The following is a 112689-nucleotide window of genomic DNA, read 5'->3' on the forward strand; positions in this document are numbered from 1 at the left end:
CGATCGGCCTGATCCCGTCGTACGCCTCGATCGGCTTCTGGGCACCGGTCCTGCTGGTCTTCTTCCGGATGCTCCAGGGCTTCTCCACGGGCGGGGAGTACGGCGGCGCGTCGACGTTCATCGCCGAGTACGCGCCGGACCGCCGGCGCGGCTTCTTCGGCAGCTTCCTGGAGTTCGGCACACTCGCGGGCTACGTCGGCGCGGCGGGCCTGGTCACGGCGCTCACCACCTGGCTCGGCTCCGACACGATGGAGGCGTGGGGCTGGCGCGTGCCGTTCCTGGTGGCGGGGCCGCTCGGCCTGGTCGGCCTCTATCTGCGGATGCGGCTCGACGAGACGCCCGCGTTCCGGAAGCTGGAGAGCGACACGGTGCGCGCCTCGGAGGCGGCGGACCCGGTGGAGACCTCCGCCAAGGGCGACCTCGCGAAGATCTTCCGGCAGCAGTGGCCGACGCTGATCCTGTGCATCGCCCTGGTGGGCGCGTACAACATCACCGACTACATGCTGCTGTCGTACATGCCGACGTACCTCTCCGACGAGCTCGGCTACAGCGAGACCCACGGCCTGCTGATCCTGCTGCTCGTGATGGTCTTCCTGATGCTGATCATCGCTCAGGTGGGGCGGCTCAACGACCGGTTCGGGCGCAAGCCGGTGCTGATGGCGGGCATGCTGGGCTTCCTCTTCCTGTCGCTGCCCGCGTTCCTGCTGATCCGCCAGGGCGGCGTCCTGGCGATCACGGCGGGCATGCTGATGCTCGGCCTGTCGCTGGTCTGCATGCTGGGCACGATGTCGGCGGCGCTCCCGGCGCTCTTCCCGACCGATGTGCGCTACGGCTCCCTGTCGGTCGGGTACAACCTGTCGGCCTCGCTCTTCGGCGGCACGACCCCGCTGGTCATCACGGCCCTGATCGGCGCGACCGGCAGCGGTCTGATGCCGGCGTACTACGCGATGGGCGCGGCGCTCGTCGGTGTGATCGCGGTGGCCTGCATGAAGGAGACCGCCCAGCGCCCGCTGGAGGGCTCACCCCCGTGCGTGGAGACCCCGGAGGAGGCGGCGGAACTGGTTCTCGCCCGGGCACCCGAGCCGAAGTTCTGACCCTGCACCCGTGAAGGACGGCCCGTACGCCCCGGAGGCGGTACGGGCCGTTCCGCATTTCGGACGGAATGCGGAGTGACCGTCCGATATTCGGCTCGTTACTCCGTACGAGATCCGTACAAGGAGGGGACACGTGGGGGCGAGCGCGTACACGAAGGAACGGCTTGCGAAGGCGGCGGGCACGTCACGGACGCTGACGGAGACGCTGGAGAAGCTGGGGGCGGACCCGAAGAGCGGCACGCGGAGGTACGTACGGGACCGGATGCGGAAGCTGGGGGTGGACACGGCGCACTTCGAGCGAGAGGGGGCGAAGTGGACGCGGGAAGTACTCGAGCCGGTGGTGGCGGTGTCGACGAGCGTGTACGAGGTGCTGCGCCACCTGGGACTGGACCCCGTGGGCGGCCATCACACGAACATCAGCCGCCGGATCAAGGCATACGGCTTAGACACCTCGCACTTTCAGCCGCCGCCCAAGGTGGGCAAGAGCATCCGACGAACCACCCCGAGGCCCTGCTGGTCGAACAGCTTCCGAGCCAAGCTCGGCGGGTACCAAGCAGTCGCCTGAAGGGTGCGCTCAGGTCGATGGGTGTCACGGAGCACTGCGCCCTCTGCGGGATCGAACCGACGTGGCTCGGACACCCCCTCCCGCTTGAGGTCGATCACATCGACGGCAATTGGCGCAACAACCGGATGGAAAACCTGCGGCTCCTCTGTCCCAACTGCCACTCGACGACAGACACGTACCGGGGACGAGCAAAGGGGCGCCGGGCATGAGCGAGGCAGTCCGCTACACACGGGAGCGGCTCATCGAGGCCGCCGCGAAATGCGGTGACATCGAGGAGGTCATCGCCTTCTTCGGCACGCGACCGTACGGGCGCCTGCGCCAATATCTGTGGCGCCGATTCGCGCACTGCGAAATCGACGTCTCGCATCTCCGTCGACGCGACTACCGCAGGGGTGGCCCCCGACCGTCGGCTGCCGAACTCGCTGGAGCCGTGGCTGGTTCAGTTTCCCTGGCGGAGACCGTGCGCCGCCTGGGTAGACCGGAGAGCTCAAGCCAGAAGGAGTGTCTGAAGCGGTGGATCGTCGAGGATGGCCTCTCGACGGCACACTTCCTGGGGCAAGCTCATCAGGCCGCCAAGCCTGGTACAAATCCACCGCGCAAGGCCGTGGACCTACTGGTGAAGCACGACGGCAAGCATCGAACTAAGACCGTTCACCTGCGTCGCGCCCTCTCCGAGATCGGTGTTCCGGAGCAGTGCTCAAGGTGCGGCACCGGACCTGCCTGGCTCGGCAAACCCATGACCCTCGAGGTCGACCACATCAACGGCGACTGGAGCGACGACCGCGCCGAGAACCTGCGACTCCTCTGTCCCAACTGTCACGCGATCACCAGCACCTGGTGCCGAGGAGGACGTCGACGCACCTCGCAAGCGAGCTGACGGTGACCGCTACCATGGCCGTGTACGCGGCCGTGTTGTAACTGGCAGCCAAGCGGCGCTTAGAACGCCGTGGGAGAAATCCCGTGTGGGTTCGAGTCCCACCGGCCGCACGCGTGGAGAGGGGCCGCCCAACACAGGGCGGCCCCTCTCGCTGTCAGCCCAGCAGCTCCCGTACCACGGGTACCAGCGCCCTGAACGCCTTGCCGCGGTGGCTGATCGCGTTCTTCTCCTGCGGGGACAGTTCCGCGCACGTCACCTCGTAGCCGGCCGGCTGGAGGATCGGGTCGTAGCCGAAGCCGTTCGTGCCGGCCGGGGTGTGGCGGAGGGTGCCCGGCATGCGGCCCTCGACGACGCGTTCCGTGCCGTCCGGGAGGGCCAGGGCCGCCGCGCAGGCGAAGTGGGCGGCTCGGTGGGGGGCGTCGATGTCGGCGAGCTGGGCCAGGAGCAGGTCCAGGTTGGCGCGGTCGTCGCCGTGGGCGCCGGACCAGCGGGCCGAGAAGATGCCGGGGGCGCCGTTCAGGACGTCGACGCAGAGGCCGGAGTCGTCGGCGACGGCCGGCAGGCCGGTGGCCTGGGCCAGGGCGTGGGCCTTGAGGAGGGCGTTCTCGGCGAAGGTGACGCCGGTCTCCTTGACGTCGGGGACCTCCGGGTACGCGTCCGCGCCGACGAGCTCGTGGGTGAGGCCTGCGTCGGCGAGGATCGCGTGGAGTTCGGTGATCTTTCCGGCGTTGCGGGTGGCGAGGATCAGACGGGTCATGCTCCCGATTATCCCGGGGTGCAGACCTTGCCGATCTCGGCGGCCGCGTCGGTGATCGGCTTGATGTCCGGGGTGGTGTCGCCGTTGTTGACGGCGCTCTTCACGGATTCGACGCCCTTGGTGAGGTCGTCCACGGCCTTGGAGAGGTCCGCGTTGTCCGTGGTGTCCTGGAGCTTGCCGAGCTCCGTGGAGATCTCGTTCAGGGCCTCGTTGAGCTGCGTCGGGTCGTTCGAGGCGTTGGAGACGGCCTGCGAGAGCTTGTCGACGCTGGTGGCTATCGCGTCGGCGGTGGCGACACAGTCCATCGCCTTGTCGAGTGCTCCGCAGCCGACGAGGGTGGTGGTGAGTACGGCTGCCGAGGCCATGGCGAGTGCGAGACGGCGCTTCAAGACGGGTCCTCCCCGAGGGATATGGGTGACGGGCGTACGGTCCTGCCGTACGCCCGTGTCCATGAAGACGCCCCTGGGGGCTAGAGAGTTCCTTCGAGCGCCTGGCGCTGGATCTCGGCGAGTTCGGCGCAGCCGCCGGAGGCGAGGTCGAGGAGGGCGTTGAGCTCCTTGCGGTCGAAGGGCTCGGCCTCGGCGGTGCCCTGGACCTCGACGAAGCGGCCGTCGCCGGTGCAGACGACGTTCATGTCGGTCTCGGCGCGGACGTCCTCCTCGTAGCAGAGGTCGAGGAGGGGGGTGCCGTCGACGATGCCGACGGAGACGGCGGCGACGGTGCCGGTGAGGGGCTTGCGTCCGGCCTTGACCAGCTTCTTGCCCTGGGCCCAGGCGACCGCGTCGGCGAGGGCGACGTACGCGCCGGTGATGGCGGCGGTGCGGGTGCCGCCGTCGGCCTGGAGGACGTCGCAGTCGAGGACGATGGTGTTCTCGCCGAGGGCCTTGTAGTCGATGACGGCGCGCAGGGAGCGTCCGATGAGGCGGGAGATCTCGTGCGTGCGGCCGCCGATCTTGCCGCGGACGGATTCGCGGTCGCCGCGGGTGTTGGTGGCGCGCGGGAGCATGGAGTACTCGCCGGTGACCCAGCCTTCGCCGCTGCCCTTGCGCCAGCGCGGGACGCCTTCGGTGACGGAGGCGGTGCAGAAGACCTTGGTGTCGCCGAAGGAGACGAGGACGGAGCCCTCGGCGTGCTTGCTCCATCCGCGTTCGATGGTGACGGGGCGGAGCTGTTCGGGGGTACGGCCGTCGATACGAGACATGGGTCGAGCGTAGCCGTACGCGAAGGGGGCCCGGTCCCCTGTCGGACCGGGCCCCCTTCGGCGCGAGGCCGGGTGGCTCAGCTGCTCACATCATGTCTTCGATGTCGGCGGCGATCGGGTCGGCGTCGGTGCCGATGACGACCTGGATCGCGGTGCCCATCTTCACGACGCCGTGGGCGCCGGCGGCCTTGAGGGCGGCCTCGTCGACCTTGCTGGGGTCGATGACCTCGGTGCGCAGGCGGGTGATGCAGCCCTCGACCTCTTCGATGTTGTCGATGCCGCCGAGCCCGGCGACGATCTTCTCAGCCTTGCTGGCCATGTGTTTCTCCCTGTCCGTTCCTGTTCGAAGAACGTGAGTCTCGGCGCACCGAAGGTCCGCTTGGTCACGGTAACCCACGGTTGGCCCAACTTCGCGGGCGAGCGCCCTCGTTCTGCCGAATGATGACGATCACCGGCGGCCTGCCCTCAGCGGGCTCCCGGGAGCCTATCGCAACTGGTCTACACCAGTCTCAACGCGAGTCGGGCCCGGCCTGTTCCGGGTCAGGGAGGACGCCGATGAGTACGGACAGCGCCGCGGGGGCGCCGCGGAAGTCGATGTGGGGCGGCTTCTTCCAGGGGCTGCAGAAGATGGGGCGCAGTCTCCAGCTCCCCATCGCCGTGCTCCCGGCGGCCGGCATCATCAACCGCCTCGGGCAGCCGGACGTCTTCGGGGCGGACGGGCTCGGGTGGGACAACGTCGCCAAGGTGATGGCGGGCGCCGGTGGCGCCCTGCTCGACGGCAACCTCGGACTGCCCCTCCTGTTCTGCATCGGTGTCGCGATCGGGATGGCGAAGAAGGCGGACGGCTCGACCGCGCTCGCGGCCACGGTGGGCTTCCTCGTCTACTTCAACATCCTGCGCCAGTTCCCCGAGACCTGCCCCGAGGGCACGGTGGACATCGACGGCGGCTGCCTCGCACCCGAGCAGGCCTTCAGCGGCTACACGTACCAGAACCCGGGCGTCTTCGGCGGCATCGTCATCGGCTTGCTCACGGCCTGGCTGTGGCAGCGCTACCACCGGAAGAAGCTCGTGGACTGGCTGGGCTTCTTCAACGGCCGCCGGCTCGTCCCGATCATCATGACCTTCGTCGCGATCGCCTTCGCCTCCCTGTGCCTGTGGGTCTGGCCGCCGATCGGCGACGCGCTGGAGAACTTCAGCGACTGGCTGGTGGGCCTCGGCGCCTGGGGTTCGGGCATCTTCGGTGTCGCCAACCGCGCGCTGCTCGTGATCGGCCTGCACCAGTTCCTGAACGTGCCCATCTGGTTCCAGTTCGGCACGTACGAGAGGCCGGACGGCACGACGGTTCACGGCGACATCCCCATGTTCCTGGCGGGCGACCCGGAGGCCGGCCAGTTCCTGACGGGCTTCTTCCCGATCATGATGTTCGCGCTCCCGGCGGCCGCCCTGGCGATCACCCACTGCGCCAAGCCGCGGCGGCGCAAGGAGGTGGGCGGCCTGATGCTGTCGGTCGCGCTGACCTCGTTCGTCACGGGCATCACGGAGCCGATCGAGTACTCGTTCCTCTTCGTCGCCCCGGTGCTGTACGCCATCCACGCGGCGCTCACGGGTGTGTCGATGGCCGTGACCTGGGCGCTCGGGGTGAAGGACGGGTTCAGCTTCTCGGCGGGCCTGATCGACTACGTCATCAACTGGAACCTGGCGACGAAACCGTGGCTGATCATTCCGATCGGTCTGGGTTTCGCCCTCGTCTACTACGTGATCTTCCGGTTCGCGATCACCAAGTTCGACCTCCAGACGCCGGGGCGTGAGCCGGACGAGCTGGAGGACGAGATGGACAGGGACACCACCAAGGCGTAGCGCGGCACCACCAAGGGCGTACGCGTCGGCGTGATTCGGGGCTTTCGCCCCGGTGTCGGGACGACGAAGGGCCCCCGGACCTCATGGTCCGGGGGCCCTTCGTCGTTCACGCCCAGCAATGGCCCGGGCACACAGAATTCGCAGGTTCCTTATCTAAGTCTCACGTGCTAAAACTGGTCTACACCACTCATTGGTGTAGACCACGCGGTCCAGTCCACCGCGTTCCACGAGACGTCGCCGTCACCCCCTTTTCATGTCCTCTGGCGGCGCCTTGCCTTACTGGAGGAAGTTGATGAGTACGGCCACCGCCCAGGCCGCCGCTCCCGCGAAGAAGCGCGGATCCGGCCTGTTCCAGGGCCTGCAGAAGGTCGGTCGCAGCCTGCAGCTGCCGATCGCCGTTCTGCCGGCCGCGGGTATCTTGCTCCGTCTCGGCCAGCCCGACGTCTTCGGCAAGGACGGCCTCGGATGGGACAAGGTCGCCTCCGTGTTCGCCACGGCCGGTGACGCAGTCTTCTCGAACCTGCCCCTGCTGTTCTGCATAGGCGTGGCCATCGGCTTCGCCAAGAAGGCCGACGGCTCCACCGCCCTGGCCGCCCTCGTGGGCTTCCTGGTCTACAACAACGTCCTCAAGGCGTTCCCGGTCACCGAGGCCGTCGTCAACACCACCGCCAACAAGGGTGTCGACGTCGCCGCGACGTACAACAACCCGGGCGTGCTCGGCGGCATCATCATGGGACTGATCTCCGCCGTCCTGTGGCAGAAGTTCCACCGCACCAAGCTGGTCGACTGGCTCGGCTTCTTCAACGGCCGCCGTCTCGTCCCGATCATCATGGCCTTCGTCGGCACCCTGGTCGGTGTCGTCTTCGGCCTGGTCTGGGAGCCCATCGGCAACGGCATCTCCAGCTTCGGCGAGTGGATGACCGGTCTCGGCTCCGTCGGCGCCGGCCTCTTCGGCCTCATCAACCGCGCGCTGATCCCGGTCGGCATGCACCAGTTCGTGAACACCGTCTCCTGGTTCCAGATCGGTGACTTCACCAACGCCGCAGGCGAGGTCGTCCACGGTGACCTCAACCGCTTCTTCGCCGGTGACCCGAGCGCCGGAATCTTCATGTCCGGCTTCTTCCCGATCATGATGTTCGGCCTCCCGGCCGCCGCGATCGCCATCGCCCACGCCGCTCGCCCCGAGCGCCGCAAGGCCGTGATGGGCATGATGGTCTCGCTCGCGCTGACCTCCTTCGTCACCGGTATCACGGAGCCGATCGAGTTCACCTTCATGTTCATCGCGCCGGTGCTGTACGTGATCCACGCGGTCCTGACCGCCATATCGATGGCCGTCACCTGGGCCTTCGGTGTCCACGCGGGCTTCACCTTCTCCGCAGGCGGCATCGACTACCTGCTGAACTGGAACCTCGCGACCAAGCCCTGGATGATCATCCCGATCGGCCTCGTCTTCGCGGCGATCTACTACGTCGTCTTCCGCTTCGCGATCACCAAGTTCAACCTCCCGACCCCGGGCCGCGAGCCCGACGAGGAGATCGAGGACCTCACCAAGGCGTGAGTCTCACCCGAACGACGGAAAGGCCCCGGAACCGAACCACGGTTCCGGGGCCTTTCCCGTACGTACGTCCGGAAGGCTGCCGGAGGAGCACGGGCGCCTCAGACCTCGTAGACCGCGCCCGCGTACGCCAGCTCCGACGGCCCGTCGTAGACCGCCCGCGCGTCCGCCAGGTTCTGCCGGCCGTCCGTCCACGGCGGGATGTGCGTGAGCACCAGCCGGCCCACCGAGGAGCGGGTCGCCTCCGCGCCCGCCTCGCGGCCGTTGAGGTGGAGGGCCGGGATGTCCTCCTTGCCGTGCGTGAAGGACGCCTCGCACAGGAAGAGGTCCGCACCGTCCGCGAGTTGGTGCAGGGACTCGCAGACCCCCGTGTCACCGGAGTACGTGAGCGTCCGGCCGCCGTGCTCGACCCTGATGCCGTACGCCTCCACCGGGTGGCACACCTTCTCCGTACGGACGGAGAACGGACCCAGCTCGAAGGCTTCGGACTTCAGCGTGCGGAAGTCGAAGACCTCGCTCATCGACTTGTCCGAGGGAGTGTCGGCGTACGCCGTGGTCAGGCGCTGTTCGGCGCCCTCCGGGGCGAAGACCGGGATCGCTTCGCAGCGGCCGCCGTCGTGGCGGTAGTAGCGGGCGACGAAGTATCCGCACATGTCGATGCAGTGGTCGGCGTGGAGGTGGCTGAGGAAGATGGCGTCGAGGTCGTACAGACCGATGTGGCGCTGCAGCTCGCCGAGGGCTCCATTGCCCATGTCGAGGAGCAGCCGGAAGCCGTCGGCCTCTACGAGGTAGCTCGAACAGGCCGAGTCCGCGGACGGGAACGACCCGGAGCAGCCGACGACGGTGAGCTTCATGGAGCGTGAACCTCCGAGGGCGGAGAGCGACGGGGGAGGTCTTGCGATGCGTCGAGCGTAAGGCGCGGTGCCCGCCGTCGCTCCTCCGTGGCGGCCCGTTGTGGGCGAACTCACGGGCTCTGTCACCGGTTCGGATGGACCTGGGGCGGGAGAGCGCGAGGTGCGGGCGACCGGTAGCGTCGTGCGGTATGGACACGTCCTGGTGGCCGGCGCTCGTCGCGGTCGTGGTGATCGCGCTGGTCGCGGCGGTGGCGGACGGCCGGAAGCGCTCGGCGCGGCGGCCCGACCGGCGGCCCGGTGGCCGGACGCGCCCGTCCGGTGGCCGTACCCGCCCGCCGGCGCGGCCACCCGTACGGCCGAGTGCGCCCGGGAAGGCGCCCGCGCGGCTCCCCCGGGCGGGCGAGATCTGGTGGGCCGATGTGCCCTACGAGGACGGGCCCGGGTCCAAGGACAGGCCGTGTCTGGTGCTCTCGCTGCGGGGCGACCGCGTCCTCGTCGCCAAGATCACGAGCAAGTACCACGACGAGCGGCCGGCCGTGATCGCGCTGCCGCCGGGCTCGGTGGGCGACGCGCAGGGGCGGCCGAGCTTCCTGGAGACGGACGAGCTGCGGGAGGTCCCGGTGTGGGAGTTCCGCCGCAGAGTGGGAGCGGCGGACCCGACCGTATGGGACCGGGTCCGCCATCTCGCCTGACGGTCATGCGGCGGTCTCGCAGGTGACGCTCACGCCCAGAGCTGGCCCTGGACCGTCTCGATCGCCTCTTCGGTCGTCGCCGCCGTGTAGAGGCCCGTCGAGAGGTACTTCCAGCCGCCGTCCGCCACGACGAAGGCGATGTCGGCGCTCTCGCCCGCCTTCAGCGCCTTCTGGCCGACGCCGATCGCCGCGTGGAGCGCCGCGCCCGTGGAGACGCCGGCGAAGATGCCCTCCTGCTGGAGGAGTTCCCGGGTGCGGGTGACCGCGTCGGCCGAGCCGACCGAGAAGCGGGTGGTGAGGACCGAGGCGTCGTACAGCTCGGGCACGAAGCCCTCGTCCAGGTTCCGCAGCCCGTACACGAGGTCGTCGTACCGCGGCTCCGCGGCGACGATCTTGACGTCGGGCTTGTGCTCGCGCAGGTAGCGGCCGACGCCCATGAGGGTGCCGGTGGTGCCCAGGCCCGCCACGAAGTGGGTGACGGAGGGCAGGTCCGCGAGGATCTCGGGGCCCGTGGTGGCGTAGTGGGCGCCCGCGTTGTCCGGGTTGCCGTACTGGTAGAGCATCACCCAGGAGGGGTTCTCCGTGGCGATCTCCTTGGCGACCCGTACGGCCGTGTTCGACCCGCCGGCGGCGGGGGACGAGATGATCTCGGCGCCCCACATGGCGAGCAGCTGGCGACGCTCCTCGCTGGTGTTCTCCGGCATGACGCAGACCATGCGGTAGCCCTTGAGCTTCGCCGCCATCGCCAGCGAGATCCCGGTGTTGCCGCTGGTCGGCTCCAGGATGGTGCAGCCGGGGGTGAGCCGGCCGTCCTTCTCGGCCTGCTCGATCATGTGGAGCGCGGGGCGGTCCTTGACCGAGCCGGTGGGGTTGCGGTCCTCCAGCTTGGCCCAGATGCGGACGTCGTCCGACGGGGAGAGCCGGGGCAGGCGGACCAGGGGCGTGTTGCCGACCGCCGCGAGCGGGGAGTCGTAACGCATGTGGATCAGACCATGCCGCCGGCCACGGCCGGCAGGATCGTGACGTTGTCGCCGTCGGTGAGCTTGGTGTCGATGCCGTCGAGGAAGCGGACGTCCTCGTCGTTGAGGTACACGTTGACGAAGCGGCGCAGCTGGCCGTTGTCCACGATGCGGGCCTCGATTCCGGCGTGGCGCGTCTCCAGGTCGGCGAAGAGCTCGGCGAGCGTCGCACCGCTGCCCTGGACGGCCTTCTCGCCGTCGGTGTAGGTGCGGAGGATGGTCGGGATGCGGACCTCGATGGCCATGGCGTGGGCTCCTGTTTCGGGAGTCGGGAGTGGCGTGGAAGGCGCGCGGCTGTCGGCCCCCGCGCGGGGTGGTGCTGGGGTGCGCCGCGGGCACACCCGCTCACATCGCGCTGGCGAAACGGCACAGGTCGACGTGCAGCCGCGCCACGAGCAGCGCGCTGCCCGGCGTCGTCACTTCGCTCACGTCGTGGGAAACCATGCGGTCATCGTATCGATTCCCGGTCCGGGTTTCGGAATGTGATCTCACATGACGGACGGTTCGCGCTCGACTGGCGGACCCGGCAGGTAGAAGACGGTCGGCGTACCGGTCCTCGGATGCGGGATGACCTCGGCTTCCACCCCGTACACCGCCCTGAACAGCGTCGGCGTCAGAACGTCCGCGGGCGCGCCTTCGGCGACCACGCGGCCGCGCTCCAGGACGTAGAGGCGGTCGCAGTAGGCGGCGGCGAGGTTGAGGTCGTGCAGCGCGAGCAGGTTGGTGGTGCCCAAGTCGCGTACGAGGCGCAGGACTTCGAGCTGGTAGCGGATGTCGAGGTGGTTGGTGGGCTCGTCCAGGACGAGCAGCGCCGGCTCCTGGACGAGGGCGCGGGCGACGAGGGCGCGCTGGCGTTCGCCGCCGGAGAGGGTGGGGTACGGCCGGTCGGCCAGCTCGGCGATGCCGACGCGGGCGAGGGCGGCGTCGGCGCGGGTCCGGTCGGAGGCGTCGTCGCCCTCCCAGAAGCGCTTGTGCGGGGAGCGGCCGAGGGCGACGAGTTCGCGGACGGTCAGCTCGAACTCGGTGGCGCCGTCCTGGGGGACGGTCGCGATCCGGCGGGCGCGCGCCTTGGGGCCGAGGGCGGCCAGGTCGTCGCCGTCGAGGAGGGCGCGGCCCGAGGTGGGGGTGAGGGTGCCGTAGACGCAGCGCAGGAGAGTGGTCTTGCCGCTGCCGTTGGGGCCGACGAGCCCGACGGTCTCGCCGGGACGGGCGGTGAGGTCGGCGTCGCGCAGCCGTGTCCCGTACGAGAGTCCCTGGAGGCGCAGTTCGGTCATACCGGGCTCCCTTCCGCGCGGCGGCGCATGAGCCAGAGGAAGAACGGGCCGCCGGTCAGGGCGGTGAGGACGCCGACGGGGATGTCCTGGGGCGCGGCGACGGTACGGGCGGCGAGGTCGGCCAGGACCAGGGCGAGCGCGCCGCCGAGCGCGGCGACCGGCAGGAGGCGGCGGTGCGGCGCGCCGACGGCCATCCGGGCGGCGTGCGGGACCATCAGGCCGACGAAGCCGACGGCTCCGCTGACGGAGACCATGACGGCGGTGACGAGGGAGGCCAGGACGAAGACGGCGGCGCGGAAGCGGGCGGTGTCGAGGCCGAGGACGGTCGCGCCCTCCTCGCCGACGAGGAGCAGGTCGAGGGGGCGGGCGAGGATGAGCAGGGCGGCGACGCCGAGGACGAGGACGGCGGCGGGCAGGGCGAGCACGTCCCAGCGGGCGCTGCCGAGGCCGCCGAGGGACCAGAACATCGCCTCCTGGAAGTGTTCGGGGCGGCCCGCGAGGACGAGGAGCAGGGTGGTCAGCGCGGCGAGGATGTACGAGACGGCGACACCGGCGAGGACGAGCCGGGAGCCGGTCATCGTGGAGCCGTGGCGGGCGAGCGTGTAGACGAGGACCAGGGCGAGCAGGGCGCCGGCGAAGGCTCCCGCGGGCATGGCGACGGTGGTCGTGATCCCGCCGCCGATGCCGAGGACCAGGACGAGGACGGCACCGGTGGACGCGCCGGAGGAGATCCCGAGGAGGAAGGGGTCGGCGAGCCGGTTGCGGACCAGGGCCTGGAGGACGGCGCCGACGACGGCGAGCCCGGCGCCGACGATCGCGCCGAGGAGCACGCGCGGGAGCCGGACGTCGAACACGATCGTGCGGTACGGGGAGGGGGCGGCGCGTCCGGTGAGGATCTCGACGACGTCGCCCACGGGGATCCGCACGGACCCGAGGGCGACCCCGGCGACGACGGCGACCGCGAGGGCGACGACGAGTCCGCCGAGAACGAGCAGGTACCGCCCGGACCCGGCCCGCCCGCCGGCCGTCGTGGCGACCGGGGCTGGAACCGCCGGAGCCGGAACCGCCGGGGCCGGGTCCCCGGGAGCCGGACCGGGCGCGGCCGCTCTCTTCGGTGTCGCGCCCGGTTCCGCTCCGGTGTCCGGGAGCGGGGTGGCCGTCATCGGGTCGGGTGGAGCTGGGTCGCGAGCTTCTCGATCGCCGCCGGGACGCGGACGCCGAGGACCGCGTCGGAGAGCGGCAGCACGGCGAAGCGGCGGTTCTTGACCGCCGGGACGTCCTTGAGGGCCGGGTCCTCCAGGAGGCGCTTCTTCTTCTGTTCCACGGTCGTGGAGCCGTAGTCGTAGATGACGATCACGTCCGGCTTGCGGGCGACGACCTGCTCCCACGTCGCGTCGCCGAAGGGCTTGTCGAGGTCGGCGAAGACGTTCCGTCCCCCCGCCCGGGTGATGAGCTCGTTGCCGATGCCCTTGCCTCCGGCGGTGAACGCCGTCTTGTCGCCGCTGTCGTAGACGAAGACCGAGACGGGGGCGACCCCGTCCACCTTCTTCTCGGTCGCCGCGACCGTCTTCCTCGCCTCGGCCGTCCAGCGTGTGCCGCGGTCGGGGACGCCGAAGGTCCGGGCCACCTCGTCGACCTCCCGGTAGAGGTCGGCGAGGGAGGAGGAGCCGGAGGGGCAGTACTCCATGTTGAGGCGGCTGTCGACCCCCGCGGCCTTCAGGTCGTCCCGGCTCCGTCCGGCCTTGGCGTCGAAGGCGCTGGAGTAACCGCCGTAGACGAAGTCGGGGTTCGCGGCGAGCAGGGCCTCCTTGGAGGGGTACTCCTTCGCGAGCACCGGCACCGCGTCGTACGCCTTCTTGTACGCGGGGAGGATCCGGTCGTCGAGGTAGGCCGTGCCGACGAGGGACTTCTCCAGGCCGAGGGCGAGCATGACCTCGGTGACGTGCTGGTTCATGGTGACGGCCCGCTGCGGCGGGGCCTGGTACGTCGTCTTCACACCGCAGTTGGCGACGGTGTACGGGAACCCCGGTGCGGCCTTGGCGGCGGGGGCGCCCTTCTCCGCGGGTGCCGCGCAGGCGGCGAGCAGCGGGACGAGGGCGGCGGCGGGCAGCAGGGTACGGCGGCGCCAGGTCATGGCGGACGAGCCTCCTCCGGGGATTTCCACGTCCCCAGTCGGTGGTGAGAGGCGGCAGGTCAGTTCCTGGCTTCCGGCCCCGGAGGGGCCGGACACAGTGGCGGGACCGTGCCGGATTCGCACCGGCTTCCTGGGTCCTGCCGCCCTGATGGTCGCGTCAGTGTCTCAGACGTCGTACTCCTCGACGACCTTCACGTCCTCCTCGGTCACGACGCCCTCGACGATCGTGTAGGAGCGGAACTGGAAGGGGCCCGCGCCGTCGGTGTCGGCGGTGGAGACCAGGACGTAGTGCGCGCCGGGCTCGTTGGCGTACGAGATGTCGGTACGGGACGGGTAGGCCTCGGTGGCGGTGTGCGAGTGGTAGATGATCACGGGCTCCTCGTCCCGGTCGTCCATCTCGCGGTAGAGCTTCAGGAGGTCGGCGGAGTCGAACTCGTAGAACGTGGGCGAGCGCGCGGCGTTCAGCATCGGGATGAACCGCTCCGGGCGGCCGCTGCCGACAGGACCCGCGACCACGCCGCAGGCCTCGTCGGGGTGGTCCGCGCGGGAGTGCTCCACGATCTGGTCGTACAGGGCCCGGGTGATGGTCAGCATGTCGGACAGGATAAGCAAAGGGGCCGTCCCGTACCGAGGAGTGGTACGGGACGGCCCGAATGCTGGACAGACCGGGTTACGAGCGCTTGGCGAAGGCCGCGCCCTCCGGGTTGCGGGACTTCAGGACCAGGTAGGCGACCGCGAGGACGAGGCCCCACAGCGGCGCGCAGTAGAGCGAGATCCGCGCGTCCTTGTCGATGCCCATCAGCACGATGACCATGCCGATGAAGGCGAGGGCGAAGAGGCTGCACCAGATGCCGCCCGGCGCCTTGAAGGACGACTGGGGCAGCTCGCCGCGGTCGGCCTTGAGGCGGAAGCGGACCTGGCAGACCAGGATCATGATCCAGGCCCACATGCCGGAGATGGTGGCGAAGGAGACGACGTAGTTGAACGCGTCGCCGGGCCACTGGTAGTTGATCCAGACGCCGACCATCATCAGCCCGGCGGAGAAGGACGTGCCGACCAGCGGCAGACCGTTCTTGGTGAGCTTGGTGAAGAACTTCGGGCCCTGGCCGTTGAGCGCGAGGTCGCGCAGCATGCGGCCGGTGGAGTACATGCCCGAGTTGCAGGAGGAGAGCGCGGCCGTCAGGACGACGAAGTTCACGATCGCGGCGCCGACGCCGAGGCCCATCTTCTCGAAGGCCGCGACGAACGGGGAGACGCCCGGCTGGAAGTGGGTCCACGGGACGACCGACAGGATCATGATCAGCGCGCCGACGTAGAAGACGGCGATACGCCACGGCACGGTGTTGATGGCCTTGGGCAGGACGGTCTTCGGGTCCTTGGACTCGCCCGCCGTGACGCCGACCAGCTCGACGGCGAGGAAGGCGAACATGACCATCTGCAGGGTCATCAGGGTGGAGCCGATGCCCTTGGGGAAGAAGCCGCCCTCGGACCAGAGCAGGGTCATCGAGGCGGTGTCACCGGCGTCGGAGAAGCCGATGGTGAGGATGCCGGCACAGATGAGGATCATGCCGACGATCGCGGTGACCTTGACCATCGAGAACCAGAACTCGAGCTCGCCGAAGAGCTTGACGGAGATCAGGTTCGCGAGGAACAGGACGACCGTGAAGATCAGGGCGAAGACCCATTGCGGCTGATCGAGGATGCCGTCGGTGTTCTTGGTCCAGTACTGCATGTACTCGGACGCGGCGGTCACTTCGGTGATGCCGGTGACGACCCAGAAGAGCCAGTACGTCCAGCCGGTCACGAAGCCCGCGAAGGGGCCGATGAACTCCCGTGCGTACTCCGAGAAGGAGCCGGACACGGGCCGGTACATGAGGAGCTCGCCGAGCGCCCGCATGATGAAGAAGATGACGAGGCCCGCGATGGCGTACGCGAGGATCAGGCTGGGCCCCGCCTTGGAGATGCCCTTGCCCGCGCCCAGGAAGAGGCCCGTGCCGATGGCGCCGCCGATCGCGATCATCTGGATCTGGCGGGCGCCGAGTGCCCGGTGATAACCCTCGCCGTCGGCGGAGTCCGCGGCCTCACTGCCGTCGTGCTGCTTGTCGACCTGCACTGAGGTCATGGTGGTGCGCCTTTCTCCATGCTGTTCCGCGCCGACTGCGTCTGGCTGCGGATCAGGTCCTGATCCCCCCGGATATGGATGGAGTGCTACCGGCGGTCAGCCGGTCAAAGCGCCCCCGGGAACAGGGGTGGCGTCCCCGGGTGGTCGTGAAGATTTATCACGGGGGAAACAGTGATCGAGGAGGGCAAATGTGGCGCAGACCACATGAAAAAGGGGGTAAAAGCCACTCAAGAGGACCAGTAAGAACAGTTTGGTGACGTATTCGTTATCCGGATTTGAGTGTCCGCTGAGCGAACGACGCCCTACCGGCCGGTATCGGGCCGCGGGACATCACTCCCCGGACATCAGCGTCTCGACGAGTGACTCCTGAAGGGCGCCCAGCCAGAGGTACGCCATCACCATCGGCTTGCGCGGGTCGGAGTCGGGCAGCCGGTACAGCTCCCCGCTCTCGTCCTCGTCAGTGACCTCAAGACGGGTCCCGATGGTCAGCCGCAGGTCGTTGAGCGCGCCGAGCCAGGCCCGGGACTCGTCGGCGGTGAGCTTGAGGACCACCTCGTCGTCGCCGGTCGCACTGAGCCCGTCGAGGCTGCGGATCACCGCGAGGGCGTCCTGGCGCTTGCGGGCGCGCAGGTCGTTCTCGGTGTAGCGGCGGAAGTCGGCGGCGGCCGCGCGCAGCTCCTCGTCCTCGTCCCCGTACGCGTCGGGGAAGAGTCGTTTGAGTGCGGGGTCGCTGGGGGCCTCGCTCGGGCCCTCGGCAAAGAGCGCGGCGAGGGGGTCCTCGCCCTCCACGGGCTCGTCACCCGGGCCGATCAGCTCCACGAGCTGGACGGCGAGGGAGCGCAGGATGGAGATCTCGACCTCGTCGAGCGCGACGGCGGCGCCACCGCCGGGCAGGGCCTCGAACCGTCCGGCCATCAGCCGCGGTCCTGGGTGAGGGTCGCCCACAGCCCGTAGCCGTGCATCGCCTGCACGTCCCGCTCCATCTCCTCGCGCGTCCCACTGGAGACCACCGCGCGGCCCTTGTTGTGCACGTCGAGCATCAGCTTGTGCGCCTTGTCCTTGGAGTAACCGAAGTACGCCTGGAAGACGTAGGTCACATAGCTCATCAGATTGACCGGATCGTTGTGGACGAGAGTCACCCACGGCACGTCGGGCTCGACGACGGCGAAGGTCTCTTCAGCCGATTCCGTGCGTTCGATCTCAATAGGCGCGACGCTCACTTACCCCATGCTGCCACCTCGGGAGGGGCGTCGCACAAACGGGTCAGCCCGCGCGCCGAGAAATCGTCAGAGTGACGATTTCTGCGATAGCATCGCTGACATGAACGCTGCGGACCTTGGGCTGCCGGTGGACGTGCCGTCGACCGCGCTCTTCACCGATCAGTACGAGCTGACCATGCTGCAGGCGGCCCTCAGGGCCGGCACCGCCGACCGGCGCTCCGTCTTCGAGGTCTTCACCCGTCGTCTGCCCGAGGGGCGGCGCTACGGCGTGGTAGCCGGTGTCGGACGCGTCCTGGACGCCGTCGAGAACTTCCGCTTCGACGGCGGTGTCATCGGCTTCCTGCGCGAGCAGGGCATCGTCGACGAGCCGACGCTCCGGTGGCTGGGCAACTACCGCTTCTCGGGCGACATCTGGGGCTACCCCGAGGGCGAGATGTACTTCCCCGGCTCCCCCATCCTGCGGGTCGAGGGCTCCTTCGCCGAGTGCGTGCTCCTGGAGACCGTGATCCTGTCGATCCTCAACCACGACTCGGCCATCGCGGCGGCGGCCTCCCGGATGTCGGGCGCGGCCGGCGGGCGGCGCCTGATCGAGATGGGTGCCCGGCGCACCCACGAGCTGGCGGCCGTCGCCTCGGCGCGGGCGGCCTACGTCGGCGGCTTCGACTCCACCTCGGACCTCGCGGCCGGGTTCCGCTACGGCATCCCGACCGTCGGCACCTCCGCGCACGCCTTCACGCTGCTGCACGACAGCGAGCGGGACGCGTTCCGGGCCCAGGTGGAGACGCTGGGCCGCGGTACGACGCTGCTCGTCGACACCTACGACGTGGCCGAGGCCGTCCGTACCGCCGTCGAGGTGGCCGGTCCGGAGCTCGGAGCCGTACGGATCGACTCCGGGGACCTGCTGCTCGTGGCGCACCGGGTCCGGGCGCAGCTCGACGAGCTGGGCGCGACGAACACCAAGATCGTGGTCACCTCGGACCTGGACGAGTACGCCATCGCCTCGCTGGCGGCGGCGCCGGTCGACGCCTACGGGGTGGGCACGCAGCTGGTCACCGGCAGCGGCCACCCGACCTGCTCGATGGTCTACAAGCTGGTCGCCCGGGCCCAGTCGGCGGACCCCAAGGCTCCGCTGACGGCGGTGGCGAAGAAGTCGGTCGGTGGCAAGGCCTCCGTCGGCGGCCGCAAGTGGGCGGCGCGGAGGACGGACGCGGAGGGCGTGGCGGAGGCGGAGGTGGTCGGCACCGGCCCGGTGCCCACCGAGCTCGCCGACCGTCAGCTGCTCGTGGAGCTGGTCAAGGGGGGCGACGTCGTGGGCCGGGAGCCGCTGGAGGCGGCGAGGGCACGGCACATCGCGGCGCGGGCCGGGCTGCCGATGTCGGCCATCCAGCTCTCGCGGGGCGAGCCGGTGCTGCCGACGGAATACGTGTAACACCGTGCCCGGGTCCGTGTAACACCCTGCGAGGCCCCCTCCCGAAGGGAGGGGGAAGTCTCTAGGCTCGATGCCATTCCCCGTTTCGACCCCCTCCGTTCCCTCCGCCGGCCCACCGAAGGACACCCGCCATGCACCGCGCATTGATCGTCGTGGACGTTCAGAACGACTTCTGCGAGGGCGGCAGCCTCGCGGTGGCGGGGGGAGCGGACGTCGCCGCCGCCATCACCGACCTGGTCGGCGAGGCGGCGGGCGCCGCGTACCAGCACGTGGTGGCCACCCGCGACCACCATGTCGCCCCGGGGGACCACTTCTCCGCCACGCCCGACTACGTGACCTCCTGGCCGGTGCACTGCGTCGCCGGCACGGAGGGCGTGGGCTTCCACCCGAACTTCGCGCCCGCGGTCGCCTCCGGGGCGATCGACGCGGTCTTCGACAAGGGGGCGTACGAGGCGGCGTACAGCGGCTTCGAGGGGCGCGACGAGAACGGCGTCACGCTCGCCGAGTGGCTGCGGTCGCACGACGTGACCGAGGTCGACGTGGTGGGCATCGCCACGGACCACTGCGTACGGGCGACGGCGCTGGACTCGGCGCGCGAGGGCTTCCGTACGCAGGTCCTCCTGGACCTCACGGCGGGCGTCGCGAAGGAGACGACCGAGCGGGCCCTGGAGGAGCTGCGCGGCGCCGGGGTCGAGCTCACGGGCAAGCCCGTGGTCTAGGCGCGCGCCCCAGGGTCCGCGCGCCCCGCCCCGGGGTCCGCGCGCCCCGTGACAGGGACGCGCGCCCCGTGGTCCGGACGCGCGCCCCGTGGTCCGGGCCCCGGGGTCCGTGGTCCGGGTCCCGGGGTCCGTCGCCTAGGAGGCCGTGGGCAGGGTCCGTATGGAGTGCCACAGCTCCTGGGTCGCGCTGGTCGTGGAGCGCCACAGGAGGCCGTCCGGGTGGTGCAGGACGGCGGTGATCTCGTCGGGGGTCGGGGGTTCCGCGTTGCCGCGGAGGTAGACCGCCCTCAGGCCCAGGTTCCGCAGCCGGGTCAGGGCGCGGGCGCGGTTGGCCGCGTGGACCAGGAAGCGGACCGTGGCCCCGTCGCCGGCCGGGCTCGGGAGCCCTATCGCGACGACGACGCTCCCGCCTGGCAACTTGCAGAAACCTCCACCGGGCATGCCGGAACCACTCCCCCTGTGAGCTTGCTGTCAATAAGAACTGGTCAGAGGCACCTAAACACGATCGGCCGCCGCCCGCTAGAGGGCGACGGCCGATCATGCTTTGACCTGCGACGATGCAGTTACTTCTGCGACGGACCCACCTGGACGGTGATCGTCTGGCCGTCCTTCGGCTCCTTGACGACCGCGATCTTGGTGTTGGTGTCAGTTACCTGGACACCGGCGCGCTCGGTCTGGGTGTACCAGTACGTGCCCCGCCGGTCGTCGAAGACCGGGACGCCGGGCTGCGACTTCACCCACGCCGGCACGCCCGCCTTGTGCAGCCGGATCGCGTCGGTGCGGTAGGTGCCGAACGTCGAGTCGTACGCCTGGACGCGGTTGCGCATCAGGGTGCCGTCGGCGTTCTTCAGCGGCGTCGGGTGCGCGTCGATCGGAAGGATCAGACCCTGGCCGGGGTGGACGGCCGTGTTGTTGTCCTTCTGCGACGTGTCCCACTGCCAGATGAGCAGACCGTTCTGGTACGGGTAGTGCTCGACCCAGCTGGCCTTGTCGCCCGTGAACCCGAAGTTGTACGGGCCGACCTTGAGGGTCGCGTCGTACGAGACGTACTGGCGGTTCTCCGCGAGGTAGTACTGCTCGTACTCCTTCGTGAAGCCCTTGCCGATCCGCGAGAAGCCCTTCGCCGTCCAGCCGTTGTCGCCGTTCTCGACGTTGTCCGAGAAGACGGTGGCACCGTCGGCGGTCAGCGTGATGGCGTCGGCCGCGAAGCCCTTGCCGCCGGCGCCGCCGTCCGTCTGGTAGCGGAAGCGGAGGTCGAACTTCTTGCCCGCGTAGGCGTCGAGCGGGAAGGCGAGCGACTTGTACGCGCCGGAGACGTCGGTCAGCGCCGGGGCGCCGCTCGCGTCGCGCGGCAGCGGCTTGCCGTCCACCGTGCCGTCCAGGGCGGTCCAGTTGGCGCCGCCGTCCGTGGACACCTCGGTGTAGAGGTAGTCGTAGTCCAGCTCGATGTCGTACCAGCCCTTGAGCTCCAGGCCGGCCTTCGACTTGCCGGTCAGGTCGACGGAGCGGGTCAGGGTGTTCTTGAGGTCGTCACCCATGTCGCTCCACCACTGCGTGGCACCCTCGGCGGGCGCGACGACATCGGTGGTGACCTTCTTCTTCGGCAGCTCGACGACGAGCGCCTGGGGGTTCTTGGTGTTGTACTCGGCCACGCCCAGCTTGTGGGTGGACTTCGTACCGCGCTGCTCGTTGGTCACCTTGGTGTAGTTGAGCCAGCCGAGCTGCAGCTTGTCCCAGGCGTTCATGTCGCCGGGCAGGTCACCGATGGAGTCCTTGCCCCGGCCGAGCCAGGAGCCGGAGGACATCAGGGACCAGAAGCCGGTCGAGTTCTCGGCGCCGGCCTTGCCCGAGGTGTCGTACAGGTCGGGCAGACCGAGGTCGTGACCGTACTCGTGGGCGAAGACGCCGAGGCCGCCGTTCTCGGGCTGCATCGTGTAGTCGCCGACCCAGATGCCGGTGGTGCCGACCTGCGTGCCGCCGGACTTGTTGTTCGCCGGGCCGGTCTTGCCCGCGTCCGTGCCGTACGCGTACCAGCGGTGCGCCCACAGGGCGTCGCCGCCCTGGACGCCGCCGCCCGCCGACTCGTCCTCGCCCGCGTGGACGATCTGGAAGTGGTCGATGTAGCCGTCGGCCTCGTTGAAGTTGCCGTCGGCGTCGAAGTCGTACCGGTCCCACTGGTCGTACTGCGCGATGTCGGCCTTGATCTGGGCGTCGGTACGGCCCTTGGCCTTCTGGTCCGCGGTCCACGCGGTGACACCGTCGCGGACGGCGTCCCAGACGTTGGCGCAGTTGCTGTTGCCGCAGTAGTTCGAGCCGTAACGGGCCTCGTTGTACTCGACCTTGACCCAGTCCGAGACACCACCCTCGACCGAGTAACGGCCCGAGGAGGTCTTCTCGTAGTACGTCTTCAGGGACTCCTTCGGCTGGCCCTTCTTGTCCTTGCCGGTGCCGAAGTAGAGGTCCTGGAAGTGCTGCTGGTTGTAGTCCTTCTGCCAGGCCGTCGAGTTGTCCTTCGAACGGTCCGGCTGGGCTATCTGGTTGTGCAGCGGGCCGGGCGTGCCACCGAACTTCGGCTTCGGCTCGGCCGTGTCGTCGTCCGCGCGGTCGACCAGGGTGGTGTTGTCCACCTTGTCGCCGAACTCGACGAGGATCGTGAAGATCTTGTCCGTCTTCTCACGGCCCAGCTCGACGTACTTCTTGCTGTCGAGCTTGACGACCTGGGAGCCCCCGCGGCGCTCGACCTTGCTCTCGCCGCTCAGCACCTGCTCCAGAGCGGCCTTGCGCTGCTGCTCCTGCTGCTTGCTGTACGGGCCCTCGAGGTCGTGGTCGACCGCCGTCTTGTCGACGCCGGCACCCGGGGCCGGGTCCTGGCGCTCGATCGAGGCCGGTGCGCCCGGACCCCTGTCGTCGGCGAATGCGAAGGTCGAGGCGCTGGCGGCGGTGGCCGCGAGCGCCACGACGACTGCGGACGCTCTGATCGCCCGTCGTCTGTTGGTCACTTGATGATTCCTCCCCGGCGCCCGCGACCGCGCGGACCGAGGGTGGGGTGTCCGCGGGCGGGGTCGCGCGTCACAAGTGACGACATTCGACCGGAGTTACGAGAGAAAAGACAGTCCTTGACTTGAACAGACCAACTGCACTATGCAGGAGTCGATTTCCGCTATCCGAACGGCAACCGGGCGCACCGGAGGTGGCCGTGGAGGGAATCGATGACTCCATGCGCCCCCCGTGCACCCACACCGTGGGTTAGGTCACGCTTACTACCCGTTTCGCTCGGGCATCCACCGTCGTAGAGTCGCTCGCGTGGGGTCCCCCGGCCCCCAGCCAGGGGAGCGATCTGCCGATGCTTCGAGGGACGGTACCCGTCATGCCGCGTCCGAACGCCGCACAGCTCGCCTACGGTTCGGCCACCGTCGTCTTCTCGACCGTCGCCCTGCTGCTGCTGTCCCGTACGACGACCCCGCTCGGGATCGCCGTCATCAGCGCCGCCGGGCTCCTTCTCGGGCTGCTGGTCGCGGTGACGATGCCCGCGCACCACAAGGCCGCCCCGGCACCCGTGCAGCCCCTCCCCCGGACGGACGAGATCCGGGTACCGGCCGTCCGCGTGGGTGCGGGAGCCGATACCCGGATCGGTACGTGACGCCGGCGTCGTAGCTACTGCGGGACCGACACCACCACGGTCTTGGCGGCCTTGTCGTGCAGACCCTGCTTGTAGGGCTTGTCGACCAGGATCAGGATGAGCAGCAGCAGCGGCCACAGGCAGGCGCAGCAGATCAGCGCGGGCAGCCACAGCACGACGGCGCGGATCAGCGAGGCGTTCATCGGCGGTGTGGAGCCGTCGTTGAGCATCGCGACGCGCAGCTTCAACCACTTCTTGCCGAGCGTCTGGCCGCCCTTCGCCACCATCAGGGTGTCGTAGCCGACGAACGCCACGATGGTGATGAGCTGGAAGACGAGACCGGTGCCGGTGCTGGTCGCGGTGATGGTGTCACCGAAGTCGTCCCCGTCGGTCGCCCGGTCGTAGACGTTGAACGGAATACCGATGACGGCGAGCGGGATGGCGACGATCAGCCAGTCGATGATCCGGGCCAGGATGCGCTTGCCGGAGTCGGCGAGCGGCGGCATCCCGGCCAGCGGATCCGCGCCCCCGTAGCCGCCTCCGTAGGGCTGCGAGCCGTACGGAGGGGGCGGGGGCGGCGTGTTGTCGTACGGCGACCCGGGTGGCGGGCCCCCGGGCGGCGGACCCCCCGGAGGCGGACCCTCGGGAGGAGGGCCGCCCGGCGGCGGCCCTTCGGGGGGTGGCGGCTGACTCCCGCTCCCGTACGGAGAGCCCGCCGACGGCGGCGTGGGCTCTTGCGGCTTCTTGAGGAACGGGTCGTCCTCGGGCGGCTGGCCGGGCGTCGGCTGGTCGTTGCTCATGGGGGCAGTGCATCCCGCGTGGCAGGTCCCCGCAAGGAATCGCCGACCGTTCGGGCGACCGCCGTCCGGGTCCCCGGCGGGCGGCGGCTAGCCGGCCACGAACGTGTGGGCCGCCTTGTCGTGCCAGCACTGGCGCCAGGGGCGGTCGAAGAGACACCACAGCACGTTCAGGATCCCGAGGACGAGGAGTCCGAGGACGCTGTAGACCAGCCAGCGGCGCAGGGCCGCGCCGAACGTCGGCGGCTCGTGCGCCTCGATGTCCCGCACCTGGAGCCCGCAGAGCTTCTTGCCGAGCGTGCGGCCCCACTTGGCCGTGGGCAACGCCTCGTACAGGACGCCGAGGACGAGGAGGGCGGCGAGCGCGATCCCGAAGTTGAGGGAGGTGGTGCCGTCAAGGAGCCAGACCTGGACGGTGGTGCCGGTCTGCTTGGCCGCCTCGATCTTGGCGTCGATGTGGTCGAGCGCCTGGGTCACGAAGGGGAAGGACGCCCCGCCGACGAGCGCGCCGAGGACGAGGGTGTCGATGAGCCGGGCGACGAGACGCTTGCCGAGACCGGCGGGGCGGGCGGCGGCCTGGGCGCGGGCGGCCTGGAGGAACGGGTCCTCGACGGGCGGCTTCCAGGGGAGGACCGGCTGCTCGTGCTCGGCTGCCTGCTGGGCGCGCGGGGCCTGGGGCGACTGCGGGTGTGCCTGCTGGGCCGCCGGTGCCGCGGCGGCCGAGGGCTGCGCGAGCTGGTGGACCTGCTGGGGCCAGGAGGGGGCGCCGCCGCCGGGGCCCGCGGTGACGGGGGCGGGAGCGGGCTGGGCGGCCTGGGAGGCGGCGGGGGTCTGCGCCTGGGGCTGTCCGGGCACGTGCGGAAGTGGCGCGCGGGAGGCCTGGGCGGGCTGCGCGCCGCCGCTCTGCGGGGTCCTGAGGGCCTGGGGACCCTGCGGTCCGAGCGCGTCCCGCGTGCCCTGCGGGGCCTCCGCGGCCTGAGAGTTCTGCGGGCTCTGCGGACTCTGGGCGTTCTGCGCGGGGGCGGGCGTGCCCTGCGGAGGGAGGGCACGGATCGTCATCGTGCCCTCCGGCACGGGAGCCTGCGCCTCCGCCTTCGCCTGCCGTACGCCGGGCAGCGCGCCGCCCGTCGGGTCGGCGGCCGACGCCGGGGTCACCGGCATCCCGCCCAACCGGGCCTGCGGGCCGGCCGGCTTCGGCTCAAGGTCCGCGGTGCGGGCGGCGGCCACACGGGGGTCCTGCGCCACGGCCGGACCGGCGCTCGCCGCGGACTCCGCCTCCGGCGCGCCCCAGGAGACCTTCCGGTCCCGGTCGCCGCCGAAGCCGGTCTGCCGCGACACGTCCGCCTGCCACGCCGAGGCGGGCTCGGGCGTGGTCTCGGCGGGCTCCTCGTCGAAGAAGACGGGTCCCGTCTCCTCCACGGCGGGCACGGGGGCCTGCGAGGAGGCCACGGGCGCGGGCGCGGGGTTCGGAGCCAGCGCCGGACCCGGGGGCATCGACGAGACCGGAGCGGCCGGCGGGATTTCACCCTCACGGGGGGCCGGCCGGCTCGTCCCGGGCACCCAGGCTCCCCCGTTCCAGTACCGGATGTATCCGGGGATGGACGGGTCCGGGTAGTACCCGGCCTGCGGTACCTCCCCGCCGGCTCCAGGAGGAGTAGCCACTGCCCCGACTCCGTTCCGTGACGACGCTTCAACGACCTCGGGCCCTAGGCCCAAGGAGGACAGTAACGAAGAACCACGCCACAAGAAGAAAGAGGCCGCGAGAAACCCGCCTTCGAGCGACATACCCACAGAACCCGCCACTGACCGTCACGCTCAGGCCGATGGTCTCCGGCCGAAGAGCCCCGCAGGAGGCCCTCGATGCCCTGTGGAAGCCTCCGCGGACCCCGGAGAAAATCTCCCGGAAAAACTTCTCCGAAGTCGCGTAATGGCGGGCCGCCGTCGCGCTCTCTCCCTGTGCGGGCCCGTCCGGGGCCCCGTGCCGGAGAGGACGTCAGCCATGCAGAACACCGAGAACACCGTCGTCGAGCGCGAGCTGGAGCTGAAGCTGGTGCTCTCCCCCGAGCGCTCCATCCCCGTCCCCGCGCGGCTCGCCTACCGGACCGACGACCCGTACGCCGTGCACATCACGTTCCACGTGGGCTCGGAGTACCCCGTCAACTGGACGTTCGCCCGCGAGTTGCTCGTCGAGGGTGTGTTCCGGCCCTGCGGCCACGGTGACGTCCGGATCTGGCCCACGAAGGTCGACGGCCGCGACGTCGTCCTGATGGCGCTCTCCTCCCCCGACGGCGACGCGCTGCTCGAAGCGCCCTCCGCGCAGGTGTCGGCATGGCTGGAGCGGACCCTGCGCGCCGTCCCGCCGGGCACCGAGTCGGAGCAGCTCGGCATCGACGACGGTCTCGCCGAGCTGCTGGCCACCACCTCGGTCGCCGACGACCTCTGGCTGCGCGACCCGTGGCCCTCGGACGAGTCGCAGGACGGTGAGGTGTGAACGGGGAAGCGACGAGGTCAGAACAGCTTTCCGGGGTTCAGGATCCCGAGCGGGTCGAAGGTCCGCTTGATGCCCCGTTGCATCTCCACCCCCACCGGCCCCAACTCCCGTGCCAGCCACTCCTTCTTCAGGGTGCCGACGCCGTGCTCGCCGGTGATCGTGCCCCCCAGCTCCAGACCGAGCGCCATGATCTCGTCGAAGGACTCCCGCGCCCGCCGCGACTCGTCCTCGTCCGCCTGGTCGAAGCAGACGACGGGGTGGGTGTTGCCGTCGCCCGCGTGCGCGCAGACGCCGATGGTCAGGTCGTACTTCTCCGCGATGGCGGCCGTGCCGTCGAGCATCGCGGCCAGCTTCGTCCGCGGCACGCAGACGTCGTCGATCATCGTCGCGGACTTGATCGTCTCCAGGGCCGTCAGGGAGAGCCGCCGCGCCTGGAGGAGGAGTTCGGACTCGGCCGCGTCCTCGGCCGGTACGACCTCGGTGGCCCCGGCCGCCGCGCACAGCGCGCCGACGGCCGCCAGATCGGCCGCGGGGTCCGGGGTGTCGAAGGCACACAGGAGCAGCGCCTCAGTGGTGGTGGGCAGCCCCATGTTCGCCAGCTTGTTGACGGCGCGGATGGTGGTGCCGTCCATCAGCTCCAGCAGAGACGGTGTATGGCCGCGCTCCATGATCGCGCAGACGGCCTCGCAGGCGGCCGCCGAAGAGGGGAACTCGGCGGCCAGCGCGAGCTGCTGCGGCGGCTGCGGGCGGAGCGCGAGGGTCGCGCCGACGATGATGCCGAGACTGCCCTCCGAGCCGACGAAGAGCCGGGTCAGGTCATATCCGGCGACACCCTTGGCGGTGCGCCGGCCGGTGGAGAGCAGCCGTCCGTCGGCGAGGACGACGTCGAGGCCGAGGACGTACTCCGCCGTCACCCCGTACTTCACACAGCACAGTCCGCCGGACGCGGTGCCGATGTTGCCGCCGATGGTGCACATCTCCCAGCTGGAGGGGTCCGGCGGGTAGTACAGACCGTGCTCGTTGACGGCACGCGACAGCACGGCGTTGACCACGCCGGGTTCCACGACGGCGATCCGGTCGACCGGGTTGATCTCCAGGATCCGGTCCATCTTGACCAGGGACAGCACGATGCAGCCCTCGGAGGCGTTGGCGGCGCCGGACAGACCGGTGCGCGCTCCCTGCGGGACGACCGGGACGCGCAGCGCGGTCGCGGTGCGCATCACGTGCTGGACCTGCTCGACGGTGCGCGGGAGCACGACGGCCGCGGGGGTACCGGCCGGGCAGAAACTCGCCATGTCGTTCGCGTAGGAGGCGGTGACGTCGGGGTCGGTGATCAGCGCCTCGGCGGGAAGGCCCGCGCGCAGCTCGTGGTGGAGCCGCGTCAGAAGATCGTCCATGCGTCCAGCCTGGCACCCGGGGCCATCGGTGTGAACCCGCCGGAGTGGGCGCTTCGTGTGCTCTTCGTACAGGCGCACAGTGAGCGGCATGAAGACGGAGAACGTGTCGAGGGCGGTCCTGGCCGCGGGGGTGGGTGCGGTGCTCGCGGCGACGGCGCTGCTGTACGCCCCCGATCTCGCACCCGGTCTGTTCGGCGACGGGAAGCCGCCCGCCCCCGGTCCCGCGGAGCGCGCGGTGCTCGCGGCGAACGCGGGGGCGCAGGCCTCGCTGACCGATCTGGGAGCGCTGATCGGCGACCGTGAGAAGTGGCTGAAGAAGCATCCGGAGGACGAGGAGTCCTGGGCCGTGCTCGGGGCGGCGTACACCGAGCGGGGCACGCGGCTCGGTGACACCACGTACTACCCGCGGGCCGAGCGTGCCCTGAAGCGCTCGCTGGAGGTACGGCCGGCCGCGCGCGGGAACCTCGACGCACAGCTGGGGCTCGGCGCCCTGGCCAACGCGCGGGGCGACTGGAGGACGGCGCGGACCTGGGGCGAGGCGGTCCGCGAGAAGTCCCCGAAGCGCTGGCCGGTGTACCCGGTGCTGATCGACGCGTACAACGGGCTCGGCGACTACAAGGCCGCCCAGCAGGCCCTGGCCTCCCTGGAGAAGCTGCACTCGGGCGCGGCGGTGAGCACGCGGGTGGCGCAGGGGTACCGCAACCGGGGCTGGCGCGAGGACGCGGCGGCCGCCGCGATCGACGCGGTGGCGCAGGCGGAGACCGGCGCGGAGAAGGCGGCGGCGTACGCGCGGCTCGGGGATCTGGCGTGGGAGCGGGGCGAGCCGCAGGAGGCGGTGACGCAGTACGGGTCGGCTCTGCGTCTCGTACGGGATCACGGTCCGTCGCTGGCGGGGCGGGCCCGGGCGCTCGCGGCGCTGGACCGTACGGACGAGGCGATGCTCGACCACCAGGCGGCGCTCGCGCGGCTGCCTCGGCCGGAGTACGTCCTGGAGGCGGGCGAACTCTACGAGTCGCTGGGCCTGGACGGTGAGGCGCACGCGCAGTACGAGCTGCTGCGGACGAGGCCCTGGGTCGACGGGGAGGTCGTCCTCGGCCTGTTCGAGGCGGACCACGGCGACCCGGCGGCGGCGGTGCGGCTGCTGAAGGCGGAGTGGGCGCGCGGGCACCGGTCGGTGCAGATGGCGGACGCGCTGGGATGGGCGCTCTTCCGGGCCGGGGAGCCGAAGGAGGCGCTGGACTACGCGAAGAGGGCGACGGACGAGGGGCTGCGCAGCGCGCTCTTCTCGTACCACCGGGGCGAGATCGAGCGGGCCGTGCAGGAGTACGGTCCGGCCCGGCGCCATCTGGCGGAGGCGCTGCGGATCAACCCGGACTTCTCGCCGCTGCTCGCCCCGAAGGCCCGGCAGTCGCTGCGGGAGCTGGGCGACCCGCCGGACGAACTCCCGGAGGAACTGCGGCCGGAGGCGGCGGAAGCGCCGGAAGCGCCGCAGGCGCCTGCGGCGGCTGCGGCCACGAACCCGGCCGAAGCGCCGCAGTCCAGGTAGCCCGTAACCGCCGAGGTGGTGGGCAACTGTTCCGCAGGGCTGGGGGCGCCCCCAGAGGCAGCTCTGGGAACCTCCACCGCCCCAGCGGGGCGAATGCCCGCACGGACCCGCGCCGGGCGCGCGTCGGCGCCAACCCCGCGGGCGCCGTGGCGTGCCCGGCGCCGGCCGGCCCCGGGCGTCGCCGGGGGGCTTCTCGCGGTGACGGGCCCGGGGCAGACACCCGCCCGGGCCCGTCGGTCTTCGCGGACTACAGGTTGCCGCGCTTCTCCTGCTCGCGCTCGATCGCCTCGAAGAGGGCCTTGAAGTTGCCCTTGCCGAAGCCCATGGAGCCGTGCCGCTCGATCATCTCGAAGAAGACGGTCGGACGGTCCTGGACCGGCTTGGTGAAGATCTGGAGCAGGTAGCCGTCCTCGTCGCGGTCGACGAGGATCTTCAGCTCGCGCAGGGTCTCGACGGGCACGCGGGTCTCGCCGGCCCACTCGCCGAGCGTGTCGTAGTACGAGTCGGGGGTGTCGAGGAACTGGACACCGGCGGCGCGCATGGAGCGGACGGTCGCGACGATGTCGTTGGTGGCCAGCGCGATGTGCTGGACGCCCGCGCCGCCGTAGAACTCCAGGTACTCGTCGATCTGCGACTTCTTCTTCGCGATCGCCGGCTCGTTGATCGGGAACTTCACCTTGAGGGTGCCGTCCGCGACGACCTTCGACATCAGGGCCGAGTACTCGGTCGCGATGTCGTCGCCCACGAACTCCTTCATGTTCGTGAAGCCCATGACCTTGTTGTAGAAGCCGACCCAGTCGTTCATCTTGCCGAGCTCGACGTTGCCGACGCAGTGGTCGATGGCCTGGAAGGTGCGCTTGGCCGGCGGCTCGACGATCGGGGCGGCGGCGACGAAGCCCGGCAGGTAGGGGCCGTCGTAGCCGGAGCGCTCGACGAGGGTGTGGCGGGTCTGGCCGTACGTCGCGATGGCGGCGAGGACGACGGTGCCGTTCTCGTCCTTCACCTCGTACGGCTCGGTGATGCCGGTGGCGCCGTGCTCGACGGCGTAGGCGTACGCGGCGCGCGCGTCGGGCACCTCGATCGCCAGGTCGACGACGCCGTCACCGTGCTCGGCGACGTGCTCGACGAGGAAGCGGCCCCAGTCGGTGGACGCCTTGATGACGGAGGTGAACACGAAGCGGGCGGCGCCGTTCGTCAAGACGTAACTGGCGGTCTCCCGGCTGCCGTTCTCCGGTCCGGAGTAGGCGACGAGCTTCATGCCGAAGGCCGTGGAGTAGTAGTGCGCGGCCTGCTTGGCGTTGCCGACGGCGAAGACGACCGCGTCCATGCCCTTCACGGGGAAGGGGTCGGCCTGCCGCGCCGTGGAAGGGGTGTGATCGATGGTCTCAGTCATAGCGGCAGAGTCCCGCCGATCGGCAAGCTGCGCAATAGTTCGCCGGGCAGCTGGTCAATGTGTACAGCCGCGAGCCAGTATGGGCGGAAGACTTGTACAGGATGACCATGAGGAGGCCGCTGTGGCGATCGATCATCTGGACGGCCGGCTGATCGTGCTGCTCGCGCGGGAACCGCGGATCGGGGTGCTCGAGGCCTCGCGCCGGCTGGGCGTGGCGCGCGGCACGGTGCAGGCGCGCCTGGACCGCCTTCAGGCGAACGGGGTGATCCGTGGCTTCGGCCCGCAGGTCGACCCGGCGGCGCTGGGCTATCCGGTGACCGCGTTCGCGACGCTGGAGATCAAGCAGGGGCAGGGGCCGGATGTGCGGGAGCATCTGGCGACCGTGCCCGAGGTGCTGGAACTGCACACGACGACGGGCCACGGCGACATGCTCTGCCGGCTGGTCGCCCGCTCCAACGCCGACCTCCAGCGGGTGATCGACCGGGTCGTCGGCTTCGAGGGGATCGTGCGGGCGTCCACGGCGATCGTGATGGAGAACCCCGTACCGCTGCGGGTCATCCCGCTGGTGGAACAGGCCGCGGAGGACGGTCCCGCGTAGCCCCACGACACCGTCCCCGAGTTCCAAAGAAGTGGTTGCAAAGAAGTCCTTGCAACCCTTCCTTTGCAACTCTATTCTCGTGCCATGCCCGAGCCCGAGAAGCCCCGGAGCCGCACACTCGACCCGCGCTCGCTGCGCGGGCTCGCCCACCCGCTCCGGATCCAGCTGCTGCGCGCCCTGCGCCACCACGGCCCCGCCACCGCCTCCCAACTGGGCAAGCGGCTCGGCGAGTCCAGCGGGGCGACCAGCTACCACCTCCGCCAGCTCGCCGCACACGGCTTCGTCGAGGACGACCCGACGCGGGGCAAGGGCCGGGAGCGGTGGTGGAAGGCGTCCCAGCAGGGCACGAGCTTCGACGAGTCGCTGTACCGGAACGAGGACCCCGAGGTGCAGGGCGCGGTGGAGGTCTACCTCCACGAGATCGCGACCATCCACACCAAGGAGCTGAACACCTACCTCGGCACCCGGCACGAATGGGACGAGAGCTGGCTCGGCGCCTCCGACATGAGCGACTTCAGCCTGCGTCTACCTCCCGAGCGACTGCGCGAACTCAACGCGAAGATCCATGAGTTGATCAACTCCTACAGCGAGGAAGCCGACCCCGACGCACCGGGCGCCGCCCGCGTACGGATGCACCTGCACGCGTTCCCCCAGTACGAGCACTGAGAAAGGGATCACGAAGCCATGCACCCCGACATCCACCTCCAGCTCCACCACCTCGACGCGGCCGAACTCCGCCGGGCCGCCGCCGGCTTCCTCCCCCGCACGCCGGTCCGTTCCCAACTGGGGTGGGCACTGGTGACGTTGGGGCTGCGCCTCGCCGTTCCGGCCGCGCCCGTAACCGCCCGGCGGATCACGCCGGCCGTATGAGCACGTCGGGGGGACGTGCTCCACTGGCCACCGTCCTGGCCGCCAACGCCATCTCCATCACCGGCAACGCGCTCACCCTCATCGGCGTCCCGTGGTTCGCGCTCGACACCACGGGCAGCCCCGGCAAGGCGGGCCTGGTCGCGTTCTGCGCGGCCCTCCCCGTCGTCGTCTCCGCGATCGTCGGCGGCCCGGTCATCGACCGGATCGGGCGCCGCCGGATCAGCGTCGCCTCCGACCTCGTCTGCGCCCTCGCGATGGCCGCGATCCCGCTCCTGCACCGCGCGGGCGTGCTGGAGTTCTGGATGCTGTGCGCGCTGATGGCCGTGACCGGCCTCTTCCACGCGCCCGGCGAGACCGCCCGCTCCGTCCTCGTTCCCGACCTGGCCCGCCACGCGGGGACCCCCCTGTCCCGCGCGGCGAGCCTCTTCGACGCCGTCTCGCGCGGCGCCCGGATGACCGGAGCCGCCCTCGCCGGCGTCCTCATCGCCGTCCTCGGCGCGGACACCGTGCTGCTGCTCGACTCCGCCACCTTCGGGCTCTCCGCCCTGCTGATCCTCATCGGTCTGCGGGGCGTGCCGGCCGCCGCGCCCCTGCCCGATCCGGCACCCTTCTCGCTGTCCGGCTACCGGGCCGAGCTGCGCGAGGGGTACACCTTCGTGCTCCGCTCCCGGCTGCTGCTCGGTGTCGTCGTGATGGTGATGGCCACCAACGGCCTCAGCCAGGGCTGGAGTTCCGTCCTGCTGCCGGTCCACGCCCGGGAGAATCTCGGCGGCTCAGCGGCCCTCGGTCTGCTCGTCGCCGTCTTCGGCGGCTCAGCACTGCTCGGAGCGCTGCTCTACGGGATGTTCGGCCACCGCTTCCCGCGCCGGGCCGTCCTCACGGCCGGCTTCGTGCTCTGCGGCGCGCCGCCGTACGCGGTGGCCGCCTTCACCGACACCACGGCGCCGCTGCTCGTCACCATGGCGGCCGGAGGGCTGGGGGCCGGTGTGCTCAACCCGATCCTGACGACGGTGCTGTACGAGATCATCCCGGACAGGCTGCGCAGCCGGGTCTCCGGCGTGACCACGGCCGGGGTGCTCCTGGCAACCCCGCTCGGCGGCCTCGCCGCGGGACAGCTCGTCGAGCGGACCGGCCTGGTGACGGCGCTGCTCGCGCTCGGCGGGGTCTACCTCCTGGCCACGCTCGCCCCGGTGGTCTTCCCCGCCTGGCGCGAGATGGACACCGCCCCGAAGGACGTCAGCAGCTCGGAACCTTCGCGTCCTGCCCCTGCTCCAGCGCCCGGAGCGACGCCACGGCGTCGGTGAGCGTCGATACGGGGATCAGCCGCATCCCCTTCGGCAGCTCGGCCTGCGCGTCGGAGCACTCCGCCTCCGGCACGAGGAAGACGCTCGCCCCGTCCCGCGCGGCGGCCTGGGTCTTCAGCGACACCCCGCCGACGGCGCCCACCGTGCCGTCCGGCTCGATCGTGCCCGTACCGGCGACGGTCCTGCCGCCGGTGAGGTCGCCGTCGGCGCCGTCACCGGCGAGCTTGTCGACGATCCCGAGGGAGAACAGGAACCCGGCGCTCGGCCCGCCGACGTCGGCGAGGTGGAGCGTGACCTTGACGTCCTTCGGGTCGAGCTTCAGATAGTCGAGGGCGGCCAGGGTGGCGGCGTCCTGCGACTCCTTCATCTGCCCGAGGTTGTGCTTCTCCACCTCGTCGTCCGACTTGCCCGGCGGGTAGACGGAGTCGCGCGGCAGCACGGCCTGGTCGGTGCGGAACCAGGCGTCGGCGACGTCGGCGAAGTCGTTGTCGACGCTCGGCCCGGTGGCCACGATCGTCGTCATCAGCAGCTTGCCCTCGGTGTCCCGGACGGGCGCCCCGCTGATCGTGATCACCTGACGCCCGTCGACGGCCCCGAGCACATCGGCGGTCGAACCGGGCGAGGCGATCGCGTACGGCAACGGCGCGAGCCCGACGGCGGCGAAGAGCGCGGCGACGGGCAGGGCGCAGAGGGCGAGCGCACGGTTACGCGTGAGACTGGTGAGCACGCACCCAATCTACTGGGCGCCCGCCGGCACCCGACGGCCGAAGAACCCCCGCACCTGGTGACGCACGGCACGCACGGCCGCCCCCGACCCGATCGCCCCGACCAGCCGGACCCGGTCGGCGGCGGTCATCAGCCCCGCGCACTGGAGCTGGGGCACGAGGGCCGCGTAGTCGGTGAACACCCCGTGCGCGGCGTCGTCGAGCTGCCGTCGCCGGGTGCGGCCCCCGGGGTGGGCGAGCATCGCGCCCCAGGAGCGGTCGATCCGCGCATCGCGGAAACCGTCGGTGCCGAGCAGGAGCAGCGGCCGGTCGACGCCGTACCGGGCCACGGGGAGGAGCGCGCCGTCGACCTGGTCCAGGTACCCCTCCAGGTTCACGGCGGCGGCGATCCTGCGGTCGTCGTACAGAGCCTGAGCGGCGGCGGTGCCGCCGGCGGAGTGCCCGTAGACCCCGACCCGCCCGAGGTCGAGCGCCCGGCCGAGGGGCCCTTCCAGGGCTTCGAGGCGGTCGAGGACGAGACGGAGATCGGCGAGCCGGGTCTCGGTCATCGTGCGGAACTGCTCGGCGTCGGGCGGGCGGAGGAAGACGGTCGGGCGCACCGTGTCGCGGCCCGGCCGCTCGGTGGGGAACTCCACCTGACTCGCGTCCCCCGGGTGGTCGACGGTGACGACGACCCAGCCGTGACTCGCCAGCTCCTCGGCGAGGTACGTCCCCATGGTGCGGGCCTCGCCGCCACCGGGACTGTAGAGCAGTACGGGCCATCGGCCGGGGAGGACGGGCGCTCCGGTGTGGGAGTGCGTGAGGGTGGCCGCCCAGTCGACGCCGGTCGCGGGCAGCCCGTGGATCTCGGGTGCGAGGAAGGCGAAGAGCCCGGCGGCGCCGGGGGTTATCTGCGGTGCGCGCGGATATCCGCGGACGGTACGGGCGGGGTGGAGGACGGTGACCATGACCTCCCGTACACCGATCGCGGGCACCCAGGGGTCGTTGCGGGACGGGTCGACGAGGTGGAGGACGGTGGCGCCGATCCGGTACGGGCCGGTGGGCGCGGGCAGGCGAAGGGCAGGGGCGGTGGCGGGGGTGGCGGACGCGGCGCGGGCGGTGCTCGGCGCGAGGGCGAGTGCGGCGGCGAGGAGGCCCGCTGTGGTGACGGTCCGTCGGGTCATGGGGGCAGAAGTCATGGCCACAGGCTGGCGCCGGGGCGGTGCTCCGGACGAAGGTTGAGGCTGTGATCGAAAGGCTTGCGGGGGCGAGCGGAACGAGGGGGCGGGGTCGATGCGGGTCCGATTCACGGCGGAGGACTTCACCCGGGTACGGTTCGCCGCCCGGCCGGCCCCGCTGCCGGAGCTGAACGCGGCCTTCATGATGCTGCTCGTCGGCGGCGGCGAGCTGCTCCACGGCCGCTGGCGCCGACGGGTGCTGGGGGCCTTGCCGGACGCCGTGGCACCGCTCGCGGACCTCGTCCCGGCGGGTGATCCTCCCCGCTTCCTCGACGTGCTCGGCGAGACGCCAGCGGAGGGCCTGGACCTGGTGGAGGCGGCCCCGGCTGAGCTGGTGCGGGCGGAACTGGAGCGGATCCACGCCGGGCGGCGGGCCCCGCGGTGGGTCCGCGAGCTCCACGCGGGTGAGAAGGGCGCGCGGCGCGTTCTGCGCCGCGCCCAGCAGGCGGCCTTCGAGACGGTCGTGGCACCGGTGTGGCCGCTGGTGCAGGACCTGCACCGGGCGGAGTTCGCCCGGCACGCCATGACGGTCGCCGAACACGGCGTCGGCGCGGCCCTGGAGGCGCTGGTCCCCGGCACACGGCTGCGGGACGGCGTCTGGGAGCGGGCGGCTCCCGACTCGGCGGCCGAGCGGGAGATCCGGCTGGCCGGGCGCGGTCTCGTCCTCCTGCCGACCTTCCACTGGACCGGCCGGCCGCTCGTCCAGGACCTGCCGGACCGACCGGTGGTCGTGACGTACGCGGCGGGCCCGGGCCTGCCGCTCACCCCGGACCTGGCACCCGGTACGGAAGAGTCCCTGGCGGCGGTCCTGGGCCGGACCCGTCTCGCGCTCCTCCGCGCCCTGACCACCCCGCACACGACGACATCCCTGGCCCGCCGCCTGGGCATCAGCAACGCGACGGCCTCGTCCCACGCGACGGCGCTGCGCGGGGCGGGCCTGGTCACGACGACGAGGGCGGGCAGAGCGGTGGAACACCGAAGGACGGCGTTGGGCGACCTGCTGCTCGGTCCTGTCGACAGCCACGGCGGCCGGCGCCCTTGACGCGGGCTGGCCCGGGCCCGAGCACCGGGCCGCCGCGCGCTTCAGCGCAGCGCGTCGGCGACCTCCCGCGCCGCGTCGACCACCCTCGGACCCACCCGTTCCGGGACCGCGTCCGCGAGCATCACGACGCCCACGCTGCCCTCGATGCCCGTGATGCCGACCAGCGGGGCCGCCGCGCCACTGGCGCCCGCCTCCAGCTCGCCGTGGGTCAGCGTGAACCCGGGCTCGATCAGACTGCCCTGCCGGGCCGCGAGGATGGCGCGGCCGGCCGCGCCCCGGTCCAGCGGGTGCCGGAACCCGGCCCGGTACGCCACGTGGTAGTCGGTCCAGGTCGGTTCGACGACGGCGACCGCCAGCGCCTCCGCCCCGTCCACGAGGGTGAGGTGGGCGGTCGCGCCTATGTCCTCGGCGAGGGAGCGCAGCGCGGGCAGCGCCGCTTCCCGTACGAGCGGATGGACCTGGCGGCCCAGCCGCAGCACGCCGAGGCCCACCCGGGCGCGACCGCCCAGGTCTCGGCGTACGAGCGCGTGCTGTTCGAGTGTGGCGAGCAGACGGTAGACGACGGTCCTGTTGACCCCGAGTCGGTTGGACAACTCGGTGACGGTCAGGCCGTGGTCGGTGTCGGCGAGCAACTTGAGGACCCTGAGGCCCCGGTCGAGCGTCTGGGAGGTTTCCGCGGTCACGACGCCCTCTCCTTCGGAGTGAGTGACGGCGGACCTTCAAACGAGAGCAGCGGCGCCGGTCCCGCGGCGACGCACGTCAGAGGCCGCCGGCAGGCCATGCGCACCGGCTGCGCTCCGCGGCGGCGCTGCCACGGGGCGTTTGCATTGCGGGGGACAGTAGCGAGCCACTCCGCTCAGCGGAAGACCTCGTCCAGAATCCGGGCGCGTGCGGCTGGATACCGTCGGTCCGAGACGTAAGTCGGCCGGTCACGGCGGTCCGGCCGACGAGAGGGCGCGGAGCTGTCCGCTGAGCGGTGCACGGACAGGCCCTCGGCGGTGCGCGGATCTGTCCGCTGAGCGGTGCATGGCCTGTCCTGAGCGGTGCACGGACGTCCGCTCACCGGTGTACGGACCCCGCGCTCGCTCACGACGTAGGGACCGCCCGCACACCGGTGTACGCCCCGGTCCGCGAAGCCGTCCGCTCAAGGGAGTACGGACGCGCCCGCCTTCCGGCTCACCGCATCCGGGTGGCCCACTCCTGGACCTTCTTGATCCGCTCGCGGATCTGCCCGGCGGTCGCCTCGGCGCTCGGCGGTCCGCCGCACACCCGCCGCAGCTCGGTGTGGACCACGCCGTGGGGCTTGCCGCTCTGGTGGACGTACGCGCCGACCATCGTGTTGAGCTGCTTCCTCAGCTCGAGCAGCTCCTTGTGCGAAACGACGGGCCGCCGCTCGGCAGGAAGCTCCAGCAGGTCGGCCTCGGTGTCCGGCCTCTTGCGGCTGTGCGCGATCTGGCGCGCCTGCCGCTTCTGGAGGAGCAGCTGAACCTGGTCGGGTTCGAGGAGCCCGGGGATGCCGAGGTAGTCCTGCTCCTCCTCGCTGCCCGGGTGGGCCTGCATGCCGAACTCGGCGCCGTCGTAGAGCACGCGGTCGAAGACGGCGTCGGACTCCAGCGCCTCGAAGGGCAGCATGTCCTGCTCGCCGGTGTCCTCGTCCTGCTGCTTCTCGGCCTCCGCCATCTCCTTCTCGGACTCGGCGTACGGGTCCTCCTCGCCGTCCTTCTTCGGCTTGTCGAGGACGTGGTCGCGCTCGACCTCCATCTCGTTGGCGAAGCCGAGGAGGTTGGGGATGGTGGGAAGGAACACGGAGGCGGTCTCGCCGCGCCTGCGCGAACGTACGAAACGTCCGACGGCCTGGGCGAAGAAGAGGGGGGTCGAGATGGTCGTCGCGTACACACCGACGGCGAGGCGTGGGACGTCGACGCCCTCGGACACCATACGGACGGCGACCATCCAGCGTTCGTTGTTCTCGCTGAACTCGTCGATCCGCTTGGAGGCGGCGGCTTCGTCGGAGAGGACGACCGTGGCCTTGGTGCCGGTGATCTCGCGGATGAGCTTGGCGTAGGCGCGGGCGGAGTCCTGGTCGGAGGCGATGACGAGCCCGCCGGCGTCCGGGATGCCCTTACGGACCTCGGTGAGGCGCTGGTCGGCGGCGCGCAGGACGTTCGGCATCCAGTCGCCGCGCGGGTCGAGGGCGGTGCGCCAGGCCTGGGAGATGGCGTCCTTGGTCATGGGCTCGCCGAGGCGGGCGGCGATCTCGTCGCCGGCCTTGGTGCGCCAGCGCATGTTGCCGCTGTAGGAGAGGAAGATGACGGGCCGCACGACTCCGTCGCCCAGGGCGTTGCCGTAGCCGTAGGTGTAGTCGGCGGACGACCGCCGGATGCCGTCGTTCCCCTCCTCGTACGTGACGAAGGGGATGGGGTTGGTGTCGGACCTGAAGGGCGTACCGGTCAGGGCGAGGCGCCGGGTCGCCGGGTCGAACGCCTCCAGGCAGGCCTCGCCCCAGGACTTGGAGTCACCGGCGTGGTGGATCTCGTCGAGGATGACGAGGGTCTTGCGCTGCTCGCAGCGGTTGCGGTGGAGCATGGGGCGCACACCGACACCGGCGTAGGTGATGGCGACGCCGTGGTACTCCTTGCTGAGCGGCCCGGCGCTGTAGTCGGGGTCGAGCTTGATCCCTATCCGCGCGGCGGCCGCCGCCCACTGCTTCTTCAGGTGCTCGGTGGGGGCGACGACCGTGACCTGCTGCACGACATGGTGGTGCAGCAGCCAGGACGCGAGGGTCAGCGCGAAGGTGGTCTTTCCGGCGCCGGGCGTCGCGACCGCGAGGAAGTCGCGGGGCTGCTCCTGGATGTACTTCTCCATGGCGCCCTGCTGCCAGGCTCGCAGCTTGTTCGCGGTGCCCCAGGGGGCCCGTCCGGGGAAGGCGGGAGAGAGGTGGTGGGAGGAGGTGGCGGTGGTAGTCACGGTCTCCGGTTCGACGCTCGTCCAGATATGACAACCGGGCCACCCTACCGGTGCGGCCACGACGGCCCTGCCTGGGCGAGGCCGTGGCGGGGGCCCATGAGACGGGCCTCACAGCCCCCGCAAACGCTCCGCGACAGCCGAGATCTCCTCCACCTCGCCGCCCGCCACATCGATGACCAGCGCATATGCCCGCTCCTGGTCCACCCCGGCGAGATCGACTCCGTTGACACCGAGGAAGACCGCGGCAGAGAGCCAGGCCGCGCGTTTGTTCCCGTCGACGAAGGGGTGGTTGGTGGCGACGGCGTGCAGCAGGGCGGCGGCCTGCTCGTAGACGTCGCCGTAGGCGCTCTGCCCGAACATCCGCGCCCGGGGCCGGTGCACGGCGGACTCCAGCAGCCCGGGCGCCCGGAGCTCGGGCGCGCCGCCGCCGCCGAAGGCGATCCCGGCGATCTCGGTCACCTCGGCGAGTGTGAGGAAGCGGCTGCTCATTCGCCGAGCCTCCGCAGCAGGGTCGCGTGACGCAGGGCCAGCCGCAGGGCGGTCTGCCGTACGAGGGCGGCCTCCGTGGACACGTGACGGCGAAGGGCCTCGGCGGCGAGCTCCTCGACACCGACGCCTCGGGCATCGGCCAGGTCGACGAGATCGTCGCCGACGGGGAGGGTGACGGTGAGGGGCGAGCGGATCATGGGCTCAGGCTAGGGGCGCGCCGGCCGTCGGGGCGACCGACTTCTCGCGCCCCAGCCGCGTGGCGACCCACGCGCCCACCAGCGCCACCCCCGCCATCGGGAGGAACACCGCCGCGAAGGCGGCCGGGTGGGAGCTCGCGCCCCCGGCGGAGGCGGCCGCGTGTCCCACCGCTCCCCCGCCGAGCGCCGCGAAGGCCGCACCGCCCACGGCCAGCAGCAGCACGTTCGACAGGCCGTCCGAGATCTGCAGCGCCGCCGAGTTCGCGCCCGCCTCCTCCGGCGCGGAGAGCTTCAGGAGCAGCACGCTCGTGGAGGCGATCACCATGCCCATGCCCAGGCACCCGTAGCCCCACGCGACCGCCACCACCCACACCGGAACCGACTCGATCAGGACGGTCGGCGCCGTGCCGATCGCCGCCGCGACGAGCAGCATCCCGAGCACGACGAGGCGTTCGCGGTACGGCTCGGTCCAGGGCCGCGACTGGATCCACGACCCGAGCGCCCACGTCGCCCCGCCGACCGCGAGCGAGAGGCCCGCGAGCGTGGGGCTCATGCCCCGCTGGGTGACCAGCATGAGCGGTACGAAGGACTCGGCGGCGATGAAGGAGCCCGCCGCGATCCCGCGCAGCAGCACCACGGACGGCAACCCTCGCGCCGCCCGGTAGGTCCCGCGCGGCAGCAGCCCGAGCACGGCAGGCACGAGCAGGGCCGCGCCCGCAACCGCCGGGAGGAGCGAGAGCCACCGCAGCTCCTGACCGGCGTACTGGAGCAGCCCCGCGCCGGCCGAGATGCCGAGCGCGAGCCGGATCCGTCGCCGGTCGTACGGCGGCAGGGGCGCGGCCGGGTCGGCCGGCCCGGAGGCGGTACGGCGTATGGCGGGGAGGGCGAGCGCGAGGGGGAAGACGACGAGAACGGGGATCCCCACGAAGACCCAGCGCCAGCCCAGGTGCTCGGTGATCGTCCCGGAGGCGAGCGGTCCGACGACGGACGGGATGACCCAGCTCGCCGCGAAGGCGGCCATGATCGCGGGCCGTAGCTGTTCGGAGTACGCCCGGCTGACGATGACGTACAGGGCGACGATCACCAGCCCTCCGCCCAGCCCCTGAACGGCCCGCCCGACGATGAAGAGCCACATCGCTCCGGCGGTCCCGGAGAGCAGCAGCCCGGCGGCGAAGGCGCTGATGCCGACGGTGAGCGGGGCGAGGGGCCCGTTGCGGTCGGACCACTGCCCGGAGAGGACCATGGCGAAGAGGCTGGTGGTGAAGTACGCGGAGAAGGCGAAGGCGTAGAGCGGGATCCCGTTCAGCTCGCGCGCCGCGACCGGCATGGCCGTCCCGACGGCGGTCGCCTCGAAGGCGATGAGCAGGACGACGGAGACGATGCCGATACTGAGCGCCCGGTGTTCGCGGTCGAGCACGGAACCGCCGCCCGGGGAGGGGGCGGCGGCTGCGGGGGTCGACGCGACGCCGGAGTCGGCGTCGCGGGGTTCGAGGGCGCTCATGCACCCAGCGTAAGGGGCATAACGCGGAATGGACCCTGTCCGGAGGAGGGTCCGGCCTGGTCCCTTGGTCGTAGGACCGGCCGACGGACCGGCCGACGGACCGCTCGACGGACCGCTCGACGGACCGCCCGAGCGTGAACGCGGTATGGCAGTCGTGTTGCGGCCCCCGGGAATCCCTTGAGCCGCACCGGGGCCCGCCCTAGATTCGTACTCGTGCTCAACACGGCCGTGTGCCCGAGTGGTTCAGGGGCTCGCCTGCAAAGCGAGTTACGTGGGTTCAATTCCCGCCACGGCCTCCACCGTCCGACGAAGACCTGTGATTCTGCGAGAAGCACAGGTCTTCGTCGGCATACGGCTCCGGTCCGTTCCGCCGGGCTCGACGGACATGCCGTCCACCTCCGCTAACGCGCCACGCGGTAGCGGAGGTAGACGACTCTGGAGCTGAAGGTGCGGGTGTCGACGAGTTCGAGATCCACCCGCTGCTCGCGCCGGGGAAAGAACGGAATGCCACCGCCGACCAGCACCGGGTAGACCATGACCCGGTACTCGTCGATCAGCCCCGACGCAGCCGCCTCGGCGGCGAGGGTGGCGCCACCGATCGCGATGTCGCCCTCCCCCGGCTCGGCCCGCAACCGCACGATCTCCTCCGCCACGCTGCCGGAAGCCAGACGGGCAGCGCCCTGCACCGCCGACAAGGTGGTGGAGAACACCACCTTCGGGAGCGGATTCCAGAGCGAGGCCCACTCGCGCATCGAGTCGTCGAACGCCGGATCCTGGTCGGCGGTCTCCCAGTACAGCATCGTCTCGTACAGCCGTCGTCCCATGAGGTGGACCCCGACCTCTCGAATCTCGTCGATCCAGAAGCGGAAGACGTCGTCGCCTGGCACCGTCCAGTCGAAGTCGCCGTCCGGCCCGACGATGTAGCCGTCGAGCGAGACGCCCATCGAATAGGTCACTCTGCGCATCGGAAATCCTCCTGGCCGAGTCACCGGGTCATGGTCACGACCACTGCACCGTGACCCAGTACGTGGAGATGCACTGCCCCGGGCCACCGGTGCCGTATCCAGGATTGAACGGCGCACACCCATTCGCCATCCATCGCGTCCGATTCCGGGGCCGACGGCCTTCGGTGCCGTGACCGGCGATGGCCCCGCGAACGACGCTCACACGATCTTCACAACCCGTCCAGGGTGTGCCAGAGTCCGCCCCATGACTGACATCGGTGCGAGACGCAGGCTGGGCGCGCTCGTCGGGGCCGTCGCCTCCGGTGCGGTGCTGCCGGGCATCACCCTGGGTGAGGACACCGCGGACGCGATGCTCTCCGCGGTGCTGGCCGGCCTGGTGATCGCCGTGCTCACCCAGCTGATCTACATCGGCCCGTCCGAGCCCGTGCCCGTCGTCCCCCTGCTGGCCTTCGCGGCAGCCGGCTTCGCGCAGGACGCCCTGATCTGGTGGCTGCTGTCCTGGCTGGGCGACGAGAGCGGCCTGATCGGCGTGGAGGGCCTCGGCACGATCCTGCTCGCCGCCCTCATCACGCGCACGTCGATCCTGACCCTGTCCCTGCTGAGGACCTCGCGCACATCGGAGGATCCGATCACGGACTGACGGCGTCGCGACGCCCGGTACGCCACACCACCGCGCGCCCCGCCGTCTAGCCGACGGATTTCGCCGGAACCCCGGAGGACAAGCCGGCGTCCTCGCAACCCAGGTCGGCAGCGACATCGCGAGCAGCGGCGTTGGCCAGCGTGATCACCCGGGCCCGGGCGTCCTCCCCTGAGGGCTTCGCGCCAGACGGCCCCTCCAGCCTCGCCTGGACCACGATCTCCTGAGCGGGGGCATCCATACGACACCTGAAGAACACCGACGCGGAGCTGTCGGACGCGTACGCCCTTCCTCCGGAGGAGAAGTAGGTCACGCCCTCACCGAAACGAGGGTCACGTTCGGGGATCTCCAGCTCCGGGCGGAGCAGCACTCGAAGGGATGCCTTCCCTCCCTCGGCCGGCAACAGCCAACAGAAGGGGACAGCCTGCGCCCGAGGCTGCACGGTCTCCGAGTTCCGGCCTCCGAGGGCGGCCTCACGAAGGGTTGCGATCGCCTTCTCGGGTTCGGAGAGGCTGCTGGTGAAGCGATCGGTACCCATCACAGCTTTGAGGGCAGCCTCGGAAGGGGCGTCCTTCGCGAATCCGCCGCACACCTCCGACGCCGTCGCCCCTGCGACAGGACCCTCGTCGCCACCGGAGGAACAAGCCACCGCTGCAAGAGAAAGAAGCATGATCGCGGACACCGTACGAGTGGTGAAGGGCGCCATCACGTCACCTTCCCGTCCTTCTTCTCGTCGTACGGGTCGGGCAGCGAGTTGTCACGGCCCTGCTCGCGGGCGCTCCGGACGTAGTTGACCAACTCCTCGTCCAGATAGTTGCGGTCCCTTTCGCTCCAACCGGGAGCGTTCGCATAGGCGATGCCCGGCCTGAGGGCGTTCTCCTTGCCCATGGCCAGTGCCTCGTCCTTGAGATCGTCCGACTTCTTCTTGAGGAGTTCGTCCTGCTCGTACTTCTCCGCGATGTCGTCGGCCTCCATGCCGATGAAGGTGACCACGGCACCGCCGACGGTCTCCGCCGCGAGGGGGACGAGTACACCCCCCGCACCGCCGGTCAGGGCGACGACACCACCCGCAGCCGCTGCTCCCACGCCGAACTTGACCCACTCCGTGGTCCGGCCGACCGCCTTCTTGTGCTCCTCGGAGTCCTTCTCGTAGTCCTGGTCGATCTGCGCCATGCGCGACTGGTCCATGATGGACTGCGCCTCGCCACCGATCCGCAGCGTCGTCCTGGCGTCGGTGAGGTCCTTGTCCCCGAAGGAAGTCCCTGGAATGTGCGCGCAGGCGCTGAGGAGCGTCTCCGCCTGTGAGCGCCAGGTGTCCCATACGGTCCAGAGCGCCGAACCCGTCTGGAAACCGTCCCCGTCGAGACTCTTGGCCGCCGTGTCGGTCTTGGCACCGGCATGGAACGCGTCTCGTTCGAACCAGTGAAAGAGCTCCTGGGCCTCGTTCCCGATCGCTTTGAGGTGGGGTGAGGTCACCTTGTAGTCCGCCGCCTCACCCTCACCTGAGCGCTCGGCGGGGACGCTATTGATCCGTGTATCGGCGGTCGCCTTCTGGCGGGCCGCTGCCGCGCTGCCGGCCTGAGCCCATTCCTCTTCGAAGGACATCTGCTTCCTCTGGGCCGAGTGGTCAGGGTCAGTGCTTCGAATCGCTACGGCTCGTGGTCAGCGCCTCACGTCGTGACCGCGCCCACCGCCGCCTGGGGGCGGATCGGGAGGCGGTTGACCGGGCGGCCCGTCGCCGCGCGGACCGCCGAGGCCACCGCCGCCGGGGAGGTGACCACCGGGACCGCGCTCGCCGCCTTCGCGCCGAAGGGGGCCACCACGTCGCGTTCCTCGACGAGCTTCACGATGCGGATGTCAGGGGCGTCCAGGGCCGTCGGGAGCGCGTAGCCCGTCAGGTCCGGGTGGCGGAGGAGGCCGCGGGCCGTGCGGAGGTTCTCCGTGAGGGCCGCTCCGACGCCCTGGGTGACGCCCGCCTCGATACGGGTGGCCAGCTGCGCCGGGTTGAGGACGCGGCCGACGTCCTGGGCGACGGCCATCTCCACCACGCGGACCGAGCCCAGCTCGATGTCGACGTCCACGACCGCGCGGATCGCGCAGAAGGCGAGGCCCACGAAGGCGTCGCCCTGACCCGAGTCGTCCAGGGGCTCGGTCGGGTGGGGGCGGCACTGGGCGGTCGCCCAGAGCTCCTTGCCGTCCATCGCCTCCGTGACCGTGGTCGACAGGACGCCGTCGTACGACGTGATCTTGCCGTCCGTGATCTGGAGCAGCTCCGTCGACATGCCGAACTTGTGCGCCAGGGGCTGCAGCAGCTGCGTACGGACCATCTTCGCCGCGCGCTCCACTGCCCCGCCCGACACCCACGTGTGACGGCCGTGCGTCGCCGGGCCCGCCGGCGGCTGGTCCGTGTCGACCGAGGCGACATGGACCTCCTCCAGGCCCAGCGTCTCCTGGACGATCTGGCGCGCCAGCGTCGAGAAGCCCGAGCCCGTGTCCACGGCGGAGCAGATGACCGTGGCCACGCCGTCCTGGACCTTCACCGTCGCCGTCGAGACCTCGTCCGCGCCCTCCGCGCCGAGCATGTGGACCATGCCGAGCGCGTAGCCGACGCCCCGGCGCACCGCGCCCGGTTCGCCCGCGCCCTCCGGGCCGCCCGGCAGCAGCCAGTCCTCCTCCGGCGTGTCCATCGGGAGCGAGGGGAGGGGGAAGTCACGGACCGCCGTCAGGAGTTCCGCCACCGGGGCCGGGCAGGTCACCGTCTGGCCGGTCGGAAGGATGTCCCCGGTGGCCAGGACGTTGCGCAGCCGTACGTCGACCGGGTCCACGCCCAGCTTCGCCGCCAGCTTGTCCATCTGTGCCTCGTACGCCGCGCACACCTGCATCGCGCCCTCGCCCCGCACATGGCCGGACGGCGGGTTGTTCGTACGGACCGCCCAGCCCTCGATGAAGGCGTGCGGGACGACGTACGGACCGCAGGCGAAGGCCACGGCGGCGGCCAGCGACTCCGAGGACGCGTCGGCGTACGCGCCGGCGTCCAGCAGGATCTGCGCCTCCACCTTCACCAACCGGCCCTCGGCGTCCGCGTGGTGGCGGTAGCGCAGCAGCGTCGGGTGGCGGTGGGCGTGGCCGAGGAAGGACTCCTCGCGCGTGGCGGTGAGCTTGACCGGGCAGCCGGTGCGGAGCGCCAGCAGGCCCAGCGGGATCTGGAATCCCGGGTCGTCACGGTCGCCCGTCGCCCCGGGGACGCCCGTCACGACCACCTTGACCTGGTCCGGCGAGAGCCCGAAGCAGGCCGCCGCCAGGTCCCGGTCGGTGTGCGGGTCGGTGGAGGCCGTGTAGATCTCGACCCCGCCGTCGGGGCGCGGCACGGCGAGGCCGGCCTCCGCTCCGATGGGGGCCGGGTCCTGGCGGCCGATCCGGTACAGGCCCTCGACCACGACCTCGCCCGCCGCCTCGGGGTCGCCGAACCGCAGCGGGATGTGGCGGATCAGGTTGCCGTCCGGGTGCAGCGCCTCCGCCGCGAAGGCCTTCTCCGGGTCCGTGACGGGCTCCAGGACCTCGTACTCCACGGCGATCGCCGCCGCCGCGAGCCGGGCCGTGTCCGGATGGTCCGCGGCCACGGCCGCGATCGCCTCGCCGTGGTGACGGACGAGGTCGGACGCGAAGACGGGGCGGTCGGCGACGGTCCTGCCGTACGTCGCGTCCCCGGGCAGGTCGGCGTGGGTCACCACGGCTCGTACGCCGGGCATGTCGGCCGCCGCGGTCGTGTCGATCGAGACGATCCGGGCGTGCGGGTGCGGCGAGCGCAGGATGCCCGCCCACAGCAGGCCCTCGGCCCACAGGTCGGAGGCGTAGGGGAAGGTGCCCTCGGTCTTGGCGCGGGCGTCGGCCGACGGGAGGGAGGTGCCCAGGCCGTGGGCCATGGGCTCCTGCTCGACGTCGAGCGCCGTCGCGGGCGTGGTGGCGGTGGTCGCGTCGCTGCTCACGCCGTGCCTCCGTCGTGCGGGTGCGGGATCTGGTGCGGGATGCGTGCTTCGTCGGCCGTCGCGGCCGCCTGCGCGTCGCGCTCGGCGACGACCTCCCGTACGGCGTCGAGCACGCCCCGGTAGCCCGAACACCGGCAGAGGTTGCCGCAGAGCGCCTGGCGGGTCTCCAGCTCGGTCGGAGCGTGGTTCCCCTCCAGCAGGTCGTGCACGGTCATGGCCATGCCCGGTACGCAGAAGCCGCACTGGACGGCCCCGCAGCGGGCGAGGGCGCGCTGGACGTCGGACGGTTCGCCGTCGGTCGCCAGGCCCTCGACCGTGCGCACCTCGCTGCCGGCGGCCGTCGCCGCGGGCACCAGGCAGGAGGCGACGAGCCGGCCGTCGACCTGGACGTTGCACGCGCCGCACTCGCCCTGCGAGCACCCGTCCTTGGCGCCGGCCAGGCCGAGCCGCTCGCGCAGGACGTAGAGCAGCGACTCGCCGATCCAGGACTCCGTCACGGGACGGTCGGCGCCGTTCACACGCAGGACGTACGAGATGTGCGGGTGCTCGTCGCTGTCCGCGCTGTTGCCCGTGGAGACGACCGGGACGTCGGCGACGGGAGGGGCCTCGGGCGGCTCCACAGCCTCGGGGGCGCCCACAGCCTCGGGGGCACCATGGGCCTCAGATGCCTCCAGGCCGCCCGTGAGCGCCTCGGGCTCCCCGGGCACGGCCGGGCCGGGCTCGTCCGCCTCCGCCGCCTCGGCGGCCGGTTCCTGGACCGCCCAGGGCGCCGGCGCGCCCCCCGGCAGGGTCGCCGGGGCGCTGCTCGCGTACTGCGCCAGCATCGACGTCGTGTACTCGCCGGATTCGTCCGAGGTGTCCGAACCGTCCGTCACCACAGGGATCTTCCACTGCCCGGTCGAGGACGCGTCTGGCGTCCCGGCCGCCCCGGCGAAGTTCCACTGCCCGGTCGCGTGCGGATCGGGCTCCGCGGTGTGCTCCGTGAAGGCCCACTGCCCGGTCGCGTGCGGGTCCGGGTCCACGGGCTGCTCCGGCGCCTCCGGAGCCGTCGTCTCCGCGGCCGTCGGCACCTGCACGACCCACTGGCCCGTCGCCGCCGGGTCCGTCCCCGCGGCCGGGGCGAGCGGCGTCAGCGGCATGATCATCGGCGGTACGTAGCCGTGGCCCGGCGCCTCCAGCGGGACGCCGTCCAGCATGAACTCGGGCGGCAACTGCACGAACGCCGTGGCGTCGTTGTCGTACCCCTCGCTCTGCGGGATCGGCTCCCAGCCGCCCCCGCTCGCGTTCCCGTTCGGTTCGTCGCTCACGACAGCGCCCTCCCCAGTGCCCGTCGAGCCAGCGCGGCGACCGTGCGCCGCAGGTGCAGTACGGCCGGTGGCAGCTGCTCGTCGCCCGGCGGGTCCGGGATACACGCGGCCGCCACGTACTCACCGAACGCCGTCAGCGCCTCCGGGGCGAGCCCCCGGTCGCCGTCCCAGTCGACCAGCGAGGCGATCCAGTGCTCCGCCTCCAGGGGCCGCAGCGGCATCGGCGCGATCGCGCCGACCGCGCAGCGCACCCCGCGCCTGGCCGGGTCGAGGACGACCGCGACGGAGGCGGTGGCGCGCGCCGGGCCGGTGCGGCCGGTCGCCTTGAGGAAGACCTGCGGGGCGTGCAGGAGGGGTACGCGGACGAACGCGACCAGCTCGCCGGGGGCCAGCAGGTCGCGGCCCGCCAGCAGATGGGAGACGGGGATCTCGCGCGTGCCGAGCGGACCCATGACGACGAGGTCGGCCTCCAGGGCCGCCAGGACGGGCAGGGAGTCGCCCGTGGGGGCCGCGGTGACCACGTTGCCGCCGAGGGTGCCCGCGTTACGGATCTGGGGCGGCCCGGCGGCGCGCGCGGCGGCGGCGAGGGCGGGGATGAGGGCCGCGAAGTCGGGGCGACCCATCCGGGCGTGGGTGAGACCGGCGCCGAGGAGGGCGTGACCGTCCTGGTACTGCCAGCCGCGGATCTCGTTGATGCGGCCGAGGCCGACCAGGCCGGCGGGCCTGAGCTGGCCCTTGTTGACGGCGGCCATCAGGTCCGTGCCGCCCGCGACCGGTACGGCGGCGGGCATGGCGGTGAGTGCCGCCACGGCCTCGTCGAGCGAGGCCGGCAGCGTCACGGACTGCGCCGTCTGTGGTGCGTGCGTGGTCAACCCGCTGCCCCTTCCCGGTGTCCCCGGCGGTCCCCGACTCGTACCCGACTCGTCCCCGGCTGTCGCGCCTGTGTGGCCGTACCGTACGTGCTCACAGCCCGGACGTGGCAACTCTGGCACATCTTCCGAGCCGTCCGACGCGAGGGTCCGCGAAGGACGGTTCCGTCCAGGAAGCCGTACCGGCGACGGTAACTTCCGTTTTGCCGCTCTTGGGTGACGTGGGGACGCGACCTGCCTCACACGTTCGGGGGCGCTCCTTCGAGGGGCCGCCCGGCCACCCCGGGGCGCTGCTGCCAGGGGCGCGGGCCGGTGGGCGGCCGGTAGCCGACGCCGAGGGCGTCCAGGCGCCGGTAGTGGGCGGTCATCCGGCGTTCGAAGCCGGCGAAGTCCCGGTCCTCGGGGGCGGGCAGCGCGGACCAGGCGACCTCGGCGAAGGCGGCGAGACGCGGGAAGACCTGGTAGTCGACGCGGGAGCGGTCCTCCATGACCTCGGTCCAGACGTTGGCCTGGGTGCCCAGGACGTGGGCGGCGGCCTCGGGGCTCAGGGCCGGCGGCACCGGCTCGAAGCGGTAGACGTCCTCCAGGGTCCGTACGTACCCGATGGGCATCGGCTCGTCGTCGCCCGGCGCCTGACGATGATCCAGATACACGTACTGCTCGGGGCACATGACGACGTCGTGCCCGGCCTCGGCGGCGGTGACCCCGCCCCCGTACCCCCGCCAGGACGAGACGGCCGCACCCGGCGCCAGGCCGCCTTCCAGGATCTCGTCCCAGCCGATCAGGCGGCGGCCGCGGTCGGCGAGCCAGCTGTCGAAATGGCGGACGAACCAGGACTGCAGTTCGTTCTCGTCGGCGAGCCCCAGCTCCTTGATGCGCGCCTGGGCCGTCGGGGACGCCTTCCACTGGTCCTTGGGGCACTCGTCGCCGCCGATGTGCACGAAGGTCGACGGGAAGAGGTCGAGGACCTCCTCGAAGACGCCCTCGTAGAAGCGGAGGGTCGCCTCGGTGGGAGCGAGGACGTTCGGGTTGACGCCCCACGTGTCCCAGACCGTGAGGGCGGCCGTGTCGACGACGTCGGTGTTGCCCAGTTCCGGGTACGCGGCGATGGCGGCCTGGGAGTGGCCCGGGACGTCGATCTCGGGGACGACGGTGATGTGCCGCTCGGTGGCGTACGCGACGATCTCGCGGATGTCGTCCTGGGTGTAGAACCCGCCGTGCGGCGTCTCGTTCCAGAGCGGCGAGGCCCGGTGTCCCCACTTGGTACGGGCGCGCCAGGCGCCGACCTCGGTGAGCCCGGGGTGTCGCCCGATCTCGACGCGCCAGCCCTGGTCGTCGGTGAGGTGGAGGTGGAGGACGTTGAGCTTGTGCGCGGCCATCAGGTCCAGCTGGCGCAGGACGTCGTCCTTGGGCATGAAGTTCCGGGCGACGTCGAGCATGAGCCCGCGCCAGGCGAAGCGGGGGGCGTCCTCGATGCCCTGTACCGCCAGGCCGAGGGTGACCTCGCGGTTCACGGGTGCCTTGCGGAAGGCGTCGGGGCCGAGGAGCTGCCGGAACGTCTGGGCGCCCCAGAAGACCCCGGCCGGGCCGCCGCCCGTGATCTCGACGGCCTGGTCCGTCAGGACGCGGAGCCGGTACGCCTCGGGGGCGAGGGTGTCGTCGATGCGGAGCCGGATGCTGTGTGCCGCGTTCCCGCCGGCCGCCGCCGGCAGCGGGAGCGCGAAGGCGGCGCCGAGCGTGGCGCGCAGCCAGCGCTCGGTGGTCTCCGTTCCGGGGGCCGCGTCGAGGGTGGTCCGCCGGTCCAGGCCGACGCAGCGGCGGTGAGGCCCCTCGACGCTCCGCGGCGCGGGGATCAGGTCGTGTTCGGCAGTCGTCGCGTCGGTCGTCGCGTCAGTCATCGCGTCAGTCCTTCACCGCCCCGCCCAGGCCCGAGACCAGGCGGCGCTGTACGAGTACGAAGAAGACGAGCACCGGGATCGTCATCACGGTCGAACCCGCCATGATGCCGCCCCAGTCGTTCTCGTCCGGCTTGAAGAAGACCAGCAGCGCCATCGGGAGGGTCGACTGCGAGGTGTCACTGATGAGGAACGACTTCGCGAACAGGAAGTCGTTCCAGGTCGAGATGAACGAGAAGACGCTCGTCGCCACGAGCCCCGGGAAGACCAGCGGGAAGAGGATCTGCCACAGGAAGCGCGTACGGCTCGCGCCGTCGAGCGCCGCCTGCTCCTCCAGCGCCTCCGGGACCGCCTTCACGAAGCCGCGCAGCATCCAGATCGCGAACGGGAGCGAGAAGGCGATGTGCGGAAGGACCAGCGAGCCCAGCGTGTTGAGCTGGCCGAGGTCCCGCATCAGGAAGAAGAGCGGGATCGTCAGCGCCTCTATCGGCACCATCTGGGCGACCAGGAACATCACGAGCAGCGTCGTCCGGAACCGGAAGCGGAAGCGGGTCACCGCCGTCGCCGCGAGGAAGGCGATCAGCGCGGAGGCGACGACGACCGTGCAGGCGACGATCAGCGAGTTGAGGAAGTACCGGCCGAAATCCTGCTGTTCGAAGACGCGTCGGAAGGAGTCGAGGGACGGGGAGAGGGTCCACGGCCGCGGGTGCGCCGACTGGACCTCCCCGGCCGGCTTGAAGGCCGAGAGGACCATCCAGTACACGGGGAAGGCGACCACGGCCGCGACGAGCAGGGCGACGGCCTCGGCCGCGAGGCGCCCGGGGCGCCGTATCGGGGTCCGGACGCGGAAGGCGCTCACAGTTCTTCTCCCTGGCGTCGGAGCAGGCGGAGGTAGACCAGCGTCACCGCCAGGAGGATCAGCAGCATGACGACGCCGATCGCCGAACCCAGGCTGTACTGGGACGAGGCGAAGGCCTTCTGGTACGCGTACACGTTGAGGACGAGGTTCTGGCCGGCGATCCCGCCGCCGTTGGTCATCACGTAGATCTGGGTGAAGAGCTTGAAGTCCCAGATGATCGACTGGATCGTGACGACGACCAGGATCGGCCGGAGCATCGGCGCCATGACCGAGCGCCAGATCCGCCACTGCGAGGCGCCGTCGAGCGCCGCGGCCTCCAGGACCTCCGACGGGATGGCCTTGATGCCCGCGTAGACGGTGACCATCACGAACGGGAACGAGCACCAGACGACCTCGAAGAGCACCAGGGCGAAGGCGCTGTGGCGCCCGTACGTCCAGGAGAAGTCGCCGAGCCCGAGCAGCCGGTTGACCGGGCCGAAGTCGGGGTCGAAGAGGAAGACCCAGACCGTGGAGCCGGTGACCGCGGGCGTGGCCCAGGCGGCGAGCGCGGCGAGCATGAGCGCGAGGCGGGGCACGGCCCGTACGCGGGTCAGGAGCACGGCCAGCGCGCAGCCCACGGCGAGCGTGGCGACGACGCAGGCGGCGGCGAAGAGGACCGTGGCGAGGAGGACCTGCCAGAACTGCGGGTCGGAGAAGAGCGCGGTGTAGTTGCCGAAGCCCTGGAAGGAGGTGGGCTCGCCACCGCTGACCTGGGCCTGGGTGTACTCCAGGAAGGAGATGAGCCCGAGCTGGTAGATCGGGTAGACGAGGAGCCCGCCGAGGACGACGAGGGCGGGGAGCAGATAGAGCCAGGGCGTCCAGCCGGACCGGCCCCGGGGGCGGCGGGGCGGGCGGGCGTCGGGCGGCGCCTCCACCGCCGTGGTCTTCGTGGTGGTCAGGGTCATGCCGGTCAGCCCGCGGCCGCGAACGCCGCGTCCATCTTCTTCGCCGCGTCGTCCGAGGCCGCCTTCACGTCCTTACGGCCGCTGACGATCTCCTGGAACATCGTCGGCAGCACCAGCGAGGCGTCGATCTGGCCCCAGCCGGGGGACGCGGGGACGAACTTGGTGCCGGCGCCGAGCGTGTCGATGAACGGCTTCACGAAGGGCTCCTTCTCGGCCGCCCGCGTCCGTACGTCGGTGAACGTGGGCAGGAAGCCCATGGCGTCGAAGAGCTTGCCCTGGGTCTCCTTGCCGGCCAGGGACTTCATCAGGTCGACGGCGAGGGTGCGGTGGGAACTGCTCTTCATCACACCGATGTTGTTGCCGCCCGCGAACGCCGGGGCGATCGAGCCGGGCGTCAGACCGGGAAGCGGTACGACGGCGTACCTGCCCTTCGCGGCGCCCGCGTCGACCGCCGCGCGGACGAAGTCGCCGCCGATCACCATCGCGGCCTTTCCGGAGGCGAAGGCGGTGACGGTCGCGTTGCCGCCCATCTGGGCGCACTTGGCGGCCGGACAGTTGTCGTCGCCGAAGAGGGAGGTGTACGAGGCGATGCCCTTGCGTGCGGCCTCCGAGTTGACGGCGCCGCGGTACGCGCCGCCGTCCTGCGTGGCGAGTTCACCGCCGTTGGCCCAGAGGAAGGGCATCGCGCCGTAGGTGTTGGCGCCGCCGACGGCCATTCCGTACAGCTCGGGCCGTTCCTTGTGGATCTTCTTCGCGGTGGAGATCAGCTCGTCCTGCGTCTTGGGCGCGGTGAGGCCGAGGTCCTTGAAGACGTCGGTGCGGTAGTACAGCGCGCGGACGCCGACGAAGAGGGGTGCGCCGTAGATCCTGCCGCCCACGGTGACGGAGGACTTGGCGGTGGGGTCGGTGTCCTTGGCCTCGGCCCAGGCGCCGAACTCGGCGCTGATGTCGGCGAGTCCGCCGTCCTTCACATAGCCGGCGGTGTCGGTGTTGCCGTACTCGATGACGTCGGGCGCGGACTTCGGGTCGTTGAAGGCGGCCTTGACGCGCTGGGCGCGGGTCTCGACGGGGATGTACTCGACCTCGACCTTCGCCCCCTCGTGCCGCTTCTCGAAGGCGGCGACGGCGGCGTCGACGATCTGCTTCTTCGGCGTGTTGTCGACCTCCTGGAAGAGCCAGACGCGCAGGGTGCCGGTCTTCTCGTCCGCCGAAACCTTGCCGTCGGAGGTCTGCGGGGCACAGGCGGTGGCGGTGAGGCCGGCCAGCAGGAGTGCGGTGGCCGTGGCGGCGATGGGGGTCCCCCCTGCTCGAGCGAAGTCGAGAGCTCGGGGGAGGGCAGGAAGCTTCATGACGGGTCCCCTCCGATGGTGTTGCAACATACGCAACGGGCGTTTCGTGCTGCACAACACGCGAGAGGTTAGGGGCGGACCAACTCCCGGACAAGTGGTCTCAACCACTCTGTGACCGGCGGAAGCACACCGTGCAACGCGACACCGAAGGGCCCTCGAACGCGAACGGCCCCCGGCGCACGCACCGAAGTGCGCGCGCCGGGGGCCGTCCCGACCGTCAGGACCGTCCTACTTCTTGTCCTTGCCGCCCTTGTCCTTGTCTCCGCCGCCGGAGCCCATGGACTCGTAGATCTCCTTGCACATCGGACAGACGGGGTACTTCTTGGGGTCGCGCCCCGGCACCCAGACCTTCCCGCACAGTGCGACCACGGGAGTGCCGTCGAGGGCGCTCGCCATGATCTTGTCCTTCTGGACGTAATGGGCGTAGCGCTCGTGGTCACCATCACCGTGGGACACCTGCGGCGTCGGCTCGACGAGGGTTCCCGTACCTGCCCCGCGCTCGGGCTCGAGAGTGCTCATGGGAACCAAGGGTACTGGGGACGGGAGCAGTCAGTTGAGCGAAGGGTCGTCCGGGTATGTCGCCACCATCGCGAGGTCGCTCCGCTGGCGGCGGAGGACCTCGCGCCACAGGGTCTCCGGGCGCGGCGAGGAGACGTCGCCGGGTTCGGACTCGACCACGTACCAGGCGCCGTCGCCCAGTTCCGTCTCCAGCTGGCCCGGGCCCCAGCCCGCGTAGCCGGCGAAGATCCGGAGGGAGCCCAGTGCGGGACCGAGCAGTTCGGGCGGGGTCTCCAGGTCGACCAGACCGATCGCGCCGAAGACCCGGCGCCACCCCAGGGGGCCCTCGTCACCGGGGATCACCGCGAGGCCGAGCGCCGCGTCCAGGGAGACCGGGCCGCCCTGGAAGACCACGCCCGGCTCACCGGCCAGGTCGGCCCAGGGCGCGAGGATGTCACCGACCGTGACCGGCGTCGGCCGGTTGAGGACAACGCCGAGGGAGCCCTCGTCGTCGTGGTCGAGGAGAAGCACCACCGCGCGGTCGAAGTTGGGGTCGGCGAGGGCGGGGGTGGCGACGAGCAGCCGTCCTGTGAGCGAGGACACCTCGGTCATGCGACACATGATCCCGCATCATCGCTCTCGGCGGGGGTCGACCGGGAGAGTACGGACAGACCGACGACCCATGCAGTTCAGAGGGGCCGCGCCGGGCGTCCGGAGCCACAAACGGACGGTGACACTCCGCAAGATCGCATGAACAGAGGGTGTTGTGCCGAATTCATTACATCTGTCGAGCGCCCTGAGGCTTCCTAGCGGGGGGCCTACGCCCCTTACCCTTTTCCCTGGCCCCCTGCCCGACCCGACCGGAACGCGAGATTCATGACCGGCACAGACGATGTACTGCTTGTCCACGGCGGCACCCCGCTGGAGGGCGAGATCCGCGTTCGCGGCGCGAAGAACCTCGTGCCCAAGGCGATGGTCGCCGCCCTGCTCGGCAGCGGGCCGAGCAGACTCCGCAATGTGCCCGACATCCGTGACGTCCGCGTCGTTCGCGGACTCCTCCAGCTGCACGGGGTGACGGTCCGCCCCGGCGAGGAGCCGGGCGAGCTGGTCCTCGACCCGACGCACGTCGAGTCCGCCAACGTGGCTGACATCGATGCCCACGCCGGTTCGTCGCGCATCCCGATCCTCTTCTGCGGCCCGCTGCTGCACCGCCTCGGGCACGCCTTCATCCCGGGTCTGGGCGGCTGCGACATCGGCGGTCGGCCCATCGACTTCCACTTCGACGTGCTGCGTCAGTTCGGTGCGACGATCGAGAAGCGGGCGGACGGCCAGTACCTGGAGGCCCCGCAGCGGCTGCGCGGCACCAAGATCCGGCTGCCGTACCCCTCGGTCGGCTCGACCGAGCAGGTGCTGCTGACGGCCGTCCTGGCGGAGGGCGTCACCGAGCTCTCCAACGCGGCCGTGGAGCCGGAGATCGAGGACCTGATCTGCGTCCTGCAGAAAATGGGCGCGATCATCTCCATGGACACGGACCGGACGATCCGGATCACCGGTGTGGACCGCCTCGACGGCTACACGCACCGCGCGCTCCCGGACCGCCTGGAGGCGGCCTCCTGGGCGTCGGCGGCGCTGGCGACCGAGGGCAACATCTACGTCCGCGGCGCGCAGCAGCGTTCGATGATGACCTTCCTCAACACGTACCGGAAGGTGGGTGGCGCCTTCGAGATCGACGACGAGGGCATCCGCTTCTGGCACCCGGGCGGCTCGCTCAACGCGATCGCCCTGGAGACGGACGTGCACCCCGGCTTCCAGACCGACTGGCAGCAGCCGCTGGTGGTGGCGCTGACGCAGGCCGCCGGCCTCTCCATCGTCCACGAGACGGTGTACGAGTCGCGGCTCGGCTTCACCTCGGCGCTGAACCAGATGGGTGCGCACATCCAGCTGTACCGCGAGTGCCTGGGCGGCTCGGACTGCCGCTTCGGCCAGCGGAACTTCCTGCACTCGGCGGTCGTGTCGGGCCCGACGAAGCTCCAGGGCGCCGACCTGGTCATCCCGGACCTCCGCGGCGGCTTCTCGTACCTGATCGCGGCGCTGGCGGCCCAGGGCACGTCCCGGGTCCACGGCATCGACCTGATCAACCGCGGCTACGAGAACTTCATGGAGAAGCTCGTGGAGCTGGGCGCGAAGGTCGAGCTCCCGGGCAGCGCGCTGGTCTGACCCGCCACTCGCGCGCTGGTCCGACCCGCCACTCGGCAGGCACGACGAGGCCCCCGTACCCCCATCAGGGGTACGGGGGCCTCGTCGCAGCCTCAGGCGGCGCGCTCGCGGGCGAACAAGAGGGCGGCCACCCCCTGACAGGGTGGCCGCCCTCTCTGTTGCCTAGAAGCCCGCATGGGCGCCTTCGGCGGTGTGCCTACAGGCTTACTTGCCCTTGGCGGCTTCCTTGAGCTTCGAGCCCGCGGAGACCTTCACGCTGTAGCCGGCCGGGATGTTGATCGGGTCGCCGGTCTGCGGGTTACGAGCGGTGCGAGCGGCACGGTGGGTGCGCTCGAAGGTCAGGAAGCCGGGGATGGTGACCTTCTCGTCGCCCTTGGCGACGACCTCGCCGACGGTCTCGGCGAGAGCGGCCAGCACGGCGTCGGCGTCCTTGCGGGTCACCTCGGCGCGGTCGGCCAGGGCGGCCACCAGCTCACTGCGGTTCATGTTGTTACTCCCGTGTTCTTCTTGCCTGTGAGGCGTGCCACGCGGCGGAGCCGCATGTATGGGCACAGCGAAGCCGATGCTGCCAGGGCCCTCGGACAGTCCCCGGACCCGGGTCTGGTGACAGACCCTCGCGCCCGAATAGGCATCCTGCCCCCACCAGCGGCGGGAACGCCAATCCGGCACCCTCTGGGGTCACACGAAAAGCGCCACGGGCTCTGGCGTGGTGACGTTCCGTCGACTCCGCCGAAACTCTTTGGAGCCGAAGCGCCACCCTACGGCGGATCTACGGCGCGGCGCCTGCCGACGCGCCGTTCCGGCGGCGGGCCCGGGACCTTTCACGGCCCCGTTCCGGCCCGCCGCACGTCGTGTCGGGGCTCTTCTCAGAGCCCGTTCGTCCCGTTGCCGGCGCTCGCGCCGGCCGCCTTCGCAGCGGTGCGGACGGCGCCCGCGACGGCACCGGCGACCTTGTCGTTGAAGACCGACGGGATGATGTAGTTGGGGTTCAGCTCGTCCTCGGTGACGACGTCGGCGAGCGCCGAGGCGGCCGCGAGCATCATCTCCGTGTTGACGGTACGCGACTGGGCGTCGAGGAGGCCGCGGAAGACACCCGGGAAGACCAGCACGTTGTTGATCTGGTTCGGGAAGTCCGAGCGGCCGGTGGCCACAACGGCCGCCGTCTGACGGGCGATTGCCGGGTCGACCTCGGGGTCCGGGTTCGCGAGCGCGAACACGATCGCGTCGTCCGCCATGGCGGCGACGTCGTCCGCGCCGAGCAGGTTCGGGGCCGACACGCCGATGAAGACGTCCGCGCCGACGACGGCCTGCTTGAGGGTGCCGGTGACGCCCTCGGGGTTGGTGTTGTCGGCGATCCAGCGCAGCGGGGTGCCGGGCGCGGCCTCGACGAGGTCCTCGCGTCCGGCGTGGACGACACCGTGGATGTCGGCGACGACGGCGTGCTTGACGCCCGCGGCGATGAGGAGCTTCAGGATGGCCGTACCGGCGGCGCCCGCGCCGGACATGACGACCCGTACGTCACCGATGCTCTTGCCGACCACGCGCAGCGCGTTGGTGAGGGCGGCGAGGACCACGATCGCCGTGCCGTGCTGGTCGTCGTGGAAGACCGGGATGTCGAGGGCCTCGCGCAGGCGGGCCTCGATCTCGAAGCAGCGGGGGGCGGAGATGTCCTCCAGGTTGATGCCCGCGAAGCCGGGGGCGATGGCCTTGACGATCTCGACGATGGCGTCGGTGTCCTGGGTGTCCAGGCAGATCGGCCAGGCGTCGATGCCGGCGAAGCGCTTGAAGAGGGCCGCCTTGCCCTCCATGACGGGCAGGGCGGCCTTGGGGCCGATGTTGCCCAGGCCGAGGACGGCGGAGCCGTCCGTCACGACCGCGACGGAGTTGCGCTTGATGGTGAGGCGGCGGGCGTCCTCGGGGTTCTCGGCGATCGCCATGCAGACCCGGGCCACGCCCGGGGTGTAGATCATGGAGAGGTCGTCACGGTTGCGGATGGGGTGCTTGGACGCCATCTCGATCTTGCCGCCGAGGTGCATCAGGAACGTACGGTCCGAGACCTTGCCGAGGACGACGCCCTCGATGGTGCGCAGCTGCGCGACGATCTCGTCGGCGTGCGCGGTCGAGGTCGCGGCGATGGTGACGTCGATCCGGAGCTTCTCGTGGCCGGAGGCGGTCACGTCGAGGCCGGTGACGGAACCGCCGTGGGACTCCACCGCCGTGGTGAGCTGGGAGACCGCGGTTCCACTGGCGGGAACCTCCAGCCGGACCGTCATCGAGTACGAGACGCTGGGCGCCGTTGCCATGGCCGAGTTCCTCTGCTTTCCCTGAGCTTCGTTGCTACGCCGCCACGGCTGGTTGCCCGGCGGCGCCCTCCGATCGTCGCACCTACCAGCCGGTAGCAGGTAATGCGGTCATTTTGTTTTCGGAAAGTAGTTTCCACCATACGAGAAGCTCTGGGGAAACAGAAGAGGTCCGCGATCACCCGTGGGTGACGCGGACCTCTTCTGTATGTACGTACAAGATGGCACCGACCCGCCATGCTCGCCTCGCGGCAAGTGGTCCCTCTAAGGGACGAAGGTTGGGCCCGGGGGCTTGGATCGAGCCGGTGCCATAGACAGGCTAACAAACCACCCTGGTAAGTGATTCCTGCGACGCATGTTGACCTGAAATCAGTCCCTGAGCAGGTCCGGCACCCCGTCCGCGTCCGGTACGTCCCGGGCGCCCGAGACCACCGTGAGCTGCTGGGTGGCGCGGGTCAGCGCCACGTACAGGACCCGCAGGCCGGCCGGGGACTCGTCCGCGATCTCCGCCGGCGAGGCGACCACGGTGGCGTCGTACTCCAGGCCCTTGGCCTCCAGGGAGCCCAGCGCCACGACCCGGTCGCCGAGGTCGGCGAGCCAGCCGGCCGCCTGCTCGCGGCGGTTCATGGCGACCACGACACCGACCGTTCCGTCCACCCGTTCGAGCAGACGCTGCGCCTCCGCCCGTACGGTTCCGGCCAGATCGTCCTTGCCGCCCACCGCCACGAAGCGCGGCTCCACACCGGTCGACCGGACCGCGCGCGGGGACTCCTTGCCGGGCATGGCGAGGGCGAGCACCTTGGCGGCCAGTTCGGCGATCTCGGCGGGGTTGCGGTAGTTCACGGTCAGCTCGAAACGGCGGCGCGGGCGGCTGCCGAGCGCCTCGTCGCGGGCCTCGGCGGCCTCGTCCGGGGTCGACCAGGAGGACTGCGCCGGGTCGCCGACGACCGTCCAGGTGGCGGTGCGGCCGCGCCGTCCCACCATCCGCCACTGCATGGGCGTGAGGTCCTGGGCCTCGTCGACGATGACGTGCGCGTACTCGGTGCGCTCCGCCGCGAGCCGCTCGGCCCGCTCTCGCTGGGTCTCCTCCCGTACGGGCATGAGCTCCTCGAGGCCCGTCAGCTGGTCCAGCGGGTCGTACTCCCGCTTCTTGCGGGGCCTGGCAGGGGTGCCCAGGAGGGTGTTCAGCTCGTCCAGGAGCGCCACGTCGTGCACGGAGAGGCCGTCGCGGCGCAGCGAGCGGGCGAGCCGCCGGACCTCGCCCTGGTTGAGGACGCGCCGGGCCCAGCGGCCGAGGCGCTTCTCGTCGGCCATCGCGCCGAGGACCTGGCGGGGGGTGAGCTCGGGCCACCAGGCGTCGAGGAAGCCGAGGAAGGAGTCCTCGGTGGAGACGTCCTCGTCGAAGGAGGAGCGCAGCTCGGCGGCGAGCTCGGGGTCGCTGTGCCGGCCCGCGGCGCCGGACTTGGCGTACAGGGCGTCGAGCAGCAGCTTGCGGGCGCGCGGGCGCAGCAGGTTGACGGGCGCGGAGCCGCCGAGCACGTTGTGGCGGATGCGCTGGAGCTCGTCGGCCTCCAGCTCCAGGCGGCGGCCGAAGGCGACGACCCGCAGGCGGGTCGGGGTGGCGGCGGGCGCCGGGGCGGCCTCCTCCTCCCCGAGAGCCTGCTGACCGTGGGCCCGGGGCGCGGGGGTCTCCAGGGCGCCGCGGGCCGCCTTGCGCAGGACGGCGAGCATGCGGGAGGAGCCCTTGATCCGGGCGACGGCCGGTTCGTCGTACGTGGTGGCCTCGACGCCGTCCACCAGCGAGCCGAGCGCGCGGATCGCGACCTGCCCCTCCTCGCCCAGCGAGGGCAGCACGCCCTCGGTGTACGAGACGAGCAGCGGTGTCGGGGAGACGATCAGGATGCCGCCCGCGTACCGGCGCCGGTCCTGGTAGAGCAGATAGGCCGCCCGGTGCAGGGCGACCGCCGTCTTCCCGGTGCCCGGGCCGCCCTCGACGTACGTGATCGAGGCGGCGGGCGCGCGGATGACGAGGTCCTGCTCGGCCTGGATGGAGGAGACGATGTCGCGCATGGTGTGGCTGCGGGCCTGGCCGAGCGCGGCCATCAGGGCGCCGTCGCCGATCACCGGCAGGTCGCGCCCGTCGAGGGTCGCGGTCAGCTCCGGGCGCATCAGGTCGTCCTCGACCCCGAGGACCTTGCGGCCCTTGGAGCGGATGACGCGGCGGCGCACCACGCGGCCGGGGTCGACCGGCGTGGAGCGGTAGAAGGGCGCGGCGGCGGGCGCCCGCCAGTCGATGACCAGCGGCGCGTAGTCGGAGTCGAGGACGCCGATCCGGCCGATGTGGAGGGTCTCGCCGATCTCGGCCGTGTTGTCGGGCCGTACGGCGTCCTCGGCGGGCTCGACGGACGTGTAGGCGCCGTCGGGTCCCTTCTTGCCGTCCTTGCCGTACAGCAGGTCGATCCGGCCGAAGAGGAAGTCCTCGAACTCGTTGTTGAGCCGGTTGAGGTGCACGCCGGCCCGGAAGACCTGGGCGTCCCGCTCGGCGAGCGCGCCGGGAGTTCCGACCTGGCCGCGTTTGGCGGCGTCGTTCATCAGGAACTCCGCCTCGTGGATCTTCTCCTCGAGGCGGCGGTAGACCTTGTCCAGATGTTCCTGCTCGACACCGATCTCACGGTCCCGGACCGTGTCGGTGGCGTCCATGGCGGCCATGGCCTCCACGGCTTCCTGCGCGGCCACTGAGGCCCCCTTCTGACGTGCACTGGGCAGCCGTCGAGCGTACGCCACAGGGGGGCAAAATGTCAGGCCTCGACCTCCACGAGGCGTTCGCCGTCGAAGGTCCGGACCTCGAAGTGGTCGATGTCGTTGCGGTCCATGGCCGCGCCGCCGTGGACGTAGAGCGGGTTCTTGGCGCTCTCCTGGGTGGCCCCGGGGATGCCGTACCCCCACTTCGGGACGGCCCAGGAGGTCACGGTCTCCTCCTCACCGCTCTTGGAGACGGCGACGAGCCGGCACTTCAGGGGACCCTTGACGTTCTTGAGCTCCAGGACGGTGTGGGTGCCCCAGCCCTTCTTCTCCAGGCCGACGGTCGCGCTGATCTTCGTCGTCGGGTCGGTGGCCTGGATCTTCTCGTCCATGTGGTTGAAGAAGGCGTCCTCGGCCGGGCTGGTGGGGTGCGGTTCGACCGCCCGGTTCTCCCGTTCGCCGCCGGAGGTGGCCACGACGGCGACGGCGGGCCCGCCGATGACGAGGACGGCGGCGGCCGCGACGAGGTACAGGGAGCGGCGGCGACGGCTCGCGCGCTTGGCGCCGACCTCGTCGATGAGCCGGTCCAGGAGCTCGGGTCCGGGCGGGGCGCCGACGGCGTGCAGCGCGACGGGGGTGCCCGGGGCGCGGCGGGGGCCGGGCGGGGCGGGCGGCCGGGGTGCGAAGTCGTCGAAGGCCCTGTCGGCGTACGGATCGATCGCCGACGGGCCGAAGGCCGCCGGGGCGTCCGCGTCCGCCAGCATGGCGAGCATCGGCTCCATCCCGGCGAACTCCTCCACGTGCGCGGCGCAGAGCTCGCAACCCGCCAGGTGCGCCTCGAAGGCGGCGGTGTCGACATCGTCAAGGATGCCGAGTACGTACGCACCCGCGGCGTCGTGCGGCGGTGTCATGCCGCTGCTCATGCCGAAACCCCCCTCTCCTCCAGCGCGATTTTCATGGAACGAAGTGCGTAGAACACTCGGGAACGCACGGTCCCGGCAGGTATGCCGAGGGTCTCGGCCGCCTCATTGACCGTACGCCCCTTGAAGTAGGTCTCGACCAACACTTCCCGGTGGGCGGGCGTCAAATCTTCGAGAGCGTCAGAGAGCGTCATCAGCCACAGCGCCTTGTCGATCTCGTCCTCCGCGGGCAGGACCTCGAGCGGTGACGGATCGACCTCCTGGGGCCGGGCCTGCCGGCTTCGGTGGCCGTCGATGACGATGCGCCGGGCAACCGTCACAAGCCAAGGTCTGACGGAGCCGGTAGCCCGGTTGAGCTGGCCGGCGTTCTTCCAGGCACGGATGAGCGTCTCCTGCACGACGTCCTCGGCACGCTGGCGGTCGCCGGCGACGAGGCGAAGTACATAGGCGAGCAGGGGCCCGGCATGTTCGCGGTAGAGAGCACGCATCAACTCCTCGTCAGGGACGGCGGGTCGGTGGCGTGACACCTCGCTGCGATGCCGGGCCCGATGCGGACGTTCATCGGCCACGGCCGCATCCTTGCGCACCACGAACCTCCCGGTCGAGTCCCTGTCTGTCGTGGAGAGGTACGGAGTCCGGGCGGGTTCGACTCAACGTCGTACGAAGTTTTTCACGAGATTCTTCAGACGCCCGCCTTCGCCCGTCGGGCTGCCCGATGCCGGGCAACGCGTTCCCGGTTTCCGCATGCCTCGCTGGAGCACCAGCGGCGGCGGCGCCCGCGGGAGGTGTCGAGGTAGCAGCGGCGGCAGTCGTCGCTCTCGCAACGGCGGAGCAGGGCGCGGGCGTCAGGGTCGGTGAGCAGGTCGACGGCGTCGCGGGCGACGGCGGCGAGGAGCGCGCGGCAGTCGGGTTCGTCGCTGAGGGCCCGCACGAGTCCGCCGGTCTCGGTGCGCACGGCGCGGGGCGCGGGAGGCGCGGAGGCGGCGGCGAGGGCGTTGAGCCGCTCCAGGGCGGGCCCTGCGCGCCGCCCGTCGAGCTGAGCGTGCACCAGCTCGAGGACACAGTCGCGGAGTTCGCGGAAGCGTACGACCCAGGCGCTGTCGAGCGCGCGGAGCGGCACGGCGGCGGGGACGAGTCCGGCGGCGCGCAGGAAGTCGTCGAGAGCGTCGGTGCGGTCGAGCGCGTGGGCGGCCAGATCCAGGCAGATCCGCCCGGAGTCGAACCGTACGGTCATGACCCTGTCACCACCTCGCGGTCGCGGGGCCGGCGGGGGGCCGGCGGGGCGCTGCGACCAGAGTGCCCACCCCGGACGGCCCCCGCCAGGGGGCGGGTCGCCGTTCCTGCCCGAACGTGTCGAGCCGCGCACCGCCTCCCGCTGGCTTGCACGCGTTCAAATGAACACGTTCACATCATGCGACGGGGATCGCCATGGAGGTCGGGCCGTCACCGTGGACGTACGCGTATGGAACGTGGACGCACATCCATGGTTCCCCCGGTTCGTGGTCGGTTGACTGGGCGTCATGACGGACAACAGGGGTGGGACGGCGGCCGGCGCGGTACTGGGCGCGGCGACGGTGGCGACGGGACTGATCGCCGGGGTGTGGTTCGCGTACGTGTGCTCGGTGATGCCGGCGCTCGCGCGCAGCGACGACCGGGTCTTCGTGGAGGTGATGCGGAACATCAACGACGTGATCCAGAACCCGGTCTTCTTCACGCCCTTCTTCGGGGCGCTGATCCTCACGGCGGTCGCGGCATGGCAGCTGCGGGGCACCCCGGCGCGGTTCTGGGTGTTCGCTGCGGCGGCCCTGTACATCGCCGTCCTCGTGGTCACCTCCGCGGTGAACGTCCCGCTCAACGACGCCCTCGCGGCGGCCACGGACCCGGTACGGGCCCGCGCGGACTTCGAGGCACCGTGGGTGGCCTGGAACCTCGTCCGCGCGGTCCTGACGACGGCGGGCTTCGTCTGCCTGCTGCGGGCGCTCGCGATGCGCCGGGCGCGGTGACCGCGCCGCATCCCGCCCCTACTGGTCGTACTTCGTGTCCGCCACCGGGTCCAGGGCAAGCCGGTACCCCCGCTTGACCACCGTCTGGATCAGTTTCGGCGTACCGAGTGCCGTCCGCAGCCGGGCCATCGCCGTCTCCACCGCGTGCTCGTCGCGGCCCGAGCCGGGCAGGGCGCGGAGCAGGTCCGCGCGGGAGACGACCCAGCCGGGGCGCCGGGCCAGGGTGGCGAGCAGCGCCATCCCGGCCGGCGGGACCGGCCGCAGCGAGCCGTCGACGACGACCGCGTGCCCCCGGATCTCGATGCGGTGGCCCGCCACCGGGAGCGCACGGGCCCGGGACGGCAGTTCCTGGCAGAGCAGTTGCACCAGCGGCCCGAGCCGGAAGCGCTCGGGCTGCAACGTGTCGACGCCGTGCGCCTGGAGCGGCAGCGCCGTCACAGGCCCCACGCACAGCGCGAGCACGTCGTGGCGCAGCGCTTCGACGAGTTCGGTCAGCGCTCCCCGGTCCTCCGCCCGCGTCAGCAGCGACGCGGCGGCCGGTGCGCTGGTGAAGGTCACCGCGTCCAGGGTGCCCGAAAGCACCCCGTCCAGGAGCCGGTCGAGCGGGCCGATGTCCTCGGGCGGCATCCACCGGTAGACCGGTACGCCCACGACCTCCGCGCCGCCCGCCGTCAGCGCCTCCACGAACCCCGGCAGCGGCTCCCCGTGCAGCTGGAGCGCGATCCGACGCCCCGTCACCCCCTCGGCGAGCAGCCGGTCGAGCACCTCGGCCATGGACTCGGAGGACGGCGACCACGATTCGGTGAGCCCTGCCGCCCGTACCGCTCCCTTGACCTTCGGGCCCCTGGCGAGCAGCTCCACACCCCGCAGGCAGTCGAGGAGTGCCTCGCCGTGGCCCCAGCCGTCCGCCGCCTCGACCCAGCCCCGGAAGCCGATCGCCGTCGTGGCGACGACGACGTCCGGGGCGTGGCCGATGAGTTCCTTCGTCGCGGCGAGCAGTTCCGTGTCGTCCGCGAGCGGCACGATCCGCAGCGCCGCGCCGTGGACCACGGCCGCGCCCCGGCGACGGAGAAGCGTGCTCAGCTCGTCGGCGCGCCGCGCGGCGGTGACTCCGACGGTGAACCCCGCGAGGGGCCCCTGCTCTTGCTCGTTCATGACGACCGAGCCTGACGTGGATCCGTGACAGGCTCGGTTCGCCGGTATTTCCTGGCCGTTACGGACCATTTCCGGTCACACCTCGGCGTATCCGCGCTGCGACGTCGTCTCGCCCTCGGCGCCCACGCCCTCGGCCGTGTCCGGGACGGCCGCCGGCCGGCGAAGGTACACCGCCCAGGTGACGACCATGCAGGCCGCGTAGAAGAGCAGGAAGGCGACGAAGGCGCCGGTGCCGGTGCCGGCCGTCTGGAACGACTGCCGGAAGGCCAGGTTGATGCCGAGCCCGCCGAGCGCGCCCACGGCCCCGATCAGCCCCATGGCGGCCCCGGAGAGCCTGCGCCCGTACGCCTCCGCCGCGTCGCCCGACAGCCCCTTGCGGTGTCCCTGGGCGAGGAAGATCGCCGGGATCATCTTGTACGTGGAGCCGTTGCCGAGCCCGCTGAGGACGAAGAGGGCGATGAAGCCGACGAGGAAGACGGTCAGCGACTCGATGACGGAGGCGTATACGACCACACCGGTCGCCACGGCCATCCCGCCGAAGTTCCAGAGCGTGATGCGGGCGCCGCCGTACCGGTCGGCGAGGGAGCCGCCGAGCGGCCGGATCAGCGAGCCGAGGAGCGGGCCGATGAAGGTGAGCGACGCGGCCTGGAGCGGGGTGCGGCCGAACTGGGTCTGCAGGACGAGCCCGAAGGCGAAGCTGTAGCCGATGAAGGAACCGAAGGTGCCGATGTAGAGGAAGGCCATGATCCAGGTGTGGCCGGCCCTCACGGCCTCCTTCGCGGCCCCGGTGTCGTTCTTGACCGGGGCGAGGTTGTCCATGAAGAGCGCGGCGCAGACGGCCGCGACGACGACGAGCGGGACGTAGACGCCGAGGACGATCCGCGGGTGCAGGGCTCCGGCGGTGCCGATGACCAGCAGTCCGACGAGCTGGACGACGGGGACGCCGATGTTGCCGCCGCCCGCGTTGAGGCCGAGCGCCCAGCCCTTCTTCCGCAGCGGGAAGAAGGCGTTGATGTTGGTCATGGAGGAGGCGAAGTTGCCGCCGCCGACACCGGTGAGCACGGCGACGAGCAGGAAGGTGCCGTACGAGGTTCCCGGCTCCATCACCGCGTAGGCGACGCCCGTCGGCAGCAGGAGCAGCAGCGCGCTGACGATCGTCCAGTTGCGGCCGCCGAAGCGGGCGACGGCGAAGGTGTACGGGACGCGGATCAGCGCGCCCACGAAGGTGGCGGTCGCGATCAGGAAGAACTTCCCCGCCGGGTCGATGCCGTACTCGGGCCCCATGAACAGGACCATGACCGACCACAGGCTCCAGACGGAGAACCCGATGTGCTCGGAGAAGACGGAGAAGAGCAGATTACGCCGGGCGATCCGCTCTCCTTGTTCACGCCAGAAGGTCTCGTCCTCCGGCTCCCACCGTTCGATCCACCGGCCGCCCATCACGTACCTCCACGGTGTCGGGTCCCGAGCGTCCAGATGCTCTGGACCTCTTGGGGTACGACCCTAGGGAGGCCGCGTTTCGGGGCGGTGGCGGAAAGTGACGGGTGCGGAACCTTGCTCTCACCTGGTGTGCGGATCCGGTGTGAGTACGGAGGTCCCGCTCCCCCTGCACGTCCGCTCCCCCTATGTGCCCGGCACCCCCGGCTCGCCCTCCGGCAGCCAGGAGTCCGCGGGGCGGTCCAGCCAGCCGTCCCGCGCGCCGATCTCGGCCGCGGCGGTGCGCAGTGCGTCCAGGCCGGGGTGGCGCAGCCCCTTGCGCCACACCAGGCTCACCGGGGAGAGCGGCACGGGGTCGACGAGGGGCCGCAGCACGGAGCCCTCCAGCGGCGGGAAGTCGACCACCGCGAGGACGGGGGTACGGAGTTTGGCCATGATCCGCTGGAACTCCTCCTTCCCCACCGCCATCGGCGCGGGCGGCGCGACGGAGATGCCGCGCCCCGCGAAGAGCCGGGCGGCCAGGTCGGTCCACTCCGGGGTCCGGTCGTTGCCGGCGCCCGCGTAGACGCTCTCGCCCTCCAGGGCGGCCAGCGGCACCTCCGCCAGGTGCGCGAGCCGGTGGTCGTCGGGGAGCACGATCGCCATCGGCTCGTACCGGACGAACTGCGAGGCGAGCCGGCTCCGCGTGGACGCGTCGAGCCCGCCGTACCGTCCGAAGGAGGCGTCGAGGCGCCCGGCGACGATCTCGGCGGCGGCCCCGGTCAGCCCGTTCTCGTAGCGGGCCATCAGCTCCTGCTCGGGGGCGAGTTCGCGGGCCCGCTCCATGACACGGCCCCGGGCGGCGAGGCCGGTGCTGTTGAGGTCGACGAGCAGGGGCCTGGCGGCCGCCCGGAAGGCGTCGGCGAGTTCGTCGCAGGCGGTCAGCACCCTGCGGGCGTACGGGACCAGGCGCGTACCGTCCGGGGTGAGCGTGACCTGGCGGGTCGTCCGTACGAACAGGTCCGTGCCCAGGTCCCGTTCCAGCCGCCGGATGTCGCGGGAGAGGGCCTGCTGGGCGACGTACAGGCGGGCGGCGGCGCGGGTGAAGTGCAGCTCCTCGGCGACGGCGGTGAAGGCGCGCAGGAGCCGGGGTTCTATGTCGTACGAAGTGACCACCCGGCATTTAACAACACGGGCGCGTGAATGGCCACGGATCAGGTGTTGGACCACGGCCGAGGGCTCCCCGGAGGCTGGGAGCATGCCGCACCACGATCTGATGCTCACCCCGGCGGGCCCGGCGCTCGCCCCGCGCTACCGGGAGCCGAACACCCCCGAGCCGCGTACCTCTCCACCGACCACGCGCACCCTCGCGCAGACCGTCACCCCGGAACCCCGCACCCTCACGCAGGCCGTCACCCGGAGCCCCCGCACCCCCGCGACCCCCCGCTCCGGCTCGTACCGGCGGCTCTTCGCCGTCCCCGGCGCCCGTGCGTTCACCCTCGGGAACCTCGTCGCCCGGCTGCCCATGGGGATGCTCGGCGTGAGCGCGGTGATCATGATCGCGGGGGCGTACGGTTCGTACGCGCTCGCCGGGGCCGTCACCGCGACGGGCATGGCCGCCACCGCCGTGGTCGCCCCCTGGACCGCGCGGCTCGTCGACCGGCACGGGCAGGCCCGGGTCGCGGTCCCCGCCACGGCGCTGGCCGTGCTCGGCTCGCTGGCCCTGCTGCTGTGTGTGCACCACCGGGCGCCGGTCTGGACGCTGTTCGTCGCGTACGCGGCGACCGCGACGAGCCCCAACACCGGCGGGATGTCCCGCGCCCGCTGGGCCCACCTGCTGCGCGACGACCCCGCCACGCTGCACACGGCCAACGCGTTCGAGCAGGCCGTCGACGAGCTGTGCTTCATGCTGGGCCCGGTCCTGGCCGCGTTCCTGTGCACGGCGCTGTTCCCGGAGGCGGGCACGCTGGCCGGCGCGGTCCTGCTCCTCACCGGTGTGCTGGTCTTCACGGCCCAACGCTCCACCGAACCCCCGGTCACGCCCCGCTCCGCCACCGCGCCCGGCTCCCTCCTGCGCGGGCCCGGCACGGTACCGCTGCTCGGCGTCTTCCTGGCCATGGGCGCGGTCTTCGGCGCGATGGAGGTCGTGACGCTCGCGCATGTGGACGGCCCGCTCGCCGGCCCGATCCTGGCCCTTCAGGCCGCGGGCTCCTGCGCGGCAGGCCTGGTCTACGGCCGTACGGGCCGCTCGGGCCGGCTGCGCACCTGCCTGGTGGCGATGACCTGCCTGATGGCGCTGCCGTTCCTCGGCGCGTCGGCCGACTCCCTGCTCGCCCTGGCGGCCGGGCTGCTCGTGGCCGGCATGGCGACCGCCCCGACGATGGTCACGGGCATGGCCCTGGTCCAGCGGCTGACCCCGCCGGGCCGGCTCAACGAGGGCATGACGCTGGCCGTGACCGCTCTCCTCGCGGGCGTCGCGGTCGGCTCGGCCACCGGCGGCTGGGCGGCGGAGCACGCCCCGTCGACGGCGTACGCGTTCCTGATCCCGACGGCCGCGGCGGCTCTGGCCCTCGTACAGGAGGCGACGCGCACGAGGCAGGCGCGGGGAGCGGTCCGGGAATGACAGAGGCCCGGCGGTCGTCGTGACGACTGCCGGGCCTGTGCCCACATGGGATGAGTGGAGATGGCGGGAATCGAACCCGCGTCCAACGGTGCAGAAACAGGGCTTCTCCGTGTGCAGTCCGCTAGGAGTTTCTCAGCCCCGGAGATCACGCGGACAAGTCTCCGACGGGCTCAGTCACTGTTTGATTTCCCTCAGGCCCCCGTGACCGGGGCTAGAGGTTTAGATCCCTAAATGACGCCAGGATCCGGGTCGGGACCTTCCCCGGGCTGACGCTCCTCACAGAGGCTTCTGCTCGTTACCTAAAATTAGGCAGCGAGGGCGAAGCGGGAGTTATCGCTCTTGGAGTTGGCGATTATTGGTTGCGACATATGGTTTACGAGATCATTGCCGCTTCCTCGACACGCTTCCCCTGCTTCGACATCCGCTGTCGAAACCGATCATCCCCATGTTGATTTTTCAAGGTGTGCACCCGCTGTGGGGTGCAGGCCCCATGCTACGTGACGACCGCGCACGGTTGCCAGCGCATTAAGGGGAGGCGGCGGCACGGAGCCTAGACGGCCGCCGCCCGCTGGCGCCGCTTCGCCGCCGCGATCGCCCGGTTCGTCTCGCGCGTGTCCTGCTTCTCCCGGAGCGTCTGCCGCTTGTCGTACTCCTTCTTGCCCTTGGCGAGAGCGATCTCGACCTTGACGCGGCCCTTCAGGAAGTACAGGGCGAGGGGCACGATCGTGTGACCCGTCTCCTGGGACTTCGCCTCCAGCTTGTCGATCTCGGCGCGGTGCAGGAGCAGCTTGCGCTTCCGCTTCGCCGAGTGGTTGGTCCAGCTGCCCTGCATGTACTCGGGCACATGGATGTTGTGCAGCCACGCCTCGTGCCCGTCGATCTGCACGAAGCCGTCGACCAGCGACGCCCGGCCCATCCGGAGCGACTTCACCTCGGTGCCCATGAGCACCACACCGCACTCGTAGGTGTCGATGATGTGGTAGTCGTGGCGCGCCTTCTTGTTCTGCGCGATGATCTTGCGCTCAGGACCCTTCTCCGGGTCCTTCTTCTTCGCAGGCTTGCCCTGCACGTTCACGAGTCCCTTTGCCATAGTGCGGCCATTTTCGCACTACGAGCCCCCTCCGAGGCCACTCAATACTGTTCTGGCCCGCTCCTCGGCCCGCTGACCGGTGGTGTCGCTGACGACCAGGTCCGGTGTGATGCCCAGGCCGTCGACGCCGTGTCCGGAGGGCGTGCGGTAGTGGCCGACGGTCAGCTCGGCGACGGAGCCGTCGGGCAGCGCGCTCGGCATCTGCACCGAGCCCTTGCCGAAGGTGCGTGAGCCGACGGTGACGGCCCGGCCGCGGTCCTTCAGGGCGCCGGTGAGCAGCTCGGCCGCGCTCATCGTGCCCCCGTCGACCAGCGCCACCACGGGCCGCCGGGTGTCGCCGCCGCTCTGCGCGTACAGCGCCCGCTGCTCGCCGTCGACGTCGTACGTGGCGACCAGGCCGCCGTCGAGGAAGGCGGAGGCGGCGACGGTGGCCTCGGCGACCAGGCCCCCGGCGTTGCCCCGCAGGTCCAGGAGGACCCCGGCGCCGGCCGGGGCGCGCCGTACCGCGTCCCGAACCCGCTCGCCCGCGCCCTTGGTGAAGGCGGTCACCTTGATCAGTACCGTCCCGTCGTCGAGACGGCGCACGGTGACGTCGTCGGTGGCGAGCCGGGCCCGGGTCAGGGTCTGTGTCCAGGCGGAGCGGCCGCGCTCGACACGGAGGGCGACGGTGGAGCCGGCCTGGGCGGCGCCGTCGCCGCGCAGCAGGGAGACGACCTCGGAGACGGAGAGGGCGGCGGTGTCGCGTCCGTCGACGGTGAGGAGGCGGTCGCCGGCCCGCAGCCCGGCCAGGGCGGCCGGTCCGCCGGCCTGGACGCGGCTGATCTCGATCCGGCCGGCGCCCGCCTTCCGCGCCGAGAGTCCGACGCCGGTGTAGGAGCCGTCGAGAGCCTGCTCGAACTCCTCGAACTCGGCGGGGCCGTACACCGCGCCCCAGCGGTCGCCGCTGCGGCTGACGAACTCCTCGGCGGCCTGCTGGCCGGACTTGCCGTCGGCCATGGCCTCGGCGGCGGCGCGGGAGAGGTCGGCGGGGTCGACGGTGTCGCGCGGGGCGGTCTGTTGGGCGCGCTTCACGGTGGCGGCCTCCTGCCGGGGCAGGGAGCCGGTGGCCGCGGCCGTGGCGAGCACTCCGGCGAAGACCAGCGTCAGGGCAGCCCCACGGAGAACTCCGCGGGGCCGGAGACAGAGGTCGGGGCGGGAGCCCGGGTCGACAGCCGACATGGCGCCCACTCTAGGACAAGCGAAAGGCGCCGTACGGTGGTTGACCGTACGGCGCCCGGGGCACTCAGGGGTCTCTTCTCACACCTTGAGGTACTTGCGCAGCGCGACGAAGGCCGCAAGTGCGGGCATCAGCAGGCCGATCGCGATGACGAGCGGCAGCTTGGCGAGGACGGCGTCCCAGCCGATGAAGTTGACGAGCTGCATCTTGTCGGCGAGTGCGATGCCGTGGTCGATGAGGAAGTACCGGCCGACCAGGAGCATGATGCAGGCGACGGCGCCGCCGAGGAGACCGGCGAATGCGGCCTCCATGATGAACGGCATCTGGATGTAGAAGCTGGAGGCGCCGACCAGTCGCATGATGCCGGTCTCACGCCGTCGGCTGAAGGCGGAGACGCGCACCGTGTTGACGATCAGCATCAGCGCGATGACCAGCATCAACCCCATGACGCCGAGCGCGGCGATGTTCATGCCGTTCATCAGGTCGAATAGGTTCTGCAGGATGTTGCGCTGGTCCTGGACGGACTCCACACCGTCCCGCCCGGCGAAGGCCGTGGCGACGACCTTGTACTTCTCGGGGTCGTGGAGCTTGACCCGGAACGACTCCTGCATCTGGTCGGGCGTGATGACCGAGGCGATGGCGGTGTCGCTGTACTGCTCCTTGTAGTGCTTGTACGCCTCGTCGGTGGACTCGTGGTGCACGGTCTCGACGATGTCCATCTTCTTCAGATCGGCCTCGATCTGCTCCTTCTGCTGCGCGGTCACCGCGCCCTTGGCGCACTTGGTGGAGGCGGCCGCGTCGTTCTTGTTGCAGAGGAAGATGGAGACGTTGACCTTGTCGTACCAGTAGTCCTTCATCGTGCTGACCTGCTCGCGCATGAGCAGCGCACCGCCGAACAGGGCGAGCGAGAGGGCCACGGAGACGATGACGGCGAAGGTCATCGTGAGATTGCGCCGGAGGCCGACGCCGATCTCGGAGAGCACGAACTGAGCGCGCATGGTGTTCTATCCCCTACCTGCTCAGTGCTGGTATCCGTAGACGCCGCGCGCCTGGTCGCGGACGAGGCGGCCCTTTTCGAGCTCGATGACGCGCTTGCGCATCTGGTCGACGATGTTCTGGTCGTGGGTCGCCATGACGACGGTGGTCCCTGTCCTGTTGATGCGGTCGAGCAGCTTCATGATGCCGACGGAGGTCTGCGGGTCGAGGTTGCCGGTGGGCTCGTCGGCGATCAGCAGCATCGGGCGGTTGACGAAGGCGCGGGCGATCGCGACGCGCTGCTGCTCACCGCCGGAGAGCTCGCCGGGCATCCGGTCCTCCTTGCCGCCGAGGCCGACGAGGTCGAGGACCTGGGGCACGGCCTTGCGGATCTCGCCGCGCGGCTTGCCGATGACCTCCTGGGCGAAGGCGACGTTCTCGGCCACGGTCTTGTTGGGCAGCAGCCGGAAGTCCTGGAAGACGGTTCCGAGCTGGCGCCGCATGTGGGGCACCTTCCAGTTGGACAGCCGGGCGAGGTCCTTGCCGAGGACGTGCACCTGGCCATGGCTGCAGCGCTCCTCGCGCAGGATCAGCCGGAGGAAAGTCGACTTTCCGGAGCCGGAGGAACCGACGAGGAAGACGAACTCCCCCTTCTCGATCTCCAGGGATACATCCCGGAGCGCGGGGCGGTTCTGCTTCGGATAGGACTTGGAGACGTTGTCGAATCGGATCACGGATGCACCACGGTCGGCCGGGAGTAGGTGTGCGCGACCTTACGCGACCGACGATGGCGCGCGCAGTCGCGGTCCCGGCTTGCGTGCTTTATCCTTTTCGCCCTTCGGGGCGGAAGCGATGCGATCCGGGTGTAATCCGACGGGGCGCGCCGAAACGCCTCGGAGCTGGCACAGTGGTAGGGGAACGCTCGGGTGCCACCGGGCGTTGTTCCCGATGTGGACCCTGTGCGGGAGGAGGAGAGCGCATGACCTATGACCGACTGGTGTGCGCCAACTGCGCGGCCCCCGTCGCGGAGGGCCGCTGCCCCGTCTGCCGCGCGAACCGGGAACGCCTCGACCCGTCGACGGGCCTGACCCCGGCGATGGTGCTGGCGCTCGTGGTCGCCCTGGTGGCGATGGTGGCGCTGCTCGCCGCACTGCAGACCGCGTAGGACCCCACGGGGGCCTCCGCATACGAGCCGGACACGAGAGAGGGCCGGGGGTGCGCCCCCGGCCCTCTCTTTCATGCCCTTACGACCTGACGGTCACCGAACCGCTCAGACAGCGGCGCGGCCACCGCCGACCAGACGCGGGAGCATCCGGAAGCCGATGCCACCGGCGATCATGGTCGCGGCACCGATGATCAGGAACGAGGTCTCGGCGGCGCCGGTCTCGGCCAGCTCCTCCTTGGCCTTGCCCTGCTCGACGGGCTGCGAGCCGGCGTTGTCGGTGTCGGGGTTGTTGTTGACGCACTCGGCGCCGTCGACGTCGACGGTGCAGGTGCCGGCGTCGTCGGTGGAGTCGTCGCTCGGCGTCGTCGGCGCAGGCGTCTCACCCGGGGTGGTCGGCGTCGTCGTCGGCGGCGTGGTGGGCGGGGTCGTGACCGGCGGCGTGGTCACCGGCGGCGTGGTCACCGGCGGAGTCGTGACCGGCGGCGTGGTCACCGGCGGCGTGGTCACCGGCGGAGTCGTCACCGGCGGAGTCGTGACCGGCGGGGTCGTCACCGGCGGCGTGGTCACCGGCGGCGTGGTGGGCGGAGTCTCCTCACAGCCGGGCGTGCCCGGGATGCAGGTGGGGTCGACCTCGGGCAGCTCGGCCTGGACGCCGATGTTCAGGTCGACACCCACAGCCTGAGCGGCGCCGGCCGCGGTCAGGGACGCACCGGCGGCGATCACCGCACCTGCGGCTATCCGTGCGAAACGGACCCGCGTCTTCTTCGTCATGTGCCTGCTACCCCCAGTAGCTCAATCTCGTCATGGAGCCGCGTTCGGGGCCACGGGCACGGGGGCGGCGTGATCACTCAACCAGCCCCCGGTCACACACGCCCCATAGATACGCATGCCGCGTGCCACCCTTCCGAGTTTCCGCATACGCGTCAAGGTCGTTGCGCGTGCGATGCCCGAAAGATCACGAGTTGCCTGCCATGCGGGGATGCAACTGTGACGTAAACGTGGAACTGCCGTCCTGGTGAGGCCAGTTCCCTTGTCGACAAAGCGCCCGGCAGACCCGGTTTCCGCTTGCGCCCGCGAATCCTCCACGGCGACCCGTGGGCCCCCTGCGGGAGCGCCGATGAACTCCGGCCGCAGACACGGCCCCCGGCCGTCCGTACGGCCAACCCGACACCCACACCCTCGACCTGGCCCGGCATCAGCAGTCCTGTCCGAAGGCCTGCGCCTGGGCTTACCTGCCCCTGGGCGTACGCCGATGGGCCCCGCACGCGCGCGTGCGGGGCCCATCGTGGTGGAGCGACGTGGGTGTTACTTCTCCTGCTGCTTGCGCCAGCGGATGCCCGCCTCGAGGAAGCCGTCGATCTCGCCGTCCAGGACCGACTGCGGGTTGCCGACCTCGAACTCCGTACGGAGGTCCTTGACCATCTGGTACGGGTGCAGGACGTAGGAGCGCATCTGGTTGCCCCACGAGCTGCCGCTGTCCTTCAGGGCGTCCATCCTGGCGCGCTCCTCCTGGCGCTGGCGCTCGAGGAGCTTGGCCTGGAGGACGTTCATGGCGCTCGCCTTGTTCTGGATCTGGGAGCGCTCGTTCTGGCAGGAGACCACGATGCCCGTCGGGAGGTGCGTGATGCGCACCGCCGAGTCGGTCGTGTTGACGCCCTGGCCGCCCGGGCCGGAGGCGCGGTAGACGTCCACGCGCAGCTCGGACTCGTCGATCTCGACGTGGTCGGACGACTCGACGACCGGCAGGATCTCGACGCCCGCGAAGGACGTCTGACGGCGGCCCTGGTTGTCGAACGGGGAGATGCGGACCAGACGGTGCGTGCCCTGCTCGACCGAGAGCGTGCCGTACGCGTACGGCGCCTTGACCACGAAGGTGGTCGACTTGATGCCGGCCTCTTCCGCGTACGAGGTCTCGTAGATCTCCGTGCCGTAGCCGTGCCGCTCGGCCCAGCGCAGGTACATGCGCTGGAGCTGCTCCGCGAAGTCGGCCGCGTCGACGCCGCCCGCCTCCGCGCGGATGTTGACCAGCGCCTCGCGCTCGTCGTACTCGCCGGAGAGGAGCGTACGGACTTCCATCTCGTCCAGCGCCTTGCGGACGGAGACCAGCTCCGTCTCCGCCTCGACGCGCGTGTCCGGGTCGTCCATCTCCTCGGCGAGCTCGAAGAGCACCCCGAGGTCGTCGATCCGGCCGCGCAGGGCCTCGGCCTTGCGGACCTCGGCCTGGAGGTGCGAAAGCTTGCTGGTGATCTTCTGCGCCGCCTCCGGGTCGTCCCAGAGGGACGGGGCCGCGGCCTGCTCTTCGAGCACGGCGATGTCTGCCCTCATCTGTTCGAGGTCCAGTACGGCCTCGATCGACCCCATGGTCGAGGAGAGGGACTTCAGCTCTTCGGATACATCGACGACTGCCACGCGTCCAGCGTAACGGCTCACCGCAAATGCCAGACCCCGCCGACCCCACCGACCTCCCGGTACGGCTGCGGCTACGGCTCCGTCGACGTCTTCGAGTCCTGCGGCGGTGCGGCGCCGTCCTCGGCGGTCGCCAGATAGCCGCCCACGCCCAGTGCGCCCGCGACGACGACCGCCGCGATCGAGAGGGTGATCCGGCGCTTGCGGACCGTCCCGGCCTTGTGGCGGGCCGAGCCGGGGCGCCGGGCGCTCGCCGAGCGCGGGGCGCGTGCGGTGCCCAGGGGGCCGCCCGCGAGCTCGTCGGGGGCGGGGACGCGCATGGAGGTGTGGGTGTCCCGGTTGGAGTCGGGAGCGGCACCGGGGACCAGCGGGACGGCGGCCCGGCGGGGGGCGGCACCTCCGCCACCCGTCGGGTACGGGTCCTCCTCGCGCGGCTCCGGCGTCTGCTGCTCCGCGTCGTCGGGTTCGTCCACGTCCAGCGGGGGCAGCCCGGCCAGCAGCGGCAGGCACTCCCGCAGCCGGCTTGCCAGCTCCGAGGCGCGCAGCCGGGAGGCCGGGGCCTTGGCCAGGCACTGGACGATCAGCTGCCACAGCTCCTCGGGGATGCCCGGCAGCGGGACGACCGTCTCGGTGACGTGGCGGCGCAGCACGGCGCCCGGATGGCCGCCGCCGAAGGGCGTGAAGCCGGCCAGGAGCTCGTACAGGACGGTCGCGAGGGCGTAGATGTCGACCGCGGCGCGCGGCGGCAGACCCTCGACGATCTCCGGGGCGAGGTAGTCCGGTGTACCGATGATCCGGGTCGCCTTCGTGCGGCCCGGGGTGTCGATGAGCTTGGCGACGCCGAAGTCGGTGAGGAGCGCCGGGTGGGCGCCGCCGGGGCCGAGCGGGCCCTCCATGTCGAGCAGGATGTTCTCCGGCTTGACGTCACGGTGGACGACTCCGGCGGCGTGCGCGGCGGCGAGTCCGTCGGCGACGTCGGCGATGATCGCGACGGCCGCCTCGGGGGCGAGCCTGCGCTCTCGGTCGAGGCGGGTGCGCAGGTCGGTGCCGCGGACCAGGTCCATGACGAGGGCCAGGTCGTTGCCGTCGACGACGAGGTCGCGGACGGAGACCACGCGCGGGTGGTCGAGACCGAGGAGGGCGGTGCGCTCCTGGACGAAGCGGCCGACGAGCTCCTGGTCCGAGGCCAGGTCCTCGCGCAGCAGCTTGATGGCGACGGGGCCCTCGGGGCCCTCGCCGAGCCACACCGTGCCGGCGCTGCCCCGACCGAGGATCTGGTGGGCCGTGTAGCGGCTGCCGATATTCCGTGCCAAGACTGCTCCCTCAGCGGCTGGCGGACGCGTCAAAGTTACGCGTCCGCGGCCGCCGGTCGTCACTTCCGAGGGGAAATCACCCCTCGGAAGTCGATAAATCGGCAGTACTACTGCCCCGTACCGCCGGTAGTAGTACCACTGTCGGTGCCCGTCGAGTCCGCCAGGCCGGAGACCCAGTCGGTGAAGGACGAGATCCCGTCCCCGAGGGCCTCCCAGTAACCCTTGCCCTCGGCGATCCAGCTCTGGAGCGGGGTCAGCTCCCAGATGAGCCAGCCCGCGACCACGAAGAGCAGGATCGAGAAGAGACAGCCCTTCAGGCAGCCGAGCCCGGGGATCCGCATGGGGTTGGCGCCGCGCTGACGCGGCGCACGCGGCTCACGGCGGGCCGGCGGCTGCGGAGTCTGCGGGGGCGGCTGCGGCGGGTTGTACGCCTGCTGGGGCCGCGAGTACTGCTGCGGCTGGTGCTGCTGGTGCTGCGGCGGCTGCGGCGCGTACTGCTGCTGCGGCGGCTGCTGCTGGTACCGGGGCGGCTGCTGGGGCTGCTGGTACGGCTGCGGCGGCCCCTGCCGGTGCTGCGGCGGCTGCGGCTGGCGCTGCGGACGGCGGCGCAGCGGGTCCTCGCTGGGGTCCAGGTACTGGACCTGCGTCTGCTCGTTGCGGTCACGGGCCGCGCGCAGCTGGTTCTGCCAGGGGTGCGGCTGCTCCTCGTCCGGCGCGCCCTGCGGCGGCTGCGGCGGTACGGGAGGCATGACCGCGGTCGGGTCCGCGCCGCCCATCGGGCCGGACGTCTGCATGACGCTGGTCGGCGCGGCCGGGTCGTAGTGGGCGCCCGCCCCGCTGGGCAGCACCTGGGTCGGGTCGGCGGCGCCGGGGGTCTCCGGGACCGGCGCGGGCGCCGGGTCGGGGGCGAGCAGCGCGCCGACACCGTCGGCGGCCTCGATCTGCGCGGGTGTGGCGTGCACACCGATGCCGGCGGCGACGGCACGCAGGCCGCGGGCCAGGTTCTGGGCGCTGGGCCGCCGGTCGGGGTCCTTGCTCAGGCAGCGCTCTATGACCGTCCAGAGCGGGCCCGGGACGGTCGAGGGACGCCGCGGCTCCTCGCTGAGGTGGCGGTGCAGCACTTCGAGGGCCGTTCCGCCGGCGAACGGGGGACGGCCGGTGACCAGCTCGTAGAGCAGGATGCCCGCACCGTAGATGTCCACGGCGGAGGTCTGCGGACGGCCCTCGGCGGACTCCGGCGCGACGTACGCGGGCGTGCCGACGAATTCGTGCGTACGGGTCAGGCCCGGGGAGTCGGCGAGGCGCGCGATGCCGAAGTCGGTCAGCATCGGGTGCATCTGGCCGCCCTGCTCGGAGAGCAGCACGTTGGCGGGCTTGAGGTCGCGGTGGACGACGCCGTCGGCGTGGCTGGCGGCGAGCGCGTCGGCGATCTGGGCCGTGAGGAGCGCGGCGGCGACCGGGGTGAGCGGGCCGTTCTCGCGGATGTACCGGTGCAGGTCCGGGCCCTCGACGAGGTCCATGACCAGCGCGAGGACATCGCCCTCGACGACCAGGTCGCGGGTGCGCACGATGTTGGGGTGGGTGAGCCGGAGCAGCACGGACCGCTCGCGCAGGAAGCGCATCACGATGTCCGCGTCGTTGGCCAGCTCCTCCTTGAGGACCTTGATCGCCACGGTCTCGCCGGGCTGGCCCTGCACGGCCGCCTCGGCGCCCGCGGCCTCCCTCTGGCGGGCTCGCCAGACGGTGCCCGTGGCGCCGCGTCCGAGCGGCTCCTCGAGCAGGTACTTGCTGCCGATTGGCCGCACGTCACGCGCTCCCTGCTGATCGTGGTCCTGGGGGGTCCCGGGGTCCTTGTCCTCTGTTGTGACCCGTCCGGGTGTCCGACCCACTTTAGTGCCGCCGAACGGGTCAGGGGTCGACCCCAAGACGGCTGATTCCTACGCCGGACTTGTCCGAAAACAAGACGCTCATGGCGCACCGGCGGTTGCCACGGAGGTCGGAAGGCGTACTCAACCAGGCACTTTTACGTCCACAGCCGACCATTCAAGATCACTTGGAGGCGACCCGCAGGCGGGTTGTCAGCGGCAGGTGCGAGGATGCACACAGCACGCGCGTCGAGGGTCGGGAGCCCCCGCGCCGTGCCGACCTGTACCGGACGACGTGTCCGTGCCGGGTGGGGGGAGGCACGGGCGGTCCCCCTGCCGGGCACCACGCGCAGAAGGGACCGCTGACGGCGATGCAGATCCGGCTGACCGTCCTCGCGCCGCACGCCGGCCACGGCGCGGGGCGCGCCTGCGACGTGCTTGTCACCGCTCCGGCCGGGACGGCGCTGGCCGCCGTCGCCTCCGGTCTGGCGGCCGCCGTCTCCGGGCCCGACACCTCCCTCTCCGGTTCGACCGTGCTCTACGCGGGCCGGGAGCGGCTCGACGCGCGGCGCTGCTCGCTCGGCGAGCCCCCGCTGGTCGACGGCGCGGTGCTGACGCTCCAGGTCCCCGGCGAGGACGACCGGCCGGACGAGGCCACATCGGCCCGGCTCCACGTGGTCGCGGGGCCCGACGCGGGCGGTGTGCACCTGCTGCACCGCGGCCCGGTCGGGATCGGCCGCTCCCTGGACGCGGACGTTCCGCTGGACGACCCCGACGTCTCCCGGGTCCACTGCACGGTCACGGTCGGGGACGACGGCCGCGTCACCGTCGCGGACCTCGGCTCCACGAACGGGACGACGCTGGACGGCGTGGCGGTCGGCGACCGCCCCGTCCGGCTGGCGCCCGGCGCCCTGCTGCGCCTCGGCGAGTCCGCCCTCCGCCTGACGGGCCCGGGCGACCCCGGTACGGACACCCTGCCGACGGCCCCGGACGGCGAGGGCCACCTGCGGGTGGACCTCGGGGCGGCGGGCGGGGCCGGGCAGGAGGCCGAGCCCGGCTCCCAGCCCGGGTCCTCACGCCACGCCACGAGCGCGGGGACGGCTACGAGCACGGGTACGGGTACGGGTACGAGCGCGGGTACGGCGCTCGGCGGCGGCGCCTTCTCCCTGTCCGCCGACGCGACGCACGGAGGCTCGCCCGCGCACGCGCGCGCCGAGGAGCCCGTGGACGGCGCGGTTTCGGGAGGCGAGGCGCACAGCAGGACCCGGCAGACCCCGCGCCAGACCGCTCCCCCGCGCGGCAAGCGGGGGATAGGAGCGTGGGCGCGTCGGTTCGCCGGTGCCAGGGAGGACCTGCCGGTCCCCGGTGCCGACCTCGGCGCGGACACCGACGCCCAGTTCGCCGGCGAACGGCCCCCCGGTCCCCCGCCCAGCCCCGAGACCTGGCCCGACCCGGCCGCCGTGCTGCTCACCGCGCTCGGCCCGGGCCCCCGGCTCTGGGAGCGCGGCCCGGACCACCCCGAGGCCCTCGTCGTCCGGCTCGGTACGACCGACCGCGCCGAGCTGTCCGGAGTGCCGGTCACCGTCGGGCTGCGCGAGGCCGGTTCCCTCGGGCTCGCGGGCCCCGGCGACCGGCTGGCCGGACTCGCCCGCTCCGTGGTGGCCCAGCTCGCCGCCCTGCACTCCCCCGCCGATCTGGAGATCGTGCTGATCAGCGCGGACCGGAACCGTTCCCTGGAGGAGCGGCGGCGGGCCTGGGGCTGGCTCGGCTGGCTCCCGCACCTGCGCCCGGCGCACGGCCAGGACTGTCGGCTGCTCCTCGCGTACGACCGCGATCAGGCCCATGCCCGTACGGCGGAGCTCACCCGGCGGCTCGACGACGGCCCGCTCGGACCGGGCTGGCCGAGCGCCGACCGCGCGGCGGTCGCGGAGGCGGCGGCGCGGTACGAAGGGCCGGTCACGGTCGTGGTCGTGGACGGCGACCCCGGGTCGGCGGCGCTGCGCGAGACCACCGCGCGGCTCGCCGGGGCGGGGGCGGCCGCCGGTATCCATCTGGTCTGTCTGGCCGAGGCGCCGGCCGCGTCGCCGGTGTCGCCGGTGGCGGCGACGTACGAGAGCGCGTGCGCGGCCTCCCTGGCCTTCCGCGAGTGCGGGGCGGTCGCCCTGCTGAGCGGTGACGTGGCGACGGCGCTGCGGCTGCTGCGTACGGCGGGTGGCCGGGCCGCGGGTCATGGGACCGTCGGTGTGGTGGACGCGGTGTCGGTCGCCTGGGCGGAGCGCTTCGGGCGGGCGGTCGCGCCGCTGCGTACGGACGCCCCCGCCGCGCACGGGCGGACGGCGGCGACGGCGCTGCCCCGGTCCTCCCGGCTCCTCGACGAGCTGGGGCTCGCCCGGGCCACGCCCGCCTCGCTGCTGACGCGGTGGGCGGCGGCGGGCGAGGGGACGGCCGTCCTGGGTGCGGGGCCGCGCGGGCCGGTCTCGGTGGACCTCACGGAGGAGGGCCCCCATCTGCTGATCGAGGGGCCCGCGGGCAGTGGGCGCACGGAGCTGCTGCGCTCGATCGCGGCGTCCCTCGCGGCCGGGGGACGCCCGGACCGACTGGGGCTGCTGCTGGTCGACGGCGCGGGCGGTGAGCGCGGCGAGGGTCTCGCGGCGTGCACGGAGCTGCCGCACGTCACGGAGCACCTGGTCGCCTCGGACCCGGTACGGATGCGGGAGTTCGCCCAGGCGCTGGGCACGGAGCTGAAGCGCCGGGCGGAGATCCTGGGCGACGGGCACTTCGCCGACCGCCAGGCGGCGGCACGCATGATCGGCCAGCGCGGCCCGAGCGCGGCGGAGACGATGCCCCAGGGCGCCCGCGCGGCCGCCCGCATCCCCGACGCCCGCGCCGCCGACGTCGCAGACCGCCCCAGCGGCCGCACGCTGCGCACGGGCGAGGGCCTGATCGGCGACCGCCCGGGCACGGACACCGGCAGCCGGAGCGCCGGGCCGGGCGCCGATGACCTCACGTACCGCCCGAGCGGGCGGACCTCCCGCACGGGCGCGGGCCCGGACGGCCACGGCACCCGCACGGGCGCGGACGATCTCACGTACCGCCCGAGCGGCCGGACGACACGCACGGGCGCGGACACCGACCACCGCACCACCCGCGCGGGCGCCGACGATCTCACGTACCACCCCAGCGGCCGCACGGCCCGCGCCGGCGACGGCACCCTCGGCGACCGGCCCAGCGGCCGCACCGCACGCCCCGGTGCCGACGACCTCGCCGACCGGGCCGGTGGACGCGTCCTGCGGTCCGCGGCGGCCGAAGAACCCGGACAGTCGGCGGCCGGGCTCGTTCCGCGCCCCGGCAGGGAGCACGATCCGCGAGCGGGTGACGAGGCCGCCGCGCTGCCCCGGCTCGTCGTGCTCGTCGACGACTTCGACGCGCTCGTCGCGCCCGCGCTCGGTTCGCCCGGGCGGCCCGCCGCCGGGTCCGTCGTACGGGCTCTGGAAGCCGTGGCACGCGGCGGCGCGCGTCTCGGCGTCCATCTGGTCGCGACCTCCGCACGCCCCGACCGGACGGCGGACACGGAGCTGGCCCACGGCCCCGGCGCCCGCCTGCGGATCGTGCTCGACGCGCCGCCCGTCGCGCCCGGGCCCGACGACCCGGCGCCCGGCCGGGGACGGCTCGGGCACCCGGACGGCCGCGTGACCCCGTTCCAGGCCGGCCGGGTCACCGGCCGCATCCCGCGTACGGCGACCCTCCGCCCGACCGTCGTCCCGCTGGAGTGGGAGCGGATGGGTGACCCGCCCACCCGCAGACCCGTGCGCGAACTCGGCAACGGCCCGACCGATCTGGCGCTCCTCGCCAGCGCCCTCGACCGCGCCGCACGCTCTCTCGACGCCACCCCCCTGTCCCCCCTCACACCCGCCGCCCGCTCCTGACGGAACGTCACGAGCGAATCACGATCACCCACTTGACACGGAAGGCGGTATTGCGGGGCCGGTGCCCCCGGCGTAGACCTGAGCGCACGGGACACGCACCGCGCACAGGAGAGACGGGGCAGAAATGCGTACAACTCTTCGTACACGCAGAGCCGCACCGACCGTCGTCACGGTCACCGCGCTCACCCTCGCACTCGCGCTCGCCGGCTGCGGCGGCGGCGAGGACAAGGGCGACGGCACCAAGGAACCCGGCCCACCGGCCACGTCGAGCAGCTCCCTGAAGCTGCCCTCGCTCAAGGGCGAGAAGATCGAGGTCGCCGCCGTCTGGACCGGCCCGGAGCAGGAGAACTTCACCAAGGTCCTGAAGGAGTTCGAGAAGCGCACCGGCGCCACCGTCACCTTCGTGCCCGCCCAGGACCCGATCGTGAACTTCCTCGGCACGAAGATCGCCGGCGGCTCCCCGCCCGACGTCGCGATGCTCCCCCAGGTCGGCGCGATCCAGCAGGCAGCCGCCCAGAAGTGGCTGAAGCCCGTCGGCCCCGACGCCAAGGAGCAGCTCGCCAAGAACTACTCCCAGGGCTGGCAGGACCTCGGCGCCGTGGACGGCACGCAGTACGGCGTGTACTTCAAGGCCGCAAACAAGTCCCTGATCTGGTACAACAACGCCGCCTTCGAGAACGCGGGCGCCACCGAGCCCAAGACCTGGAAGGAGTTCCTGACCACCGCGGAGACGATCTCGGCCTCCGGTGTCACGCCCGTCTCGGTCGGCGGCGCGGACGGCTGGACGCTCACGGACTGGTTCGAGAACATCTATCTCTCCCAGGCGGGCCCGGCCAAGTACGACCAGCTCGCCAAGCACGAGATCAAGTGGACGGACGCGTCCGTCACCCAGGCGCTCACCACCCTCGGCGAGCTGTTCGGCAAGCCGGAACTGATCGCGGGCGGCGCGGCGGGCGCTCTGCAGACGGAGTTCCCCACCTCGGTCACCCAGACCTTCACCGGCGGCGACCAGCCCAAGGCGGCGATGGTCTTCGAGGGCGACTTCTCGGCCATCAACATCGCGCAGACCAGCGCGAAGATCGGTACGGACGCGAAGGTCTTCCCCTTCCCGGCGGTCGGTTCGGCGTCCCCGGTCGTCACCGGGGGCGACGCGGCGGTGGCCCTGAAGGACACCAAGGGCGCCCAGGCCCTGCTGACCTTCCTCGCCTCCCCCGACGCGGCCGCGATCTGGGCGGGCGCGGGCGGCTACCTCTCGCCGAACAAGGGCCTGGACCTGGCCGCGTACCCGAACGACGTCCAGCGGGAGATCGCCAAGGCGCTCCTGGAGTCCGGGGACGACTTCCGCTTCGACATGTCGGACCAGATGCCGCAGTCGTTCGGCGGCACGCCCGGCAAGGGCGAGTGGAAGGCGCTGCAGGACTTCCTGAAGAACCCGAAGGACATCGCGGGGACCCAGGCGCGCCTGGAGGCCGACGCGGCCAAGGCGTACAAGAGCTGACGCGGGTGGCGTCCGCGTCCAGGGCCCCCAAGGCCCCCACGGTCACGGGCACGCGCAGGACCGTCGCGGCGGGGTTCCTCCTCCCCGCACTGGTCCTGCTCGGCGCGCTCGTCGTCTACCCCATCGGGTACTCCGTCCAGCGTTCGTTCTTCGACAGGTCCGGGGACTCCTTCGCCGGACTCGACAACTACGTCGCCCTCTTCACCGACGACACGATCCTCACCGCCGTCCGGAACAACGCGATCTGGGCGGTCGTCGCCCCGACCGTCGCGACCGCGCTCGGCCTGATCTTCGCGGTGCTCACCGAACGGGTGCGCTGGGGCACGGCGTTCAAGCTGATCGTATTCATGCCCATGGCGATCTCGATGCTGGCCGCCGGAATCATCTTCCGGCTGGTGTACGAGCAGGATCCGGACCGGGGTGTCGCCAACGCCGTCTGGGTCGGCGTCCACGACACCTTCGCCGAATCGTCCGGCTTCCCGCGGGCGCGCCCTCTGCCGGTCCACCCGCTGGAGGCGGCGGGCGGCGGCGCGTACGTGACGAAGAGCCCGGTCCGTACGGGACAGCCGGCGCGGCTCCCGCTGATCGGTGTCGCGCCGGCGCAGATGCCGAAGGACGCCCGCCCGGCGCACGAACCCGCGCCGTCGCGGGAGGGCGGGATCACCGGCACCGCGTGGCTGGACTTCACCAAGGGCGGCGGCGGGAAGCCGAACGCCGTGGACGCGAAGGAGGTCGGGCTCAAGGGGCTGCGGATCGAGGCGGTGAGGGACGGGACGGTGGTGGCCACGACACGGGCGGCGGCCGACGGCTCGTTCACGCTCCCCGCCTCGGCCGACGGCGCGGTCCTGCGGCTGCCCGCGAGCAACTTCCGCGAGCAGTACAACGGCGTGGAGTGGCTGGGACCTTCGCTCGTCACCCCGGCGGTCATCGGCAGTTACGTGTGGATGTGGGCCGGGTTCGCGATGGTCCTGATCGCGGCCGGTCTGGCGAGCGTGCCGCGCGAACTCCTCGAAGCGGCCCGCGTCGACGGGGCGAACGAGTGGCAGGTGTTCCGCCGGATCACCGTCCCCCTGCTCGCACCGGTCCTCGCCGTCGTCCTGGTCACCCTGATGATCAACGTGCTGAAGATCTTCGACCTGGTCTTCATCATCGCGCCGGGCTCGGCACAGGACGACGCGAACGTGCTGGCGCTCCAGTTGTACCGCTCGTCCTTCGGCACGGACGCGGATCTCGGGGTCGGCTCCGCAATCGCCGTCCTGCTGCTCCTGCTGGTGATCCCGGTGATGGCGTTCAACATCCGCCGGATGCGAAGGGAGGCCCGCAGGTGACGGCGACGAACGAGGACGACAAGGACGGCTCCGGGCTCGGCTCTCCCGCGACACCGGGCGACGGCCCCACGGCCACGTCGGGCGACGGCCCTACGGCCGCGTCGGGCGACGGCCCTACGGCCGCGTCGGGCGACAGCTCCGCACCGGGCCTCGGCTCTCCCGCTGCGTCGGGCTCCCCGCCGGGACCCCGGATCGGCTCGCCCCGGGGCTCCCGCGCCGGAACGCCTCCGGCCGCCGCCGTCCGGGACGGGTCTCGGACGCTTGCCGGGCCCGGGGCCCGACCGGTCGCCTCGCTCGGTGCCCGGCTGGCCGCGCGCGCCGCCGGCGGCGTGATGCGGGTCTTCCTGGTTCTCGTCGGTCTCTTCTGGCTGATGCCGACGGTCGGGCTGCTGCTCTCCTCGCTCCGCGGCCCCACCGACATCAGCGAGAGCGGCTGGTGGAAGGTCTTCACCTCCCCGGCCCAGCTGACCGTCGACAACTACTCCGCCCTCCTCTCCAACGAGACCATCACCCGCTCCCTCGTCTCCACGATCCAGATCACCGTCCCGGCCACGCTCCTGGTCCTCGTCATCGGCTCGCTCGCCGGATACGCCTTCGCCTGGCTGGAGTTCCCCGGCCGCGACTGGTGGTTCCTGGTGGTCGTCGGGCTGCTCGTGGTGCCGGTGCAGGTCGCGCTCGTGCCCGTCTCGAAGCTCTTCGGCGCGATCGGCGTCTTCGAGACGACGCTCGGGGTCGTCCTCTTCCACACCGCGTTCGGACTCCCCTTCGCGATCTTCCTGTTGCGGAACTTCTTCGCGGAGATCCCGAAGGAGCTGCTGGAGGCGGCCCGGCTGGACGGGGCGGGCGAGATCCGGCTCTTCACCCGGGTGGTCCTGCCGCTCGGCGGGCCGGCGATCGCCTCGCTCGGCATCTTCCAGTTCCTGTGGGTGTGGAACGACATGCTCATCGCGCTGATCTTCGCCGACTCCGAGTCGCCGCCGATCACGGTGGCGCTGCAGCAGCAGGTGCGGCAGTTCGGGAACAACATCGACGTGCTCGCGCCAGGCGCGTTCCTGTCGATGGTGATCCCGCTGGCTGTCTTCTTCGCCTTCCAGCGGCAGTTCGTCACGGGCGTGATGGCGGGGGCGGTGAAGTAGCGCCGAAGCGGGCCGCGCGGTACGGGTCCGGCGGCGTGGCCGGACCCGTACCGCGCCGTACGTCACGACGGGCGCAGGTGCCCGATCCTGACGTGGTGCCGCTCGGCCAGCCGCCGGGCGATCAGCGAGCGGTGGCAGGCCTCCGGGTCACGCTCGACACAGAGCAGCGCCGCGGTCCCCCGGCTCGGCAGCCCCGACACGATCGGAGTGAGGTCGGCGCGGTCGAGGATCTCGGCGGTGTAGCGGCGGGTGTACTCGGCGGCGAGCTCGCGGCGCGAGCGCTTGCCGACTCCCTGGCGATCGTCCTCCGCGTACTGGAGCCGGCGCAACTCGGTGGTGGGGGCCAGCTCGGGGTGGCGCTCGTAGGCGATCCCGGCCTCGGCGAGGGCCGTCTGCAGCCGGCGTGAGTTCGCCCAGGCGTACTCGGGGCCGCGGACACCCCGGCGCTGGCGCACGTCGAGCAGCAGACGCACATCCGCGTCCCGCAGGCGTTGCAGGAAGGACGCACCGTCGAAGCCGTAGACGCCGATCGTCACCATGCCGAGCACGGACATCACCCACCCGCATCCCACTCTCGTACGCGCTCCGACCGGCCGCGCTCCGGCGGCGGCGAGGTCGCGTCACGCGACGGCGGTCCCCTCGAGTTCGACCATCAGATCGGGGATCGCGAGCCGAGTCACCCCGAGCATGGTGGTGGGCGGTGCCACCCCGGCGGCGCCCAGCCGCGACGCCAGCACCCCGTAGTGCGCGAAGAGCCGGTCGACGTCGGTGGTGTAGACGCTGAGCCGGACGAGGTTCGCGAGGGACATGCCGGCCTCGCCGAGCACGGCCTCCAGGTTGTCGAGGCTCAGCGCCACCTGCGCCGCCATGTCACCGGCGTGCACGGGCTTGCCGTCGCCGTTCATCGCGGTCTGTCCGGCGCAGTACAGGGTCCGGGTCTGCCCGGAGACGACCTCGCCCTGGTTGTAACCCAACTCCACCGACCACGCCCACGGATTGACCGCCGTTCGCTCCATCGCCACCACAGCTCCGTTCGATTCGTCGACCTCGCGTACGCACGTCCCACGGCGTACGCCCCACGGCTCGGCAGCCAGGGGCTGCCTCGTCGTGCTGTAAAGCCTCGCAGCGAATCGCGACACCCTCTGTCATGTATTTCAGTAGGGTCGCCGCATGCGCGCCGACCGGTTGGTCTCGCTGGTACTGCTGCTGCGACAGCACGGCCGGCTGTCCGCGACCGCGCTCGCCCGCGAGCTGGAGGTGTCCACCCGCACCGTGCTGCGCGACATCGAGGCGCTGTCGGCGGCCGGTGTCCCGGTCTACGCCGAACGCGGCCGGCACGGCGGTTTCGCGCTGCTGCCCGGCTTCCGGACCGAGCTCACCGGGCTGAACCACGACGAGGCCCTCGCCCTGCTGGTCGCCGGATCGCGGCGCGGCGCGCAGGCGTTCGGCCTGGGCTCGGCGCTCGCCTCGGCGATGCTCAAGGTGGTCGACGCGCTGCCCGAGAGCTATCGGGAGACCGCGGCCGGCGCGGCCGGGCGCTTGCTCATCGATCCGGAGACCGACCTCCTCTCGCGCCCGCTGGTCGCCGAGGAGGTGCCCGACACCGTGACGGCCGAGATCCTGCGCGCGGTGTTCGCCGGACACAAGCTCCGCATCCACTACGCGGCGGTGGACCAGCCCCCGAAGTGGCGCACGGTGGACCCGATCGGCCTGGTCACCGTCCGGGACCGGGGCTACCTGCTGGCCACGAGGTCCGGAGCGGACCGCACCTACCGGCTGTCCCGGGTCCTGGCCGCCGAGGAGCTCGCCGAACCCGCTCAGCGACCGGACCGGGTCGATCTGGACCGGGCCTGGCAGGAACGCGGCACGCGGTTCCGGACCGGCGGCGACCAGGTCGCCGTGCAGGTACGGGTGGATCCGGCGCGGAGGGAGGAGCTGGTGGGCACCGCTCTGGCCGTCCTCGACGAGGAGACCGACGCGGACGGCAGGCTGCGCCTCGAGGTGACCTTCCAGGATCCGAGACATGCCGAATGGGCGCTGTGGCAGCTCGCGACGGACGCGGAGGCACTGGCCCCGGAGTGGCTGCGCACCTCGCTGCGTGACCGCGCCGCCGCGATCGCCACCCGGTACGGGGCGTCGCCCTGAGGGTCTCGCCCTAGGCCGTGAGCGCCGCCACCGCCGAGCGCGCCAGGTCGTCGACGTACCCCTTCGGCAGTTCGCCGCGCACCACCACGAGTCGCCAGTAGAGCGGCCCGACGATCAGGTCGAGGGCGCGCTCCGGGTCGGTTCCGTCCGGCAGTTCGCCGCGTGACACGGCCTCGCGGACGATCTGCGCGACGACGCCCTGCTGGCCGTCGAGCAGGGCGGCCTTGATCGCGTCGGCGATCTCCGGCTGCCTGGCGGCCTCCACCAGCAGGTCCGGGATGACCTGGGAGGCCACGGGGTGGCGCAGGGCGTGCGAGCCGACCTCGAGGAGCGCGCGCACGTCCCCGTACAGCGACCCGGTCGACGGCGCCGGCAGCCCCTGCGTGGCGAACGCGCCGAGCAGGTCGAGGACGAGCGAGAGCTTCGACTTCCAGCGGCGGTAGACGGCGGTCTTGCCGACGCCCGCGCGGCGCGCGATGCCCTCGATGGACATCCGGGCGAAACCGACGGTGGCCAGCTCCTCGAAGACGGCGGCGCGGATGGCCTCGGTCACGTCCTCCCGGAGCACGGCGGCTCCCGCGGGGGCGCGGCGGGGGGATCCGGGGCGTGTCGTCATGGGCGGATCCTAACCAACCGCGCAACCGGACGTCACGACGAAACGGTTGCGTTGCGACGTCTCCACGTCCTACTCTCCCCGTAGCGACGATACGGACCCGTTCCGTCGTCAGCGATGCCCCGCCCCCTCGCCGAAAGCGACCTCGTGACCACCGAGACGCTCACGAAACCCGACTCCCGGGCCGCGCAGGACCTGCGCGCGCTCGCCCTGCGCCACGGCCTGGCGGTCAGTGGCGCCCGCCCGACCCTCCCCGCGTACGTCCGACAGCTCTGGTCACGCCGCGCCTTCATCTCCGCGTTCGCGACCGCCCGGCTCACGGCGCAGTACAGCCACGCGAAGCTCGGCCAGCTCTGGCAGGTGATGACCCCGCTGCTCAACGCGGCGGTCTACTACCTGATCTTCGGCATCCTGATGAACGTCCAGGAGGGCATCCCGGACTATGTGCCGTTCCTGATCACCGGTGTCTTCGTCTGGACCTTCACCTCCCAGTCGATCATGACCGGCACGCGGGCGATCAGCGGGAACCTCGGGCTCGTCCGCGCCCTGCACTTCCCCCGCGCGAGCCTTCCGCTGGCCCTGGCGCTGCAACAGCTCCAGCAGCTCGTGCTCTCGCTCGGCGCGCTGGTCGGGATCCTGTTCTGCTTCGGCGAGTTCCCCCGCCCGAGCTGGCTGCTCGCCCTGCCCGCGCTGTTCCTCCAGGCGCTCTTCAACGCCGGGGTCGCGCTCGTCATGGCCCGGCTCGCCGCCCGCACCCCGGACATCGCGCAGCTGATGCCGTTCCTCCTCCGCACCTGGATGTACGCCTCCGGGGTCATGTGGTCCCTCGACCATCTGGCGCGGAGCGGTCGGATCCCCGACCTGGCGATCACGGTCCTGCAGTGCAATCCGGCGAGCGTCTACATCGACCTGATGCGCTTCGCGCTGATCGAGAGCTTCACCGCCGACCGTCTGCCCCCGCACGTCTGGGCGCTCGGCGCCGGCTGGGCGCTGGTGGCCTTCGTGGGCGGATTCATCTACTTCTGGAAGGCAGAGGAGACGTACGGCCGTGGCTGAACAGACCCTGACGACGAGCCCGACGGCGACCCCGGCGGCGTCGCGATCCGAACGCACCCCCACCGTCGTCGCCGACGGCGTCCACATCACGTACACCGTCAACGGCGCCCGTACCGGCAAGGGCAGCGCCACCGCCGCGCTCAACCGGATCTTCACCCGCCGCGCCACTCCCGGCGCCCGGAAGGTGCACGCGGTCAAGGGCGTCAGCTTCGCCGCGTACCGAGGTGAGGCGATCGGCCTGATCGGTTCGAACGGATCGGGGAAGTCCACCCTCCTGAAGGCCGTCGCGGGCCTGCTGCCCGTCAATCAGGGCAGGATCTACACCCGCGGCCAGCCCTCCCTCCTCGGGGTGAACGCGGCCCTGATGAACGACCTGACCGGCGAGCGCAACGTGATCCTGGGCGGGCTCGCGATGGGCATGACGCGCGCGGAGGTCGACGCCCGCTACGACGACATCGTGGACTTCTCCGGGATCAACGAGAAGGGCGACTTCATCTCGCTGCCCATGCGGACGTACTCCTCCGGCATGGGCGCCCGCCTCCGCTTCTCCATCGCGGCGGCCAAGAGCCACGACGTCCTGCTGATCGACGAGGCGCTGTCCACGGGCGACGCCCGGTTCCGCCGCCGCAGCCAGGAGCGGATCAACGAGCTGCGGGCCGAGGCGGGCACCGTCTTCCTGGTCTCGCACTCCAACTCCACGATCACGCAGACCTGCGACCGGGCGCTGTGGCTTGAGGCGGGCACGCTGCGGATGGACGGTCCGGCGAAGGAGGTGGTGGCGGCGTACGAGGCGTTCACCAAGAAGGCCTGACAAAAGACCTGATATCCACCCAAACAGCAATAGAGTGCGGTTTCGATGACGACGCATCGCGACCGCACCCCGCCGCCCCCTCCCGACCCGGACTCCGGACCGGACGACGCACCGGGGACAGGCCCGCACGCCTCACCGGCAACCGGCCACGCCGCCGAACCGGCAACCGGCCACGCCGCACCCGGCTCCGGCGCGGGCACGGGCGCCAAGGCCACCTGCGCCCCGCCGCCCCCCGCCCTCACCAGCTCCCCCTTCGCCTCGGACACCTTCACCTCGGCCACCTTCGTCCAGGTCGGCCGCGGCCCCGCCCTCGCCCTCACCGTCGTCTGGACCCTCACCCGGGCCGGCATGCTGCTGCTCCTGCTGCGCGACAGCCTGGGCGTCGGCGGGGTCGGCCGCGAGGTGTACGTCCTCTACCAGCACTGGTACCGGCAGTTCGGCCACGGCACCTTCCCCGTGAACGACGTCACCTGGCAGTACCCGCCCGGCGCCGGCCTGGTGATCATGTCCCCCGGCGCGCTGCCCTGGCTCACCTACTTCCAGGCCTTCGTCGCCCTCACGCTCCTCGCCGACGCCGCCGTCACCCTCGCCCTCGCCCGCGCCGACAGCAGCCGCGTCACCCACGGGGCCTGGGTCTGGGTCTGCGGACTGCCGCTGCTCCTGCACATCCCGCTGGCCCGCTACGACGTCCAGGCCACCGCCCTCGCCGTCCTGGCGCTGCTCGCCCTGACCTCGCGCACGCGCGCCGTCCCCCGCCTCGGCGGCGTGCTGGGCGGCGTGCTCGCCGGGGTCGGCGCGCTCGTGAAGGTGTGGCCGGTTCTCGCCCTTATCGGCACCCCCCGGGGCCGTACCACCCGCGACGCCTGGATCGCGGCCGCAGCCACGGCCGCCGCCCTCCTCGCGACCCTCGCCCTCTTCTTCTCGCACTCTCTCGGCTTCCTGCGCCAGCAGGGCAGCAGAGGCGTCCAGATCGAGTCGCTGGGCGGCACAGCGCTCGCGGTCGCCCAGTGGGCCGGAGTCTGGCCGGGCACCGCCCAGTACCGCTACGGCGCCTTCGAATACGTCGGCCCGTACGTCTCCAGTCTGGGCCGGCTCGCGCTGCTCCTGACCGTCCTCGCGTTCGTCTGGCTGCTGGTGTGGCGGCTGCGGGCGCGCACCTGGACCGAGGCGACCCCGCTGGACGCGGCGCTCGCCGCCGTCCTGCTCTTCACCGTCACGAGCCGGGTGATCAGCCCTCAGTACATGGTCTGGCTGCTCGGCCTCGCCGCCGTCTGTCTGACCTCCCGCCGGACCGTGATGCGTCCGGTGGCGCTCATGCTGCTTCCCGCTGCCGGGCTGAGCTCGCTCGCGTACCCGGTCCTCTACGACGACGTGGTGGCCGGCTCCCTGCCCGGCGTGGCGGTCATGGTGGTCCGCAACGGGCTGCTCCTCGCGTGCGCGCTGCTCGCCGCGCGCCGCCTGTGGACCTCCACGACACGGCCGGAACCCCCGCCGCCGATCTCGCAGCCGCAGGAGTGACAAGCGGAAGGGCCCCGCCGGACGACCGGCGGGGCCCTTCTCACATGCGTCCTGTCGACGATGCCTAGCTGTGCGCGCGCAGCAGCTGACGCATCGTCCGCATCGCCACCGACAGGTTCGCCAGGTCGAACGTCTCCGAGCCCTGGATCTCCTCCAGCGTGGTGCGCGCCCGGCCGAGGATCGCCGCGTTCCTCTGCTCCCAGGCCTTGAACCGCTCCTCCGGCGTCGAGGTCCCGTTGCCCGCCGAGAGCACGTCGGCCGTCAGGGCGGCGTGGGCGGCGAACAGGTCCTCGCGGATGGAGGCGCGGGCCATCGACTGCCACCGGTCGGCGCGCGGCAGCTCGATGATGCGGTCCATGAGCTGGGTGATCCGCAGCCGGTCGGCCAGGTCGTAGTAGACCTCGGCGACCGCCATCGCCTCCTTGGCCGTGCGGTCCGCGATCGCGACGATGTCGAGCGTCGGGAAGGCGGAGGAGAAGCCGGCGACCCGCAGGGCGAGCTCCTCCGGCACGCCCATGGAGGTCAGCTCCTCCAGGATCGACTGGTACCACTCCAGGTCCGCGCCGCGCAGCAGCTGCGGCAGCTCGCCCCAGACCTCCTCCACGCGCTCACCGAAGAAGTCGATCGTCTCGGCGAGCTGGAGCGGCTGCGGCCGGTTGCCGAGCAGCCAGCGCGTACCGCGCTCGACCAGTCGGCGGGAGTGCAGCCGCATCCGGGTCTGGATCTCGGCCGGGACCTGGTTGTCGAGCGCCTCCACGGCGTCCCAGACCTCGCCGAGCCGGAAGATGGCGCGCGCGGCGGTCTGCGCGCGGACGATCTCCTCGATCGACGCCCCGGTCTCCTCGCGGAGGCGGTGCAGGAAGGTCGAGCCGCCGGTGTTGACGGTGTCGTTGACCAGGACCGTGGTGACGATCTCGCGGCGCAGCGGGTGGTTGTCCACCGCGTCCGTGAACTTCTCGCGCAGCTGCGTCGGGAAGTAGGCGTGGAGCAGCCGGCGCAGGTACGGGTCGTCCGGCAGCTCGGTGCCGATCAGCTCGTCGGCCACCGTGATCTTGGTGTACGCGAGGAGAACGGCGATCTCCGGCTGGCTCAGGCCCTTGCCCGTGTTGAGCAGCTCGCGGATCTGCCGGTCGTTGGGCAGGAACTCCAGCGAGCGGTCCAGGGCGCCGTCGCGGCCCAGGCGGCGCATGAAGCGCTGGTGGGCGTGGAGCAGGGACGGCGACTGGGCGACCGCGTTGGCCAGGGCGACGTTCTGCGCGTAGTTGTTGCGCAGGACGAGCGCGCCGACCTCGTCGGTCATCTCGGCGAGGATCTTGTTGCGCTGCTTCACGGTCATGTCGCCGTCGGTGACGAGCCCGTTGAGCAGGATCTTGATGTTGACCTCGTGGTCGGAGGTGTCCACGCCGGCGCTGTTGTCGATGGCGTCGGTGTTGACCTTGCCGCCCTCGCCCTCGGGGCCGCCCTTGCGGGCGAACTCGATGCGGCCGAGCTGGGTCAGGCCGAGGTTGCCGCCCTCGCCGACGACCTTGACCCGAAGGGCCTCGCCGTTGACGCGGATGGCGTCGTTCGCCTTGTCGCCGACGTCCGCGTTCGACTCGGTGGACGCCTTGACGTACGTACCGATGCCGCCGTTCCACAGCAGGTCGACGGGCGAGTGGAGGATCGCCTGCATCAGCTCGGCCGGGGTCATCTTGGTAATGCCGGCCGCGATGCCGAGAGCGGCGCGCATCTGCGCGTTGACCGGGATCGACTTGGCGGTACGGGGGTGGATGCCACCGCCCGCGGAGAGCAGCTCGGTGTTGTAGTCGGCCCAGGAGCTGCGGGGCAGCTCGAAGAGGCGGCGCCGCTCGGCGTACGAGACGGCCGCGTCCGGGTTGGGGTCGATGAAGATGTGGCGGTGGTCGAAGGCCGCGACGAGGCGGATGTGCTCGGAGAGCAGCATGCCGTTGCCGAAGACGTCGCCGGACATGTCACCGACGCCGACGACGGTGAAGTCCTCGGTCTGCGTGTCGTGGCCGAGTTCGCGGAAGTGGCGCTTGACGGACTCCCAGGCGCCGCGGGCGGTGATGCCCATGCCCTTGTGGTCGTAGCCGGCCGAGCCGCCCGAGGCGAAGGCGTCACCGAGCCAGAAGCCGTAGGAGACGGCGACCTCGTTGGCGATGTCGGAGAAGGTCGCGGTGCCCTTGTCCGCGGCGACGACGAGGTAGGTGTCGTCCTCGTCGTGACGGACCACGTCGGCCGGCGGGACGACCTCGCCCGCGACCAGGTTGTCGGTGATGTCGAGCAGCGCCGAGATGAAGGTCTTGTAGCTGGCGATGCCCTCGGCCAGCCAGGCGTCGCGGTCCACGGACGGGTCCGGGAGCTGCTTGGCGACGAAGCCGCCCTTGGCGCCGACGGGCACGATGACGGTGTTCTTCACCATCTGCGCCTTGACCAGGCCGAGGATCTCGGTACGGAAGTCCTCACGGCGGTCGGACCAGCGCAGGCCGCCTCGGGCGACCTTGCCGAACCGCAGGTGGACGCCCTCGACACGCGGGGAGTACACCCAGATCTCGTACGCCGGACGCGGCGCGGGGAGGTCGGGGATGGCCTGCGGGTCGAACTTCATCGACACGTAGGAGTGCGGGGCGCCGTCCGCCGCGTTCTGGAAGAAGTTGGTCCGCAGGGTCGCCTTGATGACGGTCAGGAAGGAGCGGAGGATGCGGTCCTCGTCCAGGCTGGCGACCTGGTCCAGGGCGGCGTCCAGCTCCTCGAGGAGCGCGTCGATCAGCTCGACTCCGGCGCGCTGGCGCTCCGGCGACATCCGGGCCTCGAAGAGCGAGACGAGCAGCCGGGTGGTGTGGACGTTGTCCCGGAGGGTGTCCTCCATGTAGTCCTGGCTGAACATCGCGCCGGCCTGGCGCAGGTACTTCGCGTAGGCGCGCAGCACCATGGCCTGGCGCCAGGTCAGCCCGGCGCTCAGCACCAGCGAGTTGAAGCCGTCGTTCTCGGCCTCGCCGGTCCAGGTCGCGGCGAACGCCTCCTGGAACCGCTCACGGGCGTCGTCGCTGAACGAGGCGCCGTTGGCGGTCGGGGCGGGCATGCGCATACCGAAGTCGTAGACCCACGCGTGCGTGCGGTCGGAGCAGCGCAGCTCGTACGGACGCTCGTCGATGACCTCGACCCCGAGCCGGTTGAGCACCGGCAGCACGGCGGAGAGGGAGATCTGGTCGCCGGACTTGTAGATCTTGAAGCGTCGCTCGCCGGGACGGGCGCCGACGGGCTCGTACAGCGAGAGCGCGAACTCCTTGCCGGAGTGCCTCAGCTGCTCCAGGTGGACCAGGTCGGCCACGGCGGCGCGCGGCGAGTGGTCGGCCTTGTAGCCCTCGGGGAAGGCGTTGCCGTACTTGCGCAGCAGCTCGGCGGCGCGCTCCTCGCCGGTCTCGGCGTTGAGCGCCTCGGCGAAGCCGTCGGCCCAGGAGCGGGCGGCCTCGACGAGCCGGGCCTCGATGCGCTCCCGGTCGGCGTCGGTGAGGTGGGTCAGCTCGGTGCCGGGGGCGACGCGGACGACGAAGTGCAGCCGGGTGAGCACCGACTCGGTGCTCATCAGCGTGAAGTCGACGCTGGTGCCCTGGAGCTCTTCCTTGAGGATGTCGGTCAGACGCTCACGGACCGTCGTGTTGAAACGGTCGCGCGGGAGGTAGACGAGGGCCGAGTAGAACCGGCCGTACTCCTCCTGGCGCAGGTAGAGCCGCAGCCGCCGCCGCTCCTGGAGGTACAGGACGCTGGTGACGATCTCGCGCAGCTCGTCGGGCGGGGTCTGGAAGAGCTCGTCGCGGGGGTACGTCTCCAGGATCTGGAGCAGGTCACGGCCGTCGTGGCTGTTCGGCGAGAAGCCCGCGCCGTCCAGGACCTCCTGGACCTTGCGGCTGATGACCGGGACCCGGCGGACGGACTCGGTGTACGCGGCCGAGGAGAACAGGCCCAGGAAGCGCCGCTCCCCCACGACGTTGCCGTCGGCGTCGAACTTCTTCACGCCCACGTAGTCGAGGTACGAGGGGCGGTGCACGGTGGAGCGGCTGTTGGCCTTGGTGAGGATCAGCAGCTTGTGCTCGCGCGCCTTGGCACGGGCGTCGGCGGGCAGCCGACTGAAGGAGGACGAGACGGGGTGGGCGTGGTGGTCGTCGTCGCCGCCGTGGTGCGGGTCGGAGCGCAGGACGCCGAGGCCGGTGCCCGGGACGGCGGCCAGCGCGTCCCCGTTGACCAGCTCGTACTCGCGGTAGCCGAGGAAGGTGAAGTGGTCGGCGGCGAGCCAGCGCAGAAGCTCGCGGGCCTCTTCGACCTCGGTGGGGCGCAGATCGTCGGCGGTGGGCTCGTCGGGGAGGTTCTCGGCGATGCGCAGCGCGGCGTCGCGCATCTTCTCCCAGTCCTCGACGGTCTCGCGGACGTCGGAAAGGACGCGCAGCAGGTCGGTGGTGATCTGCTTGAGGTCGGCGCGGTCGGTCTCGCGGTCGATCTCGACGTGGATCCAGGACTCGACGAGCGCGTCGTGGGGCAGGTCGCCCTTGGGCTCGGTGGTCAGGACCTCGATGAGCTTGCCGGTCAGATCGCGGCGGACGAGGACCTGCGGGTGGATCACGACGTGGATTCCGCGGCCCTGGCGGGACAGCTCGTTCGTCACGGAGTCGACGAGGAAGGGCATGTCGTCGGTGACGACCTCGACGACGGAGTGGCTGCAGGTCCAGCCGTTCTCCTCGACCGTCGGGGTGTGGACGCGGACGCTCGCGGTGCCCTGGGGGCGGTTCTCCGCGAGCCGGTAGTGCGAGAGAGCGGCGCCGAAGACGTCCACCGGGTCTCGGTCGGTGAGGTCCTCGGGCGCGGTGTGCAGGTAGTAGCGCTGGAGGTAGTCGAGCACGGTGTCCCCGTCCGGGCGCTTCCCGTTCTCGGGCCCCGTCGGAAGTTGCCCCCCGACCGGGCCGGTCTCAGCTACCCGGGCGGCCCGTGCGAGCAGCTCGGCCTTGGCTTCGTCCAGCTTGGTCTGCATGTCCTCTGGCTCCTGTCGCGCGCCGTTGCGTGACGTCGGTGGAAGAAAGGACACAACGCCACGACGCGGTGTTACCGGTCGGAGTCGACGTTATGCCGCGATGAGAGATGTCCGAGCCGTTATCGGCCATTTCTGGCGCCGCGCTCAGGACGGGAGAATCGGCGAACGCCATGTCCGCCCGGACGCCGTGGCGCTCCGGGCGATGGCCGGGGGCTTCGCTGCCCCCTCGGCGTATCGCGCTGATCACGGGAAAAGCCTATCGCTCCCGCCCCCCCGATCGTCATGGTCCGTATGTGTACAAAAGAGGGGGTGGAAGTTTGACGTTATGGACAGCGACACAGTGTCCTGGGGCAGGGAGCCGAGACCGAGATCCGGGAGTCGCCATGGCAAAGATCTTGATCGTGACCGGGGACGCGGCGGAGTCGCTGGAGGTCATGTACCCCTACCAGCGGCTTCTGGAGGAGGGGTACGAGGTCCATATCGCGGCGCCGGCCCGCAAGCAGCTCCGCTTCGTCGTCCACGACTTCGAGCCGGGCTACGACACGTACACCGAGAAGCCGGGCTACAGCTGGCCCGCGGACCTGGCGTTCTCGGAGGTGGATCCCGGCGACTACGTGGCCGTGGTGATCCCGGGCGGCCGGGCACCGGAGTACCTGCGCAACGACCCGGAGCTCCGCAAGATCCTGAAGTCCTTCTTCGACGCGGACAAGCCGGTGGCCCAGATCTGCCACGGCCCCCTCCTGACGGCGGCGATCGGCGGCCTGGAGGGGCGCAGGGTCACCTCGTACCCGGCGCTGGAACTGGACATGCAGGCGGCGGGCGCCACGTTCCAGGACACGGAGGCGGTGGTGGACGGCACGCTGATCTCCTCGCGCGCCTGGCCGGACCACCCGGCCTGGATGCGAGAGTTCCTGAAGGTCCTGCGCACGACGCCGTGAGGGCGGGGGTCTCCGACCCGCGGTCGACGTCTCGGTTGTACGGGCGGTGCGGGCGGGCGGTGCGGGCGGTGCGGCGGGGAACCCCCGGCGCACCACCCACGGGCCGCACCCGGCCCCGCCCCGATCCCGGCTGCCTAGATCAGCTCCTCCGCCACCGCAACCGCCTCCGCCAGCGAGTCCACGACCGGCACCCCGACCGCCTCCAGCGACGCCCGGCTGTGCGACCCACCCGTGTACAGAACCGCCCGCGCCCCCACATGCGCCGCCGCCCGTGCGTCATCGGCGGCATCACCGATGACGACCACCCGGTCCGCCGGCACACCGACGAGCGCCTCCAGGTGACGCACCATGTGCGCCGACTTCCCCTCCGTCGAGGACCCGATCCGCCCGTCCACCCGCACGAACCGCGGCTCGATCCCGTGCCTCCGCACCAGCGGTACCAGCTCCGTGTGCGGCGCCAGCGAGAGCAGCGACTGCGTGAACCCCGAATCCTGCCGCGCGGCCAGCAGCTCCGCCGCCCCGGCCGTCAGCATGCAGGCCTCGGCCCGCTGCCAGTAGTGCCGGTGGAAGGCGCCGTCCATCAGCGCCCACTCGGCCTCCGTGGGCAGCCGCCCCATCAGCCGCTCGTAGAACTTCGGCACCGGCACCGTGTACAGATCGCGGTACCGCGCGAGAGTGATCGGCTCAAGCCCCAGCTCGGCGAAGGCCGCGTTCGTCGCGCCGATGACCGCCTCGATGTCGTCGAGCAGCGTGCCGTTCCAGTCCCAGACCAGGTGCTTACCGTGCTTCCCCATGCGAAGACGGTACCGGGCCGCACCGACAGGGGTCCTCAGTGCAGCAGCCCCGGAATCTCCTGCACCCCGTACCAAAGCAGCTCGTGGTCCTCGGCCCCGTCCACGGTGAACTGCGCGTCGTCGTCGCCCTGGTCCGCGGCGCCCAGCGCGTCCGCCGCCGCCGAGACGTCCGCCTCCGCGTCGTCCGCGTCGGCGTGCACGGCGGCCGCCTTGGCCAGCGGTACGGCTCCGGCGATACGGACCTCGCCCAGCGAACCGGCGTCCAGCCCCCGGTCCGGGTCCACGACCGCGTCCTTGTCCGGTACGTCGACGGCGACGACGATCCGGCGCCGCGCGGCCGAGGGGTCTCCGGCGAGCTGCCGCAGCGAGGCGGCCGCGGCCCGGCTCAGCGCCGCGTACTCGAGCTCCTCGATGTCGTCCGAGACGTACCACTCGCGCAGCACGGGGGTCACGGCGTAGGCGGTCAGCGGGCCGGGGCCCAGCTCGCCCGCCTTGTGCGCCTGTGCGAGACCGGGGAGGGTCAGGGGGACGTAGACGCGCATGGCTGGCCGCTTTCGTAGTCGGAAACGCCCTCAGGATACGTGCGGAGTCCCCCTTCGGGGTCCTCAGGAGGCCGTCTCGCCGGTCCACCCGAGGCATCCCCGCGCCCCGCCCCGACAGACCCCGAGGGCCGCTCCCTCACTCTGATAGGTGAACCTGCCGAACGGCCGCCCGGGCCTCTCCGCCGCCTTGCGAGGCCGCGAACCGTCCCCGTACAAGATCCCCAACAGAAGTTACCGCCCGGTAGAACACCGGGCGCGAGGCAACGGGGACGGACCACCGATGGACATCACCACGACGACGCGCACGCCCGACAGCACCCCGGCCACCGGGCGACGCACCGCCCCGACCGCCACCCCCATGGCCACGACCCGCCCCAGGACCCCACGCCCCCGCTCCGCTCCACACGGCCCCGCCGGCACCCGCCCCCGCGGCTCGGCCGGAACCCGCCCCGGAGCGGCCTCCCCACCCGTCCGCACCGCTCCGCGCGTCCTCCCCACCCATGCCCACTTCGCCGAGCGCCTGCTGCTCGTCCTGAGCGGTCAGCGGCCCGTGCACTGGATGCTGGGCCAGACCGTGGGAGAGGCGTACGAGCAGCTGGTCCAGCTCGCCCCGACGACCCCCTTCGGGGGTCCCGGCATCCGCCCCGTACTGCGCAGCTGCCGCGCCCAGCCCGCCCGGGGCGCCCTGGAGGCGTTCGCCAGCATCGCCACGGACCGGGGCGTGCGCGCCATGGCCTTCCGGCTGGAACTCGGCGCCGACCGCCGCTGGCGCTGCGCCGCCGTCGAGCTGGACGGCCTCCACGCGCGCGTGCCCACCCAGCCGGCCCGACGATGAGCACCGCGGTCGTGAACACCGGTGCCCATGACGAAGGGGCCGGCCACCTCACCAGGTGTCCGGCCCCTCCTCCCCCACCGGGGGTTACTTCTTGCGGCGACGCCCGCCGCTGCTCTTCTGCGCCTTGCGACGCTCCGCCCGCGTCAGCCCGTCCCCGCCGGCCGCGGCGTCCTCGCTCACGAAGTCGCCCTCGACGACGCTGCCGTCACCGTCCACCTTCGGCGCGGTGAAGTGCAGCCGGTCCGGACGCTGCGGGGCCTCCAGGCCCTTGGCGCGGATCTCCGGACGCCCGGCGGGAGCCGGCACCGCGTCCTTGGTGAGGGAGGGAACCGCGTCCTGCACCGGGACCTCCTCGACCTGCTGCTCGACCTGGACCTCCAGGTTGAACAGGTAGCCGACGGACTCCTCCTTGATGCCCTCCATCATCGCGGTGAACATGTCGAAGCCCTCGCGCTGGTACTCGACCAGCGGGTCCTTCTGCGCCATCGCGCGCAGGCCGATGCCCTCCTGGAGGTAGTCCATCTCGTAGAGGTGCTCGCGCCACTTGCGGTCGAGCACGGAGAGGACCACGCGGCGCTCCAGCTCACGCATGATGTCCGAGCCGAGCGACTTCTCCCGGGCGTCGTACTGCTCGTGGATGTCGTCCTTGACGGATTCGGCGATGAACTCGGCCGTGATGCCCGCGCGGTCGCCGGCCGCGTCCTCCAGCTCCTCCACGGTGGCCTTCACCGGGTAGAGCTGCTTGAACGCGTTCCAGAGCCGGTCGAGGTCCCACTCCTCCGCGAAACCCTCGGCGGTCTCCTGGCGGATGTAGTCGTCGATCGTGTCGTCCATGAAGTGCTGGATCTGCTCGTGCAGGTCCTCGCCCTCCAGGACGCGGCGGCGCTCGCCGTAGATGACCTCACGCTGACGGTTGAGGACCTCGTCGTACTTCAGGACGTTCTTACGCGTCTCGAAGTTCTGGGTCTCGACCTGCGACTGCGCGGAGGCGATGGCGCGCGTGACCATCTTGTTCTCGATCGGCACGTCGTCCGGCACGTTGGCCATGGCCATGACGCGCTCGACCATCTGCGCCTTGAACAGGCGCATCAGGTCGTCGCCGAGCGAGAGGTAGAAGCGGGACTCGCCCGGGTCGCCCTGACGGCCGGAACGGCCGCGCAGCTGGTTGTCGATCCGGCGCGACTCGTGGCGCTCGGTGCCGAGCACGTACAGCCCGCCGAGCTCCTTGACCTCCTCGAACTCCGCCTTCACGGCCTTCTCGGCGCGCTCCAGGGCGCCGGGGAGGGCCGCGGCCCACTCCTCGACGTGCTCGACCGGGTCCAGGCCCGCCTGGCGCAGCTCGGCCTCGGCGAGGTCGTCCGGGTTGCCGCCGAGCTTGATGTCGGTGCCTCGGCCGGCCATGTTCGTGGCGACGGTGACGGCGCCCTTGCGGCCGGCCTGGGCGACGATCGTCGCCTCACGGTCGTGCTGCTTGGCGTTGAGCACCTCGTGCTGGATGCCGCGCTTGGAGAGCTGCTGCGAGAGGTACTCGGACTTCTCGACCGACGTCGTGCCGACGAGGATCGGCTGGCCCTTCTCGTGCTTCTCCGCGATGTCGTCGACGACGGCGGCGAACTTGGCGACCTCGGTCCGGTAGATCAGGTCGGACTGGTCCTTGCGGATCATCGGCCTGTTCGTCGGGATCGGGACGACGCCCAGCTTGTAGATCTGGTGGAACTCGGCGGCCTCGGTCATGGCCGTACCGGTCATGCCGGAGAGCTTGTCGTAGAGGCGGAAGAAGTTCTGCAGGGTGATCGTGGCGAGCGTCTGGTTCTCGTCCTTGATGTCCACCCCTTCCTTCGCCTCGATCGCCTGGTGCATGCCCTCGTTGTAGCGGCGGCCGGCGAGGATACGGCCGGTGTGCTCGTCGACGATCATGACTTCGCCGTCCATGACGACGTAGTCCTTGTCCTTCTTGAACAGTTCCTTGGCCTTGATGGCGTTGTTCAGGTAACCGACGAGCGGGGTGTTCACCGACTCGTAGAGGTTGTCGATGCCCAGCCAGTCCTCGACCTTGGCGACGCCGGACTCGTGGATGCCGACGGTCCGCTTCTTCTCGTCGACCTCGTAGTCGCCGGTCTCCTCGATGCCCTTGAGGGGGTTGCCGGCCTCGCCGCGGGTGAGGCGGGTGACCAGCTTGGCGAAGTCGCCGTACCACTTGGTGGCCTGGTCGGCCGGGCCGGAGATGATCAGCGGCGTACGGGCCTCGTCGACCAGGATGGAGTCGACCTCGTCGACGCAGGCGAAGTTGTGGCCGCGCTGGACGAGCTCGTCCTTGGACCACGCCATGTTGTCGCGCAGGTAGTCGAAGCCGAACTCGTTGTTCGTTCCGTACGTGATGTCGCAGGCGTACTGCTCGCGACGCTGGGCCGGCGTCATGTTGGCGAGGATGCAGCCGACCTTGAGGCCCAGGAACTTGTGGACGCGGCCCATCATCTCGGAGTCGCGCTCGGCCAGGTAGTCGTTCACCGTGATCAGGTGCACGCCCTTGCCGGACAGCGCGTTCAGATACGCGGGGAGCGTGCCGACGAGGGTCTTGCCCTCACCGGTCTTCATCTCGGCCACGTAGCCGAGGTGGAGGGCGGCGCCACCCATCAGCTGCACGTCGTAGTGACGCTGGCCGAGGACGCGCTTGGCGGCCTCGCGGACGGTCGCGAAGGCCTCGGGGAGCAGGTCGTCGAGGCTCTCACCGTCGGCGTACCGCTGCTTGTACTCATCGGTGAGCGCCCTCAACTCGGCGTCGGAGAGGTTGACGAAGTCCTCTTCGATGGAGTTGACCTGGTCCGCGATGCGGTGCAGTTTGCGCAGGATCTTGCCTTCGCCTGCACGCATGAGCTTGTTGAAGACGGACACTGAGGCTGGTCTCCTTGCCGGTCGGGCCTGGCACTGGGTCGTGTGATGGACTCGGGCGCGGGCACGGCAGGTGGTCCCCACCGCAACGGCCATCGTAAGCGAGACCGCCGCCGCGCCGGGAGGCCCGAAGGACCGGAGCGTCACCGCTGCCCGGAATGAGAACGCTCGAGACGCGCCGAAGGTGCCGCCGGGCCCGAAAAGTGTTCGTTTCCCCGTCCGGGTTTCCGGGATCCGGAAGTATCCCTTCCGGGCGAGGGCTCCGAGATCCGAAAAGTGTTCGCCCCAGGGCGGCCACTTCACCAGAATTCCGTCATGGAGCCCACGACACTGACCACGGAACGCCTGACCCTCGGCACGTTCGGGCCGGAGGACGCCGCCGAGGTCCACGCCATCTGCCAGGACCCCGACATCCAGCGCTGGACGACGGTGCCGTCGCCGTACGGGATCCAGGACGCCGAGTTCTTCCTGAACCGCGTCGTCCCGGACGGCTGGCGCAACGACACCGAGTACTCGTTCTCCGTACGGCTCCGGGAGGGCGGCCCGATCCTGGCCGCCGTCGCGCTGCACAACCCGCGCGCGGGGGGCTGGGAGGTCGGCTTCTGGACGGCGAAGGAGCACCGGGGCCGCGGCTACATGACGGAGAGCGTCCACGCCGTGGCCCGCTGGGCCTTCACCGACCTGGCCTGTACGCGTCTGGAGTGGCGGGCCGAGGTCGGCAACACCGGCTCGCGGGCGACGGCCGAGAAGGCCGGTTTCCGGATCGAGGGCGTCCTGCGGTCCGCGCTACCGAACAAGGGGGTCCTCCGGGACACCTGGGTCGGCGGCCTGCTCCCCTCGGACCTGGGCCTCCCCAGCCCCCTTCCGTACCTGCCGGCTCCCCGCCCCGAGGCCTGAGCGGCTCCCGCGTGCGGGCCCCGAGCCGGCTTGTCCGGTCCGGCCCGCGAGTGTCAGTGCCGCCCTCTAGGGTGCGGATCATGACCACTGTGCCGCCGCCCGTCGCCGAACTGTCCGCGGACGAAGCCCGCCGGATCGCCCTGCGCGCCCAGGGATTCCTGGGCGCGCCCGACCGCCGCGCGGGGGTGCGGGGCGTCCTGCGCCACCTGGGACAGGTGCAGCTCGACACGATCTCCGTCCTGGCGCGCTCGCACGAACTGATTCCGTACGCCCGCCTGGGCGCCGTGGGCCGTACGACCGTCGAGGAGGCGTACTGGACCGATGTCCACGCCTTCGAGTACTGGTCGCACGCCGCCTGCATCCTGCCCGTCGAGGAGTGGCCGCTCTTCGCCTTCCGGCGCCGCGCCTACCGCTCCCGCCCGCAGTGGTACCACCACCTCCCGGACGGTGCGTACGACGCGGTGATCAAGCAGCTGCGGACCGAGGGGCCGCAGACCGCGACGGAGCTGGGCGGCGCGAAGAACAAGGGCGAGTGGTGGGACTGGTCCGAGTCGAAGGTCGCCGTCGAGCGGGCGCTGATGTACGGCGAGGTGGTGTGCACCGAGCGGCGTGGCTGGAAGCGGGTCTACGACCTGGCCGAGCGGGCGATCCCGGAAGCCGTGCTGCACGACGACCTGGACGACATCGAGTGCCTTCGACGGCTGGTGCGGCAGGCGGGTGAGGCGCTGGGCGTGGGCACGCGCGCGGACATCGCCGACTACCACCGGCTGAAGGCCGAGCAGTTCGACACGGTCGTGGAGGCCTCGGGTCTGGTCCCGGTCACGGTGGCGGGCTGGTCGAAGCCGGCCTGGGCGGATCCGGCGGCGCTGGCGACCGAGCCGCGCGGCCGGCACCGTACGACGCTGCTGTCGCCGTTCGACTCGCTCATCTGGGAGCGGGCGCGGACGGAGCGGATCTTCGGCTTCACGCACCGCCTGGAGGCGTACGTGCCGAAGCAGAAGCGTGTGCACGGCTACTTCGCGATGCCGCTGCTCTCGGGCGGAAAGCTCCTGGGCCGGGTCGACCCCGCGCGCGAGGGAAGCACGCTCGTGGCCCGGCAGGTGTCGCTGGACACCGCCAAGGCGGTCGGCCCGATGGCGCAGGCGCTGCGCGAGGCGGCCGAGTGGGTGGGCTGTGACGCCGTACGGATCGAGCGTACGAACCGCCCGGACCTGACCCCCGCCCTGACCGCGGCCCTCGCCTGACCCGCGGGCGGCTCCTCGCCCGCCCCCGCGGGGCCCTCACCCGACACCTCGCGGGGGCCCTCACCTGATCTCGAGGATCTTCTCCCGCATCGCGTAGACGACGGCCTCCATCCTGGAGTGCAGCTGAAGCTTCTCCAGGATGTTCCGGACGTGGTTCTTCACCGTGTTCTCAGAGATGAACAGCTCCTTCGCGATGTCCCGGTTGTTCATCCCGGTCGCGACGAGCTTGAGGACCTCCAGCTCGCGGTCGGTCAGCCGCGGCGCCGGAACGAGCCGGCGCTCGTCCGTGCGCTGGATCATCGACTTGAATTCGGTGAGGAGCTTGGACGCCATCGAGGGGCTGATCTGCGACTGACCGTCGGCCACCGCGCGAATCGCCGTGGCGACCTCGTCCGTGGAAATCTCCTTGAGGAGATATCCGGTCGCGCCCGCCTTGATCGCGTCGTAGAGATCGGCTTCCTCGTCGCTGATCGTCAGCATGATGATCTTCGCACTGGGGGCCACCTCCTTGATGGAGGTGCAGGCCTCGATGCCGCCCCGCTTGGGCATCCGGACATCCATCAGGACGATGTCGGGCAGCAAATCCGCTGCCTTGTCGACGGCTTCGGCCCCGTCACCGGCCTCTCCGACGACCTGGATGTCCTCCTCCTGCGCGAGGACGATCTCCAGGCCCCGGCGGAACAGGGCATGGTCGTCCACCACAAGGACCCGGATCGGCTCTTTGCGGGAGTCCCCGCTGTCCGAATCCGGCCCCTCGGGGATGGCCGCGCCATCGGACTCCCGCCCGCTGTGCACCGGCCCGAAGCTGTCCGCCATCGTTCCTCCCCCTGAAGGCCGTGGCCTGAATTCGTGTTCGGTCCTTCAACCTCTGCTCTTGGAGCAGAGGTTGGCGTGCAGGCCATGATTTCATGCCCGGGCGACGACGCGGTGATCCCGTGGTAGCACGGGGGTGCCCCTGGGGGCGCATGGGGCGCTCCAGGGGCACCGTGACGGACAGATATGGGGTGTGGTCCTGCGGCTGTGGGTCAGCCGCCGAGGGCACCACCGGCGCCGCCACCCTCGGCGAGCGGGTCGCTCTCCAGATGGATGACGCCGTAGTCGTACGCGTGTCGCCGGTAGACGACACTCGGCTGCTTCGTGTCGGAGTCGACGAACAGATAGAAGTCGTGACCGACGAGCTCCATCTCGTAGAGCGCCTGGTCGAGGGTCATCGGGGCGGCCCTGTGCGTCTTCTCGCGGACCACCAGGGGGCCTTCGCCCTGCACTTCGATCGAGCCCATCATCGTGGTGGGCACCGCTCCGGACTCCTCGCCGACCAGCTCGCCGCTTCCGTTGAGCTGTGCGACGCCCGGCACCACATCGGCGACCTCGGCCGCCGACAGCCTGCCGCTGCCGCGGCGCGTGTACCTCTTGTCGTGCTGCTTGCGCAGTCGGGCCTCGAGCTTGCCGTGGGCGAGGTCGAGCGCTGCGTACGGGTCGCCGGCCGCCGCTTCCGCCCGGATGACCGGGCCTCGGGAATGGACGGTGATCTCCACACGGTCGGACCGGTCGGCCTGCCGCGGGTTGTGCTCCTTGGACACCTCGACGTCGAGGCTGATCACCTTGCCGTCGAGCTTCTGGATCTTCTCCAGCTTCAGCTTCTCGGCCACGTGCTTGCGGAACCGCTCGGGCACCTCGGTCTTGCGGCCCTTGACGACGATGTCCACGCAGAACTCCGTTCCCGGATCGCTCAGATCGGCTCCTGAGCCGCTGAGCATCTCCCTTTGCACCAGACTCCGGTGAATGCCGGAGCCTCGGACTTGGCGACGTTCACCTCCTCCTCCCCAGTCGGCAAGATCCCCACCCCACCAACTTGAGGTTAATTCGCCCTGAACTCCTGTCCTGTAGGCGCACCCGTGCATTCGGTGAGGCGGTAGCCTTCGCCACTCCTCACAACCGAACATAGCTCGTTCGGTCGGGTGTCGGCACCCGCTGCAGCCACATACCTCCGTACGGGTGTTTTCACCTCTCATCACCTGCAACGATGCAAGTCGCCAGTCCGTTCCGGTTTATATCGAACGACGATGGCGAACAAGCCACCACCGCCGCCGCGGTCTGTACGAATCGCCTCTCCATTCCGTCTCCGTCCAATCCTGAAATGAACGGCGGATGTACGGCACCGAGTGCCCGCGCCGCTTCCGCCAACGAGGCACCCGTCGTCATCAGATCGTCCACCAGCACCACCCTGCCGCGCTCGACGAGCCGCCGGCCGCCCGCCACGACCTCCAGCGCCCCGGCCAGGTTGGCGAACCGCCCGTGGGCGGTGAGCCCCGACTGGTCCGCGACCGCGCGGCGCTGCCGCAGCACCGGAATCACCCGAGCGGCCCGCCCCTGACGGCGCAGCCGACCCGCGGCGGCCAGCGCGATGCGCCGGGTCGGATCGTGGCCACGTGCCCGCACCGAGCGACGGGACGATGGCACGGGTACAAGGAGAAGGGGGAGGGTCCCGGGGCCGTCACAGTGCCCGGCAGCGGCTTCCACGGCGCCCGCGAGCGCGGACCCGAGAGGCCGGGCGAGGGAGAGCGCGCCGCGTTCCTTGTGGGCGAGCAACACGGAACGCACGGTGTCGGCGTACGGCGCGGCGGCATGCACCGTCGGCATCCCGGCCGGCTCGGGGCGCGGACGGACCCGGCGCGGCCCCCGATCGGTCAGCTCCGCCCGGCAGAACGGGCACAACTCCGTACGGGGCCTGCCGCAGCCTCCGCAGGCGACCGGCAGAACCAGTCCGGCGATCTCGCGCCACCACCCCCGCATGGCTCCACTGTCCTCCTGCGGGACCGCCCCGGCCACCCCTGTGGACAACGGCCCTGTGGACCACGGGCGGCCGGGACGAGGGCCGGCGGCTTGCCCCGGCTCACCCGCGCGGGTGGCTACCCCGGGTAGACCGGCGAGGAGCCCGCGATCTTGACCAGGCGCTGCCAGTTCGCGCCCGGCACCAGCCGCACGATGCCGTCGTTGCCGGAGTCGGCGACCACCGGCGCCTTGTCGTCGTTCGGCGCGGCCACCGCCGTCACCCCGTTGAGCCCCGGCAGCACCGAGGAAGGCGAGGTCGCCCCGTCCGTCTGGACGTACCGGACCTGCTGGACCCCGCCGGCCTCCTTGCCGACCACCACGAGCCTGCTCGGACCGGCCCAGGACACGGCCGTGACGGCCTCCATGCGCGGCGCCACCGGCTGGAGGTCCGCGACCGACACGGCCGCCCCCGTCCCGTCGCCCTCGCGCTCCACCCGCCCGATCTTCAGGGCGGTGCTGCCGTCCTTCTCCTTCAGGACCAGGGCCACCCGCACGCCGTCCGCCGAGACCCGCAGCGACTCCACGCGCGCGCCGTCCGTCAGCCAGGGCGCCCGTACCTCCACGGGCGTGCCCTCGCCGTCCGGCACCACCCACAGCCGCGGCTTCACGGGGTTGCGGTCCGCGACCCACAGGTCCCCACGGCCGTCCCAGCTCGGCGCGGACAGCCGGTCCTCGGGCCGGGCCGCGGTACTGGTCACCAGCGCCGGGTTCAGCTCGTGGTCGGTGAGGATCGACGCCACGCGCAGCTCGCGCCCGTCCTTGCCGACCCCCGCGGCGCGGCTCTCGTCGCGGTCGACCGCGACCGACCGCAGCGGCGTCGCACCCTTGCCGAACGGCCCCAGCGTCGCGTCCGCCTCCGCGTCCTCCTTGCCGCCGACCGGCAGCGTCTTCAGCGCGCCGTGATCGTCGACGAAGAACGGGTTCTCCGCCAGGCCCGAGTCGCGCACCGGCGCGAACTCCTCGGCCTGCGCCTTGGACAGCACGCACAGCCGCCCCCCGTCGGAACCCCGCTGGAGCTCGACCTGCTCGACCCGTACGGACGTCAGATCGCCGAGCGTGAAAAGCAACTGAGCCGCCATCCGCCGGCACACCTCCCCGCCCACCCGGTCGGCCTTGGCGTTGAGCGGCACCTTCAGCGTGGACTGGTCGTCCGTCGCGAGCGTGGTGACGCCGTCCTTCAGCTCCGTGCCGGAGGGGAAACGTGAATCGACGGCCGGCTTCAGCCAGTTCGTCGGCCCCTCGAGGAGGGCCTTCACGGTCTGGGTCACCGGATCCATCCGGGTCACCGGGTCCTGCCGCTGCCGGATGTACACCGGGTCGGCGACGACCCAGTCCTCCCCGGAGGCGAAGTAGTACGTGTTGACGGAGCGGTAGTTGCGCTGGAAGTCGGCCTCGCTGAGCACGAGCCCGGGCGGCAGGTGGTCGATGCGCCACTCCCTGCCCTTGCCGTCCGCGGACGGCTGCTGCACGACGTGGATGAAGTCCTTGTACTCGGCCGGGTTCCTCGGCTGGTAGGCGTGCCGGGCGTCCACGGTCGCGATCTGCCGGCCGCGGATCGGATAGGAGCGGCCCTCGTTCTCGGCGTCGGCGAGCCGGTCGGCCTGCTCACGGTCCGGTGCGGTGGTCAGCACGGTGATGCTCTGGTCCGGCTTCCAGGTCCGCGCGGCCTGCTTCGTCAGATATTTCCGGGCCGTGGCGAAACCCGGATCGTCACTGGTCATCGCCTCCAGGAAGCCGTCGACGATCTCGTCGGGCTGCGCGTTCTCCCGCGGCTGTACGGCATAGACCCGGACCTGCGAGTCGCCCGGGTTGGACGCCTTCACCTGCTGGACGTCCCCGCTGTCGGGCATCGTCGCGCAGCCGGCCACCAGCAGCCCCCCGCACGCCAGCAGCAGGCTCGTCCGCGCCGGGCGGGCGGACGAGCGCGCGGCAGCGGCCCCGCTGTCGTCGGCCGCCTTCCGCTCTCCTCGGAAGTCAGCGCCCACGTGTCCCGTCCTCCCCCTCGGCGTGCCTCGACGCCCTCGCCTCACTGCTGTCGGCCTCGGCCGCCGCCCGCGCGACGACCCGGGCGCCGCTTCCCGGCAGTGCTGTCGGGTCCGCCGTGGCCCGCGGCACCGGCGGCATCCGCGGCGGTACGGGTAGGGCGGGACGGTCCCCTCCGGGCTGTACCGGCAGCGCCACCTGGCGGCGGCCGTTCTCCCTCGCCTGCCCCTCGGCCCGCCCCTGGGCGGGCGTCCGTGCCTGGGCCTGCTCGCGGTTGCGCCGCGAGTCCTCCGGTTCCAGGGGGATCGGGGAGCCGCGCAGCGGCTCGTCCGCGGTGCGCGGCAGGGTGAGCCGGAACTGCGAGCCGCCGCCGGGCTCTCCCCAGGCCTGGAGCCAGCCGCCGTGCAGCCGCGCGTCCTCCACCGCGATCGACAGGCCGAGACC

General features: G+C 71.4%; 101 protein-coding genes, 2 tRNA genes, 1 other RNA gene, 1 pseudogene and 1 riboswitch (2 of these 106 running past the window's edge). Of the genes and pseudogenes, 35 read left to right on the forward strand and 70 right to left on the reverse strand.

Annotation, left to right across the window (positions count from 1 at the left end):
- From proP to ACZ3OF_RS26435, 4 genes and pseudogenes are all read left to right on the forward strand, one after another.
- Positions 1-1094, forward strand: partial view of a glycine betaine/L-proline transporter ProP gene (proP, locus tag ACZ3OF_RS26420; protein WP_361673667.1) — the 3' portion only. The gene continues 406 nt to the left of window position 1, outside the view; only the last 1094 of its 1500 coding nucleotides appear in the window; its start codon lies off the left edge, out of view; the stop codon is at positions 1092-1094.
- A 133-nt stretch (positions 1095-1227) separates the two neighbouring features.
- A pseudogene (locus ACZ3OF_RS26425) lies at positions 1228-1868 on the forward strand (HNH endonuclease signature motif containing protein).
- A complete protein-coding gene (locus ACZ3OF_RS26430) occupies positions 1865-2536 on the forward strand; it encodes an HNH endonuclease (protein WP_467307176.1) in 672 nt (223 codons plus the stop codon). Before ACZ3OF_RS26425 ends, ACZ3OF_RS26430 begins: the two are co-directional and overlap by 4 nt.
- 26 nt (positions 2537-2562) lie before the next feature.
- Positions 2563-2646, forward strand: a tRNA-Leu gene (locus ACZ3OF_RS26435).
- A gap of 44 nt (positions 2647-2690) precedes the next feature.
- On the opposite strand, the gene rdgB is transcribed toward ACZ3OF_RS26435, so the two are convergent.
- The 4 genes from rdgB to ACZ3OF_RS26455 all read right to left on the reverse strand — a co-directional run bounded on the left by rdgB (position 2691) and on the right by ACZ3OF_RS26455 (position 4813).
- On the reverse strand, positions 2691-3293 hold the full coding sequence (gene rdgB / locus ACZ3OF_RS26440) for an RdgB/HAM1 family non-canonical purine NTP pyrophosphatase (RefSeq protein WP_467307178.1): 603 nt from the start codon (positions 3291-3293) through the stop codon (positions 2691-2693).
- An 8-nt stretch (positions 3294-3301) separates the two neighbouring features.
- Complete coding sequence (locus ACZ3OF_RS26445; RefSeq protein ID WP_361673846.1) at positions 3302-3658, reverse strand: hypothetical protein; 357 nt, start codon at positions 3656-3658, stop codon at positions 3302-3304.
- Between the two features lie 104 nt (positions 3659-3762).
- The gene (rph, locus tag ACZ3OF_RS26450; RefSeq protein WP_361673673.1) at positions 3763-4494 is read right to left on the reverse strand and encodes a ribonuclease PH; all 732 of its coding nucleotides are present in this window, start codon (positions 4492-4494) and stop codon (positions 3763-3765) included.
- An 85-nt stretch (positions 4495-4579) separates the two neighbouring features.
- Positions 4580-4813 (reverse strand): PTS sugar transporter subunit IIB, encoded by a 234-nt coding sequence (locus tag ACZ3OF_RS26455; RefSeq protein ID WP_019886687.1) that lies wholly within the window; start codon positions 4811-4813, stop codon positions 4580-4582.
- Between the two features lie 236 nt (positions 4814-5049).
- Here ACZ3OF_RS26455 and ACZ3OF_RS26460 point away from each other — a divergent pair, with 236 nt between their 5' ends.
- The gene (locus ACZ3OF_RS26460) at positions 5050-6351 is read left to right on the forward strand and encodes a PTS transporter subunit EIIC (protein ID WP_361673675.1); all 1302 of its coding nucleotides are present in this window, start codon (positions 5050-5052) and stop codon (positions 6349-6351) included.
- Positions 6352-6643: 292 nt separating this feature from the next.
- Positions 6644-7909, forward strand: coding sequence for a PTS transporter subunit EIIC (locus tag ACZ3OF_RS26465; RefSeq protein WP_361673677.1), 1266 nt, complete (start codon positions 6644-6646; stop codon positions 7907-7909).
- A 98-nt stretch (positions 7910-8007) separates the two neighbouring features.
- On the opposite strand, the gene ACZ3OF_RS26470 is transcribed toward ACZ3OF_RS26465, so the two are convergent.
- Complete coding sequence (locus tag ACZ3OF_RS26470; RefSeq protein ID WP_467307183.1) at positions 8008-8760, reverse strand: MBL fold metallo-hydrolase; 753 nt, start codon at positions 8758-8760, stop codon at positions 8008-8010.
- Positions 8761-8948: 188 nt separating this feature from the next.
- Here ACZ3OF_RS26470 and ACZ3OF_RS26475 point away from each other — a divergent pair, with 188 nt between their 5' ends.
- On the forward strand, positions 8949-9452 hold the full coding sequence (locus tag ACZ3OF_RS26475) for a type II toxin-antitoxin system PemK/MazF family toxin (protein ID WP_467307185.1): 504 nt from the start codon (positions 8949-8951) through the stop codon (positions 9450-9452).
- 29 nt (positions 9453-9481) lie between these two features.
- Here ACZ3OF_RS26475 and ACZ3OF_RS26480 read toward each other — a convergent pair whose 3' ends face one another.
- The 10 genes from ACZ3OF_RS26480 to clpS all read right to left on the reverse strand — a co-directional run bounded on the left by ACZ3OF_RS26480 (position 9482) and on the right by clpS (position 17221).
- Positions 9482-10432, reverse strand: coding sequence for a PLP-dependent cysteine synthase family protein (locus tag ACZ3OF_RS26480; RefSeq protein ID WP_361673683.1), 951 nt, complete (start codon positions 10430-10432; stop codon positions 9482-9484).
- 5 nt (positions 10433-10437) lie between these two features.
- Entirely contained in the window at positions 10438-10716 is a 279-nt protein-coding gene (locus ACZ3OF_RS26485) for a MoaD/ThiS family protein (protein WP_361439507.1), read from the reverse strand.
- Between the two features lie 100 nt (positions 10717-10816).
- Positions 10817-10915: a putative leader peptide gene (locus tag ACZ3OF_RS26490; RefSeq protein WP_352187453.1), complete on the reverse strand. Its 99-nt coding sequence runs from the start codon at positions 10913-10915 to the stop codon at positions 10817-10819.
- A 44-nt stretch (positions 10916-10959) separates the two neighbouring features.
- The gene (locus tag ACZ3OF_RS26495; RefSeq protein WP_361673685.1) at positions 10960-11745 is read right to left on the reverse strand and encodes an ABC transporter ATP-binding protein; all 786 of its coding nucleotides are present in this window, start codon (positions 11743-11745) and stop codon (positions 10960-10962) included.
- Complete coding sequence (locus ACZ3OF_RS26500; protein WP_467307189.1) at positions 11742-12908, reverse strand: FecCD family ABC transporter permease; 1167 nt, start codon at positions 12906-12908, stop codon at positions 11742-11744. The genes ACZ3OF_RS26495 and ACZ3OF_RS26500 overlap by 4 nt, the downstream gene beginning before the upstream one ends.
- Positions 12905-13879 carry an ABC transporter substrate-binding protein gene (locus ACZ3OF_RS26505; protein WP_361673689.1) on the reverse strand — a complete coding sequence of 325 codons (975 nt, stop codon included), beginning with the start codon at positions 13877-13879 and terminating at the stop codon, positions 12905-12907. The genes ACZ3OF_RS26500 and ACZ3OF_RS26505 overlap by 4 nt, the downstream gene beginning before the upstream one ends.
- 8 nt (positions 13880-13887) lie before the next feature.
- A riboswitch (adenosylcobalamin (AdoCbl) riboswitch) is annotated at positions 13888-14037 on the reverse strand.
- Positions 14038-14044: 7 nt separating this feature from the next.
- Positions 14045-14473 carry a M67 family metallopeptidase gene (locus tag ACZ3OF_RS26510; protein WP_361673691.1) on the reverse strand — a complete coding sequence of 143 codons (429 nt, stop codon included), beginning with the start codon at positions 14471-14473 and terminating at the stop codon, positions 14045-14047.
- A 76-nt stretch (positions 14474-14549) separates the two neighbouring features.
- Complete coding sequence (locus ACZ3OF_RS26515) at positions 14550-16001, reverse strand: amino acid permease (protein WP_361673693.1); 1452 nt, start codon at positions 15999-16001, stop codon at positions 14550-14552.
- 330 nt (positions 16002-16331) lie between these two features.
- Entirely contained in the window at positions 16332-16916 is a 585-nt protein-coding gene (locus tag ACZ3OF_RS26520) for a DUF2017 domain-containing protein (RefSeq protein WP_361673695.1), read from the reverse strand.
- Entirely contained in the window at positions 16916-17221 is a 306-nt protein-coding gene (gene clpS, locus ACZ3OF_RS26525) for an ATP-dependent Clp protease adapter ClpS (RefSeq protein ID WP_352187447.1), read from the reverse strand. Before clpS ends, ACZ3OF_RS26520 begins: the two co-directional genes overlap by 1 nt.
- A 100-nt stretch (positions 17222-17321) precedes the next feature.
- Between clpS and ACZ3OF_RS26530 the strand changes: the two genes are divergently transcribed.
- Entirely contained in the window at positions 17322-18650 is a 1329-nt protein-coding gene (locus ACZ3OF_RS26530) for a nicotinate phosphoribosyltransferase (RefSeq protein WP_467307194.1), read from the forward strand.
- 131 nt (positions 18651-18781) lie between these two features.
- Positions 18782-19369: an isochorismatase family protein gene (locus tag ACZ3OF_RS26535; RefSeq protein WP_361439490.1), complete on the forward strand. Its 588-nt coding sequence runs from the start codon at positions 18782-18784 to the stop codon at positions 19367-19369.
- Positions 19370-19504: 135 nt separating this feature from the next.
- On the opposite strand, the gene ACZ3OF_RS26540 is transcribed toward ACZ3OF_RS26535, so the two are convergent.
- Both ACZ3OF_RS26540 and ACZ3OF_RS26545 read right to left on the reverse strand, forming a co-directional pair.
- Positions 19505-19810 carry a hypothetical protein gene (locus tag ACZ3OF_RS26540; RefSeq protein WP_361439488.1) on the reverse strand — a complete coding sequence of 102 codons (306 nt, stop codon included), beginning with the start codon at positions 19808-19810 and terminating at the stop codon, positions 19505-19507.
- Positions 19811-19932: 122 nt separating this feature from the next.
- Positions 19933-22368, reverse strand: a complete 2436-nt coding sequence (locus tag ACZ3OF_RS26545; RefSeq protein ID WP_361673699.1) for an immune inhibitor A domain-containing protein — start codon at positions 22366-22368, stop codon at positions 19933-19935.
- A gap of 368 nt (positions 22369-22736) precedes the next feature.
- Here ACZ3OF_RS26545 and ACZ3OF_RS26550 point away from each other — a divergent pair, with 368 nt between their 5' ends.
- Positions 22737-23009: a hypothetical protein gene (locus tag ACZ3OF_RS26550; protein WP_361673701.1), complete on the forward strand. Its 273-nt coding sequence runs from the start codon at positions 22737-22739 to the stop codon at positions 23007-23009.
- A 14-nt stretch (positions 23010-23023) separates the two neighbouring features.
- Here ACZ3OF_RS26550 and ACZ3OF_RS26555 read toward each other — a convergent pair whose 3' ends face one another.
- Both ACZ3OF_RS26555 and ACZ3OF_RS26560 read right to left on the reverse strand, forming a co-directional pair.
- On the reverse strand, positions 23024-23788 hold the full coding sequence (locus ACZ3OF_RS26555; protein WP_361673703.1) for an RDD family protein: 765 nt from the start codon (positions 23786-23788) through the stop codon (positions 23024-23026).
- Between the two features lie 87 nt (positions 23789-23875).
- Positions 23876-25447 carry an RDD family protein gene (locus ACZ3OF_RS26560; RefSeq protein ID WP_361673705.1) on the reverse strand — a complete coding sequence of 524 codons (1572 nt, stop codon included), beginning with the start codon at positions 25445-25447 and terminating at the stop codon, positions 23876-23878.
- Positions 25448-25784: 337 nt separating this feature from the next.
- On the opposite strand from ACZ3OF_RS26560, the gene ACZ3OF_RS26565 reads away from it, so the two are divergent.
- Positions 25785-26276 carry an SsgA family sporulation/cell division regulator gene (locus tag ACZ3OF_RS26565; RefSeq protein ID WP_361673707.1) on the forward strand — a complete coding sequence of 164 codons (492 nt, stop codon included), beginning with the start codon at positions 25785-25787 and terminating at the stop codon, positions 26274-26276.
- Positions 26277-26293: 17 nt separating this feature from the next.
- On the opposite strand, the gene ACZ3OF_RS26570 is transcribed toward ACZ3OF_RS26565, so the two are convergent.
- Positions 26294-27673, reverse strand: coding sequence for an FAD-binding oxidoreductase (locus ACZ3OF_RS26570; protein ID WP_361673708.1), 1380 nt, complete (start codon positions 27671-27673; stop codon positions 26294-26296).
- A gap of 88 nt (positions 27674-27761) precedes the next feature.
- Here ACZ3OF_RS26570 and ACZ3OF_RS26575 point away from each other — a divergent pair, with 88 nt between their 5' ends.
- The gene (locus tag ACZ3OF_RS26575; RefSeq protein ID WP_467307200.1) at positions 27762-29219 is read left to right on the forward strand and encodes a tetratricopeptide repeat protein; all 1458 of its coding nucleotides are present in this window, start codon (positions 27762-27764) and stop codon (positions 29217-29219) included.
- A gap of 247 nt (positions 29220-29466) precedes the next feature.
- Here ACZ3OF_RS26575 and hppD read toward each other — a convergent pair whose 3' ends face one another.
- Positions 29467-30612 (reverse strand): 4-hydroxyphenylpyruvate dioxygenase, encoded by a 1146-nt coding sequence (gene hppD / locus ACZ3OF_RS26580; RefSeq protein ID WP_361673712.1) that lies wholly within the window; start codon positions 30610-30612, stop codon positions 29467-29469.
- Between the two features lie 121 nt (positions 30613-30733).
- On the opposite strand from hppD, the gene ACZ3OF_RS26585 reads away from it, so the two are divergent.
- The 4 genes from ACZ3OF_RS26585 to ACZ3OF_RS26600 all read left to right on the forward strand — a co-directional run bounded on the left by ACZ3OF_RS26585 (position 30734) and on the right by ACZ3OF_RS26600 (position 33384).
- Positions 30734-31210, forward strand: a complete 477-nt coding sequence (locus ACZ3OF_RS26585; RefSeq protein WP_361439470.1) for an Lrp/AsnC family transcriptional regulator — start codon at positions 30734-30736, stop codon at positions 31208-31210.
- Positions 31211-31294: 84 nt separating this feature from the next.
- Positions 31295-31876 carry an ArsR/SmtB family transcription factor gene (locus ACZ3OF_RS26590; RefSeq protein WP_361673714.1) on the forward strand — a complete coding sequence of 194 codons (582 nt, stop codon included), beginning with the start codon at positions 31295-31297 and terminating at the stop codon, positions 31874-31876.
- Between the two features lie 18 nt (positions 31877-31894).
- Positions 31895-32080: a hypothetical protein gene (locus ACZ3OF_RS26595; protein WP_361673716.1), complete on the forward strand. Its 186-nt coding sequence runs from the start codon at positions 31895-31897 to the stop codon at positions 32078-32080.
- Complete coding sequence (locus ACZ3OF_RS26600; protein ID WP_361673718.1) at positions 32077-33384, forward strand: MFS transporter; 1308 nt, start codon at positions 32077-32079, stop codon at positions 33382-33384. Before ACZ3OF_RS26595 ends, ACZ3OF_RS26600 begins: the two co-directional genes overlap by 4 nt.
- Here the strand turns inward: ACZ3OF_RS26600 and ACZ3OF_RS26605 are convergent.
- Together ACZ3OF_RS26605 and ACZ3OF_RS26610 are read right to left on the reverse strand one after the other, a co-directional pair.
- On the reverse strand, positions 33317-34111 hold the full coding sequence (locus ACZ3OF_RS26605) for a S16 family serine protease (protein WP_467307204.1): 795 nt from the start codon (positions 34109-34111) through the stop codon (positions 33317-33319). The two genes, ACZ3OF_RS26600 and ACZ3OF_RS26605, sit on opposite strands and share 68 nt — an antisense overlap.
- A gap of 9 nt (positions 34112-34120) precedes the next feature.
- Positions 34121-35287 carry an alpha/beta hydrolase family protein gene (locus tag ACZ3OF_RS26610; protein ID WP_467307206.1) on the reverse strand — a complete coding sequence of 389 codons (1167 nt, stop codon included), beginning with the start codon at positions 35285-35287 and terminating at the stop codon, positions 34121-34123.
- A gap of 94 nt (positions 35288-35381) precedes the next feature.
- Here ACZ3OF_RS26610 and ACZ3OF_RS26615 point away from each other — a divergent pair, with 94 nt between their 5' ends.
- The gene (locus ACZ3OF_RS26615) at positions 35382-36368 is read left to right on the forward strand and encodes an ArsR/SmtB family transcription factor (protein WP_361673724.1); all 987 of its coding nucleotides are present in this window, start codon (positions 35382-35384) and stop codon (positions 36366-36368) included.
- A 41-nt stretch (positions 36369-36409) separates the two neighbouring features.
- Here ACZ3OF_RS26615 and ACZ3OF_RS26620 read toward each other — a convergent pair whose 3' ends face one another.
- The 5 genes from ACZ3OF_RS26620 to ACZ3OF_RS26640 form a co-directional block, all read right to left on the reverse strand.
- The gene (locus ACZ3OF_RS26620; RefSeq protein ID WP_260229619.1) at positions 36410-37051 is read right to left on the reverse strand and encodes an IclR family transcriptional regulator; all 642 of its coding nucleotides are present in this window, start codon (positions 37049-37051) and stop codon (positions 36410-36412) included.
- 493 nt (positions 37052-37544) lie between these two features.
- Positions 37545-39335 (reverse strand): DEAD/DEAH box helicase, encoded by a 1791-nt coding sequence (locus ACZ3OF_RS26625; RefSeq protein ID WP_361673726.1) that lies wholly within the window; start codon positions 39333-39335, stop codon positions 37545-37547.
- Between the two features lie 108 nt (positions 39336-39443).
- Positions 39444-39824, reverse strand: a complete 381-nt coding sequence (locus tag ACZ3OF_RS26630; protein ID WP_361673728.1) for a type II toxin-antitoxin system death-on-curing family toxin — start codon at positions 39822-39824, stop codon at positions 39444-39446.
- Positions 39821-40021 carry a hypothetical protein gene (locus ACZ3OF_RS26635; RefSeq protein WP_361673730.1) on the reverse strand — a complete coding sequence of 67 codons (201 nt, stop codon included), beginning with the start codon at positions 40019-40021 and terminating at the stop codon, positions 39821-39823. The genes ACZ3OF_RS26630 and ACZ3OF_RS26635 overlap by 4 nt, the downstream gene beginning before the upstream one ends.
- A gap of 4 nt (positions 40022-40025) precedes the next feature.
- Complete coding sequence (locus tag ACZ3OF_RS26640; protein WP_361673732.1) at positions 40026-41522, reverse strand: MFS transporter; 1497 nt, start codon at positions 41520-41522, stop codon at positions 40026-40028.
- A 224-nt stretch (positions 41523-41746) separates the two neighbouring features.
- On the opposite strand from ACZ3OF_RS26640, the gene ACZ3OF_RS26645 reads away from it, so the two are divergent.
- Positions 41747-41821, forward strand: a tRNA-Cys gene (locus ACZ3OF_RS26645).
- A 102-nt stretch (positions 41822-41923) separates the two neighbouring features.
- Here ACZ3OF_RS26645 and ACZ3OF_RS26650 read toward each other — a convergent pair.
- Complete coding sequence (locus tag ACZ3OF_RS26650) at positions 41924-42487, reverse strand: dihydrofolate reductase family protein (protein WP_361673734.1); 564 nt, start codon at positions 42485-42487, stop codon at positions 41924-41926.
- 244 nt (positions 42488-42731) lie between these two features.
- Here ACZ3OF_RS26650 and ACZ3OF_RS26655 point away from each other — a divergent pair, with 244 nt between their 5' ends.
- Positions 42732-43127, forward strand: coding sequence for a hypothetical protein (locus ACZ3OF_RS26655; protein ID WP_361673736.1), 396 nt, complete (start codon positions 42732-42734; stop codon positions 43125-43127).
- 46 nt (positions 43128-43173) lie between these two features.
- Here the strand turns inward: ACZ3OF_RS26655 and ACZ3OF_RS26660 are convergent, their stop codons facing one another.
- From ACZ3OF_RS26660 to ACZ3OF_RS26710, 11 genes are all read right to left on the reverse strand, one after another.
- The gene (locus ACZ3OF_RS26660) at positions 43174-43830 is read right to left on the reverse strand and encodes a hypothetical protein (protein WP_361673738.1); all 657 of its coding nucleotides are present in this window, start codon (positions 43828-43830) and stop codon (positions 43174-43176) included.
- Positions 43830-44729: a hypothetical protein gene (locus tag ACZ3OF_RS26665; RefSeq protein WP_361673740.1), complete on the reverse strand. Its 900-nt coding sequence runs from the start codon at positions 44727-44729 to the stop codon at positions 43830-43832. Before ACZ3OF_RS26665 ends, ACZ3OF_RS26660 begins: the two co-directional genes overlap by 1 nt.
- Positions 44730-44794: 65 nt before the next feature.
- Positions 44795-47110, reverse strand: a complete 2316-nt coding sequence (locus tag ACZ3OF_RS26670) for a xanthine dehydrogenase family protein molybdopterin-binding subunit (protein WP_361673741.1) — start codon at positions 47108-47110, stop codon at positions 44795-44797.
- Positions 47107-48417: a 2Fe-2S iron-sulfur cluster-binding protein gene (locus ACZ3OF_RS26675; RefSeq protein WP_361673742.1), complete on the reverse strand. Its 1311-nt coding sequence runs from the start codon at positions 48415-48417 to the stop codon at positions 47107-47109. The genes ACZ3OF_RS26670 and ACZ3OF_RS26675 overlap by 4 nt, the downstream gene beginning before the upstream one ends.
- Positions 48414-49289, reverse strand: coding sequence for an FAD binding domain-containing protein (locus ACZ3OF_RS26680; RefSeq protein ID WP_352187423.1), 876 nt, complete (start codon positions 49287-49289; stop codon positions 48414-48416). The genes ACZ3OF_RS26675 and ACZ3OF_RS26680 overlap by 4 nt, the downstream gene beginning before the upstream one ends.
- Before the next feature lie 236 nt (positions 49290-49525).
- Entirely contained in the window at positions 49526-51184 is a 1659-nt protein-coding gene (locus ACZ3OF_RS26685; protein ID WP_467307214.1) for a beta-N-acetylhexosaminidase, read from the reverse strand.
- A gap of 4 nt (positions 51185-51188) precedes the next feature.
- A complete protein-coding gene (locus tag ACZ3OF_RS26690) occupies positions 51189-52040 on the reverse strand; it encodes a carbohydrate ABC transporter permease (RefSeq protein WP_361673745.1) in 852 nt (283 codons plus the stop codon).
- Complete coding sequence (locus ACZ3OF_RS26695; RefSeq protein ID WP_361673747.1) at positions 52037-52984, reverse strand: carbohydrate ABC transporter permease; 948 nt, start codon at positions 52982-52984, stop codon at positions 52037-52039. Before ACZ3OF_RS26695 ends, ACZ3OF_RS26690 begins: the two co-directional genes overlap by 4 nt.
- Before the next feature lie 5 nt (positions 52985-52989).
- Positions 52990-54333 carry an extracellular solute-binding protein gene (locus tag ACZ3OF_RS26700; RefSeq protein WP_467307217.1) on the reverse strand — a complete coding sequence of 448 codons (1344 nt, stop codon included), beginning with the start codon at positions 54331-54333 and terminating at the stop codon, positions 52990-52992.
- 228 nt (positions 54334-54561) lie between these two features.
- Positions 54562-54852 (reverse strand): DUF3039 domain-containing protein, encoded by a 291-nt coding sequence (locus ACZ3OF_RS26705; RefSeq protein ID WP_260229605.1) that lies wholly within the window; start codon positions 54850-54852, stop codon positions 54562-54564.
- Between the two features lie 30 nt (positions 54853-54882).
- Positions 54883-55443: a YqgE/AlgH family protein gene (locus ACZ3OF_RS26710; RefSeq protein WP_260229604.1), complete on the reverse strand. Its 561-nt coding sequence runs from the start codon at positions 55441-55443 to the stop codon at positions 54883-54885.
- 264 nt (positions 55444-55707) lie between these two features.
- Here ACZ3OF_RS26710 and murA point away from each other — a divergent pair, with 264 nt between their 5' ends.
- The gene (murA, locus tag ACZ3OF_RS26715; RefSeq protein WP_158987783.1) at positions 55708-57048 is read left to right on the forward strand and encodes a UDP-N-acetylglucosamine 1-carboxyvinyltransferase; all 1341 of its coding nucleotides are present in this window, start codon (positions 55708-55710) and stop codon (positions 57046-57048) included.
- 204 nt (positions 57049-57252) lie between these two features.
- On the opposite strand, the gene ACZ3OF_RS26720 is transcribed toward murA, so the two are convergent.
- The 6 genes from ACZ3OF_RS26720 to ACZ3OF_RS26745 form a co-directional block, all read right to left on the reverse strand.
- Entirely contained in the window at positions 57253-57534 is a 282-nt protein-coding gene (locus ACZ3OF_RS26720) for an HU family DNA-binding protein (RefSeq protein ID WP_017237029.1), read from the reverse strand.
- A 380-nt stretch (positions 57535-57914) separates the two neighbouring features.
- Positions 57915-59351 (reverse strand): NAD-dependent malic enzyme, encoded by a 1437-nt coding sequence (locus ACZ3OF_RS26725; protein ID WP_361673751.1) that lies wholly within the window; start codon positions 59349-59351, stop codon positions 57915-57917.
- Between the two features lie 366 nt (positions 59352-59717).
- Positions 59718-62057 (reverse strand): HelD family protein, encoded by a 2340-nt coding sequence (locus ACZ3OF_RS26730; RefSeq protein ID WP_467307263.1) that lies wholly within the window; start codon positions 62055-62057, stop codon positions 59718-59720.
- An 89-nt stretch (positions 62058-62146) separates the two neighbouring features.
- On the reverse strand, positions 62147-63013 hold the full coding sequence (locus tag ACZ3OF_RS26735) for a zf-HC2 domain-containing protein (protein ID WP_361673753.1): 867 nt from the start codon (positions 63011-63013) through the stop codon (positions 62147-62149).
- A complete protein-coding gene (locus ACZ3OF_RS26740; protein WP_361673850.1) occupies positions 63010-63597 on the reverse strand; it encodes a sigma-70 family RNA polymerase sigma factor in 588 nt (195 codons plus the stop codon). The genes ACZ3OF_RS26735 and ACZ3OF_RS26740 overlap by 4 nt, the downstream gene beginning before the upstream one ends.
- 95 nt (positions 63598-63692) lie before the next feature.
- Positions 63693-64244: a CGNR zinc finger domain-containing protein gene (locus ACZ3OF_RS26745; RefSeq protein WP_361673755.1), complete on the reverse strand. Its 552-nt coding sequence runs from the start codon at positions 64242-64244 to the stop codon at positions 63693-63695.
- A 286-nt stretch (positions 64245-64530) separates the two neighbouring features.
- On the opposite strand from ACZ3OF_RS26745, the gene ACZ3OF_RS26750 reads away from it, so the two are divergent.
- The gene (locus ACZ3OF_RS26750) at positions 64531-65013 is read left to right on the forward strand and encodes an anthrone oxygenase family protein (protein WP_467307221.1); all 483 of its coding nucleotides are present in this window, start codon (positions 64531-64533) and stop codon (positions 65011-65013) included.
- An 18-nt stretch (positions 65014-65031) separates the two neighbouring features.
- Here ACZ3OF_RS26750 and ACZ3OF_RS26755 read toward each other — a convergent pair whose 3' ends face one another.
- From ACZ3OF_RS26755 to ACZ3OF_RS26765, 3 genes are all read right to left on the reverse strand, one after another.
- The gene (locus ACZ3OF_RS26755) at positions 65032-66168 is read right to left on the reverse strand and encodes a uroporphyrinogen-III synthase (RefSeq protein WP_361673759.1); all 1137 of its coding nucleotides are present in this window, start codon (positions 66166-66168) and stop codon (positions 65032-65034) included.
- 75 nt (positions 66169-66243) lie between these two features.
- Positions 66244-67608, reverse strand: coding sequence for a nitrate/nitrite transporter (locus tag ACZ3OF_RS26760; protein WP_361673761.1), 1365 nt, complete (start codon positions 67606-67608; stop codon positions 66244-66246).
- Positions 67609-67791: 183 nt separating this feature from the next.
- Positions 67792-68760 carry a LysR family transcriptional regulator gene (locus tag ACZ3OF_RS26765; RefSeq protein ID WP_467307224.1) on the reverse strand — a complete coding sequence of 323 codons (969 nt, stop codon included), beginning with the start codon at positions 68758-68760 and terminating at the stop codon, positions 67792-67794.
- Between the two features lie 82 nt (positions 68761-68842).
- On the opposite strand from ACZ3OF_RS26765, the gene ACZ3OF_RS26770 reads away from it, so the two are divergent.
- The gene (locus tag ACZ3OF_RS26770; protein WP_467307226.1) at positions 68843-70207 is read left to right on the forward strand and encodes an MFS transporter; all 1365 of its coding nucleotides are present in this window, start codon (positions 68843-68845) and stop codon (positions 70205-70207) included.
- Positions 70208-70259: 52 nt separating this feature from the next.
- Here ACZ3OF_RS26770 and ssrA read toward each other — a convergent pair.
- From ssrA to ftsE, 5 genes are all read right to left on the reverse strand, one after another.
- Positions 70260-70652: a transfer-messenger RNA gene (gene ssrA / locus ACZ3OF_RS26775) on the reverse strand.
- A gap of 105 nt (positions 70653-70757) precedes the next feature.
- Positions 70758-71297: an SsrA-binding protein SmpB gene (smpB, locus tag ACZ3OF_RS26780; RefSeq protein ID WP_260229596.1), complete on the reverse strand. Its 540-nt coding sequence runs from the start codon at positions 71295-71297 to the stop codon at positions 70758-70760.
- 18 nt (positions 71298-71315) lie between these two features.
- Complete coding sequence (locus tag ACZ3OF_RS26785) at positions 71316-72515, reverse strand: S41 family peptidase (RefSeq protein WP_361673766.1); 1200 nt, start codon at positions 72513-72515, stop codon at positions 71316-71318.
- Between the two features lie 78 nt (positions 72516-72593).
- Complete coding sequence (gene ftsX / locus ACZ3OF_RS26790; RefSeq protein ID WP_361439415.1) at positions 72594-73511, reverse strand: permease-like cell division protein FtsX; 918 nt, start codon at positions 73509-73511, stop codon at positions 72594-72596.
- A gap of 21 nt (positions 73512-73532) precedes the next feature.
- Entirely contained in the window at positions 73533-74222 is a 690-nt protein-coding gene (gene ftsE / locus ACZ3OF_RS26795; RefSeq protein WP_215071052.1) for a cell division ATP-binding protein FtsE, read from the reverse strand.
- 245 nt (positions 74223-74467) lie between these two features.
- Here ftsE and ACZ3OF_RS26800 point away from each other — a divergent pair, with 245 nt between their 5' ends.
- The gene (locus tag ACZ3OF_RS26800) at positions 74468-74653 is read left to right on the forward strand and encodes a hypothetical protein (protein ID WP_361673768.1); all 186 of its coding nucleotides are present in this window, start codon (positions 74468-74470) and stop codon (positions 74651-74653) included.
- 105 nt (positions 74654-74758) lie between these two features.
- On the opposite strand, the gene ACZ3OF_RS26805 is transcribed toward ACZ3OF_RS26800, so the two are convergent.
- From ACZ3OF_RS26805 to ACZ3OF_RS26820, 4 genes are all read right to left on the reverse strand, one after another.
- A complete protein-coding gene (locus ACZ3OF_RS26805) occupies positions 74759-75424 on the reverse strand; it encodes an LPXTG cell wall anchor domain-containing protein (RefSeq protein WP_361673769.1) in 666 nt (221 codons plus the stop codon).
- 534 nt (positions 75425-75958) lie between these two features.
- Positions 75959-77062 (reverse strand): peptide chain release factor 2, encoded by a 1104-nt coding sequence (prfB, locus tag ACZ3OF_RS26810; RefSeq protein ID WP_361673771.1) that lies wholly within the window; start codon positions 77060-77062, stop codon positions 75959-75961.
- 71 nt (positions 77063-77133) lie between these two features.
- Positions 77134-78372: a serine/threonine-protein kinase gene (locus ACZ3OF_RS26815; protein ID WP_361673773.1), complete on the reverse strand. Its 1239-nt coding sequence runs from the start codon at positions 78370-78372 to the stop codon at positions 77134-77136.
- A gap of 107 nt (positions 78373-78479) precedes the next feature.
- The gene (locus tag ACZ3OF_RS26820; RefSeq protein ID WP_361673775.1) at positions 78480-80177 is read right to left on the reverse strand and encodes a serine/threonine-protein kinase; all 1698 of its coding nucleotides are present in this window, start codon (positions 80175-80177) and stop codon (positions 78480-78482) included.
- A 431-nt stretch (positions 80178-80608) separates the two neighbouring features.
- Between ACZ3OF_RS26820 and ACZ3OF_RS26825 the strand changes: the two genes are divergently transcribed.
- From ACZ3OF_RS26825 to ACZ3OF_RS26840, 4 genes are all read left to right on the forward strand, one after another.
- On the forward strand, positions 80609-84163 hold the full coding sequence (locus ACZ3OF_RS26825) for an FHA domain-containing protein (protein ID WP_467307234.1): 3555 nt from the start codon (positions 80609-80611) through the stop codon (positions 84161-84163).
- 124 nt (positions 84164-84287) lie between these two features.
- Positions 84288-85661 (forward strand): ABC transporter substrate-binding protein, encoded by a 1374-nt coding sequence (locus tag ACZ3OF_RS26830; RefSeq protein WP_361673779.1) that lies wholly within the window; start codon positions 84288-84290, stop codon positions 85659-85661.
- Positions 85658-86989, forward strand: a complete 1332-nt coding sequence (locus ACZ3OF_RS26835) for a carbohydrate ABC transporter permease (protein ID WP_467307266.1) — start codon at positions 85658-85660, stop codon at positions 86987-86989. Before ACZ3OF_RS26830 ends, ACZ3OF_RS26835 begins: the two co-directional genes overlap by 4 nt.
- A gap of 305 nt (positions 86990-87294) precedes the next feature.
- Entirely contained in the window at positions 87295-88125 is an 831-nt protein-coding gene (locus ACZ3OF_RS26840; protein WP_361673852.1) for a carbohydrate ABC transporter permease, read from the forward strand.
- Positions 88126-88187: 62 nt separating this feature from the next.
- Here the strand turns inward: ACZ3OF_RS26840 and ACZ3OF_RS26845 are convergent, their stop codons facing one another.
- Positions 88188-88679, reverse strand: coding sequence for a DUF488 domain-containing protein (locus ACZ3OF_RS26845; RefSeq protein WP_361673783.1), 492 nt, complete (start codon positions 88677-88679; stop codon positions 88188-88190).
- A 66-nt stretch (positions 88680-88745) separates the two neighbouring features.
- Entirely contained in the window at positions 88746-89141 is a 396-nt protein-coding gene (locus ACZ3OF_RS26850; protein WP_467307238.1) for a RidA family protein, read from the reverse strand.
- A 154-nt stretch (positions 89142-89295) separates the two neighbouring features.
- On the opposite strand from ACZ3OF_RS26850, the gene ACZ3OF_RS26855 reads away from it, so the two are divergent.
- Positions 89296-90270 (forward strand): helix-turn-helix transcriptional regulator, encoded by a 975-nt coding sequence (locus ACZ3OF_RS26855; protein WP_361673787.1) that lies wholly within the window; start codon positions 89296-89298, stop codon positions 90268-90270.
- Positions 90271-90280: 10 nt separating this feature from the next.
- Here the strand turns inward: ACZ3OF_RS26855 and ACZ3OF_RS26860 are convergent, their stop codons facing one another.
- The gene (locus ACZ3OF_RS26860; RefSeq protein ID WP_361439392.1) at positions 90281-90886 is read right to left on the reverse strand and encodes a TetR/AcrR family transcriptional regulator; all 606 of its coding nucleotides are present in this window, start codon (positions 90884-90886) and stop codon (positions 90281-90283) included.
- Between the two features lie 114 nt (positions 90887-91000).
- Between ACZ3OF_RS26860 and ACZ3OF_RS26865 the strand changes: the two genes are divergently transcribed.
- Genes ACZ3OF_RS26865 through ACZ3OF_RS26875 form a run of 3 tightly spaced genes read left to right on the forward strand, consistent with a single transcriptional unit; the run spans position 91001 to position 94268 of the window.
- Positions 91001-91939, forward strand: coding sequence for an ABC transporter permease (locus ACZ3OF_RS26865; RefSeq protein ID WP_467307240.1), 939 nt, complete (start codon positions 91001-91003; stop codon positions 91937-91939).
- Entirely contained in the window at positions 91932-92750 is an 819-nt protein-coding gene (locus ACZ3OF_RS26870) for an ABC transporter ATP-binding protein (RefSeq protein ID WP_467307242.1), read from the forward strand. Before ACZ3OF_RS26865 ends, ACZ3OF_RS26870 begins: the two co-directional genes overlap by 8 nt.
- A gap of 45 nt (positions 92751-92795) precedes the next feature.
- Positions 92796-94268 carry a glycosyltransferase 87 family protein gene (locus tag ACZ3OF_RS26875; RefSeq protein WP_467307245.1) on the forward strand — a complete coding sequence of 491 codons (1473 nt, stop codon included), beginning with the start codon at positions 92796-92798 and terminating at the stop codon, positions 94266-94268.
- Between the two features lie 64 nt (positions 94269-94332).
- Here ACZ3OF_RS26875 and ACZ3OF_RS26880 read toward each other — a convergent pair whose 3' ends face one another.
- Positions 94333-99291 (reverse strand): NAD-glutamate dehydrogenase, encoded by a 4959-nt coding sequence (locus ACZ3OF_RS26880; protein ID WP_361673792.1) that lies wholly within the window; start codon positions 99289-99291, stop codon positions 94333-94335.
- Between the two features lie 383 nt (positions 99292-99674).
- Here ACZ3OF_RS26880 and ACZ3OF_RS26885 point away from each other — a divergent pair, with 383 nt between their 5' ends.
- Positions 99675-100229, forward strand: a complete 555-nt coding sequence (locus tag ACZ3OF_RS26885; protein ID WP_361673794.1) for a DJ-1/PfpI family protein — start codon at positions 99675-99677, stop codon at positions 100227-100229.
- A 134-nt stretch (positions 100230-100363) separates the two neighbouring features.
- Here ACZ3OF_RS26885 and ACZ3OF_RS26890 read toward each other — a convergent pair whose 3' ends face one another.
- Positions 100364-101023 (reverse strand): HAD family hydrolase, encoded by a 660-nt coding sequence (locus ACZ3OF_RS26890; RefSeq protein WP_361673795.1) that lies wholly within the window; start codon positions 101021-101023, stop codon positions 100364-100366.
- A 35-nt stretch (positions 101024-101058) separates the two neighbouring features.
- Positions 101059-101565 (reverse strand): DUF6912 family protein, encoded by a 507-nt coding sequence (locus ACZ3OF_RS26895; RefSeq protein ID WP_361673797.1) that lies wholly within the window; start codon positions 101563-101565, stop codon positions 101059-101061.
- Between the two features lie 358 nt (positions 101566-101923).
- Here ACZ3OF_RS26895 and ACZ3OF_RS26900 point away from each other — a divergent pair, with 358 nt between their 5' ends.
- Positions 101924-102400 carry an Rv3235 family protein gene (locus ACZ3OF_RS26900; protein WP_467307268.1) on the forward strand — a complete coding sequence of 159 codons (477 nt, stop codon included), beginning with the start codon at positions 101924-101926 and terminating at the stop codon, positions 102398-102400.
- An 84-nt stretch (positions 102401-102484) separates the two neighbouring features.
- Here ACZ3OF_RS26900 and secA read toward each other — a convergent pair whose 3' ends face one another.
- Positions 102485-105292 carry a preprotein translocase subunit SecA gene (secA, locus tag ACZ3OF_RS26905; RefSeq protein WP_361673799.1) on the reverse strand — a complete coding sequence of 936 codons (2808 nt, stop codon included), beginning with the start codon at positions 105290-105292 and terminating at the stop codon, positions 102485-102487.
- Between the two features lie 312 nt (positions 105293-105604).
- Between secA and ACZ3OF_RS26910 the strand changes: the two genes are divergently transcribed.
- Together ACZ3OF_RS26910 and ACZ3OF_RS26915 are read left to right on the forward strand one after the other, a co-directional pair.
- Entirely contained in the window at positions 105605-106186 is a 582-nt protein-coding gene (locus ACZ3OF_RS26910) for a GNAT family N-acetyltransferase (RefSeq protein WP_361673801.1), read from the forward strand.
- Between the two features lie 80 nt (positions 106187-106266).
- The gene (locus tag ACZ3OF_RS26915) at positions 106267-107430 is read left to right on the forward strand and encodes a winged helix-turn-helix domain-containing protein (RefSeq protein ID WP_361673803.1); all 1164 of its coding nucleotides are present in this window, start codon (positions 106267-106269) and stop codon (positions 107428-107430) included.
- A gap of 60 nt (positions 107431-107490) precedes the next feature.
- Here ACZ3OF_RS26915 and ACZ3OF_RS26920 read toward each other — a convergent pair whose 3' ends face one another.
- The 5 genes from ACZ3OF_RS26920 to mtrB form a co-directional block, all read right to left on the reverse strand.
- Positions 107491-108246 (reverse strand): response regulator transcription factor, encoded by a 756-nt coding sequence (locus ACZ3OF_RS26920; RefSeq protein WP_361673805.1) that lies wholly within the window; start codon positions 108244-108246, stop codon positions 107491-107493.
- A gap of 209 nt (positions 108247-108455) precedes the next feature.
- A complete protein-coding gene (hpf, locus tag ACZ3OF_RS26925) occupies positions 108456-109136 on the reverse strand; it encodes a ribosome hibernation-promoting factor, HPF/YfiA family (RefSeq protein WP_361673807.1) in 681 nt (226 codons plus the stop codon).
- A gap of 295 nt (positions 109137-109431) precedes the next feature.
- A complete protein-coding gene (locus ACZ3OF_RS26930) occupies positions 109432-110223 on the reverse strand; it encodes a ComF family protein (RefSeq protein ID WP_467307251.1) in 792 nt (263 codons plus the stop codon).
- A gap of 116 nt (positions 110224-110339) precedes the next feature.
- Positions 110340-112112: an LpqB family beta-propeller domain-containing protein gene (locus ACZ3OF_RS26935; RefSeq protein ID WP_361673856.1), complete on the reverse strand. Its 1773-nt coding sequence runs from the start codon at positions 112110-112112 to the stop codon at positions 110340-110342.
- Positions 112113-112236: 124 nt separating this feature from the next.
- On the reverse strand, positions 112237-112689 hold the final stretch of the coding sequence (gene mtrB / locus ACZ3OF_RS26940; RefSeq protein ID WP_361673811.1) for an MtrAB system histidine kinase MtrB. It continues 1566 nt past the right edge of the window; 453 of the gene's 2019 nt are visible here — the last part of the coding sequence; its start codon lies beyond the right edge, outside the window; the stop codon is at positions 112237-112239.

The organism is Streptomyces sp. NPDC022552 (assembly GCF_055561875.1).

Bases quoted from the DNA above. Each gene is read 5' to 3' on its own strand.
- ACZ3OF_RS26430 (WP_467307176.1), top strand. From the start codon at position 1,865: ATGAGCGAGGCAGTCCGCTACACACGGGAGCGGCTCATCGAGGCCGCC.
- rdgB (WP_467307178.1), bottom strand. From the start codon at position 3,293: ATGACCCGTCTGATCCTCGCCACCCGCAACGCCGGAAAGATCACCGAA.
- ACZ3OF_RS26445 (WP_361673846.1), bottom strand. From the start codon at position 3,658: ATGGCCTCGGCAGCCGTACTCACCACCACCCTCGTCGGCTGCGGAGCA.
- rph (WP_361673673.1), bottom strand. From the start codon at position 4,494: ATGTCTCGTATCGACGGCCGTACCCCCGAACAGCTCCGCCCCGTCACC.
- ACZ3OF_RS26455 (WP_019886687.1), bottom strand. From the start codon at position 4,813: ATGGCCAGCAAGGCTGAGAAGATCGTCGCCGGGCTCGGCGGCATCGAC.
- ACZ3OF_RS26460 (WP_361673675.1), top strand. From the start codon at position 5,050: ATGAGTACGGACAGCGCCGCGGGGGCGCCGCGGAAGTCGATGTGGGGC.
- ACZ3OF_RS26465 (WP_361673677.1), top strand. From the start codon at position 6,644: ATGAGTACGGCCACCGCCCAGGCCGCCGCTCCCGCGAAGAAGCGCGGA.
- ACZ3OF_RS26470 (WP_467307183.1), bottom strand. From the start codon at position 8,760: ATGAAGCTCACCGTCGTCGGCTGCTCCGGGTCGTTCCCGTCCGCGGAC.
- ACZ3OF_RS26475 (WP_467307185.1), top strand. From the start codon at position 8,949: ATGGACACGTCCTGGTGGCCGGCGCTCGTCGCGGTCGTGGTGATCGCG.
- ACZ3OF_RS26480 (WP_361673683.1), bottom strand. From the start codon at position 10,432: ATGCGTTACGACTCCCCGCTCGCGGCGGTCGGCAACACGCCCCTGGTC.
- ACZ3OF_RS26485 (WP_361439507.1), bottom strand. From the start codon at position 10,716: ATGGCCATCGAGGTCCGCATCCCGACCATCCTCCGCACCTACACCGAC.
- ACZ3OF_RS26490 (WP_352187453.1), bottom strand. From the start codon at position 10,915: ATGGTTTCCCACGACGTGAGCGAAGTGACGACGCCGGGCAGCGCGCTG.
- ACZ3OF_RS26495 (WP_361673685.1), bottom strand. From the start codon at position 11,745: ATGACCGAACTGCGCCTCCAGGGACTCTCGTACGGGACACGGCTGCGC.
- ACZ3OF_RS26500 (WP_467307189.1), bottom strand. From the start codon at position 12,908: ATGACGGCCACCCCGCTCCCGGACACCGGAGCGGAACCGGGCGCGACA.
- ACZ3OF_RS26505 (WP_361673689.1), bottom strand. From the start codon at position 13,879: ATGACCTGGCGCCGCCGTACCCTGCTGCCCGCCGCCGCCCTCGTCCCG.
- ACZ3OF_RS26510 (WP_361673691.1), bottom strand. From the start codon at position 14,473: ATGCTGACCATCACCCGGGCCCTGTACGACCAGATCGTGGAGCACTCC.
- ACZ3OF_RS26515 (WP_361673693.1), bottom strand. From the start codon at position 16,001: ATGACCTCAGTGCAGGTCGACAAGCAGCACGACGGCAGTGAGGCCGCG.
- ACZ3OF_RS26520 (WP_361673695.1), bottom strand. From the start codon at position 16,916: ATGGCCGGACGGTTCGAGGCCCTGCCCGGCGGTGGCGCCGCCGTCGCG.
- ACZ3OF_RS26530 (WP_467307194.1), top strand. From the start codon at position 17,322: ATGAACGCTGCGGACCTTGGGCTGCCGGTGGACGTGCCGTCGACCGCG.
- ACZ3OF_RS26535 (WP_361439490.1), top strand. From the start codon at position 18,782: ATGCACCGCGCATTGATCGTCGTGGACGTTCAGAACGACTTCTGCGAG.
- ACZ3OF_RS26540 (WP_361439488.1), bottom strand. From the start codon at position 19,810: ATGCCCGGTGGAGGTTTCTGCAAGTTGCCAGGCGGGAGCGTCGTCGTC.
- ACZ3OF_RS26550 (WP_361673701.1), top strand. From the start codon at position 22,737: ATGCCGCGTCCGAACGCCGCACAGCTCGCCTACGGTTCGGCCACCGTC.
- ACZ3OF_RS26555 (WP_361673703.1), bottom strand. From the start codon at position 23,788: ATGAGCAACGACCAGCCGACGCCCGGCCAGCCGCCCGAGGACGACCCG.
- ACZ3OF_RS26565 (WP_361673707.1), top strand. From the start codon at position 25,785: ATGCAGAACACCGAGAACACCGTCGTCGAGCGCGAGCTGGAGCTGAAG.
- ACZ3OF_RS26570 (WP_361673708.1), bottom strand. From the start codon at position 27,673: ATGGACGATCTTCTGACGCGGCTCCACCACGAGCTGCGCGCGGGCCTT.
- ACZ3OF_RS26575 (WP_467307200.1), top strand. From the start codon at position 27,762: ATGAAGACGGAGAACGTGTCGAGGGCGGTCCTGGCCGCGGGGGTGGGT.
- hppD (WP_361673712.1), bottom strand. From the start codon at position 30,612: ATGACTGAGACCATCGATCACACCCCTTCCACGGCGCGGCAGGCCGAC.
- ACZ3OF_RS26590 (WP_361673714.1), top strand. From the start codon at position 31,295: ATGCCCGAGCCCGAGAAGCCCCGGAGCCGCACACTCGACCCGCGCTCG.
- ACZ3OF_RS26595 (WP_361673716.1), top strand. From the start codon at position 31,895: ATGCACCCCGACATCCACCTCCAGCTCCACCACCTCGACGCGGCCGAA.
- ACZ3OF_RS26600 (WP_361673718.1), top strand. From the start codon at position 32,077: ATGAGCACGTCGGGGGGACGTGCTCCACTGGCCACCGTCCTGGCCGCC.
- ACZ3OF_RS26610 (WP_467307206.1), bottom strand. From the start codon at position 35,287: ATGACTTCTGCCCCCATGACCCGACGGACCGTCACCACAGCGGGCCTC.
- ACZ3OF_RS26615 (WP_361673724.1), top strand. From the start codon at position 35,382: ATGCGGGTCCGATTCACGGCGGAGGACTTCACCCGGGTACGGTTCGCC.
- ACZ3OF_RS26630 (WP_361673728.1), bottom strand. From the start codon at position 39,824: ATGAGCAGCCGCTTCCTCACACTCGCCGAGGTGACCGAGATCGCCGGG.
- ACZ3OF_RS26635 (WP_361673730.1), bottom strand. From the start codon at position 40,021: ATGATCCGCTCGCCCCTCACCGTCACCCTCCCCGTCGGCGACGATCTC.
- ACZ3OF_RS26640 (WP_361673732.1), bottom strand. From the start codon at position 41,522: ATGAGCGCCCTCGAACCCCGCGACGCCGACTCCGGCGTCGCGTCGACC.
- ACZ3OF_RS26650 (WP_361673734.1), bottom strand. From the start codon at position 42,487: ATGCGCAGAGTGACCTATTCGATGGGCGTCTCGCTCGACGGCTACATC.
- ACZ3OF_RS26655 (WP_361673736.1), top strand. From the start codon at position 42,732: ATGACTGACATCGGTGCGAGACGCAGGCTGGGCGCGCTCGTCGGGGCC.
- ACZ3OF_RS26660 (WP_361673738.1), bottom strand. From the start codon at position 43,830: ATGGCGCCCTTCACCACTCGTACGGTGTCCGCGATCATGCTTCTTTCT.
- ACZ3OF_RS26665 (WP_361673740.1), bottom strand. From the start codon at position 44,729: ATGTCCTTCGAAGAGGAATGGGCTCAGGCCGGCAGCGCGGCAGCGGCC.
- ACZ3OF_RS26685 (WP_467307214.1), bottom strand. From the start codon at position 51,184: ATGACTGACGCGACGACCGACGCGACGACTGCCGAACACGACCTGATC.
- ACZ3OF_RS26695 (WP_361673747.1), bottom strand. From the start codon at position 52,984: ATGACCCTGACCACCACGAAGACCACGGCGGTGGAGGCGCCGCCCGAC.
- ACZ3OF_RS26700 (WP_467307217.1), bottom strand. From the start codon at position 54,333: ATGAAGCTTCCTGCCCTCCCCCGAGCTCTCGACTTCGCTCGAGCAGGG.
- ACZ3OF_RS26705 (WP_260229605.1), bottom strand. From the start codon at position 54,852: ATGAGCACTCTCGAGCCCGAGCGCGGGGCAGGTACGGGAACCCTCGTC.
- ACZ3OF_RS26710 (WP_260229604.1), bottom strand. From the start codon at position 55,443: ATGACCGAGGTGTCCTCGCTCACAGGACGGCTGCTCGTCGCCACCCCC.
- murA (WP_158987783.1), top strand. From the start codon at position 55,708: ATGACCGGCACAGACGATGTACTGCTTGTCCACGGCGGCACCCCGCTG.
- ACZ3OF_RS26720 (WP_017237029.1), bottom strand. From the start codon at position 57,534: ATGAACCGCAGTGAGCTGGTGGCCGCCCTGGCCGACCGCGCCGAGGTG.
- ACZ3OF_RS26725 (WP_361673751.1), bottom strand. From the start codon at position 59,351: ATGGCAACGGCGCCCAGCGTCTCGTACTCGATGACGGTCCGGCTGGAG.
- ACZ3OF_RS26730 (WP_467307263.1), bottom strand. From the start codon at position 62,057: ATGGCCGCCATGGACGCCACCGACACGGTCCGGGACCGTGAGATCGGT.
- ACZ3OF_RS26735 (WP_361673753.1), bottom strand. From the start codon at position 63,013: ATGAGCAGCGGCATGACACCGCCGCACGACGCCGCGGGTGCGTACGTA.
- ACZ3OF_RS26745 (WP_361673755.1), bottom strand. From the start codon at position 64,244: ATGACCGTACGGTTCGACTCCGGGCGGATCTGCCTGGATCTGGCCGCC.
- ACZ3OF_RS26750 (WP_467307221.1), top strand. From the start codon at position 64,531: ATGACGGACAACAGGGGTGGGACGGCGGCCGGCGCGGTACTGGGCGCG.
- ACZ3OF_RS26755 (WP_361673759.1), bottom strand. From the start codon at position 66,168: ATGAACGAGCAAGAGCAGGGGCCCCTCGCGGGGTTCACCGTCGGAGTC.
- ACZ3OF_RS26760 (WP_361673761.1), bottom strand. From the start codon at position 67,608: ATGGGCGGCCGGTGGATCGAACGGTGGGAGCCGGAGGACGAGACCTTC.
- ACZ3OF_RS26770 (WP_467307226.1), top strand. From the start codon at position 68,843: ATGCCGCACCACGATCTGATGCTCACCCCGGCGGGCCCGGCGCTCGCC.
- smpB (WP_260229596.1), bottom strand. From the start codon at position 71,297: ATGGCAAAGGGACTCGTGAACGTGCAGGGCAAGCCTGCGAAGAAGAAG.
- ACZ3OF_RS26785 (WP_361673766.1), bottom strand. From the start codon at position 72,515: ATGTCGGCTGTCGACCCGGGCTCCCGCCCCGACCTCTGTCTCCGGCCC.
- ftsX (WP_361439415.1), bottom strand. From the start codon at position 73,511: ATGCGCGCTCAGTTCGTGCTCTCCGAGATCGGCGTCGGCCTCCGGCGC.
- ACZ3OF_RS26800 (WP_361673768.1), top strand. From the start codon at position 74,468: ATGACCTATGACCGACTGGTGTGCGCCAACTGCGCGGCCCCCGTCGCG.
- ACZ3OF_RS26805 (WP_361673769.1), bottom strand. From the start codon at position 75,424: ATGACGAAGAAGACGCGGGTCCGTTTCGCACGGATAGCCGCAGGTGCG.
- ACZ3OF_RS26825 (WP_467307234.1), top strand. From the start codon at position 80,609: ATGCAGATCCGGCTGACCGTCCTCGCGCCGCACGCCGGCCACGGCGCG.
- ACZ3OF_RS26830 (WP_361673779.1), top strand. From the start codon at position 84,288: ATGCGTACAACTCTTCGTACACGCAGAGCCGCACCGACCGTCGTCACG.
- ACZ3OF_RS26845 (WP_361673783.1), bottom strand. From the start codon at position 88,679: ATGTCCGTGCTCGGCATGGTGACGATCGGCGTCTACGGCTTCGACGGT.
- ACZ3OF_RS26850 (WP_467307238.1), bottom strand. From the start codon at position 89,141: ATGGAGCGAACGGCGGTCAATCCGTGGGCGTGGTCGGTGGAGTTGGGT.
- ACZ3OF_RS26855 (WP_361673787.1), top strand. From the start codon at position 89,296: ATGCGCGCCGACCGGTTGGTCTCGCTGGTACTGCTGCTGCGACAGCAC.
- ACZ3OF_RS26860 (WP_361439392.1), bottom strand. From the start codon at position 90,886: ATGACGACACGCCCCGGATCCCCCCGCCGCGCCCCCGCGGGAGCCGCC.
- ACZ3OF_RS26865 (WP_467307240.1), top strand. From the start codon at position 91,001: ATGCCCCGCCCCCTCGCCGAAAGCGACCTCGTGACCACCGAGACGCTC.
- ACZ3OF_RS26875 (WP_467307245.1), top strand. From the start codon at position 92,796: ATGACGACGCATCGCGACCGCACCCCGCCGCCCCCTCCCGACCCGGAC.
- ACZ3OF_RS26880 (WP_361673792.1), bottom strand. From the start codon at position 99,291: ATGCAGACCAAGCTGGACGAAGCCAAGGCCGAGCTGCTCGCACGGGCC.
- ACZ3OF_RS26885 (WP_361673794.1), top strand. From the start codon at position 99,675: ATGGCAAAGATCTTGATCGTGACCGGGGACGCGGCGGAGTCGCTGGAG.
- ACZ3OF_RS26890 (WP_361673795.1), bottom strand. From the start codon at position 101,023: ATGGGGAAGCACGGTAAGCACCTGGTCTGGGACTGGAACGGCACGCTG.
- ACZ3OF_RS26895 (WP_361673797.1), bottom strand. From the start codon at position 101,565: ATGCGCGTCTACGTCCCCCTGACCCTCCCCGGTCTCGCACAGGCGCAC.
- ACZ3OF_RS26900 (WP_467307268.1), top strand. From the start codon at position 101,924: ATGGCCACGACCCGCCCCAGGACCCCACGCCCCCGCTCCGCTCCACAC.
- ACZ3OF_RS26910 (WP_361673801.1), top strand. From the start codon at position 105,605: ATGGAGCCCACGACACTGACCACGGAACGCCTGACCCTCGGCACGTTC.
- ACZ3OF_RS26915 (WP_361673803.1), top strand. From the start codon at position 106,267: ATGACCACTGTGCCGCCGCCCGTCGCCGAACTGTCCGCGGACGAAGCC.
- ACZ3OF_RS26920 (WP_361673805.1), bottom strand. From the start codon at position 108,246: ATGGCGGACAGCTTCGGGCCGGTGCACAGCGGGCGGGAGTCCGATGGC.
- ACZ3OF_RS26930 (WP_467307251.1), bottom strand. From the start codon at position 110,223: ATGCGGGGGTGGTGGCGCGAGATCGCCGGACTGGTTCTGCCGGTCGCC.
- ACZ3OF_RS26935 (WP_361673856.1), bottom strand. From the start codon at position 112,112: ATGCCCGACAGCGGGGACGTCCAGCAGGTGAAGGCGTCCAACCCGGGC.